Below are 115,343 nucleotides of genomic sequence, written 5' to 3' on the forward strand. Positions count from 1 at the left end.
GTCGCAGGTTCGAGTCCTGCTGCCGGAGCCAATTAAAAAGGGACCGAACGTAATGTTCGGTCCCTTTTGCTTTTGATCGTCAAAACACGGATGTTTACCCCATGAAAACCATCAAAATCGACCTTCGCGAAGTTGAACTCGCCACCCTTTCCGGGCCGACCCGCGGATGGTTGATTACGGGCGAAGGCGGGATCATTCATGGCTTGGTGCACCCGATTGACGGGGATCTGTTCACGATCTCGTCGACGACCGATGCCCGGATACAGGCGTTTGGCTGGTGCCCGATGTTCGACAGTCTGGCCCATGTCCAAGCCGACCTTGAAATCGCGCTTGCCATGAGCTCGCAGGATGAAGTTGAAGCCTGGCTTGAAGAGTCCGAGCGATTTGACGACGGGCATCATGGTCACGTGCATTAATCGTGACGCCAGACCTCCGCACTTCATGCCTCCCGTAGCCTGTTGCATCGCACTGCCATAAAAACTTCGTGTTTGCAGCGCTTTATTGATGCACAGCAAATCAATATAATTGGCATCGCTCTAAAATATCGCACTGCATCATGATGGTACGCTGAAAAAACAGCGCATGCATCACCATATAGGGCGAGTTGGCCGAAATCTGGCCGGCCCACACAGGACAAGGCGCAAACTGGCGATGAGTACAATCAACCTCGATCATCTGTTTAAACCGAAATCGGTCGCCGTGATTGGCGCTTCCAATCGGCCGCACTCCGTCGGCAGCGTGATTATGAAGAACCTGCTTGCCGGTGGATTTGACGGGCCGATCATGCCAGTTAACCCACGCAGTCAGTCAATCGGTGGCGTTCTGGCCTACCCCGACGTCAATAGCCTGCCCGTGGTGCCAGAGCTTGCCGTCATCTGTGTTCCGCCCAAAGGTGTCGTTCCGGTTATGGAGTGCCTGGCGGAAAAAGGCTGCCTTGCCGCGATTGTCCTGACCGCAGGCCTGAGTGCGGAACAATATGATGACAATCGCACGGTCAAACAGGCGATGCTTGATATTGCGGCCTCCAAGAAGATGCGTCTGCTTGGTCCGAATTGCCTTGGCCTGATGGTGCCGGGCATTGGCCTGAATGCCAGCTTCAGCCATCAAAGCATTGGCAATGGCAAGATTGCCTTTGTTTCGCAATCAGGCGCCCTGTGTACTGCCGTTCTCGACTGGGCTGCTGCACGCGGAATTGGGTTCTCCCACTTTATTTCGCTGGGTGAATGCGATGACGTCGATTTTGGTGACGTCATCGATTATCTGGGCTCGGATCCCGATACCCGCGCGATCATGCTTTATATTGAGTCCATTCACGAACGCCGAAGCTTTATCTCGGCCGCTCGTGCCGCATCGCGTAACAAACCGATCCTGTGCATCAAATCCGGTCGCTTTGCCGAGGGTGCAGCTGCGGCCGCATCTCACACCGGTGCGCTTGCCGGCGCCGATGACGTCTTTGACGCCGCCATCAAACGTGCCGGTGTTTTGCGCGTGTACACGGTAAGCGAAATGTTCTCGGCGGCTGAAACGCTGTCGCGCATGCGCCCGTTCCGTGGTGACAAGCTTGGCATCGTGACAAACGGTGGCGGGATCGGGGTGCTTGCGGTTGACGCCCTAATCGAAAGACATGGCCAGTTGGCCCACCTTGACGACGAAACCATTGCAGCCCTTGACGAAGTCCTGCCGCCGACCTGGTCGCACGCAAACCCGGTTGATATCATCGGCGATGCACCGGGTGAACGTTATGCCAAGACCATTGACGTTGTCCTGAAGGACAAAAATATCGACAGCTTGCTGGTGATGCATGCGCCGACGGCCATAACCGATCCGGTCGAAGTCGCACAGGGTGTGATCGACACCATCAAGAACAGCAAGAAAAACATCCTGACCAATTGGGTTGGCGAGGCCACCGTGGCCGAGGCGCGTAACATGTTCTATGCGGCTGGTATTCCGACCTATCGTACGCCGGAAAATGCTGTTGCAGCCTTCCAGCACATGGTCAATTTCCGCAAGCTGCAAGAACTCCTGATGGAAACACCGCCTTCGGTGCCGCACGACTACACACCGGATGTCGACAAAGCGCGCAGCATCATTCACGCCGCCATTCATGCCGGACGTCACATGCTGACCGAGCCGGAAGCGAAATCGGTTCTGGAATGCTTTGGCATCAATACCGTCAAAACTTATGCCGCCCTTAATGTTGACGATGCGGTTAGCAAGGCAGAAAAGATCGGTCGCCCGGTCGCACTCAAGATCCTGTCGGACGACATCAGCCACAAGTCCGATGTCGGCGGCGTGATCCTGAACCTTGAAAACGGTGAGGAAGTTCGTGCCGCAGCCGAAAAAATGCAGCGCGTTATTGGCAAGAAATTCCCCGAAGCCCGCCTGCGCGGTTTCACCGTTCAGGAAATGGTCAAACGTGACGGCGCGCGTGAATTGATTGTCGGCATGACCACCGACCCGATCTTTGGCCCCGTGATCCTGTTCGGGCATGGCGGTGTAGAAGTCGAAGTTGTCCGCGACCGCGCCATGGCCTTGCCGCCGCTGAACATGAAGCTTGCCCGTGAACTGGTTGAAGGCACACGCATTCATAAACTTCTGCAAGGTTACCGTGATGTCCCGGCGGTCAACCTCGAAGAACTTTACATGACCTTAGTGCGGCTTTCGCAGCTGGTTGTGCAGTTGGGCGAAGTTGTCGAACTTGATATGAACCCGCTTCTGGCCGACCGTGAAGGTGTGATTGCGCTCGATGCCCGTATCAAGGTAACGCCAAAGGTTGTAAGCGACGAACAGCGCCTGGCCATTCATCCCTACCCGCGCCATTTGAAAGTAAAGGTGGTGATGGATGACGGGACGACCTATTTGCTGCGTCCGATCAAGCCCGAAGATGAACCGGCCCACTACGAATTTATGTCGCGGCTAACCCCGGAAGATATTCACTTCCGGTTCTTCGGCTCGGTCCGTGAATTGCCGCATTCGGAAATGGCCCGTCAGACGCAGCTTGATTACGACCGCGATATGGCCTTCCTTGCCATCCTGCCAAACGGTGATCAGGAAGGCGAAATTCACGGTATCGTTCAGGTTGTGATTGATCCGAACAACGAGAAAGCCGAATACGCGATTATGGTGCGTTCCGATATCAAGGGGCGCGGTCTTGGCCGCATTCTGATGGAAAAGATGATCGAATTCTGCCGCCGCAAGGGCACAGAAACCTTCATCGGTCAGGTTCTGCCAAATAACCGTCGGATGTTGACCCTATGCGAAAGCCTTGGCTTCAGCCGCAAATTCATCCCGGATGAAGAGGTGTTTGAAGTCACCCTGCCCTTGCAGCGTGCCCCGGAATAAGCCGCATCACCATCACCAAAAACCAAAAGCCCGCTAAAACACCGGGCTTTTTCGTTTCATGCAGAAGCTTCAATAATTTCAGGCGGTTTCTGCGACAAGCTTGGCCTTGATATCGGCAACGGCCTTTTCCGGATCAATGCCCTTTTCTCGAAGCGAATCAATTGCTTCATTCTCAATCGTGCGCAGTTCCTTCAAGGTCGTCTGCACGTCTTCAAGCTGCTGTTCAAGCTCCTCGATCCGGCGACGTCCGACCAGCATCAGATGCGCAAGCTGTTCAGACCGACTGCGGTCTGCGTCATAGAGATCGATATACTCCTTGATATCCTCAAGCGAGAAACCAAGACGCTTGCCACGCAGCACCAGCATCAGCCGCGCCCGGTCACGGTAATTGTATACGCGCGTCGCACCTGCACGCTGTGGTGCAAGCAGGTTTTTGGTTTCGTAAAACCGGATCGCACGTGGCGTGATATCAAATTCTTCTGCCAGCTCGGTAATGCTATAAAGCTTATCGTTCATGTTTTTTCTTGTTTGTTGAATGCGGTGCTTCACCATCGCAACATTCCGACAGCCCAGTCAACTGATTTACGCATACGTAAGCCCATAACACCCGGTGCCGGGCGTTACGAAGACGTCCTGTCAATCATTGTAAACAGGCAAACCTCGAACGTAATCAAGATCGACGGGAACATAGTCCGGTCCCTCGAAGATCTCCCCATCTGTCAAGGCGCCAGGCCAGAATGCACGGTGAGACAACCATGTCCCGCCATCGGGCATCGGGATGCTCAGTGTGTCGCAATACCCTTCGCGATGTTGCGCGCGAAGATCAAAACGCCCGGACAGCCCATCTTCGAACAACGGGCCATTGGAAACGCGCGGATCACGCAAAACACCATCATAGGGATCAAACACCGCCGGATATGTCGGATGGTTGGCAAGATCGCCGTCAAACGAAACAGGCAATGGACCATCTGCCGACAGAGAAAGTTTGTCGGCCGGACCAAAGAATGTCTGATCCAGTGGCATCAGGTCTTCGGGGAGTTTTGTCGGATCGGCGTGTTCAATCGCATTGCGGGCATTGATCAGACCGCGCGTCGTACCCTTCTTGATGTATTTCTGGCGCAGGAAAAAGCTGTTGTGCAGGCAGGCGGAAATATAATCGGGCTGGGCCACTGATCCGCCCTTGCCCAGTTTGAAAACAGCACCGCCGTTATTCTCGTCCCCTTCTGGGCCCGGGCGGCTGTCAAACCAGCAGATATTGCCAAAATAATACCAAAACCCGCCACGTACACCGTCCTGCGAAAACAGCTTATGGCAATTATAAAACCGGTTGCGGCCGATCCACCAGCCAACAGCCGTTGCTTCGGGCTCTATCGGGTTGTCGCGGATATATCTGAACCGGTTGTCAAAGATCCTGACGTCGCGGTTAAAGCTGCCGACCGGTGCATCCAGATTATGTTGGGATACATCCATCCGAACGCCGTTATAACAATCACAGATATCGTTTCGGATGATTTCGACATCCCCGATAATATCATCAGATCCAAAGAACGCCCCGTTGAGGTAGCGATATTCGACCTCGATAACATTGCCATCTTCGTCCTTGCCGTCGTGAATTTCATCCCAGCGGATCTGACGCCAGATATCGGGGTTTTGGACCCAACGGCAACTCGTGATCAAGATGCCGCGGGTTTGTTCGCCGTTGGCATAAAAGGCATAGGTGCCTTCGGTGATATCAAGGTCGCTAAACGCCAGATGCTGACTGTTTTCGATATAAACAGCACTTGGCCAAGCCCGCTTGATGGTAAAAAGCTCAAGCCGGATATGGGCCACATCAATCAATTGGAAAACGGCATAACCGTCGCGTCCCGGATTACTTGCCGAAACGGAAGGATCAGGAAGCTTTGCCGCGTCGATTATCGCATCGGGTTCGCCGCGCACAATGATCGGTTGATCAGCCGTTCCACTGCGCGGGAAACGCAAAGGTTCATCGAAGCAATAATACCCCGCAATCATCCGGATCATTTGCCCGGGTCGGCTTTGCGCAATCGCCTGATCAAGGGTCAATGCCGGGCGGATTTTGGCATCAATCCAGTGTTCTTGCCCGTCACTCGATACGTAAACAACTTCCATAACCCGCCCTCCCTGTTTGGATTGCAAAACCATAACGTAAAACAACCACAGGCCAAGTCTGTTGTTTCAGGCGCGCTTTGGAGGCACCCGAATTCATACCCTCATACTTTTTGAAATGTCACCACTCGCCCGGCAAAACGCCAACGTGAGCTTTCCTCACATTCGGGTTTTGACCCCATTCCCTAGACCCTATCACCGCTTTCCATCGGCCATTTTGTATGGTGGCTGTCGATCACAAAGCGATGCTTGTGGGTTACAGGCGGGTGGAAGTGCCGATGCCGGTGCTTGTCTGTTTCGGCCGTATCTTCATGAACATGGACGTGATGCGGGTCACTATGGTCGTGCGGATGTTCGTGCCAGAACCCCGGATGACTGTGTTTGATTTCAAGTCTGTCTTCCTTCGGCCATAGCATGACAGCAACAAGCACAGAACCGATTGCCATGCCCCCGGATGCCAGAAAAGCCGCCGACAGATCCGCCAAACTTCCCAGCCAGCCAACGATGCCATACGCAAACAACCACCCGCCATGTGAAAGTGCGAAGTTGGCCGCAAAAAACGCAGAACGATCCCCGTCCCCGGCAGACCGCTGCACAAGCCGTCCACCGGGGGTCTGGGCAAATGTTGTACCTGCCCCGGCAATCAGCCACAGAATTGCAAACGCGAAGACCGACGCCAAATCTGAAATCATCAAGACACCGCCAAGCAACATCGCGACCGCGGCAGCGACAATACCTGCCAACATCAGATGGCGTTCACCGACGCGTTCGATCAGCCGCGGGATCAGGAATGCCGCACACATTGATCCGGCGCCGGCACAAGCCAGAAAACTTGTCGTTAGCAACTCTGTCCCGCCAAGAATGCCACGCGTCAGAACCACGGTATTGACGATGATCATTGCCCCAACCGATGAGACGGCAAAATAAACGGCCAGAAGCCCGCGCAAACGCGGCGTCTTGAGATAAGCCACAATGCCAAACACCGTATTGGCATAAATGCCGCCAGTCCGATCCGTTGGCGCGGCCTGCGGGATCTGTGCTGTCATGATCAGCAAAGCCGAGATTGCAAAGGTCAGACTATTGGCCAAAAACAGACTATCAAACGACCACACAACCAAAAGGGCCGCGGCCAAGGCCGGGCTGACCAGATTTTCAAGGTCATAGGCCAGCCGCGCGTAAGAAAGACCCTTGGTATATGCCTTTTCATCGGGAAGGATTTCCGGGATGATCGCCTGAAACACAGGGGTAAAGGCGGCCGAAGCCGCGTTTACGACAAACACCAGAACGAAAATCTGCCAGACCTGATCAACAAAGGGCAGACAAAGCACGATCCCCGCGCGCAACACATCCAATCCGACCAGCCACATCCGACGCGGCAACAGATGCGCCATGCCCCCTGCCACCGGCGCGATCACGAGATAGGCCACCATTTTCAAAACAAGAATGGAACCGAGCACCCGACCAGCATCATCACCGGCAAGGTCATAAGCCAACAACGATAGCGCCACTGTCGTCAGCCCAGTCCCGATCAGGGACGTAATCTGGGCGGAAAACAGATGGCGAAAGGCCGGTTTGGAAAACGGGGATAGGTTGGATGTCATCACCGCCCTTTCATGCTCGTCCGAGGCAAAGGACCCTCAGGATGCGGCCTCGGCCTGGTTCGCGCGTTCGCTGGCCATGCATTTCTTGTCTGGCAATTGAAGCACTTTTCCCGTGCGCAATTCAATAATCCGCGTTGCAAGTTTCCGTCTGAAATGCGGATCGTGTGACACCAGGATCATGGCTTGTGGCAGCCCCAGAAGGATTTCTTCAAGTCGGCGCAGGTTTTCTTCATCAAGTGCGTTTGTCGGCTCATCAAGCAGCAAAACATCGGGCTTCATGGCAAGAACAGCGGCCACCGAAACCAGCCGTTTTTCGCCGCCTGACAGCTCGTGCGTAATCCGTTCACGCAGGTGTTTGAGATGCAGTTGATCCAGGACCTCATCCACAATCGCAAGGGCTTCCTCGCGACTGGCCCCCAAGTTTAGCGGACCAAAGGCGATGTCCTCAATCACGGTCGGGCAAAACAGCTGGTCATCGGGGTCCTGCACGATAAACCCAACCCGGCAGCGCAAATCGTGAAATTCGGCATCGGTCACACGCGGGGTGCCAAAGGCACGAATTTCGCCCGCATGTGGCTTAATCAGGCCGACAAGAATACGCAAAAGCGTGCTTTTACCAGCCCCATTCGGCCCCGCAAGAAACAGACGTTCGCCCGGATCAAGCGTCAGACTGACACGATCGAGCACATTCTGCCCTGCCCGATAACCATAGGAAATATCATTCAATTCAATAAGCGACGACATACATGAGATCCATCAGGACAAGGGCAATAATCAGGGCAAGGAAGAAAACGGCAAATGCGCCGTCACGACGCTTGAATGCCAGATCATCTATCATCGGGAAATGACCACTAAATCCGCGGCATTTCATGGCTTCAAGCACACGTTCGGCCCGTTCAAGCGATCGCACCACCAACATGCCAAACAAATAGCCAAAAGACCGGTAGGTATGGGCATTGTTACGGGCCTTAAACCCGCGAAGTTTCATCGCCATGCGAAGACGATGATATTCGTCATGAAGCACCGAAATATAGCGCACCGTAAACATCATCAGATGCACCAGAACCGGCGGACATTTCAGACGATATAGCGTATGGCCAAGCGTCACCGGCGTCATACCCGAAAGCAGGCTTAGCATCATCAGGACAACCGCATTGGCCCGAATGCCGACAAGGATGGCATGCATCAGCCCTTCCTTGCTGGCCTCTGCCCCAAGGATCGAAAACATCGGTGTGCCAGGGGTCGTAAACGGCAACATTACCAGCATGACGATGATGAACCCGTCCATGGCAGCCATGCGTTTCAGGGTTACGCGCAGCGGCAAGTCCGTCAGGCTCATGGTAATGGCGGCAAATATCAGGGCACCGAGTGCAAATTCGATCTGATGCAGGGCCACCACGACAATTGCAAAAACACAGGCCGCGACCACCCTTACCCTTGGATCGAACGTTCCGACGAATGACGGTGAATGTCCGCCACGCGCCTGAACGCTCAGGGGTTGGTCATGTCCGAAAAGGTGGCTCATGCGTTGGGTGCTTTTGCTCTTAGCCGTCGCGCAGCGATGTAATAAATGATCCCGAAGGCACCGAATATATAGCCAATGCCGCCCAGAATCGATTGAAGATCATTCTTTTCCTTATAGGCCGTGAGCTCGCGCCTGAGCGGACGCAATTCGTCACGCACGATGGTCGCAATGATTTCTTCCTGCTCGCGGGTAATCGCAGGCCCAGCGTTTGATCCTACGCCTGATGCAACCGGTGTCTTTGACGATGCTGTTTGTACAGCCGCATCAACATCCGTCAGGTCCGCAATGGCAAAGGTTGCCTCGGCAACGTGCCCTGCCCCGAGATCGGCACGAAATCGCAGGTCAATCTTTTGGCTTGGCATGTAGACAAAGAAACCGTCACCGTCGGTGGTAACTTCATCAATCTTGTTGCCATCAAGATCAAAGATCTCAACAAGCGTGTTTTCGGCCATGACACCGTTGGAGAAACCGATTTCACCTTCGATGTTCGAACCGCTTGGAAACAGAGATGCGATAACCTTGTGCGCCTGTGCAGGTGCGGTGCCGAACACAAGCATGCCAAGCGCAAAGACCAGCATAAGTGACCTAGCCATTGGAAGCCTCGCCCGCCTGCTTTGCACGCAAGGTTGCTGTCGGCTGCATCTCAAAACCCGATGTCTGATCGGCGGATTGCAGCAAGGCCGGTTTGACCTTGGCGATCAGATACACCGATGCCGCTGAAACCAGTCCTTCGACCACCATGATCGGAATGTGGGCAAAGAAGACCAGCTTGGCCGCCGGAACAAATGCATCACCACTGAGTGCAAGCGAAATCGCGACAAACACCGTTGTCAGCGCGATGGAAAATGCACCGGCACATCCACCAAGCACAGCGGCCGTGACCGGATTGCTGCGCGACACCATTCCCCGGAACAAAAGGCCCGCCAGCACAGCCGGAAAGGCGATATTGACCGTATTGACGCCAAGAACCGTCAAACCGCCAAAGCCAAAGAAGACCGCCTGAAGCAGGAGACCGACAAAAAGCGCCGGAAACGCGGTCCAGCCAAGCACCAGCCCGGCAAGACCGCTCATGATCAGATGCACACTGGATGGTCCCACCGGCACATGAATAAGCGATGCAACAAAGAATGTTGCCGACAAAACCCCGGTAGCAGGAATTTTATCGATTGGCAGTTTCCGCAGTCCAAGGCCAAGCCCGGCAACTGCAAGAACACCCCCGCCAATCAAGACTTCCGGTGCCAGCGCACCATCAACAATATGCATCTGTTTTGTCCCTCGCCTATTTCACATCATAGGCGCGAACCCACAGGACTGCATCCTGTGAAAGTTCCTTGCCCTGAAATTCTTTATCAGGGCCGCTGCCAAGTGCTGCAAATCCCCAAAAACCTGCCTTGGGGACACCAAAAGTGAAATACCCGTTCTGATCGGAAATGGCCACAACCGCACCACCGGGCATTGGCGATGCCGTCGGCCCTTTGGGGGTGTTACTGGCCATATCGGGTTCTGCGGCCATGTATTCGATTTCGACTTCAACACCGGCTACCGGTTGGCCTTCGCTTAACACTCGGCCGGTAAAGGTCGAACCGGCAATGATGTTGGTTGGTCGATTAAGCGGCAGGATTTCGGTTTTAAGACCTTGCGGTTCCATCCAGTCGGTCGGAATTTCGTTGCGGTTCACGTAGGATTTCGTGATCTGCTGAATGAAGATATCTTCGCTTTCTTCGTAATAAGGTGCCGGCACCACCACCATGACGTAATCGCCGCTGCGGCGCAGAGTTAAAGTTGCGTCAAAGGCCGCTGCCGAGTTGGCAATTCCGGTGAAAGTAATCGGCGAAAGCGTTGATTTCAGATCAAGTTTCTCACCGCGATTAACCGCATAAAATTCAAGCGGCTCGGCCATATCCATGACATGACCGTTTTCAAACGGGTGCCAGAAAATCAGCTTTACCGGCTGATCCCCGGCCTTGGTCACGTTTACGTCCGGCGTATAGGCCAACTGAAAATGCGCATGCGCCGGCATGGTCGCCGACAGCACGCAGGCGCTTGCAATCGCAAGCCTGCCAAGGGTCTTCAACATATAATCGTCTCTTTCTCAAACGATGCACGCAGGCCAAAGGCCCAACGCACAGGGTCAGGACAAAGAACGATAGGATGGCTGGAAGCAAGATTGCGGATCTTCAAAAGACCGTTTGTACCCCTGCAACCTGACGCTCACCCCGGCGTCCAACAGTTTCATACCGAGCAATCAGCACCCGGCAGTCAAAGGCAGGTCTCCTGGCTCACGGTTTGAAAAGCAATGCGCCTTCCCGGTTTGCACCAGTGGCATATGCAATGCTCTGACCGCTTACAGTTGCGGGGGCAGCCGTGGCTTTGTCATGCATGACGCACCACGTTCCCTTTTAAGTTGGTCCAATCGGATCAACACCAAAGACAATGTCATAATCCACGCCGGACGGATTGCTGTCAACTCCTTCCCCCAAGGTCCGTGACAATCTTTTTGCGGATGGCTTGACGCGCCTTAAACCGGGCGCGAAGATCACGCGCAATTTTGCCGACGGGCCGCAAAAGCCTGCAATCAGATGGGTGGAAACATTATGAAACCTGAAACAGTTCTTGTTTTCTGGTTCAAGGAACTCGAAGAAAAACAGTGGTTTATCAAGGATGAAGCCCTCGATCGCCATATCGCGGAACGCTTTGCCGATTTTCATGCCGCCGCCACGGCCGGAGAGCTTTTTAACTGGCGCAAAACCGCCCATGGACGACTTGCAGAAATCATCGTTCTTGATCAGTTTTCACGCAATATGTACCGCGATCAGCCACAGTCCTTTGCATCAGATCCAATGGCATTGGTACTGGCGCAGGAGGCTGTTTCCTTGAGGGTGGATCGCAAACTGGTCACACCGCAGGAACAGGCATTCCTGTATATGCCGTATATGCACTCGGAATCCGAAATCATTCATGAAGTGGCGGTTGACCTGTTTTCACAGCCCGGCCTTGAACATAATTACGAGTTCGAGCTGAAACACAAAAAGATCATTGACCGGTTTGGCCGCTATCCACATCGCAATGAAATATTGGGCCGTCCATCGACGCCAGAGGAAGTGGCGTTTCTCAAAGAGCCCGGATCATCGTTCTGAGCATTAAAAAAGGGACGGTTTCCCGTCCCTTTTATTCGATCACACTTAGGCGCAGAACATCAGCCAACATCACGGTCGCGATTATCCCACCAGCCCTGAACAAGGCTTTCTGCCTCATCCATGTAATCCGCCTTGCCGGCAAGGAAGGCTGCCATGGCGGCACTGCCCTTGATCTTGGCTTCGGCGGGAATATCTTCCACCTCGCCACGCCAGACAGCCAGAAAGTGCTTTAGCGACACAGGGCTTTGGTCTTCGCCGTCTTTCTCTGTCTTCGACAGCAATGCCGGCCAGCGAACATCATTGAGCTCCCCATTATCAAGCATGCGCAGATCGACATGCTTGTAAGGTGTTCTTTCGGCTTCGCCACCACCGCCCTTGATCACACCGATGCGCGGAAGTTCCAAAAGCTTGCCGGTTTCTCGATGGACATCAAGAAACGCCGGATGAAACACACCAAGGAAGGCTGCACGCGCATGCAGCGGATTAAGCAAACGCAGTAACGTATTGACCGGACTGCGCAATCCAAGAAGCGGACGCAATCCAATCAGCTCCTGCAGTTTAGGATGCATGTGACGCAGCGGCAGATATGCAAAGCCCTTCGATGCGATATCAGAACGCGCTTCTTCTGCAGACATGGCAATCGGAAGCTTAAGCGCCTTGATGGCAACTTCTGTGCTGATCCCGTTGACCAGATGCGAGTTATAGCCATGCATCAGCACCGGAACATTATTCTGCGACAGCAAAAGCGCCGAAAGCACAAACCAGGGCAGACCGCGGGTCCGACCGGCCGCATAGGATGGCCAATCCAGCGCAGGGCGCATAAGCGCATCATCTTTGCTGTCTTCATCCGGTTCAAGACGCGCGGCCTTGCGAACAGCTTCGATCATGCCAGCCAGTTCTTCGGGCGTTTCAGCACGGTAGCGCAGCATCAAAAGGAATGCGCCAAGCTGGATCGGTTCGACCTCGTCGCGCAGAATCATCGAGAACGCATCAAATGCCTCCTCGCGGGTCAGACTGCGCGAACGGCCCGGCCCACGGAAAAACGTGCGCAGATAGCCAGAAAACGGATGCGCCTCTGGTAAGACATTCTCATCCTCGAGCTGTTCAAGATGCTCGTCGGTCATATGGTTTCACCGGAATAGTTGGTGTTACTGATCGTGAATACGCGTGAAGACCCACTCTGTCTCGGTCGAGAGGTCATCCTGATAGCGATAGCCATCAACATTAAACTTCTTGAGCTCTTGCGGGTCTTCGAGCCGATTGTCAATCATATAGCGTGCCATCATGCCACGCGCACGCTTGGCTGAGAAGCCGACAACCTTGGCCGTACCACCCTTCACTTCCTTGAACACAGGCGTAATTACCGGGCCATCAAGGATCTTGGTCTTGATTGATTTGAAATACTCGTTCGAGGCGAGATTGATCAGACTACGGTCCTTGTGACCTTTGGTAATCTCATTGATTTCTTTTGAAAGCTTATCGTCCCAGAATGCGTAAAGGTCCTTGCCCCGCGGGTTCGAAAGGCGCGTTCCCATTTCCAAACGATATGGCTGCATCAGATCACGCGGTTTCAGAAGGCCATAAAGGCCCGAAAGCATCCGAAAATGATCCTCTGCCCAGTCGATGTCTTCGGCCTTCATGGTATCGGCATCAAGGCCGACATAGGTATCACCGCGGAATGCAAAGATCGCCGGTTTGGCATTGGTGCGATCAAACGGACGCGAAAAATGCTGAAAACGCTGATAGTTCAGATCGGCAAGGTTTTCGCTGATGCCCATGAGCTTCATCAGATCGCTGCGGCTTTTTTTGCGCGCGACATCAACAAGTTGTTCGGTGTCGTCCAGAAACGCGGGTTGAGAAACAGACATTTCCGGGACGTCTGTTTCGAAATCCAGCTTCTTGGCCGGGGACACAACAGCAAGCATCAATCTGCCTCTTCTCTTTCATCTCGGTTCGATTTGTCGTAACAAGCCACAAGGCATGGGCAATGTCTAGGGTCCAACCCTATGTACAGGAGTATACGGCTGTACATGGATTTGGACCCTTAGCGTTATCCATAAACTTCTAATCTTGCAGAAAATCCGTCGGTTGCAAGTTTTGACGGATGAAAGGACCCATTATGAGTGAACAAGTTCGCGCGTCGCACATTCTTCTGATGTATGCCGGTTCGGCACGTTCGACCGCCACCCGCAGCAAAGACGAAGCCCTGACCGAAATCAACGCGCTGAAAGATCAGATCGCAAACGGTTCCGATTTCGCAGAACTGGCAAAAGCCAATTCCGATTGCCCGTCCGGCCAGCAGGGCGGCGACCTTGGCTTCTTTGGCCGTGGCATGATGGTTCCGGAATTCGATGCCGCTGCGTTCAGCATGGAAGTTGGTTCGACGTCTGACGTGGTTGAGACCGATTTCGGCTACCACCTGCTGCAGCGCACCGCATAAGCAATCGCTTCCGCGTGATGCAAAACGTAAAGGCTGGCATTTGGTTGCCAGCCTTTTTCTTTTTCAGGCGCGCCTGTCAAAAATCGACAATCGGGGCATCCAGTTCGTATTGCCCCTTGTGATCTTCGATCTCCAGCACCCAGACATCCGGATCATAGCCAATTTGTTTGCGCCAGTATTCATCGCAGGCAAACTCGGTTTCGCGGCCCCCATCCGGGCCACCGGCCACCAGCATCCAGCCCAGCTCCCCATCAAGTGTCGTCACCCGTGAATAGACAAAGAACCCTGCGGCAAACCGGTTGAGCTTCACAAGCACGGCGCCTGCATCTTCGTTGCCCTTGTGGGCCACCATCGCCGTAATCAGGTTCGACTGGCAAATCGCGATCTGCGCGCGCACCCACAACCCGGCTTTCAGACGCGGTTGCATCTATACCCCTTCCCGTGACGCGGTCACGTTTTCAGGCATTTGCAGGATCTGGTTCGGGTTTGGGCAGATACTTTCCCAGATATCCCATTCTGACGGCTTGGCGGCACCAAAGAAGTCCCCTTCCCGCCCCAGCATGTCAAAGATGATCTGAAAATGCAGATGCGGTATCCAGTCGCCATTAATCGGGAAATCGCCAAACCGACACAGAAGGTCACCCGCCGTGATTTCCTTACCCTTGTAAAGCCCGTCCAGGGATTCGCGGCTGAGATGACCATAGAGCGTATAGAACCGGATGCCTTCAGCCGGTTCATGCTGCAAGATAATGGTCGGGCCGTAATCCAGATGCAGGTTGTTGTCGGCAAAGCTGTGTACAACGCCGTTCAGCGGTGCAAAGACCGGCGTGTATGCCGGTGCGAACAGATCAATGCCAAGGTGCTGACTGCGGGCCTCGCCATCGTTTTTGAACTGTTCGGACTGATAACAGATGCGGTCTTCGCGATAACGTCCAATCCCGACCGGGGCATTGGCATTGGCCAGTTGCTGCCACATGATTTCGGTTTGGCGCGCCGGATCGCTCTCGCCACCAATCACCACATCGCCGTTTGAAGAAAAGTCGTAAACGATCTTTGCACATGTTTTGAGGTCGCATTCCATGACCGAGTGAAAAACATCGCGGTTCTCATCGATCCAGGCCCGCAGGCTTGCGGCTTCTGGCACCGGCTCCTCGCCGTTTGCAAAGCGGTCCTGATAGGATTGAAGACGTTGGGCTGCGGCAGTCGATCGCAAGGCGGTCACGGTGGTGGCTCCGAAACAGAAAAAGGCAGGGAACGATGCCCTGCCTTTAGCTACATTAATTTTTGCCTGATCGGCAAGCCCTGGCTTACCAGTTGGTCACTTCATATTCGCAGGACACATCATCATCATCGGTGTCGGTCAGTGCAACCGTCAGGCGGCGCATCTGCGGATTGAAGCGTTTGATGAAGTTCAACAGCAGCAGGGCTTCTTCGGAAAGCTCGCCCGCGTCTTCGTCGTCTTCATCAATTTCGCAAAGCTCGACCAGTTCCAGGAACAGAGCACCAAGGGCGCGTTTGACGTCTTCGCCACCTTTAAGGCCGCCTGTAAGCTCGCCAAGGGGTGAAAGATCGATTTCAAGTTTGCGCAGGTTTTTGCTCATCTGGTCGATGGCATCTTCATCAAGCACCATTTCGGCCGCGATCATGTGCGTGCCGACTTCGTTGATGTTCATGAAACCGATGAACTCGAACAGGTCGTCTTTGGTGCGACCGTCTTCCAGCAGCTTTTCGGTATGGGCTTCGAATTCTTCGAAGTCGATGTCGTCGCCAAGATCGTTTTCAAGATCGCTCATGTCGCTCTCCAATCAAAATTTGCGCTGCTGATACTCTGGATTGCGGGAAAACTCAACCCGGACTGGTGACATGACCATCTGCTATGCATCCATCACATTGCGTGGCAAACAATATTGCGAACGATAGCGCATTATCACTAGGATTAGAATAAATCTGATGGAACGGCTTTGAATGGAACCCGTTATGCCCACCTTCACGCTTCTTGATGTTGTCGCAATTTGTTGGGCGTTTGCCTGGTGGGTTGGTTACACGATTTTTGCCGATGCCAGTTCACGACGCCGGAATTCCATCTCCGCACATATGGCGCGCAATCGCCATCGCTGGATGGAACAGATGCTTAAACGCGATATCCGGATGGTCGATACATCAATCGCCAGCAACCTGATTACGGGCATCAGTTTCTTTTCCTCGACCACCATTCTGGTCCTGATCGGCCTGATGGCGCTCCTGGGTTATACCGACAAGGCGATTGAAACTGTTTCTGCCCTGCCCTTTGCCGCTGTCACCACGCCGGCTGTGTGGGAGTGCAAGGTGGTGTTGCTGATCGTGATCTTTATTTATGCCTTCTTCAAATTCACATGGGCGTTTCGGTTATCCAATTATTGCTCGATCCTGATCGGTGCCGCCCCGGAAGCCGACGCGCCAGATGCGGCCCGCGCGGCGGCACGGGCATCGCGCATGAGCATGATGTCGGCCCACAACTTCAACCGCGGAATTCGCGCCTATTTCTTTGCACTCTCGGCATTGGGCTGGTTCTATCATCCGCTTGCTTTCATCGTCTGTGCGACCTGGGTGACGCTGGTTCTCTATAATCGGGAATTCCGATCGCACGCACTCGATATCCTGAGCGGTCATCACTGATCGGCACAGCAACGAAAAAGGGCCGCATATGCGGCCCTTTCTTTTATTTATCAAAGTCCTGCCTTCAGGCCGCTTGTGCCTTGCGGCGGATCGCAAAGGTCGCAACGATCAGCAACACCAGACCAACCGGCAAGGCGGCACTGTAAAGCAGCGTCCCCCATCCGGACCCGGCATAGATCGTGCCTGCCGACAGCGATGCAATCGCAACGGTGCCAAATACGCAAAATTCGTTGATCGCCTGCACACGTGCCTGTTCGGACGGACGATAATTTTCGGTCAGGAACGTCGTCGCACCGACAAACATGAAGTTCCAGCCAACGCCGAGAAGTACCAACGACACCCAGAAATTGCCGATCAGGTCCTGTCCGGCAAGACCAACCGCAAGACAGGCAAAGTTCAGGATTGCACCGGCCTGAATAACCTTGAGCGCGCCAAATCGTTTGATCAGGTTGCCGGTAAAGAAGCCGGGCGCATACATGCCCACAACATGCCACTGAATGATAAAGGCGGCATCACCGAACGCGTAATCGCAATCAAGGATCGCAAGCGGTGTCGCCGTCATCACAAAACTCATCACCGCATAGCCAAGCGCACCTGCAATGATTGCAACGATGACGGCGGGTTGACCCATTACGGTTGATAACGGACGCGCCGGTTCAGGATGCTTGTGTCCGCGCATGTCGGGCAAACGCAGCTGACCAATGGCGATCACCAACAGGAACTGCAAGCCGATCAGGGCAACGAAGGTGCCAAGAAACGGGATCGTCTCGAACCAGTCCCGGGCAAAGCTTGCCAGGTTCGGCCCTATAAAGGCCGAGGCAAGCCCGCCCAGCATGGTGTAGGAAATCGCACGCGCACGAAATTCTACCGGTGCGGCTTCTGCGGCAGCAAAGCGGTATTGCATGGCGATGGCATTGCCGGCACCAATGCAGGCACATGCCACACAAAGCAGCCAGAAATTGGCGTAGTAAACAGCGCCCATACCCGACACTGCACCCATCATGGCAATGGTCGCCCCCATCCAGAACCCGAATTTTCGGCCCATCTTGGCCATGACAACCGCCGAGGGGGCCGTCATCGCCATCATGGCAATCATCATGAAGGCGACTGGCAGGGTTGAAAGGGATTTGTCACTGGCCAGCGAAAAGCCGATCACAGCGGCGACCGTGAAAATCAACGACATCGCGCTGGCAGACAACGCGACGCACAGACTCAAAATCATGATGTTCCGGCGAACTTCCGGGCTCGACATTCGGGGCTCCCTTCGATGGCGTTGGTGGCGCCATAATAGTGCTTTGAACAAAACCTGCCTTTGGCAAAGGCTTGCGTCTTGCTCTACAAGTTTGTCCTGTTATATTAAGTCTTCACCTTACGGGATAGTATCAATGCACGGCTTTGCCGACAAAAAGTTGAATACCGCCGAAAAAACTGCACGCCAGATTGGCGTTGCGGCGGTTCGTGCTGTCCCGAAAGTCGCTTTTTTCAAAGAGCGAACTTGACCTCATCCTGAAATTCCTTTTCTTGTGCATTTACCCCGCGTAAACATGCGGGTCCTATATGTGCATTCCTGAATTATGCCCGCAGATAAAGCAGAGTTGAGCCAACCATGATTGCCCTGACCCTTCCCGATGGTGCCGTGCGCGAATTTGACGGCCCGGTATCGGGTTTCGATGTCGCCAAAAGCATCAGTTCTTCGCTGGCAAAGAAGTCCTTTGCCATCATCGTCAACGGTGAAGTGCGCGACCTCGCGCGCGAGATTGACACTGACGCGACTATCGAAATCGTGACAAAGGGCCATGCGGAAGTTCTGCCGCTGATCCGTCACGATTGTGCGCATGTCATGGCCGAAGCCGTCCAGGAACTTTATCCCGATACGCAGGTCACGATTGGCCCGTCGATCGAGAACGGTTTCTATTACGATTTCGCCCGCGAAACGCCGTTTACGCCAGACGATCTGGTGAAGATCGAAAAGCAGATGCACAAGATCATCGAACGCAACGAACCGATCGTGCGTGAGGTCTGGGATCGTGACGAAGCAATCAAGTTCTTCCTTGATAAAGGTGAGAAATACAAAGCCGAGATCATCCGTGATCTTCCGGAAACCGAGACCATTACCTGCTATCGCCAGGGCGATTTCATCGACCTGTGCCGTGGCCCGCATGCACCGTCGACCGGCAAGATTGGCAAGGCCTTCAAGCTGATGAAGGTTGCCGGCGCCTATTGGCGTGGCAATTCGGATAACGAAATGCTGCAGCGTATCTATGGCACTTGCTGGGAAAGCAAGGAAGACCTGGATGCGTATCTGCACATGCTCGAAGAAGCCGAAAAGCGCGATCACCGTCGCCTTGGCCGTGAAATGGACCTGTTCCACATGCAGGAAGAGGCCCAGGGCTCTGTGTTCTGGCATGACAAGGGTCTGAAGCTTTATCGCAAGGTTGAAACCTATATCCGTGATCGCCTTGATGCGGCCGGGTATCAGGAAGTGCGTACGCCGCAGTTGGTTGATCGCGTGCTTTGGGAAAAATCCGGTCACTGGGAAAAGTTCCGCGAGAACATGTTCACCACGACCCCGGATGAAGACGATCCCGAGAAGGTTCTGGCGCTTAAGCCGATGAACTGTCCGTGTCACGTGCAGATCTTCCGCCTTGGCAGCAAGTCCTATCGTGACCTGCCACTGCGTATGGCGGAATTTGGCTGCTGTCACCGCAATGAGCCGTCTGGCGGTCTGCATGGCATCATGCGTGTCCGTCAGTTCATTCAGGATGACGCCCATATCTTCTGCACTGAAGACCAGATTGTCTCTGAAACCAAGATTTTCTGTGACCTTCTGAAATCGGTCTACAAGGATTTCGGCTTTACCGACATTCTTGTGAAATTCTCCGACCGTCCGGAAGTGCGTGCGGGTTCTGACGAGATTTGGGACAAGGCCGAAGCGGCGCTCCGCGAAGCGGCTGAAGAAGCGGGTCTGGCACTTGAAGTCAATCCGGGTGAAGGTGCTTTCTATGGGCCGAAGCTTGAGTTCGTGCTTCGTGATGCCATCGGTCGTGACTGGCAGTGCGGCACGCTTCAGGCTGACTTCGTTCTGCCGGAACGTCTTGATGCATCCTATATGGGTGAAGACGGTGAAAAACACCGCCCGGTCATGCTGCACCGTGCGATCCTTGGCTCGCTTGAACGCTTCATCGGTATTCTGATCGAAAACTATGCCGGTCGTTTGCCGCTGTGGCTGTCACCGGTTCATGCAGTTGTTTGCACCATTACCAATGATGCCGACGACTATGCCCATGAAGTCAAGGCAGCACTTGAAGCCAAGGGCCTGAATGTTGAGCTCGATACCCGTAACGAGAAAATCAACTACAAGGTCCGCGAACACAGCCATGCAAAGGTTCCTATGATCCTTGCGCTTGGCAAACGCGAAGCCGAAGAAAAAACTGCTTCGGTCCGTCGCATTGGGTTCAAGCACCAGAAGACGTTTGGCATTGATGAACTTGGTGATGCAATGGCGGCGGAAATCCGCGACCGCGTAATCGAAGCCGACTTCTGATCGACGTCAGAAACACAACCAATAAAGCCCGCAAGTCAGATACTTGCGGGCTTTTCTTTTGGCTCAACGTGATCCTATTCAGGCGGAAGTTTCGGTTTATCCGATGGTGGCAAAGCCGATCCGCCTGCCCCGGATAGATTGAGTTTTGGCAGCCCTGTGCCGGTGCTTGCCTGTTGCGCACGCGTTTGGGCATACGCCACGGACGGATGACGCGCATTGCCAAACACCTGCCCGATAAACCGCCAGATCTTTGGCACCAGCCAGATCAGAAGCAGAACAAACAGGGCAAACAGCACAAAGAAAACCACTGGATGGAAAGCGACTGTGTAAAGTGCGCCAAAGACAGCCACATCCTCGGCGACTGAGGCGATGCTGTTACTAAATGGTTCAGGTGATGTATTGATTGCCGCGCGGCTGCCGGCCTTTGTAAAGTGGCTCCCGGCCGCCACCGTCCCGCCAACCAGCAAGGCAATCGCAGTTTGAACGCCGTCGCCCATGCCGGTATCAAGGCCGCTCATGGCGCCGGCAGCAAGGAGTGCACCGGCAGGAATCCTGATGAAGGTATGAATGGCATCCCAAACGCTATCGACGATCGGTATCTTGTCGGCCACGAATTCGATCATATAAAGGAACATGGCGAGTGCCAGCACCCACCAGCTTCCCAGAACCTGAAGCTCCGGCGGCAAATCTAGCAGCCCGAAATTGTTCAGAAGACCAAGAATAACCATTGTGCCATAGAGGTTTACACCACTGGCCCAGGCCCCGCCCATTCCCAGCGCAAGAGTTTCAATTACCCCCACAGATTCCGCCCTTTCAAAGCCATAATTCTCACCAACAAGTGAACAGGAAAAACGTTCAGTTGTGATAAATCACACTTTCAGCGCGTCCCGACACACGTATTAATGCCAAACCAGATCACAGAAAGGTACGACGATGGACCGTAACGGTGAAACCCCAAAAATGATCAAGGCATGTGCTGTTATGATGATGCTTGCCACCCCGCTTCTGACAGGCAACGCTTTTGCAATGGGCAGTTCGGATAGCTGGAGCTCTGAGGGCACCGACCTTTCCGCTGTTACGGAGCTTGTTGATACCGGCATGTACGACATGGCGATCGACAAGATTGAAACCATGCTCGAAGAAGATCCGGAAAATGCCGATCTGTACAATTACCTTGCCTACAGCCAGCGCAAGATGGGTGACTTTGACAGTGCGGCGCAAAACTATGAACGCGCCCTGATGATTGACCCTGAACATGTCGGTGCTCTTGAGTATCAGGGCGAACTTTTCCTTCAGACAGGGAAACCTGAAATGGCTCAGGAAAATCTTGCGCGATTGGAACAGCTTTGTGGCATGGACTGCGAAGAGTACAAAACGCTGGCCAGCAGCATTACCAACTGATCTCTCCCGTTTGACCGCCAAGAGAACCTATTCTTTAGGATAGGTTCTTATTTTTGCGCGAACACGCCATATGTCTGTCAAAGTTGTACACGAAAAAACAGGAATAAAGATGACCGACGCGGCACTTAGCAAAAGTTATACTGTGGTTTGCCTGCGCAAGACCGGGAACCTGATGGAGCTCGAGCCGGTATCGGACTACAGCGCTGCCCTGAAGACTGCCAAGGATGCAATCAGCAGCAAAGGCAATTCTGAAGTACGGATCGTTGAAAACAAGTACGACCAAGATACCCGCAAGGAAAAGAAGCAGGTCATCAAGATTTTGACATCCGAGAACGCCGGCGGTGCAACGGGTGCGTCCGGCCGATCTTCTCAAAGCCGTGGCATGACGCGTGAAACCGCAAACAAGGCCACAAAAGGCATCATAAATATCGTCATCGCCGTAACCGTGCTGATCCTGCTTATCGGGATCATGGTTCCATTGGCCATGCGGTAATTATATCTGTCTGCGGTGCTACCCTTCCGAAGGCGATACCGCTTGCTTGCTATGTCCCTGATTTCCAAAGACAGCTGATCATCATCGTTGCGTTAGCAGGAGTTGTTTTTGCTGGCGATGAAAGATATAACTTTCTGTAATACAGCGATGATCAGGTGAAGCGTGAAAATCAGGTTTGCGACAACTAACACTCCCCTTCGACGCAACTGGGGAAGAATAACTGCCGCAGCTCTCCTGCCGCTCCTGACTGCTTGCAGCACTTCTGATTTTTCCGGTCTTTGGTTCGGTTCATCCACTGCCTCGCAAGAACTAAGTTCTCCATCGAACGAACAATTGCCTGCGGCGGAAAAAACAAGCTTCAACCGGGCCGCCTGTGGTTTGTTTTTCGGCCACACGGCTTCCTCCGGCACCGGAATGCCCAAGGATGGCTCCACCACATCCGAACCGATTTCACTTGATCGAAGCCCTGCGGATAACTTCCTTCAGGCGATTTCTTATGACATGGACGGCAACTATGAAAGTGCGCGCAAACTTTATGTTTGGCTGACCGCGACGCCGCCCGACGCCAAGATCGATCTCGATTGCGGCCAAGGTGTGCGGCTTTCAGGCAGCATCAACAGCCTAGCCCAACGACGCCTTGTCACGCTTGATGCATCATCCCCGGAATATGCACGATCCAAAGAAATAGATGCCGTTGTCGCATCCGCCACCGTTGCGCCAGGTCCAGAGTTACCCAATCCGCCGCAGGTCGAACGCGATCGCCGGTTTTATGAAACCGGTGGCGTGGTAGAGGCAGAACCCGAAGCCCCCACCAGTCCCGTCGTTCGGATGGAGATGGAAGTCAGTGAAAACACGGCGCGACTGACGCGTGTTGACCGGCAGACCGCAGCACCCAAAACGACGCCAGAAGCGACGCCTGTCCCCGCCCCTAAGAGAACCAATGGGCCGGTGACCGGTGGAACGGAAACAGCAGTTTCAAAACTTGCCCCGGTTGCAGCCCCTGCACCAGTGGCTACTCAGTCAGTGCAATCCGCGGCACCGGTTCGCGTTATTGCTGCGCCAACGATTGCCGGCGACGCAGCATCAACAGAACATAAGGGTGCAATGGTCACATCAAACGCGCGCCCGACTGAACAGGGCGAGCTTGATATTGTTGACTCAAAACCCGCGGCACCAATGATCGAACTTCCGATCACCTCGACAGAGCCGGTAGCAACACAAAACGCGATGGCGCCATCAACCGGAAACTCGGCACCAGCGGAAACTGCAACCAGCCAAACCACGCAAAGTGGTAGCCCCTACTACGCCGTTCAACTTGCAGCGTATCGTTCGCGCGGACGTGCGGAAGATGCATGGACGAAGTTCCAAAGCGCATCGCATGGTATGCTGGCTGCCGCAGACCATGAAGTCGTCAGCATCGCGATTGAAGGCAAAGGTCTGTTCTTCCGGCTGCTAACCGGAATGTATGCTTCCTCCGCTGATGCAACGCAGGCTTGCAACAGCTTGAAGTCTGCCGGGACGGATTGCCTGGTTCGACGCGTTAGTCCTTAAACCTCTGTCGGGCGGATGCCGCCATCTTCTTAGACCGCATCAATCCATCCGGGCGGGTTTTCCGACCGTGTCTTCGAACGAACCCCGGCATCTTTCCCAGAAAATATTCGATCTTGGCGTTGTGACGGTAATACCGCCAGCGCAGATGCTGGATAAATCGCCGCGTTCGTTTCGATCCCGCTGCCAGCAATGGAATACCAAGCGCAATAAACACCATGCCAAAAAATGGTGGCGGCAATGGCAGGAACAAAAGCCCAACCAGCAAACTGAACGCCCCCACCAGCATCAAAGCTGTCGATTTCAAATGCTTGAACCTGTGCAAAGCCATTCCATCATGCAGTTCCATGGACTTTGGGTGCGGATTATCCGCGTGATCGCGGGTGCCGCCAAAAGAATGTTCAAAGACATTTGATCAAGACGGGAATTGCTATTGTCCGCTTCTGGAGTACATTGCAGGCATGAACGCAAATTCTTCTTCGGGAAATTAAGACATGTTCTCCGTGCTGAAATCAGACAAACCCAAAATGCCAACCGCTGACACCGCGCTTCCGGGACGCGACGAAACATTGCCGGTTGCCGATGCCAATATCGTCACTGGCCATCCGATGAAGGGCCCCTTCCCGGATCATCTGGAAATTGCCGTCTTTGGCATGGGATGCTTCTGGGGGGCGGAACGCCTGTTCTGGAAAGCGGAAGGCGTTTACAGCACTGCTGTTGGCTACGCCGGTGGCTTCACCAAGAACCCGACCTATCGTGAAGTTTGCAGCGGTATGACAGGCCATGCCGAAGTGGTGTTGGTCGCCTTTGATCCTGCCGTAACGTCCTATTCAGCGCTTTTGAAGCTGTTTTGGGAAAACCACGACCCGACTCAGGGCATGCGTCAGGGCAATGACATCGGTACACAATATCGGTCCGTGATCTACACCTTTACGCCTGAACAACAGCAAGCTGCTGTTCAGTCACGTCAGGACTACAACGCTGCACTGAAAGAAGCAGGTCAAGCCGACGTGACAACCGAAGTCACCGAGGCACCGGAATTCTTTTATGCCGAGGACTTCCACCAGCAATACCTTCACAAGAATCCGGACGGGTATTGTGGCCTTGGCGGCACTGGTGTTTCCTGCCCGGGTATGTAAACAGCAATCCGACGTAACAAGATAGCTTTGGTCCTTGGAAGAACGCCGGTCTTTAGACCGGCTTTCCTCCATATTCGCGGCTCAGGTCGGCGCAGACACGGCGTATTTTAAGCCCCAATTGCTCGATATGGTCGTTTGGAATACGGGCCGCGGGGCCTGAAAGTGATAATGCAGCAATTGGCAAACCCGTTTCATCACGGACAACGCCCGCCACACAACGCAGACCAACCGCGTGCTCTTCATCATCAAGGGCATAGCCACGCTGACGGCAACGCTCCAGATCCTTTTCAAGAGCTTCCTGGGTTATCAGGGTTCGTTCGGTAATTTTGGGCAACCCGTGCTTTGCTACGACCGAATGCAGTTCTTCTTCCGGCAAAAAGGCAAGCAAGGCCTTGCCAACGCCCGAGCAATGCATCAACGCCCGGCGACCGGGTGTGACGAGTGCGCGCATCATTTTGCGGCATTCCACCTGCGACAGGAAAATGACCTCGCCACCATCTGCGACAGCAAGATTTACCGTTTCACCGCTGTCTTCCATGAGTGCGCGCATATAGGGCCGCGCGATCTGGCTGAGATTGCGATTTTTGGTAAATGAATTGCCGACGCTGAAAGCCTGCACCCCGACAAACCAGAGTGTGCGCTCCCCCTCGAACGACACATAGCGCTCGTGTTGCATAGTGGTCAGCAAACGGTGTGCTGTCGAGGGTGGTAATTTCACCTGATGTGAAATTTCGGTCAGGGTCATCCCGTCTTCGCTTTCGGCAAGCGCGTTGAGGATACTTAACGCCCGTACCAGTGACTGGACTTGCTGCATTCAGCGACTACTCCCTGTGCGCGGTCGATTTGACCGACCATCATTGTCGTGTTCTCTGAATGTTAGGAGATCATTGCGCTGCTTGCACGGACTTTTGGCGGACCCAGACGAAAGTGGTGTACCCGATGAGATAGACCGTGGCTGCCCCAAAGGCACACAGCGTGCCCAAGCCAAGCCCAAGAACAGGATAACCAAGGGTCACGGCAAGGATATAGACCCATAGCGCACCCATTCCCCTCGGAAAGTTTCGAATAACCGTATGCACCGGTTCTGCCCCATAGGTGAAATGAAGGATCAACATCATGGGATAGAGTGTTACGGGGAAACCTGACAATAACCCTGCCCAGCGCGGACCAATCCATGCCGCCATGCCGCTGATGACCAGAACGATGATTGCCGCCAGTGAAGCACGAAGCAAAACAACCCGCTTGGTCAGGCGAACCCGATTGAGAATACGGACATTCTCGATCTTGCGGAAAAGGATGAGTGCGACAACGATCGCAACCAGCAAAATCACCGCCGCCTGCGTCAAGCTCATCGGTGCGAGCTGAAACAGCCATGAGACAGACAGATAAGTGACAAACGCCCCGAGCGAGCTGATTAGAATCTGTGGAAAGACAGGCAGCCGGACGCATTGGCGCGACACAATGAAATAGGCATAGAGGAAGGTTAAGGTCGCAATCAGGCCGGGCAAAGCGTACACCGCGCTTTCACTTGCGAAGGCAACACCCTGCTCGATTGCGATGAAATACAAAAGGATGGCCGTTCCCAACGGGTAACCTGACAACACGCCGGCGACACGTGGCCCTGCCCGTTCAGCAAGCATCGAAAGCCCCAGCACCGTTCCGATTGACACGGCAATTTTGGCAAGGATCAGTTCCAACAGCTTTCATCCTTCAAGGCAGATACGATGACATTTTATCAATAAAGTGACAGAATCGTTATCTCTTTTCATGCCAAGGGGCAAGCGCAAACACCTGAGCACAAAACAAAAGAAGACGGGCACCAACATAAGGTGCCCGTCTTCTTTTAGCAGATCGATATCGCCGTTTGCCTAGACGTCGACGTTTAGGCGGCGGCATTTTCCGCTCTTGGTGTTTGCACGATAACCCCACGCCAGCCGAGCCCTTGATAGGTTTCGTACCCTGGCGTCAAGGCGTAGGCCACAAGGGATCCGTCTTCAAGCAGATAGGCCCCACGGGCAGGATCATCGACACGCAGATTAAATGTTTCGCTGAGCACGCCGCGGTCATCGGAAGCAGCAAGGACCCGATTTCTTGCGTCGATCAACATCACCCGGGTACGTTCACGTTCTTCCGCGTTGAAGTTCAGCGATTTGACGATCATCGGTGCCTGGCTTTCCCAGTCAAAGAAGACACCCAAAACACCGATCACATCACCATCAACAGAACCGCCCCTACGCACGGCGGTCGCATAAGTCGGGGTTGCGGCGTTGTTTAACAGTGAATTGGCTGCCACATCCGCGACGGCATAGTGTCCACCATCGCGACAGCGCAACGCTTCCTGAAACCAGCCCTGATCAGAAACATTTTGCCCCATCACGCGATAGGAGTCCGGGCGTCCGTTGGCAATAACGTTGCCGTTCCGATCAACTACCCAAAGATCGAGATACACAGTATAGGAATCGAGGATCACACCGAGCCGTTCCGATGCACGCAATGCAAACGCAGGGTCTTGCAGATTTTCGCAAACATCGACCACGGCTGCGTCGGTTGCCCACCAGCGCACATCGCACGATCGTTCGTACAGGTTGCGGTCCATCAATTCGACAGAATAACGGGCAAGGTCGGCAAAACGATCACCACGAACCGTCTGCGCTGTTTTCTCCAGATCGGAGGCAAGCGTCAGAAACATATCTTCAAGTTCTTCGGTAATCACGTTCACACGTTGCGAGATTTCCTTCACCTCGTTGGCAACAACGCCAAACCCCCGGCCCACTTCGCCCGCACGCGCAGCCTCGATCAACGCATTCAGTGCAAGGGTTCGTGTTGCCCGTGTAACGGCCTTGATTTCTGTAATTTTATCATTGGCTTGCCCGGAAATTGCTGTCGCAACCTGCAGAATTCTTTCTGGCATTTAAATAAAGCTCCCATATGCGCATCAGGTTTCCTCCTGGCTGCTGATCGCGTGCTTTTATTCGCCATCCATTCTGCTTGTCTTTGCAGCACTGATATCTAATAAGCCACTTATACCATTACGTAAATACAGGATTATACTCGTACCACACGGCTATCTCATTGGCGTATGCCATTTCCACCCAGAAGAGAGCCGTCATCTAAAATCAAAACCATTGATAGTTACATCCACTATTAGCGCAGTGTGACAAGGTACCGCACAAGCCGATGCATAATTTAGGCTGTAAATTCGAGGATCGAATCTGCAAGCAGCTTAATCCCTGTGACGAACAACAGGCTGTAGCAAACCCGGTAGAACAATTTAACGCTGACTTTGTCATGCGCCCACAAGCCAAGCCACGTCCCGAACAACGCGACCGGCACAAACAAAAGTGATGTTCCGAGGTTGGATGCATCGAATTGCCCAAGCAGCGCATACGGGATCAGTTTGACGTAATTGACGACAATGAAGAACATAACTGTCGTGCCAACAAAGATCGATTTGTCCATTCGCTGCGGCAGCAGATACACCGATACCGGTGGCCCGCCCGCGTGGGCGACGAAACTGGTGAAACCTGCCAGTGCGCCAAGAACCGTACCCTTACCAATCGTTGCCCTTCCCGGTGCACCGGTTTCCTTCCGGCCACGGAGCCAATGATCAAGGGTAAAGATGATCGCGATCATTGCGATGATCAATTTGACGGCTGCCTCGTTCAGGTAGCTGAAAGACAATGTCCCGACAAGAATGCCCAGCAATGCGGCCGGCACGAGGATTTTCATGTTCCGGCGATCCCAGCGGTTGCGATAGGCCCAGACATTTGCAAGGTCCATCAGGCACAGGATGGGAAGCATGATCGCCGCGGCGGCCTGTGGTGATACCGCCAACGCCATCAACGGCACAGCCACAACACCGAGCCCGCCGCCAAAGCCGCTTTTTGAAACACCGGCGATCAAGACGGCGGGAATGCCGACAACATAGAAAAACGGATCCGAGATAAATTCCATCGGAAGTCCTTGTTATTTGGGGAATTCTGGGATCGCGGGCAACGGATATGGACGGCGTGCGCCCCTATTCTTCAAGCAGACGAGGCATGAGCTCGACGAAGTTGCACGGCCGATGGCGGATATCAAGCTGATAGGTCAGAATTTCGTCCCAGGCATCTTTGCATGCTCCGGTCGATCCAGGTAACGCAAACATGTAGGTTCCCATACACACCCCCGCAGTCGCCCGTGATTGCACGGTGGATGTGCCAATTTTCTGATATGATATCCAACGGAACAGTTCGCCGAAGCCCGGTATTTCCTTTTCGTAGATTGCCCGGTGGGCTTCCACCGTCACGTCGCGCCCGGTAACGCCTGTGCCACCCGTGGTAATGATCACATCGACATCCGGGTTTGAGCACCATGCACCAAGCTGCTTGCGCAAGGCCAATTGATCGTCTTTCAGGATTTTGCGTTCATAAACGTGATGGCCCTTGGCGATGATGCGTTCACAAAGAACCTCGCCCGAGGTGTCGTTATGGAGATCGCGCGTATCGCTGACGGTCAATACGGCAATATTGATCGATACAAAGGGTTGGCTTTCGTCAATACCTGCCACGGTTATCTCCATGTGTCGTGAAATGCTGTGTCAACCTAATATGCCCAGACAGGCGTGCAAGCGTTTTCACGTGCAAGACACGGCTGCATCGCAACCCAGCGAATCACGATAGAACAAAAACCAGCCGCCATTTGATATTTTATTAGCCTCTGGGGCTATTTTTTAACGCCAACCTACAATATTTTTGAGCCTCACTGTTTCGAATTTTTATATTGTTAATACCGACAGTTATTTAAATAAGCTCACCTTATATATGACGAAAAACAAGCAAATTGGTATTACCATTTAAGGACATCTGCGTTACTTCACTTGCTGGTCCGCTTTTTTCCGCCTAGAAAAGCGGTAAAGGACTACCAATTTGGCGCCCTCAAAGGATGCGCCACGAGATCGAAACGTTCGGCAGGAAACAGAGGACTCATGATGAGCGACTTTCTTTGGCAACCGACGAAAGAACGCGTTGAAAATGCAAACGTCACCCGCTTTCGCGACTGGGTGAATGAAAAGCATGCGCTTAACCTTCAGAGTTTCACCGAACTCTATGACTGGTCAGTTGCCGAGATTGAACGTTTCTGGCCTGCTCTTATCGAATATGCCGATCTGAAAGCGGAAACATGGGGCGACCGCGTGCTGATCGACGGCAACAAAATGCCGGGCGCCCAGTTCTTCCCTGATGCGCGCCTGAACTTTGCCGAGAACCTTCTGGTCCGAGACGACGACACCGACGCCCTGATCTTCTGGGGTGAAGACAAGGTCAAAAGCCGCCTATCCTGGGCGGAACTTAATATTGCAGTATCGAAATTCTCGCAGGCCCTGCGCGCAGAGGGCGTTGGCAAGGGTGATCGCGTATGCGGCTATATGCCAAACATGTCTGAAACCGTGATTGCGATGCTGGCGACGGCAGCCATCGGGGCAACCTGGTCCTCCGCCTCCCCTGATTTCGGCGTTCAGGGTGTTGTAGACCGCTTTGGCCAGATCGAACCAACCGTGATGATCACCGTTGACGGTTATCACTATAATGGCAAACAACACGACATCCGCGAAAAGGTTCACGATGTTGTCGAGCGGATCGACAGCCTGAAAAAGGTCGTCATCGTGCCCTATGCCTTTGACGGCGCCAACACGACGGATATCCGCAACGCCGTCACCTATGACGACTTCATTGCCCCCTTCCGGACCGAAAAGATCGTCTTCGAACAGGTCGAATTCAATCATCCGCTTTATGTGATGTTTTCGTCCGGCACGACGGGCAAACCGAAATGCATTGTTCACGGCACGGGCGGAACGCTGCTGAAACAGGTTTCGGAACATATCCTGCATTGTGATGTCGCGCCCGGTGATCGCGTTTTCTATTTCACCACATGTGGCTGGATGATGTGGAACTGGTTGATGGCGGGTCTTGCGGCCGGCGCAACGCTTCTGCTTTATGATGGCTCGCCCTTCTATCCGAGCGGCAATATCCTGTTTGATTATGCCGATGCAGAAGGCATGACGCTGTTTGGCACATCTGCCAAATATATCGATGCGTTGGCCAAGGCCGAACTCAAACCGCGCGAAACACACGATCTGTCCACTGTTCGTGCAATGACATCAACCGGCTCGCCGCTTGCACCGGAAAGCTTCGATTACGTTTATCGCGACATCAAGGAAGACATCCATCTGGCGTCCATTTCAGGCGGCACAGATATCCTTGGCTGCTTTGTGCTGGCTTGCCCCGTCCTGCCAGTCAAACGTGGCGTCATCCAGACCCGTGCCCTTGGTCTTGCTGTCGACGTGTTTGACGACGATGGCAACTCCGTGCGGAACGAAAAAGGTGAACTGGTTTGCACCAAGCCATTCCCATCCATGCCGGTCGGCTTCTGGAACGATCCGGATGGTTCGCGGTATCACAGCGCCTATTTTGACCGGTTTGATAACATCTGGTGCCATGGTGACTATGTCGAGCTTGATGATGATGGCGGCATGGTCATTTATGGCCGCTCGGATGCGACCCTTAACCCCGGCGGCGTTCGTATCGGCACGGCAGAGATTTATCGCCAGGTAGAAAAACTACCTGAAATTCAGGAATCGATTGTGATAGGTCAGGACTGGGATAACGACGTTCGGGTGATCCTGTTTGTTGTGCTCCGCGACAATTACGAATTGGATACCGCCCTTATCGACAAGATCAAGAAGCAGATCCGCAACAACTGCACCCCACGCCACGTCCCCGCCAAGGTGCTTGCGGTTGCCGATATCCCGCGGACAAAATCGGGGAAAATTACCGAACTTGCAGTTCGTGATGTTGTCCATGGACGGCCGGTAAAAAATCAGGAAGCCTTGGCCAACCCGACGGCACTGGAACTGTTTTCCAACCTGTCGGAACTGAAAACCTGATCAAGACAAGCCCCACATCTCGAAGCGGGGCTTTTTCGTGCCGATCCGGTTTTGCAAGATGCTCGGCCGCGCTGCTTAACGAATGCCGCTCCCGATTCCGCACTGCAACCATGCGTATTTTTTAAACAGCGTGAACTGATGCACTTTTTTTGATCATGACTGATTGTTTGGTGAAAAAAAGTTCGTGCAATTCTCGGTCTTGCCGGTGATCAGAACTAAACTACTACTAGGTTATTGAATATATGAGACAAACAAAGTTTCGTATATTTTATGTGATCGTATCTCCGCGCGATATAACCGCAGAAAAAGCCTCAATTTTTAGCCAGCACCGTAGGTTCTAATGTTGCCAAAATTTTTTCACACTTGACACAAGGCGGCCTAAAATTTCTTAATTTGGCGGTCCGATGTTCTTCGGACGAATGGATATGCGGCTGTGCATATCCAGGGTGGCACAAAAGCTAAAAACAATGCTTTGCTAATAAGGGAGCTATCTTATGAAAATCCAGACGATCCTTGCCGCTGGCGCAATGACCGTTGCAGCCGTTGCCGCGCAGAACGCACAGGCAGGTGCCGTTCTTGACGGCATCAAGGCCAAAGGTTTCGTTCAGTGCGGCGTGAACACCGGTCTTCCGGGTTTCTCCGCTGCCAATGCCGAAGGTAAATGGGAAGGTATTGACGTTGACGTCTGCCGTGCAGCAGCTGCTGCAGTTTTTGGTGACGCAAACGCCGTTCAGTACACCCCGCTGACCGCAGCACAGCGCTTCACGGCTCTGCAGTCCGGTGAAATCGACATCCTGTCGCGTAACACCACTGCAACCACCACCCGTGATGCGAAACTGGGTCTGACCTTTGTCGGCATCAACTACTATGACGGTCAGGGCTTCCTGATCCCGAAAGCTCTCGGCGTTTCCAGCGCAACCGAGCTTGACGGTGCGACCGTCTGCGTTGAGCCGGGCACCACGACCGAGCTGAACCTCGCTGACTACTTCCGCGCCAAAGGCATGTCCTTCGAGCCGGTCGTTATCGAGAACATCAACGAAGCAACCGCAGCCTTCTTCTCTGGTCGTTGCGACGTTTACACCACCGATGCTTCTGGTCTTGCTTCCATCCGTACCCAGATGGCTGAAAATCCGGCTGACTATGTGATCCTGCCGGAAATCATCTCCAAAGAGCCGCTCGGCCCGGTTGTCGCCCAGGGCGACGAACAGTGGTCGGACGTTGTTCGCTGGGCTTTTGCTGCAATGGTTGAAGCAGAAGAGTATGGCGTCACCATGGAAAATGTTGACGACATGAAAGCAAACAGCACCAACCCGGGCATCCAGCGTCTTCTCGGCGTTTCGCCGGGCATGGGTGAAGCTCTTGGTCTTGACGAAGCATGGGCATACAACATCGTCAAGCAGGTCGGTAACTATGGCGAAAGCTATGAGAAAAACGTTACCGCCAAGCTCGGTCTTGAGCGTGGTCTGAACGCTCTGTGGACCGACGGTGGCCTGCAGTATGCATGGCCGGTTCGCTAATCGCTAGCAAACCGACTGCCTAAACCTACGAAGCTCCGCCCCACTGCCTGAACGCATGGGCGGAGCTTTTCGTTAGGTGCTTGCTGATTTTGGATACAATCTACACCTGAGGGTCATATGAGTAAGCCTCAAAATGCCCCGGGGGATGTTCGTTCCAAGGGCCTCGTTGATTATCTCAATGACGAAAACGTCCGTGCGGTGCTTTATCAAGTCGTCGCAATTGGACTGATCGTTCTTGCGGGCTGGTACCTGGTGTCCAACACCTTGTACAACCTTGAACAACAGAACATCTCAACCGGTTACGGGTTCCTTGATCTTGAAGCTTCCTTCGAGATCAGTGAAACCATGATCGACTACAGCGCCCAAAGCGACTATGCGACGGCGTTGATGGTCGGTCTTCTGAACACTGTGAAGGTGTCACTGCTTGGGATCATTTTGTGTACGATTATCGGGACAATCTTTGGCGTTGCGCGCCTGTCCTCGAACTGGATCGTTCGCAAACTTGCGACTGTATATGTTGAAACGTTCCGGAACATTCCGGTCCTGTTGCAACTGTTCTTCTGGTACGCACTTATTCCAAGCGCTTTCCCGCATCCACGCGACGCGCTTGAGCCTCTGCCCGGTGTTTTGCTGACGTCGCGCGGTATGTATTTGCCGGTGCCGGAACCTGATAACGCCTACACCCTTATGACCATTGCGGCCGTGATTGCCTGCGTTGTGATCTATTTCGTCAGGAAATGGGCCAAGAAACGCCAGGACGCCACAGGTCAGCCCTTCCCGATGCTTCTTGCCGGGATCGGTATTTTTGTCGGTCTCGTCCTTGCTGCCTATCTGGCAGGTGGCGCACCAACCGACATGAGCATGCCGGCCCTCAAAGGCTTTAACATTCAGGGTGGCTACAACATTTCGCCTGAATTCATGGCAGTTCTGATCGGTCTTACGGTTTACACCTCGACCTATGTTGCCGAGGTTGTTCGTTCCGGTATTCAGGCTGTTCCAAATGGCCAGTGGGAAGCTGCCGACAGTTTGGGCATTCGCCGTTCTATTGCGCTTCGCAAGGTGATCCTGCCGCAATCGATGCGTGTCGCGATCCCGCCACTGACCAACCAGTATCTTAACCTGACCAAGAACAGCTCTTTGGCTGTTGCCGTCGGTTATCCGGATCTGGTTTCTGTTTCCAACACGACCATGAACCAGACAGGTCAGGCGATCGAGGCCATCTCGATCTTCATGTCGATCTATCTTGGTTTGTCCTTGTTGACCTCGCTCTTTATGAACTGGTTCAACAAGAAAATGGCACTGGTGGAGAGGTAACATGTCAGAAAACGCAAAATTACCTCCTCTTCCGACCGGCACCTTTTCCGAGCGTGCCGTGGCATGGTCGAAAAAGAACCTGTTTGATGGATGGTTCAACACCCTCCTGACCCTTGGTTCGATCGCATTCCTCGTTTGGCTGATCCCGCCAATCGTCGAGTGGGCCATCATCAATGCGACGTTGGCGCCATCAATTGAGGCCTGCGCGGAAGCGACGGGTGCCTGCTGGGGGTTCGTTAATGCCAATTTACGACTGATCCTGTTTGGCACCTACCCGTTTGAAGAACAGTGGCGGCCGCTTCTTGCCATGATCTTTCTGATGGGAATCATTTGCGGCAGTCTGGGTGCGGTTAAGTATCCGAGCCTGCGCAAGGCAATCATTCCGATGTGGGTTATTGGTGTGCCGATTATTGCCATCCTCATGTGGGGTGGTGTGTTTGGCCTTACCTATGTCCAGAACAGCTATTGGGGTGGCTTGCCGCTGACCCTGATCCTGTCCTCGATCGGTGTGATCTTTGCCTTCCCGTTCGGGCTGCTGCTGGCACTTGGTCGTCAGTCGCACATGCCGGCCATCAAAACCGTTTCCGTGGTGTACATCGAAGTCATTCGTGGTGTGCCGCTGATTACGGTTCTGTTCATGGCATCGGTCATGTTCCCGCTGTTCCTGCCCGATGGGGTTACCATCGACAAGCTGCTGCGCGCGCAGATCGGTATTATCCTGTTTACCGCCGCCTACCTCGCCGAGGTATTCCGTGGTGGTCTGCAGGCCGTTCCGCGTGGTCAGTTTGAGGCTGGTGACAGTCTTGCGCTGTCTTATTGGCAGTCAATGCGTCTGATCATTTTGCCGCAGGCACTGCGTCTGGTGATCCCGCCGACCGTCAACAGCTTTATCTCCATGTTCAAGGACACCACACTGGTCGTGATTATCGGCCTGTTTGACTTCCTTGGCACGGTGAAGCTGGCACTGCGCAGTGACCCGGCCTGGACCAAATATTACGTCGAAGGTTATGCCTTCGCCGCGGCAATATTCTTCCTGATCTGTTTCTCGATGGCGAAATATTCCGCCTATCTTGAAAAAGAGCTTCGCAAAGGCGAACAAAGGTAAGGAGTGAGGAAAAAACAATGACTGTAGCAACTGAACCCACTACCGGCGCTGTGCCTCCTCCGTCCAAAGAGGATGTCATCACCGTCAACAAGATGAACAAATGGTATGGCAATTTCCATGTTCTTCAGGATATTGACCTGTCTGTTCGCAAAGGTGAGCGTATCGTTATCTGCGGCCCGTCCGGCTCAGGTAAATCGACGCTGATCCGCACCCTGAACCGCCTTGAAACCTATCAAAGCGGTGAAGTTTACGTCGATGGCATTTTGCTTGGCGACGATGTCAAAAACATCGAAGCCGTGCGCCGCGAAGTCTGCATGGTGTTCCAGCACTTCAACCTTTTCCCGCACATGACCGTGCTGGAAAACCTGACGCTGGCCCCGATCTGGGTTCGCAAGATGCCCAAGAAGCAAGCCAACGAACTGGCCATGCATTACCTTGAGCGTGTGCGAATTGCCGAGCAGGCCCACAAATTCCCGGGTCAGCTTTCCGGCGGTCAGCAGCAGCGTGTGGCGATTGCCCGTTCGCTCTGCATGCAGCCAAAAATCATGCTGTTTGATGAACCGACCTCGGCGCTTGATCCGGAGATGGTCAAGGAAGTTCTCGACGTGATGGTCGAACTCGCCAAGGAAGGTATGACCATGCTTTGCGTGACTCACGAGATGGGCTTCGCAAAAGAGGTCGCTGACCGTGTGATCTTTATGGATGCTGGCCAGATCGTCGAAATGGCCGGTCCGAAGGAGTTCTTTGATAACCCGAAAAGCGATCGTACAAAGCTGTTCCTCAGCCAGATCCTGTCGCATTAATCGGCTATCAAACACCCGATCTTTGCAAAACGGCCCCCATTTGCGGGGCCGTTTTCATTTTTGTAAAAATGATCCTTGCCCAGACCCGCGCAATTGCCGAAACTCGGCCCAACACGTTCATCATCCGGATTGCCAATGACCACGCCTGAAACCAGCTCCGCGACCCATCCGGCCTTTATCTCGGTTGAAAATCTCAGCAAACGGTTTGGCGACAAGCTTGCCCTAGATGATGTCAGCTTGCATCTTCCCAAGGGCGAAACCATGGCCATTATTGGTCCGTCTGCCGCAGGCAAAAGTGTTCTGATGAAATGTCTGGTTGGGATTTACGGGGCCGATGCTGGCAAGATCCTGTTGGATGGCGATGATGTCAGTCAAACCAATGCGCCGAAACGCGCCGCATGGGCGGAACGCATTGGCATGCTGTTTCAACAAAATGCCCTGTTTGACAGCCTGAAGGTTTGGGAGAACATCTGCTTTCGTCAGATTGAAACCGGTACTCTCAGCCGCAAGGAGGCCCGGGAACGTGCCCTTGATCTATTGGGCCTTGTCGGTCTGGCATCGGAAAGTGCGGATCTGACGCCAAGTGATCTGTCTGGCGGCATGCAAAAACGCGTTGGTGTCGCACGGGCGATTTCCACCGATCCGGCGATCCTGTTGCTGGACAATCCGACCGCCGGACTTGATCCGGTTCTGTCGAACCATATCGAACGCATGATTGGCAAGATTGCAGAACAACGCGGGACCACGGTGATATCGATCACCAACGACATGCATATTGCCCGCACCCGTTATCAGAACCTGATGATGATGCATGACGGTAAAGTCTATTGGGCGGGTAAAACCAAAGATATCGATGACGTACATAATGCGCACCTGACCCAGATGCTGAACGGATCCTCACAGGGTCCGATCACCATGCGAACCGGCAAACGAGAAGACCACGTCTATAGCTAACGGCGCAAACACCCTGCCCCGTGTCGGATCTAGTTGGCTGTATAGACCGAAACGTCGGCTTCGCGGATCACATCGGCCCAAACAGGCCCCGGATGACGATCAGTAAACAGAGCGTCGATTTCGGAAAGATGTCCCAGACGCACCATCGCACGACGACCGAACTTCGATGCATCTGTGCACAGGAATGTTTGGCGGGCGTTGGAAATAATCGCCCGCGCGACGCGCACTTCACGATAATCGAAATCCATCAGGCTGCCATCCTCATCGACGCCGGATATCCCGACAATCGCGTAATCAACCTTGAACTGGTTGATGAAATCAATGGTGGCCTCGCCGATGACACCGAAATCGCGCTGTCGCACAACGCCACCGGCAATAATCACTTCAAATCCCTGATTGGCAGCACAGATTTCTGCAACATGCAGGTTATTGGTAATGATCTTAAGACTTTTATGGCCCAGAAGCGCATGTGCGACTTCTTCGTTGGTTGTTCCGATATTGATAAACAGAGACGCGCCTTCGGGGATATGTTGCGCCACCAGCTTTGCGATCTCGCGCTTGCTGCCAAGGTTTAGAACCTGACGGTCGGTATAGGCGGTATTTTCGGTGGTCGAGACACTGGCAGCCCCGCCGTGATAGCGGGCAATCAGGCCTTCTTCGGCCATTTCATTGATGTCGCGTCGGATGGTTTGTGGCGTGACAGAAAAATGTTCGGCAAGGGTATCAATGGTCATAAAGCTGTTGGAGGCGACAAGCTCCAAAATCTCTCTACGACGCCGATCCAGTTTCCCCATGCCTCTCTCCTTCTGTTTTCAATTTTCATCTTTATTGGAAAATTTTCATTCCTGATCAAAATGCTTTCTCTTGAGCCATTTGGCAAGCCTTGTCCGTCGAAAGCAAATGCACGCAGAAAGCTGACGGCGAACTTCGATAAGCGCAGAAAACAAAAAAAGCCGGGTTTCATCCCCGGCTTTTTGCTTTTGACTTGGTGCCTATCACGCCTTTTTGCGTGCCACGATCCGTTCCCGTACAGCTGGTTCGGTGCCTGTCGCATCGACATCCCCCTCGCCGATCACAATCGCATCGCGCAGCAAGGCGGTTGCCTCTTCAAGCTGTGCCTCATCACGGGTGTGAGCCAGGCAAATTGGTGTTTCGGCCGAGACCGGCTGTCCAACCTTGATGAAATCGGTAAAGCCGACCGCAAAGTCGATCTTCTGATCCGCCCGCGTCCGTCCACCCTTTAGCGAAACCAGCGCAAGACCAACCTTTCTGGCGTCCATCGAAAGAACACGTCCGGTCTTGGCGGCTGTGACCGTATTTATCATCGGGGCGGCTTCAAGATACTTGTTGGTGTTTTCAACAAAGTCTGCCGGACCACCAAGACTTGATACCATCTTGCCAAAGGTCTCGGCTGCCTTGCCGCTCTCAAGCGCCTCTGTTGCCATACGCAGGCCATCGGAAACATCGGATGCCACACCACTAACGGTCAGCATCTCAGCCGCCAGCGCCATGGTGACATCATAGACACGTTGTTCCTGATGCTTGCCGGTCAGGAAGTCGATCGCTTCCTGCATTTCGAGTGCATTGCCAACTGTGTCACCCAGCACCTGTTCCATATCGGTCAGAAGTGCGACCGTGGGAACACCGTTGCGGGTGGCAACTTCGGTGATGCTTTCGGCCAGTTCACGGGCGCGCTCATACTCGTTCATAAAGGCGCCGGAGCCGAATTTCACATCCATGACTAGGCTATCAAGCCCGGCTGCCAGTTTCTTTGACAGGATGGACGCCGTGATCAACGGGATGCTCTCGACCGTCGCTGTCACGTCGCGAATGCCATAAAACCGTTTATCCGCCGGTGCCAGATCGGCTGTCTGCCCGATAATGGCGCAGCCGACTTCACGGGTTACCTTGGCGAATTCGTCAAGACTTGGTGTGGTGCGATAGCCCGGAATGGAATCAAACTTGTCCAGCGTCCCACCAGTATGACCAAGGCCACGGCCGGAAATCATTGGCACGAACGCCCCGCAGGCACCAACAATCGGGCCCAGCATCAGGCTGACCTTGTCACCAACACCACCGGTCGAATGCTTGTCCACCACCGGTCCATCAAGGCCAAGCGCCTTCCAGTCCAGAACCGTACCGCTATCGCGCATATTGCGCGTAAGCGCCGCGCGTTCATCCATGGTCATGCCATTAAAGAACACTGCCATAGCAAGGGCGGCAACCTGCCCTTCGCTGATGCTGTTATCGGTGATGCCCTTGACGAAAAAGGCAATCTCAGCGTCTGTCAGAACTTCGCCTTCGCGTTTACGGCGAATGATTTCTTGGGGCAGCATGTGCTGTCTCCTGCGCACGTGTCGTTAATTCAAATTAGCAGCCTTGAAGTCATGCGACTTCAGGAAGCGCTTGAAAAATATTGCAGCAATATCTTGATAAGATTGGCCGAGCCGGCTTTCGACATTTCCAATGTCTGCTCGTGGCTAAGCGGTGTCGCGCTCATGCCAGCGGCCAGATTGGTGATGTTTGAAACCGCGGCGACCTTGAATCCAAGACGGCGGGCCAGAATGTTTTCCGGGACGGTCGACATACCCACCGCGTCCGCGCCAAGAATCTTGAGCACTCGGATTTCCGCTGGCGTCTCAAAACTTGGTCCGGTGCACCAGCAATAGGTTCCCTCAAACAGTTTGATGCCCAGCTTGGCCGCCGCACCATGCAGGCCGGACCCGATTTCAGGATCATAAGGCACATCCATGCCGACAAAACGGTCGTTTCCGTGATAACCGATCAATGGATTGGGACCAAACAGGCTGATATGATCAGTAATCAGCATCAGACTGCCCGGTACGGCGTCAGGGATCAGTGAACCGGCAGCATTGGTCAAAAGCAGACGTTCTGCGCCAAGTTCGCTCATAATTTCAAGCGGCTCAGCCATCAGATCCGATCGGCCATGCTCGTAATAATGCGCCCGCCCCTGCATTACAGCGACCGACACACCGCCAATACGGCCAAGAACAAGTGTCCCGCCATGTCCGACCACGGTCGGGCGCGGGAACCCCGGCAATTCTTCGTAGGCAATGCTGATTGCATCACTTACGGCGTCAACCACACCGCCAAGTCCGCTGCCAAGAACCAATGCGACTTCCGCCTTGAAACCCGGCGCCTTGGCGGCAATGACGTCAAGCGCTGCTTTTACATTGCTCATTTGAGGTTCTCCGGCCCGAAGGAATGGGGAATAAGTTCTTCACGGCTGAGCGTCAGAAGCGTTTCACCGGCATCATTGATGATAAAGATGGTCGCATCCGGACCGGTAAATTCGCGGATCTTCTGGCGGCACCCACCACACGGGGTACAGGCGATATCGCCCAGCCCGACAACGACGATCTCGTCAAAACGGGTTTCCCCTGACAGTACCATTGCCGAAATCGCGCCGGCCTCGGCACAGACGCCTTCGGGATATGCTGCATTTTCAACATTGCAGCCTGAAATGACCTTACCCTCAGTCGTGCGCAACGCAGCACCGACAAAGAAGTTCGAATAAGGCGCATATGCCTTGTCACGAGCCGCAAGAGCCGCGTCAATCAGATCGCGCGGAGCCTGTTTATGAGCAACCATTTGTTTGATCCTGTTTTGATTACCTATCGCGCCTGACCAAAGCGCACATTTCTGGAAAAGTGGTTCGGGACTGCCTGTATCATAGGCCGAGACCCGAACCACGAAAAGCCTAGCGTTCCTTGACGTATGCCCGACCAAGTGCCTTTGGTGGAATAGCCCGGCCAATGAACCCGGCCAGAAGAATGACCGTCAGGATATAGGGCAATGCCTGCACCAATTGGACCGGAACTTCGCCGATACCGGGCAAAACGACGCCCTGCAAACGTGTGGCTGCCGCGTCAAGAAAGCCAAACAGCAGGCAAGCTGCCAATGCCGGGAACGGGCGCCACTTGCCAAACACCATGGCCGCCAGCGCGATATAGCCTTTGCCTGCGGTCATGTCCTGCAGGAAGGATGCGCCTTGTGCAGTCGAAAGATAGGCGCCTGACATGCCAACAAGCACACCACTGCAAATTACGGCGCGATAGCGCATCGCGACAACGCCAATGCCCGCCGTATCAACAGCGCCCGGGTTTTCACCAACCGCGCGCAGACGCAAGCCAAACCGGGTGCGATACATCACCCACCAGGCTGCCGGAACGGCAAGGAAGGCAACATAAACCAGAATATTATGACCGCTTAGCAGTTCCGAATAAATCAGGCCCAGAACCGGAACGTCCTGAACGGCGTCGGCACCCGGAAACGTGATCGGCTGGAAACGTGATCCTTTATCAAGCGCTGGCGTTTTGCCGCCCTGTGCGAAAAGTGCAATCCCGACAAGTGCGGTCAGACCCGACATCAGGATATTGATCGCCATGCCCGAAACCACTTGGTTGCCCTTGTGCGTGATGCAAGCAAAACCATGCAGCAGCGAAAGCGCAATCGTGGTTGCAATCGCGGCCAGTAGCCCGACCCACGGGCTTCCGACATAGAACGCAACCGCAGCAGCCGAAAATGCCCCGCCCAGCATCATGCCTTCAAGGGCAAGGTTAATCGTTCCGGACCGTTCGGAAAACATCCCGGCCAAGGCCGCAAGAATAAGCGGTGTCGAGGTCCGCAGCGTTGCGTCCAGCAACAGGATAATCAGCTGAAATGTATCCATTATGCGGCCTCCCCGGCATCCTGGCGCAGACGCCAGGCTGTATAGATCTTTGTCACGCGCGGACGGAACATGTGTTCCATCGCACCGGTAAACAGGATGACAAGCCCCTGAATAACCACGACCATGTCATTCGAGATGGTCGGAATTTCAAATGAAAGCTCCGCCCCGCCCTGATAGAGCATCCCGAATAGCAAAGCCGCAAGGAAGATGCCAAATGGATGGTTGCGCCCCATCAGCGCCACAGCAATGCCAACAAAGCCATACCCGGCGGTGAAATCAATCAGCAGGCGGTGCTGAACACCCATGACTTCGTTTAGCGCCACGAAGGATGACAGCGCACCTGAGATCATCATCGCGATAATGATAAAACGCCCGGGCTCAAGCCCGGCATAGGTTGCCGCCACAGCATTGGCACCAACTGTCCGGATGGCATAGCCCCAACGGGTATGCCAGATAAACAGCCAGACCATGACGCTGATGACGATCGCATAAACAAATGACAGGTTCAGTGGGCTTGACGCCATATCAATGCCAAGCGCGGCTGCAATGTCATGAATAAATGGCAATCGCAAATGTTCGGCGATCTGTTCGCTTTCGGGCGTCATCGAGCCTTCCGGACGAAGCACATTGACCAGCAGATACACCATCAGCGATGAGGCGATGAAGTTGAACATGATCGTCGTAATAACGACGTGCGATCCGCGACGCGCCTGCAAGTAGGCCGGGATATAAGCCCACGCCGCGCCAAAAATCATCGCCGCCAACATCGCCACAACCAGCATTATCGGGAATGGCAGGAAATCGAGATAAAGGGCGGCCAACGTCACACCGAGGCCACCGATATAGGCCTGCCCTTCGGCGCCGATGTTAAACAGCCCGCAATGGAACGCGACGGCAAACGCAAGGCCGGTAAAAATAAAGTTGGTGGTGTAATAAAGCGTATAACCCCACGCCTCTTCATAGCCAAACGCGCCATAAAGCAGGATTTCAACCACCTGAACCGGGTTTTCACCAATCGCCAAAACCACAAGCCCGGACACAACAAGGGCCAACAGCAGGTTCAGCAAAGGCAAGGCGCCAACATCAATCCAGCGCGGTAGTTCGACAGTCTTGCTCATGCCTGTCCCTCCGCTGCCTTGGCTTCATTTGGGTCAACGCCCGCCATCATCAAACCAAGCACGCGTTCGTTGGCCTCGGATGCCGCAACTTCACCAATGATGGCCCCATCGCACATCACCAGAATGCGGTCGGCAAGCGACATAATCTCGTCAAGCTCCACTGACACCAGAAGGACGGCTTTGCCAGCATCCCGCATGGCGACAATACGTTTGTGAATGAATTCAATGGCGCCGATATCGACACCACGGGTCGGCTGACCCACCAGAAGCAATTCCGGGTCACGCATGATTTCACGCGCCAGAACAAGCTTTTGCTGATTGCCGCCCGAGAAATTGGCAGCTTTCAAATCCGGATTGTCCGGACGAACGTCAAATTCCGACATCATATTGGCTGTTGCAGCTGAAATAGCATCCCAATCCAGAAGCCCGCCCTTTTGATAGGCAGGATCATCTTCATAGCCAAGAATAGCCGCCTCTTTGGCTGAAAAGGCCGTGACCATCGCCATGCGATGGCGATCCTCGGGCACATGCGCGACACCGCGACGACGGAGCTCTGCGGCATCAACACCTTTGCCCGCCGTTACATCCTGCCTGTTTAGCTCCACGGTCCCTTCGCTGGCAGATCTGATACCACCAAGCGCTTCAAGTAGCTCACTTTGTCCGTTACCAGATACCCCGGCAATGCCGACGATTTCGCCTGCGCGCACGGTGAAGGTCGCATTTTTGACCTTACGAACGCCCTGGGCATTATCAACACAAAGATTATCGACTTTAAGCACGGTCGCAGCCGGATTGGATTCACCTTTTTCAAGGCGTAGCAATACCTTACGGCCGACCATTAATTCCGACAGTTCTTCCGGGCTGGTTTCGGCTGTCTTGCGATGCGCCACCATTGCGCCCTGGCGCATGACGGATACGTTGTCCGTTGCGGCCATGATTTCGCGCAGTTTGTGGGTAATCAGAACAACCGTCTTGCCCTGTTCTTTCAGGGTATCAAGAATTCTGAAAAGGTGATCAGCTTCCTGCGGTGTCAAAACACCGGTCGGCTCATCCAGAATAAGAATTTCCGCCCCGCGATAGAGCGCCTTGAGAATTTCCACACGTTGCTGGAGCCCAACCGACAGATCACCCACGATGGCATCCGGATCGATGTTGAGCGAATATTCGCGTTCTAGACGTTTGAGTTCTTCGCGTGCCTTTTCAACACCATCGCGCAGAACAGCACCGCCTTCGACGCCAAGAATAACGTTTTCGAGCACCGAGAACGTCTCAACCAACATGAAATGCTGGTGAACCATCCCGATCCCGACCGCGATCGCGTCTTCTGATCCGTTGATTTCACAGAGCTTGCCATCGACGTGAATGGTTCCTGCATCGGCCTGATAAAAGCCATACAGAATACTCATCAGGGTCGATTTACCAGCCCCATTTTCGCCCACGATTCCGTGGATAGTTCCTTTGTCGACCTTAAGGTCGATTTCTTTATTGGCATGTACCGCACCGAACCGCTTGTCTATACCGCGCAGTTCAATAGCGGGTTGCACGGCACCGGTTTCCCCGGCGCCGTGCATTTGATGCATCGTATCCGACACGACAAATCCCCGATTTGCTTTGACGTCTGCCTTACATTGGGCAGGCGCTATCGCTCATGTAATCGTGTACTTCAAGGTTACCGGAAATGATTGCTTCCTTGGCCTCGGCAACGGCTGCTTTCATCTCGTCGGTGATCAGGCTTTCGTTGTTTTCATCAAGTGCCCAATCAACGCCACCTTCTGCAAGACCCAGAATGGTCAGGCCCGGCTCCCAGGTATCGTTGGCAGCTGCCTCGAAAGCTTCGTAAACAGCAACGTCAACGCGTTTCAGCATAGACGTCAGAACCGAACCCGGATGCAGGCCGTTCTGGTTGGAGTCCACACCAATGCCGAGTTTACCGGCATCTGCAGCAGCCTGAAGCACACCAACGCCAGTACCACCTGCAGCATGGTAAACAACATCAGCACCACGGTCGAACTGCGATTTTGCAAGTTCACCACCCTTTACCGGATCGTTCCAGGCAGCACCGGTAGTGCCGGTCATGTTCTGGAAGACTTCGGCATCGCCATTCGAATATTTTACGCCCTGTGCGTAACCGCAGGCGAATTTGCGGATCAGCGGAATGTCCATACCACCGACGAAACCGACCTTGCCGGTTTCAGATGCCATAGCCGCCAGAACACCGACAAGGAACGAACCTTCATGTTCCTTGAAAACCACCGACTGAACGTTCGGCAGGTCTACAACCATGTCAACAATGGTAAATTTGGTTTCAGGGAATTCTTTAGCGACTTTTTCAAGTGCAGAAGCCTGGGAAAAACCAATCGCAACAATCGGATTCATGCCGCGGCGCGCAAAGTTGCGCATTGCCTGCTCGCGCTGTGAATCGTTCTGGATTTCGAAGTCACGATACTCAGTACCGGTATCTTCCTTGTACTTCTCGGCACCCGTGTATGCCGCTTGGTTGAATGAGCGGTCAAAACGACCACCAAGATCGTAAACCACAGCCGGATTGATTTCTGCAGCCGAAGCAACGCCTGCATAGCAAGCAACAGCCGCGACCACCGAGGTCAGAAGCTTTTTCATTCCGATGCCCTTCTTTGTTTGAATTCTGATTATCTTTCCGCCAATGCCCATCTTGTTTGGCGGAACTCCCTCATCGAAAACACATGTCTCGCAACATAAGCAAAGCGGCGTTGGTCAAGGACCAATGCAGCGCGGTTTGGCATGCTGCGAATGCTCATGGTAACTACAAAATATAGTGCCCTGTAAATAGCTGAGCACGCAACACGTTGCACAGACCTGTCCACTTGGTCAGCACCAATGCACTACAACCGGAACTTCAAATCGCATATCTGCGGGGTTTCCCTTAGTTTCGGGCCGATCGGGCTCAAACCTGAACCAACCTTTTCTGCACGTTAATTTATCTTTGTCGATACGCTTAAATGGCACCAAATCGGCACCATTGAACCTCGAATGATTGAAATTGGTGCGTTTCCGATTCTTCCCGACACAAATGAACCGGCGCGGATTTACGACCACAACCGATGTGTAATTTTAACCACACCGTCAACAACCGGACATACCGTTCGCGAGAGTTTGGTGCTAGCATTCCGTGGGGCAAAGATTTTCCGACCCACCGATTTGCGTTTTCATACTTTCCCTCCCGATCGGGACAGGAAGAGTGGATTATTGTTGGAGAACAGGAATGAAAAGAACAATTGCAGGGCTGCTGTCGGCCTGCACCATGCTGAGCGTTGGTGCCGGAAGCGCGTTGGCCGATTATGATTTGCGTCTGATCCATACCAATGACGTTCATGACCGCGTTGAATCGGTCACAAAATACAATAATACCTGCAGTGCAGAGGACGATGCCGAAGGCAAATGCTTTGGCGGTTATGGCCGTCTTGCAACAGCCATTCGTGACGCCCGTGCCGAAGGCGGCAACGTTCTGGTTGTCGATGCAGGTGATCAGTTCCAGGGATCCCTTTACTATTCGACCTACAAGGGTTCGCTGACGGCTGAGCTGATGAACCTTGTTGATTATGATGCAATGGCGGTTGGCAACCATGAATTTGATGATGGCCCGGACGTCCTGGCAAGCTTCATCAAGAAAAGCCTTACCCCCATTTTGTCGGCCAACATCGAAGCCACCACGGATGGTCTGAACGAACTTATCAAACCTGAAACCATCATCACGGTTGGCGGTGAACGCATTGGTATCGTCGGGCTGACAACGCCGGAAACGGCCGACATTTCAAGTGCTGGTCCGAACGTCAAGTTCAACGACCTTGCGCAATCACTGCAAAGCTCAGTCGATCGCTTGACCGCCCAGGGTATCAACAAAATTGTCGCTCTCAGCCATTCGGGCTCATACGCCGATTTTGAGTATGTCAGCGATGTGACTGGTGTTGACGTGATTGTCGGCGGTCATGACCATCTTCTGTTTTCCAACAGTGATGACAAGGCATCCCATCCCTACCCGGTCGTCAAAAATGGTGCCGATGGCAAACCTGTTCTGATCGTCCAGGCATATGCCTACAGCCGTTACCTTGGCGACCTGAACGTCACATTTGATGATGCCGGTGTGGCAACCGCATGGTCGGGTGATCCGATTGCGCTTGATGCAAGCATTAAACCGGCCGAGGACGTTCTTGCCGTTATCGCAGAGGCCAGCGGTCAGGTTGATGCCGTTCGCACACTTGAAGTTGGCAGCTTCACGGCACCTGCAGATGGATCGCGCGAAATCTGCCGCAAGATGGAATGTTCCATGGGTTCGTTGGTTGCCGATGCCATGCTCTGGAAAGCTGGCGATGACTATCAGATCGCCATTCAGAACGGCGGCGGTGTGCGTGCAAGCATCGATGAAGGCACTGTTACCATGGGTGAAGTCCTGACGGTTCTTCCGTTCCAGAACGCCTTGGCAACCTTCAAGCTTTCCGGTGCGGATATCGTTGCGTCGCTTGAACATGGTGTATCGCTTGTCGAGGAAGGCAAAGGCCAGTTTCCGCAGGTTGCGGGCCTGAAATTTGACCTTGATCTTTCGCAACCTGCCGGATCGCGTGTTTCAAACGTCATGGTTGCCGAGGGCAATGGCTTCGTGCCGATCGAGGCCGGCAAAATGTATGGCGTTGTTTCCAACGACTTTATGCGCAATGGCGGTGATGGCTACGCCCTGTTCCGGGATAATGCCACCGATGTCTATGACTTCGGACCGAACCTTGAACAGGCTGTTGCCGACTATATTGGGCTTAACTCCCCAATGACCCCGACGACCAAGGGTCGCATCAACCTGAAATAAACAGGTTTTCTGCGTGATCAAGCGACCGAAAGGCAGTCCGTATCGGACTGCCTTTTTTGTTTTCCTTGCCTTCATGCGCGCTTGAGGCTTATCAACATCGCTTACAGCACATGACCGTCACCTGCGTGACGTCCCACGACAAAGAGCACCCGTTCTCTATGACGCCTAATGCCAACATTCTTTGCTTTGGTGCCGCCCATTTCGACCGCACCCTGCAATGTACCGAGACTTTTGTTCCCGCTGCCTCGAACCCGGTTCGGACATTGCATCGCAAACCTGGCGGTGTCAGCCGCAACATTGCGGTGCATCTTCGGCTTCTGGGCAATAATGTCGCGATGCTGGGCGCTGTCGGGGATGACGGTGATGGCGATCAGGTGATCGAGGCGCTGTCCGAACTTGGGATCGATACCCGCCATCTGATGAAGATCACTGGCATGGCAACGGCCGGTTACACGGCCCTTCTTGATGAAACCGGCGAACTTGCGCTCGGCATGATGAATGCCGAGGTCTATGACCTGCTGACCATTGATCGCCTTGAACCGCATCTGGCAAACCTTCTGGCACGGCCCTGGTGGTTGGTTGATGCGAACCTGCCAACCGAGAGCATCATGTGGCTTGCCGAAAACAAACAGACGACAAAATTGTGCGCAGCTACCGTTTCGCCCAGCAAGGCAGTACGGTTCAAGCCGGTACTTGATAAGCTGGACCTGCTGATTGCCAACCGTGCAGAAACACGCATCCTGACGGGTATCGAGATCAACGATCTTGCGCAGGCGAAAGTCGCGGTCGAGCTTTTGCGCGGCAAGGGTATCCCAGATGTCGTGATCACGCTTGGTGCCCAAGGGGTTGTCTCCTCGTCGGCATCGGGGACAGCGTTCTGGCATCCGTTGCCCACCAAGGTCAAAGACGTCAATGGTGCGGGTGATGCCTTCTATTCCGGTTTTCTGTCGGCTTACTCGAAACCGCATACAAGCTTTGACGATGCAATGGCATCGGGCCTCGCGATGGCCAGCCTAACGGCAGAAACCGAAGGCACCACTGTTTGGGATCTGACGCTGGACGCAGTCACGGAACGCGCAGCAAAGGCCGAAAGAAAAGTCCTTTGACCCAAAGGGGCCAAACCAAGATCCTGCTTGATGATTGCATGGATCATGCAACGCAGGTAGCTTGTCCTGAATTCAACTTCAAACCGGAGCCGATCCGATGCATCCATTTTTCATCTTTGTGAAATGTGAACTTGGCAAAGCCTATGACGTCGCAGCAGCGCTTGTTGAAGAAGTCGAAGGCGTTTCCGAAGTCTATTCCATCTCCGGCCCATTTGAATTGTTGGTCAAGGTATATATTGATGACGGACAGGATATTGGGCGCTATGTGAATGAATATATCCACAAGCTGCCTCATATCAAGGATACGCAGACCATCATTACCTTTAACGCCTTCACCTGAGGGCAAAACGGCCGACAAACAAGCTTGCAGAACCAAAAGCGGCGCCAGTCAGGCGCCGCTTTCTTTCTGTCGGATTCAGGCAACGCCACTTAGTTTCTGGCAACATCCCGGATCACATCAAGAATGATCTCGGTCCCCTTTTCGATCAGCACAACATCGTCGCCAACGATCTGACGCAGCGCACCGTCCGTGCGCGCAGGAAGTCTTGAAATCAGGTTATCGGGCAAATCGCGTTTGGCAATGCCGGGTGGCAACGTGCCGCCGCGCTCAAGCTTCATGGCAATACCGGGCGGCAAGCCTTTGTTGCCTTTTCCCTTGTTACCCTTGTCTTTTTTGTCGCTATCTTGGTCAGATTGCCCGGTCGCAATATCAAGTACATCGCGAATAATGCGCCGTTCTTCATCACTGAAAATACCACCACCTTGGGCAAGTTCGACGACGGTGTGATGATGTTCCTGATTAGCCGGATGTGACTGTACAGGTGCTGTCAGGGCAAGACTGGAACCGACAAGAACAAAACCGGTCGTAAATACTTTGACCCAGCTGGTTGTGAACGGCATGGCGACCTCTGTCATCGTGAAAAATATCCAAACTCATGTGGGGACTTTGCCCAAAATTGCGACAAGCCCAGTAAGGATAACGTTTCACCCGCTACCTTTATGCCATACAGCAGAGAATATTTTTCTGGATTGTTCGTAACGCAGAGCGCGGCAATACCAAATGACGCATTTGACCTTGTCATCAATACGCCTTGGGCTTTTCAATACGCGATGATGTTCGACCGAAAACACTGGTCGGTTTAACGCTACCATATTGTTTTCATAGACAGTTCATTATGTGATACAAATCACTCTATCATAACGAAAAGCGACGGCAACCAAGTTTCATTAGAACAACAGAATTAATTTCCAATATGGCATCCGGTAGATTTTCTGTTCATCTGGCCAAGACCAAACAAGACCTGAAAGCGGCGCAAGAACTTCGTTTTGAGGTCTTCTTTGGCGAGTTTCACGCCAAAGCCATGACCGAGCAACACTCGGCCGGCCTTGATAGCGATAAATTCGACGCGTTCTGCGAACACTTGCTGGTCGTGGATAATGAAAATGACAAGAAAGTCATCGCCACCACCAGATTGCTGCTTTCGCAACAAAAACCCGCAGATCTCTCATACATCGCGCAGGAAGAGTTCTCTATTCCCCTGCTTGGCGCTGTGAAAGACAACTGCATGGAAGTCGGCCGATCCTGTGTTCACAAGGACTATCGCGATGGCAAAGCCATTCAGCTTCTGTGGCGCGGTATCACCAAGCTGATTTTCAATCATGACATTCGCTATCTGTTCGGCTGCGCAAGCTTCCATGCGACCGATATCGACAAGATCGCCTACGAACTGTCATACCTGCATCACTACCGATTGGATGATGAACCGCATATTGCACGCGCACTCGATTATCAGTCGATGGAACGCATCGCAAAAGACGACATTGATCCGGACGAGGCCCTTGCGAAATTACCCCCCCTGATCAAAGCCTACTTGTCGCTGGGTGGCGTTGTTGGCGATGGCGTCGCACTTGATCCCGATTTCAAGACGCTTGATGTATTGATTACGGTCGATGTCGCCAAGGTCCCAGATCAATACTATAGATTCTATAAAAAGCAGGCTGATCGCCTTGATCTCACACCTCTAAACGCGTGAGTGCGATTACTGTTAAAAGAAACATCCGTGACGTCAAACAAGGGTTTTCAAGCGCTTTGGACCAGATGGCAACACCCCACATCACTGCACCGATCACACCAGCACAGCACGTGAAAGCAGGGCTAAAATTCACGACGCTGATGGTCTGGCTGTTTGCGATGCTGATCCCCTTCCTGATCCTTGAAGGTCTCAAGCTCCGGGCCAGTTCACATATTGTCCGCATCTGGCATCTTGGTGCCCGCAAGATCACCGGCATCAAGGTCGAAGTCACCGGATCGCCAAGCGAAACCCTTCCTTTGCTGCTGTTGGGGAACCATACGTCTTACCTCGACATTCCGGTGATCAATGCGCTGTTCACCGTAAATTTCATCGCCAAGTCCGAAGTTCGCGGCTGGCCCGGCATCGGGTTCCTTGCGCGCTGTTGCCAAACCATTTTTGTTGAGCGCCGGGCCATCAAGTCGCACGAACAGATCAAGATCCTGCGCGATAAGATCCTCCCCGACCGCAGGCTGGTTCTGTTTGCCGAAGGGACAAGTACGGATGGTACTGTCGTCCTGCCGTTCAAATCGTCGCTGATGGAATTTGTGTTTGACGAAAAGATCGCTGAAGTTTGCCACGTTCAGCCGATAACAGTTTTATGCCTGAAAGACAGCGCGAGTGGATCTTCGCCAGAACCGGAAACGGTTCTTTACCCCTGGTTTGACGACACCACCCTTGCCTTCCATTTCTGGCGCTTCATGGCAACGTCGGGCTGTACCGTCAAAGTCCATTTCAGTCCAAGCCGTCCGGTATCCGAATTTGATAACCGCAAGGAACTGACCCGATGGGCCCATGCGGGGGTTCAAAACGGCTATGACATCATCCTGAAAAAGGCTTGAGGCAAGCCTCAAGCCTTTCGCGCACGGGCGTGTGCCCAGTCTTCCTTCATCTGATACCACTTCTTTTCGCCAATCATCTTGCCGAGATACTGGTCAATGACCTTAAGCTTGAAGATGCTGGCAAGACCCGCCGCACGCGCAGGCCAGGTTTCAGGCAAGGCGCGCAATGTCAGGCTGATGCCAGCCGTGCTGTATTCGATGAAATGCCACCAGCGGCTGGGGATAAAGATGGTATCGCCCGGCTCCAGAATGCATTCATAGCCGTGAATATCTTTAAGCTTCGGATAGCGTTCCAGATCCGGATTCCGAAAATCAATATTGCACGAAACAGTCAGTGGATGCTGATACAGGTGCCGTCCATTTTCGCTTCCATACAGGATCACACGTTTGGTGCCGGTCATCTGCGTCAGGAAAACATGGCTGTGATCCAGATCGTAATGAATATCGACATAGGCGTCCTGGCCACCCACAAACAGGAATGGATGATTTTTCAGGAACGTGACGCCCAGGTCAGGATATGAAAAATCCTCGCGCAGTTGCGGCATATGCTTGAACACATTGAACAAAAACATGCGAAGCGGTGTCGGCCCGGCCTGAATAAGATCAAGATATTCGCCAAAGGGCATGCTTTGGGTTGAATCGAGATAGTCGTTGTCCGAGTTCGCAAATGCCTCGCTATAAAGCGGCACCTCGACATCGCCACAGCCCTGCTTCAGATAGTCATATGACCATTTTTCCAATGCAGGCCAGTTTGCGGCGAAACTGCGCATGATGACGGGACGTTTGGGCTTAAGATACTGGTCAATAAACTCTTCTCTGCTCAGATCATCTCGTCGATCAATACTCAGATAGCTTAACTGGCTCGTCATTCCGGCCCCGTCTGTTTTCTTGTTTTGCTGCACACCAGAACGCTCAAGCCTTTTTTCTGTTCCACCTTCGGCTTGGAGCTTTTCAGATAGATCATAGGAAACAGCCGAAATCAAGCTGGCTGCGCCGGTGGCGTTATGTACTAAACAGTTGTAATTTTTGATCTCTTGCGATGAGCCAACGTGATTTGGGAACCGATCTGGCCTCGCCAAGATCAATCGCGCCGGCCACGGCCCAAATGCGCAGGCCGGAAACGAAAAAAGCACCCTTTTGGGGTGCTTTAATCAATGGCGGGCAAGGAGGGATTCGAACCCTCGATAGGGCTTTTGACCCTATACTCCCTTAGCAGGGGAGCGCCTTCAGCCACTCGGCCACTTGCCCTTTATGTCCTTGGTGTTCCCTGCGGAACGACGCCTTTCTTAAACATCGCCATGGCGCATGTCAATGCCCGAAACCGGCGTTAAGGTCGTTTTCTTTTTAACAGTCCTGCCAAATAAAACCAGCAGCTTTTTGCCTGCATTGCTCACTGCATTTCCAGGTTGATTGGGAAAAGAGTCTTCAAACCATCACATGGCTGTCATCGGATAGAAAAAAACAGCTGTCATAACGGTGTGGTCGATTGGTTTTTCACCGTCTTTTGACGTAAATGCTAGTTGGAGAAAAATGCGTACGATCTATCAAAGCACGGATGATCTCGGTCATACCCTTCGCGCCCTCAAGATGACCAAGGAAGGTCATAACGACCCTGTTTACATGGGGCTGGTCATTCAGGACCGAGAAGTCCTGTTCCGCACCCGCGAAAACAGTTCACGCGATTTCGTTTTGCAGAAGATCAAGGAATTCGTCGCAGGCAACGCGACAAGTTTGGTATCCCAACCGGCCTGATGGCCGGTTTTTTTTATTGCCTTTACGCACGCACCTAGCTCGTTCTCGTCCATCCCGAACGGCTCGGGGTGCAAGCGATTTCAGTCGCGCCGGGGCGACGATCCCCGTTCGCCCTGCAACTTCACCGCCGGTCGTCTTGACCGGCGGTTTCTTTTGGTTTCAGACGTCTGCGGTCGCTTGCTTTGCGGCATATCCTCGCCACATCAAAATCAATGCAACACCCAAAACCGGCAACACACCAAAGTTGATCAGGCTCCAGCCGGCACCGGCGATCAATGCCCCGCTGGCAATTGTGGCGACTGTCGCCGTCCCACTGTTGCCAAGTTCCATCAGGCTTTGCGCATGCCCGCGTTCCGCCGCATCATGCCCCTCGCCCAACATCGTTGTTCCTGCCAACAGCATCATGTTCCAGCCAATCCCCAGAAGGAACGAACTAATCAGGAAAGCGGCAATCGAAATGCCCGAAACGGCAACGCCAACACTTATTACCAGTGCAAACGCCCCGAATGATGCGACCCGGCGTGGCCCAAACCGGTCGATCATTGGCCCGGCAACGAAGGCCGGCAAGAACATCCCGATCAAATGCCAGCGGATCACGTTGGCCGAAACATCCACATCAAAGCCACAATATTTCATCGCAAGCGGCGTCGCTGTCATGACCAGGACCATAATACCCTGCCCGGCGGCACTGATGGCGATTGCGCCGCGAATGACTGGGCGGCGCAACAGATCGGACATGACCGCCCGGCTCGACCCGGCACGTTGCGGAATGCCACCATCTGGCAACATGATCATCAAGGATGCACCCAAGGCCGCCAGACCTGCAAGTGCCAAATAGGCCCCGGCAAACGGAACCGGGAACATGCCTTGGCTGGCAACAGCAATCTCCGGGGCAATCAGCGCAGCAACAACACCCCCGCCCAGAACAAGGGCGGCAGCACGCCCCTTTTCGGATGGCGCGACAGTTTCCAGCGCAGCGTAACGATAATACATAGCCGACGCCTGATAGGTGCCAATCAGTGCGGCGGAAAGCGTGACCAGCCAGAACGATCCGATATAAATACCGTAAGCCACCATCAGGCCACCCAAAACTCCAAAGAGCGCCCCGACAAACAACCCAACGCGTCGTCCACGACGCTGCATCAACATGGCAATCGGATGAACAGATACGAGATTGCCCACCATAAGCATTCCAAGTGGCAAAGTTGCCATGTATGGCGCGGGGGCAAGCGACACACCGACAAGCGATGTCAAGGTAATGCCGATCAGTGAACAAGACCAATACAGCGCCTGCGCGAAGAAAAGCAGACGCAATGATCCATTGGTCAGCAACAACATGTTCCCAACTCCTGAAATTCAGACTGTGATGAAAGCCGTCAAACCGTCGCTAGTTTGCGGAGACTAATGATTTGCGGGCAAAGCGATCCGCATATTCCTGGGGACTGACAGAAAGATGTCGCTGAAACGCCCGGCGCAGCGTTTCCGGATGCCGGAAGCCGCACAATTCGGCAACCTGTCCAATCGCAAGGGCTTCGTCCTGCAACAGCGCACGGGCGGATTCTACCCGGACGCGCTCGACATAACGCGCCGGGCTCATCCCCAGATCACGCGCAAACACCCGTGAAAAAGTGCGCGGTGTCATCCCGGCACGTTCGGCCAGTGTTTCAAGCGATAGATCCTTGGCGATATTGCCGGGCAACCATTCAAGCAGATTTGCAAGCCGTGCTGTGGCGCCGGTTTCAGGGATCAGATAGGCACTGAACTGCGCCTGCCCGCCGGGCCGTTTGAGGAACATTACAAGCCTGCGTGCAACGGACAAGGCCAGGGCACGACCGAAATCCGCTTCGACGATTGCCAGCGCCAGATCAATCCCGGCGGTGACACCAGCTGATGTGAAAACATGTGGATCACCATCCAAGCCCGCGGGATCATAGCTGTGCAGCCGGTCCCCCATCATTTGGATTGCCGGGTAATCCCGTGCCATTTGTTCGCAACGCGACCAGTGGGTTGTGGCCATTTTGCCATCAAGCACCCCCGCCTCGGCCAGAATAAGTGCACCTGAACAAATCGAGCCTAGCCGCGGTACGATGCCTTCGGCCTTTCTGACCCAATCAAGGATTTGCGGTTCTTTGCATTCTGTCAGAACACCGACACCACCTGGCACCAGCAAGGTATCGACCGTTTCCAGATCAAGGTCGCGCCACGCCATATCGGCATATATTCGCACACCACAGGATGTCTGTACCGGCCCACTCGCCCCGGCCACAACGATCCCTTCGTATCCTTGTGGCCGTCCCAGCGCGGAAAGCTCGTCATTTGCCGAGCCAAACACCTGAAGCGGCCCGATGACATCAAGACTCATGACACCATCAAAGGCGTGGCAGGCGACTAATTTCGGGGTATGGGGCGAGTTGGACATCATCGTAGCTCCTTGTCAGAGATACATCATGCCCAATCCCGAATGTGGCAACAATGACAAACACCCCACGAATCTTGCCAACTGGCTTTCGTGGGGTGTTTTGGTCATTCAACGCCAAAAGGATGTCTTCGGCTCAGAACCCGCTTCGTTGCAACAATGCATAGAAATCGCGGATCGTGCCTTCCTTGGTCGTCATGTCCTTGATGTCATCGACCAATTTGTCGGTAAAGTTGGGCTGTTTCAGATACCCGACCACCCTTTTCCGGGCCATGGCAGCCGATTTGCCCTCAATCAGAACACCACTTGAACAGAACTGAACCAGCATATAGGCGCGTTTGCGCAAATGCAGGCTCGGATTATCAATGCGTTCAATCACCTTCTCGCGGACAAGATACTCTGCCAGCCCGTCATCAAGCTTGGCACCGATTTCCGCCTTCTGTTCGTCAGGAACGTTTGATGCCGCAAGCACGTCGTTCATATGTTTGACGGTCGCCATTTTGTCGCGTGGCTTGGCGTCCGGCTCACAGAACGCGCGCAAAGCACGCATATCACCAACAGCGTCGCGCATCATTTCGTAAAGTTCGTCGGCAAAGTCTTCGACGATCCCGCTATTGGCAACCGCAATAAGCCAGGTCAGCTTCCGGAAGTTGGGGATCAGGCGACTGTTGATTTCTGCGACACCTTCGATCAGGGCCCGTGGGCCACCAACATTGCGCAACCGAGCACCACGTTCAGCAATCGCGCTGACCATCGGCGTGCCATAAATCACGCCCTGCTCTGTGATCAGGCGTTCAAGGATACCGTCAAGCGGATCCGGATCGCTTTCGTGGCGTTGCAGGCTATTGGCACTGCGCAGTTCGCGAACGATGTAATCAAACATCGCTTCCTGACTGTTGGCCAAAAGGCCAGACCCAAACAGCGGGTTCAGAAGTTCCAGAATGTCATCGGCAGCACCGCGATTGCCCTTTGCCCGACCAAGTGCGAGGTCAATGTGCAGGGTCACCGCTTCGCCAAAGCTGCGCGAACCGCCAAGCAGTTCCTTGAGTGCGACGGGAGAACCGAGAATATCGGCAATCACGTCATCAATCATCTTGCGGGCGGCTTCGTCCTTTTCATCGCCCTTGACCTTAAGCGCGAGGTCAAGTTTGCCAACCCAGTTACGGGTCGAGGACAGCACGCGCGTCAACGCGACCATAGTCAGGAAGTCGGTATCTTCCGCAAGATTGAGGCGTCGTATTTCGTCACGCACTTCCGAGATGGTGGCGTCTTCGAATGCCGGTAGATCGACTTTTTCAACTTCTCGGGCGCGCGCAGAGAGCTGCTCAATCGCGCCATGAAGGTTGTTCATCGCCTCAATGTGATCGCCATCAGTCGCCTTGGCATGAAGCCCGGCAACCTTGTCAACCGCAGTCGGCATCAAGGTGTCATGGAACATCAACTTGCGAAGGTTCTGGTAATTGTACATTACCTCGCAAGGCGTCAGAATTTCCTGTTCGAAATATTTGCGCAGCAACCGGTTGATGGTCGCGCGGCTTTCTTTCTGCAAAAGGTCGTTATCCGTCTCGCACAACGGCGCTTCGTCGATGGAGGTTACCCGAACGTCATCGTCCTGGTCATCGCCCGCGCCTTGTTTTTCGAGAAGTACCTTTTCAATATGACGACCGTCGCCGCGTTCCCAGTTACGAATAACGCGCACGGCAGAGATCTTGGTTTTCACAAGCTTTTCAGCTTCTGTAACCGCCTCCTGTTCGACATCAAATGTCGAATGGATTATCCAGCGATCCCCACGCTGGACCATAACTTCAAATGTCGTATCCGACATGACGCGCTCTGGCTCCCTAACTTCCTGTTTGGGCGGCATAAGTCTGCCGTTCAACTAGTCAGGCGCGTGTCCCAATTTTTATATTTATTCTTACTTATACTGCTATTCGGGTTCCTAAAACAATAGTTCGATGCAGATGTTTTATATACTTTCGGGTATTTCTTTAGAATTTCCTGAATTCCCCTGCCCTTCGAGCTGGGAAATTCTGACAATCGAACTGCGTATTTGGCCGTGAACCGTCATTTTGCGACGAATCACGGTATACGCGCCGCAATTTCGGCCGTCAAATCGGCCAGCAGACTGCTCATGGCGATAACGGCGTTATCGAGTGTTTGATCGGCTGGTGTGCTGACCTTGTCATACTTGGCCGCTGTGACGATTTCCCCACTTTGGAAATGCACGAGCTTCCAGCGCGCTATCAGATTAACATTGCCATCGGCCTGCCGTTCAAAACGGTCAATATCAACAACCACCTGCCATTCCACCATATCCCGCGAGTTCCACGGAAAGACTTCCAGCCGTGCTGCAACCCCAGTCCTGTCGAGGTTATCCATAAGAACACGATTGATGTTCTCACCCAGCGGTTCGGCCCAGCGGTACCCGGAATTAACCTCCGGCCGATTGGCGGCACTGCGCGTGATGATCGTCGATCGGTCGAGATAGCTCGGAATTGTCACCGGCCCGACACCAATGACCGTCGTTTCACCGGGGGCTGGCGACACCGGCTGCACCATTGGTGACAGCAAATAATATTGGTCAGGAACCGATGGTGACGCGCAAGCGGCCAAAAGTGGTGCGACCAGCAGCACCCCCCATCTGGAGATCATTTTTCGGACTGTCTGTCGCATCATTTATTCTCCTCCGGGCCGCTCTTGCCAAGGATAAGGGCACTCGGGTTCTGTTCGAGGAAATCGGTCAGTTCACGCAGGGAACGTGCCGTTGCACCGAGTTCTTTCAGGGCTTGTTCAAGGTTGTAACGCACGGGTGACGTTGGCGCCGTAACATCGCGAACACCGCCAAGTGCCTCGCGTGCTGCATCCAGTGCGGTCTGGGTTGCGGGCAACACACTCGCATCCAGATTGGTGACAAGCGTATTTATGCCCGCCGCGGCCTGTTGCAGGCTGATCATCCCGTTATTCAATGCTGGCGACGTGACGATATTCTCCATGCCCTCCACGGTCCCAAGCAGGCGAATTCCGATTTCTTCAATCGGGAAGGTTTCGACCTTTTCAAGAAGACTGGTTAGCGAATTGGCAATTTCGTCCAGCTTTTGCGGCAATGTCGGAAGTTCCGGCAAATTGCCCTCTTGATTGCCAAGATAGCGCGCCGGGGAAACCGGATGCATAGACAGATCGACAAACAACTGACCTGTAATGAAACTTCCTGTCTTGAGGCGGGCACGCAGGCCATTATCAATCAGGGTTTCAATGGTTTCCTGCGGATCAACATCTCCCAGGCGCCCACCGACGATGCTTACCCGTTCGGGTTCAAGTGTGACTTCAACCGGCACACGGAAGGCGTGCTGTGTAACGACATATTCCAGGTCGACACTTTCGACTGTCCCGACACGGATACCGTTGAATTCCACAGGTGCACCGCGCGAAAGCCCGCGAACCGAAGAGTCGAAATAAAGCATGTAGCGCTGGCTGTATCCCTCGGCAAGCAGCTCGGCCTTCTCAAGGCTTTCATGCAGTCGGAATACCGTATCTGCGGTCGCCATTTCGTCGTTTTCATTTGCGGGCGGCGTATAAAAGTTGATTCCACCCGCCAAAACAGAGCGAACAGACTGCGCACGCACAGAAAAGCCTTCGGCATTCAGATCAAGGGCAATCCCGCTTGAATCCCAAAATCTGGTTTGGCGTTTAACAAGCGCATCGAAAGGTTTGCGGATAAATACGGGGATTGAAACACCATCCGCATTGGCATCCAGTTCGGTATCAAGCACCTCTCCGACCTCGATCCCGCGCAGCAGGACCGGTGTCCCCTCGCCCAGGGAACCAAGTTCTTCTGCGGTCAGGACAAAACGCGTGCCGTTTTCTTCATCAGGGATAAATTGCGGCTCTTCCTCACCAACAAATTCGCGTGCCTTTTCACCCGACTTGTCTGGTATCACTTCAATATAGGCCCCGGAAACAATGGTTTCCAAGCCGGTAATACCCCGCGCACTCACGCGTGGGCGCACAACCCAGAACCGCGTTTTATCTGTCAGATAATCGCTGAAATCCGCGTTCATTCGGATCGTCAGAACAACGTGTTCCATATCGTCGGCAAGATTAATGGCTGTCACCTGACCGACATCGACATCGCGATAACGCACGGCAGTCTTACCGGCAGACAGACCTTCGGCCGCTTCAAACGTAACGGTGATTTCGGGACCCTTTGAGACGATATCACGCCACAACAGCCAACCACCGACGATCAAGGCCACAAGCGGCACCAGCCAGATAATTGAAAAACGGCCCCAGCCTGTTCGGATGTCGGGCTTTTCCGGCTGTTGACCCGGTTCTGTACTTTTCGCGTCATTCATGACGGAATCCCCTGATTTTGAACGCGGTCATGATCTGTCTTCACTCTTGCCAATCTTGGTTTTTTGACCGTTTGCATACCGGCGCGATCCCAAATCAAACGCGGATCAAAGGCCATGGCCGACAGCATTGTCAAAATAACCACCCCACAAAATGCCACAGCCCCGAAACCGGGTTGAACTGTTGCGATATTTCCAAGTTTCACCAGTGCAGCAAGGATCGATACCATAAACACATCAACCATCGACCATCGCCCGATCAGCTCCGTAATACGATAAATCAATGTGCGCTCCTTGAGTGGACCAGACAACCCCAAGGCGGTTGCAATATAAACCCATCCCAACAGCAGGATTTTGATGATTGGCACCAGAATGCTTGCCGTAAAGACAACGATGGCAATTGGCCACTCCCCAGCCCGGACCAGCGCGCTGACGCCCGAGAGTATTGTGTCTGCCTCTGCCCGGCCAAGATACGTCACGGTCATGATCGGAAAGACATTTGCCGGCACATACAAAATGACAGCAGCCAGCAACAAGGCCCAAGAACGCGACAGGCTGCGTGGCTTTCGGTGATGCACCATCGCACCACAGCGCGGACAGCGCACATTTTCGCGCCCGCCGCCCAGAACAACCATGGAGCATGTGTGACAGGTCAGAAGTGTTCTGTCTTGCTGATCTGAACCTTGTTGGTTGTCGATATCTTCAGATGTCGGATAACACAGGTTTGCCGGTGCCAACCGCCGCCAAACGTAGCGTGGGTCAAGCGTGATATTCATCAGAAGAACCGTCGGGATCAGGCAGCAAATCGCAAAAAATGCAGGACCGGCAATGACATCAGCAAAATCCGTCAGCTTGGTCAAAGCCACCAGCAACCCTATCAGGAAGACATCGAGCATCGACCAGGGCCTGATGATCGCCAGAATGCGCCAGACCTGCTGCATGCCGGGCACTTGCCTGTTCAAGCTGATCGGCAGCAATACATAGATGTGCGCCGTAATCAGGACCAGCGGTGCCAGCACAGATGTGACGGCGACCATAATGGCCAAAAACGGAAACCCTTCGCGCCAGAACGTCAGCACACCACTGCTTAGCGTGTTGGTCTCAACCCGGCCTTCCATGGCAAAGGTCAAAACCGGGTAGCTGTTGGCAATCAAGAACAACAGAAAGGCCGTGACAGCCAGTGCCAACGGTTTGTCAAAGCGCACCTGTGCTGCGCGGTACAACGGCGATCCACATCGAACGCAATATGCGACACTGCCCGTCGGGATTTCTTCCTCGACATGGAGATAGTCGCAATTTTCACAGGCGATCAGTCGATGAGACATTGTTTTCCTGTTTTTACAATCCGTTATACGGACTGGTTCGCACATCAAAGTAAGCGACACTTTTGCATGCAAGTCAAATCGGGGCACTTGGCAGCGGTGAATGTCCTTGGCAAATAAGACAAAAAAATGTTCAGAGAGGCATGATTTTACTGCGGAATTTCCGGCAGATGACGGCGCGCCTCAGACAGGACGATGTCGTTGACCTGATCAAGAAGCCGACTGTTGATGGTTTTGTGATGCCAATATAAGGGACGATCAATTTCAAACGGACACGGCCGAACCAGCCTTCCGGTGCGAAGCCCCTCTTCCGCCTGATGCTGTTCAACGACGGCATAGGCCACGCCCTGTTCGGCAAGGGTCACGAAACCCTGTGAACTTGGAACTGTGTGTGCAGGGAATTCCCCGGGGGTAAGTCCAAAATACTGATGAAGGAACTGGTTTTGCAGTTCATCATGTTCGGAAAAATTCACCGCCGGACAAGCGCGCAAGGCATCCGCATTTACGCCATCCTTGAAATAGCGTTCCTGAAACTCTGGTGAAACCACCATAAAGTAACGCATGGAGCCCAGGGGCCGTACCCGACATCCCTGAATGGGTGTATCGCGCAAACTGACCGCACCCAGCACGTTTCCTTCCTGCAGGGAGTGATGATTAAGCGATTCATCATCGACGACCAAATGCACCAGAACCCCAAGTTTCTCAAACAGAAGCTTGGGCACATCGACAAACCAGGTCGCCAGACTGTCGGCATTAACCGCAAGCGTTACCTGACCAAATTCGCCTTCGGCGCGCACCTCTGGCAGTTCTGAACCCAGATCCTGTTCAAGCAGTCGCACACTTTGATAATGCGCAAGCAACCTTTGGCCTGCAACGGTTGGGACAATCGGCTTGGCGCGCACCAACACTGGCTGACCAAGTCGCTCCTCCATCAGCTTGATCCGCTGGGATATCGCAGACTGGGTCAGTCCCAGTGCCCGCGCCGCCTTCTCAAAGCTTCCGAAACGGATAACCTCCGCACAGGCCTCAACCAATTTGTAATCGAGCATGACCAACCATCAATTTTTCTAATCCATGTTTAGTATAATTCGATTTTCTTAATTCATAAAGGTGCTATCAACGGCGGGCCACAGTACGAGGAATGCCACGAATGCTTTTAACCTATGCCACCGGATTTGGTCTTGGCGGCGGGCTGATCATTGCGATTGGCGCGCAGAATGCCTTTGTTCTCGGTCAGGGATTGCGGCGCAATCATCCGCTGATGGTGGCCTTCGTCTGTGCCTTGTGTGATGCGGTTTTGATTGCGGCGGGCGTCGCAGGGCTTGGAACACTCATTGCAGCCTACCCCCTCCTCACAAAGGTTGCGGCCTGGGGTGGCGGCTTATTCCTGATCTGGTATGGATTTGGTGCTCTGCGACGGTTGTTTGAAACCGAAACATTGTCGGAAAAGGCGATTTCAAAAACCGGCTGGAAGGCGGTTCTTGGGACCACCCTCGCGGTCACGCTTTTGAACCCGCATGTCTATCTTGATACGGTTGTCATGCTGGGTGGTATTGGCGGGCAGTATCCGACGGACGAAAGACTTGGCTTTGCCTTGGGTGCCATGAGTGCCAGTTTTGTCTGGTTCTTTGCCATTGCACTGGGGGCTGCATGGCTTGCACCCTATGTCGCACGCCCAATCACCTGGAAGATCATTGATGGCGTAACCTGCGGCGTTATGTGGCTGGTGGCCTATAGCCTGCTGGCACCGGAAATACGGGCGCTCATCGGGAACTAGGACGCCAAGTCGAGTGCGCCCTACTCGTCCATCGCTTCCTTGAAATGGCGACGACAGACCGGGACATAACGATCATTCCCACCGATTTCAACCTGTGCACCTTCTCGGACAGGTTTGCCATCTTCATCAACCCGCAAAACCATGCCGGCTTTACGGCCGCAATGGCAGATGGTTTTAAGCTCATTAAGCTTGTCCGCCCACGCCAGCAGCCATTTGGAACCTTCAAAGAGCTGTCCCTGGAAATCAGTGCGGATGCCATAGCACAACACAGGGATGCCATGGATGTCGGCGATATCGGAAAGCTGCCAGACCTGGTCTTTAGACAGGAACTGTGCCTCGTCAATCAGGACACAATCGACTTTCCCCTTTTCAACCTGCTGAAGGATCAGGGCCGTCATATCGGTATTCGCATCAAACAGCAGTGCCGGTGCCTCAAGACCAATGCGCGACGCAATCTTGCCTTCGCCGAAACGGTTGTCAAACGCCACTGTCATCAGCAACGTTTCCATGCCGCGTTCACGGTAATTGAAACTCGCCTGAAGCAAGGTGGTCGATTTACCCGCATTCATGGACGAGTAATAGAAAAACAGATTGGCCATGCGTGTCCCCCGAAAGTCGTCACAGGGGAATAGCCCAACAATCACGAATGATCAATATGGCTGTCGCCTTGAACTTGCCCATTGCGCGAAATATCGATTTCACGCATTTCTCGCCGCATGTAATCCAGAAGCGACTGAACCTTTGCACTACGGGTCACACCGCCCGGATAAACGGCATAGATCTCAAGATCGGGCAGCTTGCAATCAGGCAAAACCCGGATTAAGTCGCCGTTATCAATTTCCTGCTGAACATCACATAGCGGAACAACTGCCAATCCATGACCGCCCCGCAGGAACTGCAATCTGGCGGTCGCGTTATCCACCCGAACACTGCCCGACACTCGGATATTTCGGGTACCGTCGGCACATTGAAGCGTCAGCGTTTCAGGAACACGGCTATACATCACCCATTCATGTTCGGACAAATCATCCGGACTTTCGGGTAATCCGAACTTGCTGACATAAGACTGGCTGGCGGCAATGATCCTGTGGGTCTGATAAAGTTTGAAATTCTTGAGTTCCGAATTTTTCAATGGCCCGGAACGCACGGCAATATCAATGCCGCGACCAATCAGATCGACTACTTCGTCGCTGAGATGCACATCAATCGAGACCCCCGGATATGTTTGCCTAAACCGGTCAAGGATCGGCACAATTCGAAGTGTGCCAAGATGAACCGAACAGGTCAGTGATATTTTGCCCACGGGATCGTCACGCAGTTCTTCGACGCGTTTTCTCGCAGCTTCGGCTTCGAGGGAAATGGTGCGGCAGCTGTCGTAATAGCGTGCACCCGCATCGGTCAGACTGAAACTGCGTGTGCTTCTGCGCAACAAAGGCACGCCGAGGCGGGTCTCAAGCTGGCGAATTTGATGGGAAATGGCAGCACGGCTGAGCCCCATTTTCCGCGCAGCCGCAGAAAACCCGCCTTCGTCAACAACGCGGGCAAAGATCATCATCGCCCGAACTTCATCAAGTGCCGACATTCTATATGCTCATTACATTTGACAATGTGTTCACTTCATCAATCTTTCGCAAATTCTGTCAGCCAGTTAGGATGAGTGCAAATGAATTCCACGCATGGAGGAACTGATGCGTATTTTGATGATTGTTACGTCACATGATCAGATGGGTGACACCGGACACAAGACCGGTATCTGGCTCGAAGAGTTTGCTGCCCCCTACTACCGCTTCGAGGATGCCGGGGCAGAAATTACGCTGGCATCCCCAAAAGGGGGCAAGCCACCCCTTGATCCCAACAGCCAAGTGCCCGACGCCCTGACCGATGCGACCGAGCGGTTTGAAAAGGACGAAGCGGCAAACGCGGTTTTCGCCAACACCGTCACCCTTGACGGTCTGAAAGCCGATGATTTTGACGCCCTGTTCTATCCGGGTGGGCATGGTCCGCTCTGGGATCTGGCAACTGATCAGAAATCCATTGCCCTGATCGAGGATTTCGTTGCCCAGAACAAACCGGTTGCTGCCGTCTGCCATGGCCCGGCCGCCCTCGTGAACGCCAAAACGCCAGATGGCAAACCGCTTGTTTCTGGAAAACGTGTTACCAGCTTCACCAATGATGAAGAAAAGGCCGTCGGTCTTGAAAACGTCGTGCCGCTGTCGATTGAAGACGAATTCAAGAAGTATGGCGCAACGTTCGAGCGTGGCGATAACTGGGCTTCCTATGCGGTTGTTGATGGCAAACTTGTCACCGGTCAGAACCCGGCATCAAGCGATGCAACGGCCGATGAAGTCATCAAACTTTTGTCTGCATAAAACCGCTTGACCTTCCATCTACTGGAATCTCCATACTGCGTTCATAGACACCGATCATATGGAGAAATCTGATGGTGAAACTGAAGGTCGAAAAAATGAGCTGCGGTCACTGCGCAAGTGCCGTGACCAAAGCAGCAACAAAGGTCAGCGGCGTTGAAGGTGCCGAGGTTGATCTGGCAAATGGCGAAGTCGCTGTTTCCGGAAACCCCGACGTCAATGCCCTGATCGCGGCGATCACCGATGCCGGCTATCCGGCATCCGAAGCCCGCTAGGATCAGACACCCGCGTTCGCGTCCCCCACCCGAACGTCAGAGCCGCCGGTATTAAAAATATACTGGCGGCTTTTCTTTACCCTGCCCGCTCGGTTGTGCAAACATCGCCACAAACTGAAAGCGGCACAAAATGACTTTTCATATCACAGCCCTGTGCGGAAGCCTTCGCCAAGCCTCGATCAACAAAACGCTCCTTCAAGCGGCACAAAAGGTTGCAAGCCCCCATGGTGCAACCATTCATCTGTTTGATGGCTTGGGCCACCTTCCGATCTTTAATCCGGACAATGAGGATACCGATGATCGCAATGTCGCGGCGTTTCGAGATGCACTTCGCCGCGCGGATGCAGTCCTGATCGCCAGTCCCGAATATGCCCATGGTGTCACCGGCGCGATCAAAAATGCCCTTGATTGGGTGGTAGCCAGTGGCGAATTCATGCAAAAACCAGTCGCCTGCCTGAATGCGTCCGGCCGCGCAACAATCGCACAAGCAGCATTGATTGAAACCATTCGCACCATGGATGCACACATCGTCACTGACGCGTGCATAACGATCCCGATGAACGGCAAGAACTTTGACGTTGATGATATCCTACGCGATCCATCAAGCCGGTCCTTACTTGAGACCGCGCTTCGACACTTAACGGCTGATATTCCACGCGAAATGCAAAACCAGGCCCATTAGTCATACAAAAAAAGCCGCCCAAACGGGCGGCTTTTTCTTTGGTCTGATGATTACAATCAGCCGAGGATTTTATCGCGCAGCAGCTTGTTGACCATGCCCGGGTTGGCCTTGCCACCCGTGGATTTCATGACCTGACCAACAAACCAGCCAAGCATCTTGTCCTTACCCGCGCGGATCTCTTCAACCTTGTCCGGGTTTGCGGCAATGACTTCGTCAATTGCCGTTTCAATCGCACCGGTATCGGTGATCTGCTTAAGACCTTTTTCCTCGACGATCTTTTCCGGATCGCCGCCGGTTTCGATCATGATTTCAAAGACATCCTTGGCGATACGGCCAGAAATGGTGTCGTCAGAGATCAGATCGATCAGCTTGCCAAGGTTTTCGGCCGTTACCGGGCTATCAGCAATCCCGACTTCTGCCTTGTTCAGCGCACCGAACAGGTTGGTGATCACCCAGTTCGCCGCCAGTTTGCCATCACGGCCCTTGGCAACGACTTCGTAGTAATCAGCCTTTTCCTTTTCGGCGACAAGAACACCGGCATCATATGCCGACAGACCGTTTTCACGCATGAAGCGGGCCTTCTTCTCGTCTGGCAGTTCGGGCAGTTCTTTTTCGATTTCCGAAATGAACGCATCATCGAAAACCAGCGGAAGCAGATCCGGGTCCGGGAAATAGCGATAATCATGTGCCATTTCCTTGGAACGCATCGAGCGGGTTTCACCCAGCCGCTGATCATAGAGACGGGTTTCCTGCTGGATTTCCCCGCCGCCTTCAATCACTTCGATCTGGCGTTTTGCTTCGATCTCGATCGCCTGCATCACGAAACGGATGGAGTTGACGTTCTTGATCTCGCAACGCGTGCCAAAACCTTCGCCCGGACGACGTACAGAAACGTTGGCATCACAACGCATGGAGCCTTCGTTCATGTTGCCATCACAGGTGCCAAGGTAACGCACAATCGCGCGCAGCTTGGTCAGATACGCACCGGCTTCTTCCGGTGAACGGATGTCTGGCATGGAAACGATTTCCATCAGCGCCACACCCGAACGGTTCAGGTCGATATGCGAATATTTCGGGTCCTGATCGTGCATCGATTTACCAGCATCCTGTTCAAGATGCAGGCGTTCAATGCCAACCGACTTGGTCGAACCATCAGGCATATCAAGAATGATCGTGCCTTCGCCGACAATCGGTTTGTCGAACTGCGAAATCTGGTAACCCTGCGGCAGATCGGCATAGAAATAGTTTTTGCGGGCAAAAACGCTTTCCTTGTTGATCTTGGCCTTAAGACCCAGACCAGTTTTAACCGCCTGACGCACGCATTCTGCGTTCACGACCGGAAGCATGCCCGGCATGGCCGCATCAACGAGGCTGACATTGCTGTTGGGCTCATTACCAAACTTGGTCGAAGCACCTGAAAACAGCTTGGACTTGGAAATGACCTGACAGTGGACTTCAAGACCAACGACGATTTCCCACGGGCCGGTAGAACCTTCAAGAATATAGCTCATGGATCAGCCCTCCTGCCCGGCAGGTTTTGCGGTAAAGTTGGCAGCACTTTCGAGCACGCCCCCAACACGCAGAACGGTTTCTTCATCAAACGGCTTGCCAATCAGTTGAAGACCCAGCGGCAATCCCTCGGCCGAAAGACCGGTCGGCACCGAAATGCCCGGAAGACCCGCAAGGCTTGCCGGAACGGTGAAGACGTCATTGAGATACATCTTGACCGGATCACCTTCGTTTTCACCAATGGCAAAGGCCGCAGACGGTGCGGTCGGGGTCAGGATCGCATCAACCTGACCAAACGCACCTTCGAAGTCCTGATAAATGCGACGACGGACTTTAAGCGCCTTGTTGTAATAGGCGTCATAATAACCAGCCGACAGCACATAGGTACCGATCATGATACGGCGCTGGACTTCCTTGCCGAAACCAGCTGCACGGGATTTCATGTACATGTCATCAAGGCTGTCGCCGTCATCCATGACACGCTGGCCGTAACGCAGGCCGTCATACCGTGCAAGGTTCGACGACGCCTCTGCCGGGGCGACGATGTAATAGGTGCCCAGCGCATATTTGGTGTGCGGCAGGGTCACATCGACAACTTCGGCACCGGCATCGCGCAGCATGGCAACGCCGTTATCCCAAAGCTTGCTGATTTCTTCGGGCATGCCATCGACACGATATTCCTTCGGAATACCGATCTTCATGCCACGGATGTCACCGGTAAGGGCCGCCTCGAAATCAGGCACAGCAATCGGTGCAGACGTGCTGTCCTTGGCGTCATGACCCGCCATCGCGCCCAGCATAATTGCCGCGTCGCGAACGGTTTTGGTCATCGGACCGGCCTGATCAAGCGAACTTGCGAAGGCAACAATGCCCCAGCGCGAGCAACGACCATAGGTCGGCTTCAGACCAACAATACCGCAATAGGATGCCGGTTGACGGATCGAGCCACCGGTATCGGTACCGGTCGCGGCCAGCGCCATGTTTGCAGCAACAGCAGCGGCAGAACCACCGGAAGATCCACCCGGAACCAGATCTTTTCCGGATTTGTCTTTCCACGGGTTTATCACGTTGCCGTAATAGGACGAGGTGTTCGATGACCCCATGGCGAACTCATCAAGGTTCGCCTTGCCCAGCATCACCGCACCATTGCCAAACAGGTTGCTGGTGACGGTGGATTCATATTCCGGTTTGAAACCTTCAAGGATGTGCGATGCCGCCGTGGTCTGAACACCTTCGGTGCAGAACAGGTCTTTGACCGCAATCGGCAGGCCTTCCATTTTGCCAGCGTCGCCCTTGGCGCGCTTGGCATCGGATGCCTTGGCCATTTCCATGGCCTTTTCCGGGGTTTCGGTGATGTACGCATTCAGATTGCGATGTGCGTCCATCGATTTCAGGTGTGCTTCGGTCAGTTCGACCGAGGTATAATCACCCTTTGCAAGCCCGTCGCGGGCTTCTGCAAGTGTCAGCTTTGTCAGATCAGTCATTATTCAACCACCTTGGGCACAACAAAACAGCCAGCATCGGTCATCGGTGCGTTTGACAGCACTTTTTGCTGGATATTGCCATCGGTGACTTCGTCCTTGCGCAGCGGCAGGGTCAGATCGGCAACAGATGTCAGCGGCTCGCAGCCTTCAACATCAACTTCTTGCAGTTCCTCGACAAAATCGAGGATACGGGTCAAATCTCCCGCCAGTTCGGAAAGGCCTTCTTCGGACACGTTGATACGCGAAAGATAGGCAATACGGCGAACTGTTTCCTTATCCAAAGACGACATGGATGAAAGTCTCTCTTAAGGAATGATAAAAAACCCGGCAGAGAGATATCTGCCAGAACGTGAATTACAGCGCGGAAACTAGCACCCCGCCGCCCCTGCCGCAAGGGTTCGAAGCAACGAAGAACGCCTGTTGTCGCGCTGTCTGACAGATAAAACTGTCACGCGCGAAAATATCACCTGTCCAGATCGGATCAGGCATACGAAAACAAACAGGCCGACAACAAGAATGTTGCCGGCCTGTTTCGTATTTATGTCCTGCTCCGTATCGCGGGACAGAATGCCTGATCGGCTTAGCCCGGGCTCATACCACGCAGACGTTCGGAACGACGACGTAGCAGTTCGACGGTCAGCAGCAGCAGGATCGAGACAGATACGAGGATCGTCGCGGCTGCCAGAATGGTCGGCGAAATCTGTTCGCGCAGGCCGGTATACATCTGCCATGGCAAGGTTTGCTGACGGGCAGACCCGACAAACAGCACCACAACCACTTCATCAAACGAGGTGATAAAGGCAAACAGGCCGCCCGAAATCACGCCCGGCAGGATTAGAGGCATCTGAACCTTGAAGAAGGTGGTGACCGGGTTTGCCCCCATGTTTGCCGCCGCACGGGTCAGTGACTTGTCAAAGCCAACCAACGTCGCGGTGACCGTGATGATGACAAACGGGATACCCAGAACAGCGTGCGCCAAAATCACCTTTACATAGCCGACGAATGCCTGGTTGAGCCCAAGATTAAGCTCAAGCCAGTTGCCCAGCGGTGCATAGAAGAAGAACATGCCAGTCGCCGAAATGATCAGCGGCACGATCATCGGTGAAATCAGCACCGCCATCATCGCCTGACGGCCAGGCACGTGCGACTGGCTAAGACCGATCGCGGCAAGGGTCCCAAGGGAAACGGAAATCAGCGTCGCAATTGGCGCGATGATCAAGGAGTTCTTGAGCGGCACCATCCATTCGTCGGTACCAAGGAAATCGCGATAATGCTTGAGGCTGTACCCCTCTGCCTTGAAGCTCAGCATTTCTGGCGTGAAGGTAAAGAAGTTCTCGGCATTGAAGCTGAGCCAGATTACCGGCAGAAGCGGTGCGATCAGGAAGAAAAACACAAACGCGCAGATAAACAGGAATGCGTTGTGCCAAAGAACCTGACCCGGCGTGTAATAGATCGGAACACCAGCCCGGTATCGACCACTTCCAACCCAGTTGGCAAACCAGCCCATCGAAATACCGACAAGGAAGCCACCAAACAGGCCGCCAAGCCCACCGAAAATCATGCCTACGCCGCCGAAAAGCACGCCGGTTGCCAGCGTTTTCTGTTTGCTTTTCACCTTGATGATTTTCGAGAACACAAAGGCCAGTGCCGCCCCGACCACAGCACCGATGACGAACCCGACCCACGGGCTGCCAAAGATGTTGCCGGTAATGAACCCGAACATCGCGCCTAACAAGGCCACCAGTGGCATCGTGAAGGTCATCAGTTCGGGCCGTCTTACGTACGAGATTACTTCATTCATGTTCTTAGCCCCCCAACTTCACGTTATCGATGCCCACAATCTTGTCGTAGCACCAGTAAAGGCCAAGAACGACGACGAGAAGGATGGACCCGAGTGCGGCCGCAAGGCCCCAGTTGAGCGAACTTGAAATGTGATAGGCAATTCGGTTGGAGATGAAGACACCATCCGTACCACCAACGATTTCCGGCGTGATGTAGTAACCGATCGCAAGAATGAACACGAGGATCGAACCAGCACCAATACCCGGAACCGATTGCGGGAAATAGACACGCCAGAAGGCCGTCCAGTTCGTCGCACCAAGTGACTTGGCCGCACGCTGATAGCTTGGCGGAATGGTTTTCATCACCGAATACAGAGGCAGGATCATGAATGGCAGCAGGATGTGGGTCATCGCAATGACCGTACCTGTTGCGTTGTTCATCAGAACAAGGCGATCCGCATCGTTAACGAACCCAAGCCAGACAAGGATTTCGTTGATCACCCCTTGCTGCTGTAACAAGACCTTCCAGGCCGAGGTTCGCACCAAAAGCGACGTCCAGAACGGCAAAAGAACCAAAATCATCAGGATACTTGCCGTACGCATTGGCAGATTGGCAAGCAACCATGCCACCGGATAGCCAAGAACAATGCAGCTTGCAGTAATGATCAACGCCATGATCAGTGTGCGCATGAACAGCGTCGTATAAATCTGCTGATTTTCCGGCTTCATCACGATCCCGTCGGGCGTCAGGGTCATATCGACGGAATTCAGGAAGTAGCCCGGGGTCATGCTTGGCGAATAGAGCTTGATAGTTGCCCAGATATCAGCCGAGCCCCAATCTTTGTCTTCTTCGGTGAAAGCTTCGCGGAAACCGAATTGCGGAAGCTGATCAATATTCGCAGCCGCCGCCTGCAACGCGCTTGCGCCCGCACCGTTATAGCTGTTGATCGCCGAAACCGTATCCGGATTGGTCAGGTCCATACCAAGGGCGCCATAAACGGACTCCCATGGATCTTCCTCGGCCACGGTGTCGCCATCACGGATCGCCGCCCAAAGGGCAAAGTCGGTATAGGCACGTGCGGTCCAGGGCAGCAGTTGAATGATTTCTTCTGACGGCACAAAGCCGACATCACCACTCATGTCTTCATCAGACATCAGCGCCATCAGTTCACGGCGGGTTTCAAGAAAATCTTCGCCGCCTGTGCCCGACATCATTTCGAACCAGAAAGAACCTTCTTCGAAGTTCGGATCGATGTCTTCAAGCGGATCCTGCCAAAGCTCACCGATGTCATCAAGTGACCGCCCCGTGGTCCGGAACAAGGATGACAATCCGGATTGCTCGTAATTCAGGCGAGAACCAAGACGGGTGTGCTGTTTGGCTTCTTCTGCCTTGAATAAATCAATGTAAAGATTGCGGTATACGTTTTCGTGCGGCGGTTCCCCGCTCGATCCATCCCACTGGGACAGCGCAATCACGGTTCCCGGGATCGTATTCGGCACAATGTCGTTTTCAACCGACCGGAAAAGCATCGAGAGAATTGGTACGATAAAAGTCACGACCACAAAGATCAAAAGTGGCGCAACCAGCATGAGCGCGCGCATCTTCTGGCGCATCAATGCCCTTCGTAGACTTTGTTTTAGTGGTCTGCCATCAGCAGCTAACACTACTTCTTGAGATGTATCACCCATTACGCCCCCGTAAGCCTGCCCCGGTGTTTTCGGTCTATTGTTTCGACCGGCAATTTATTGTTTAGCGAATTGGTCGGTAAAGGGGGCCGCGAACGGCCCCCTACCCTTAGCTCTTATTGAGCAAGCCAAGCCTGGAATTTGGCATCGATGTCGTCACGGTAGTCAGCCCAGAACTCGTAGTTATAGAGGAACGTGTTCTTGGCGTTTGCCGGATCGGTCGGCATGTGCGGAGCCATGTCGATACCGAGTTCGGCGTGCTTACCAACGAGCGGAGCCGAGGAGAAACGAGCCGGACCGTATGAGATGTAAGCAGCCTGATCAGCAAGACGCTGGGTGTCGGTTGCGAACTTCACGAAGTCCAGAACGCGGTTCAGACGCTCTTCCGGAAGACCGGACGGAATGATCCAGCCGTCAAGGTCAAAGACCTGCGCGTCCCAAAGCATGGCGATCGGCTGATCCTGCTCTTCGATTGCGGAGAACAGACGACCGTTGTAGGTCGAACCCATGAAGACTTCGCCGTCAGCCAGAAGCTGCGGGGTGTCTGCACCAGCACTCCACCAGATAACGCTGTCTTTGATGGTTGCCAGCTTATCAAGAGCGCGCTGCTGACCTTCCGGAGTTTCAAGAACGCTGTAAACTTCGTCCTTGGCAACACCGTCGCAGAGCAGAGCCCATTCCATGTTGTTGATCGGGCGTTTTTCAAGCGAACGCATGCCCGGATAGGTTTCGGTGTCGAACAGGGCACAGATATCTGTCGGTGCCGGAGTTCCAGCCGGAACCATGTCTTCGCGGTAACCAAATGTGGTCGAATAAACGATCTGCGGGATGAAGCAGTCACTTACGAGGAGATCACCGAAATCATCTTCTGCCGAGGTGCCATCCGGCGCTTCTGCAAGAACTTCGTTTGGGTCGATTTCCATTGCGAGGCCTTCATCGCAAAGGCGCATTGCATCAGCAGCAACCACGTCAACCAGATCCCAGGTCACGTTGTTGGCTTCGTTCATTGCACGCAGTTTTGCAACGGCTTCGTTCGAGCTTTCATCCCAGGTGATCGAAACACCCGGGTTCATTTCCATATAAGGCTCAGCATAAGCCTTGATCTGGCTGTTCTGATAGGCACCGCCCCAGCTGACCAGCGTCATGTCAGACGCCATGTGGTCGTCGGCATAGGCTGCGCCTGCCGCCACAACAAGCAAAGCTGTTGATGCTGTAAGGGTTTTAATAAGCTGCATTAATAGACTCCCTGATTGTTTCCCGGACTATTCGTTGAGGACCAGCACCCGGGCGTACCGGTCCTGTATCTGCCTGACTAAAAGTTACGACGCGTCAAGCGCGCGGCAATCTTCTGCAAGCCAGCCAATCTCGATTTCCTGACCCGGCTTCAGACGCACCTGATCCGGTGCGTTCCTCGTCTTGATGATAAACTCATCATTGCCGGCCACACGCAGGCGTGTACGGAAGATGTCACCCATATAGATGAATTCCAGAACCTCGGCCTTGAGCGTATGCGCATCTGCATGCAGGCGATCACGGTTATATTCAACACGTTCAGGACGGATCGAAACGCGGGTACGTTCACCCACCTGGCTGACATTGACCGGAACGGCGTCAATGATTTCGCCGCCATCAAGCTGGACAACACAGGTGTTGCCCTTGATTTCCTTGATGACGCCTTCGAGCGTGTTGTTTTCGCCAATGAACTGCGCGACAAAGCTGTTTTCGGGCTGTTCGTACAGTTTATCTGGCGGTGCAAGCTGCTGAATGCGGCCGTCGTCAAACACGGCGACGCGGTCGGACATGGTCAATGCCTCGGTCTGGTCGTGGGTGACGTAAACCGTGGTAATGCCAAGTTGATGGGCCAGATGAGTGATTTCAAACTGCATCTTTTCACGAAGCTGTTTATCAAGCGCACCGAGCGGCTCATCCATCAGAACCAGTTCAGGTTCGAACACAAGCGCACGGGCCAACGCGACACGCTGTTGCTGGCCGCCGGAAAGCTGTGCCGGACGACGGCCACCGAAGCTTCCCATTTCAACCATGTCGAGTGCGCGTTTGACCTTCTCTTCCTGTTCCGCTTTGCCCAATTTGCGGACCTCAAGCGGGAAAGCCAGATTTTCGGCAATGGTCATGTGCGGGAAGAGCGCGTAGTTCTGGAAGACCATGCCGATACCACGCTTGTGCGGCGGGATATCGTTGATCGAAACGCCACCAAGGCGGATATCGCCGTGGGTCGCGGTTTCGAAGCCGGCAAGCATCATAAGACAAGTCGTCTTGCCAGACCCTGACGGACCAAGCATCGTCAGGAACTCGCCTTTAGGCATTGTTAGGTTGAGATCTTTAACGACGAGTGTCTCGCCGTCATAACTTTTCTGTACACGTTCAAACTCAACGAACGCTTCATTTGATGCACCGTCGGCCAAACCCTATACCCCCTGATTTGTCATTGTTTGTTCAGCGTTTTCGCTTTTGGTGATTTTTGTATGCGGAAATCAACTGGAACCTGTCGAGCATGACGGTTCCCGAACCCCGTGGATAGAAGCATTGCGACACTCACGTGTAATAGGTGCGCTGCCTCTTTCTGTTTTTTCTCTCTCAAGATGATCTGCGCATTCGGTCTGCCTGTTTTGCCCTGCATATTTCGATTTCGATCAATTTCGGCAGTGCGATATTAAAACAAACCTGCTGAGGCACTTCAACCCCTCATCATTCAGAAAGATTTTTACGCTAGGAAGTCCGCCATTCTTGGCTGCATTTAGAATAAAATGCGCCCACACACTCAACTCGGCGTCGTTTCTTCCATAAATCGGAAAACGATACATTTGCTTTGCGCTGGCAATTTCGCAAAAAGACTCCTATAAGGTCGCCATGATTTGCAATGACACTCAGGAATTGCTGCGGTTCTTGCCACCGGCAGCACGTGTATTGGGCCTTGATTTGGGCACCAAGACAATTGGCGTAGCCCTATCAGATGTAGGGCTGCAGATTGCCTCACCGTATGAGCTGATTTCACGAAAGAAGTTCACACGCGATATTGCGCAGCTTTCGTCGATTATCGACAAACAGAATGTCGGCGGCATTATCATCGGCTTCCCGCGCGAACTTGATGGTTCGATCGGCAAGGCGTGCCATCGCGTCTATGCCTTTATCGACGAAATGGAAAAGTATATCGACCTGCCGGTTTTGATGTGGGACGAGCGCCTGTCAACAAACGCGGTCGAGCGTATTCTGATTGAAGAAGTCGATATGACCCGCAAACGCCGCGCTGAAGTCGTCGACAAGACAGCTGCTGCTTATATCTTGCAAGGCGCGCTGGACCATTTGAACCGCCACACCGATCCCGGCGAGAACGCCGAAGCAGACGATGACGATATCGAGGCTGAAGAAGACTGATAACCGTCAGCCCGCCATGACCAACAAGATCAAAGCTGCCTGTTCATTCAGGCAGCTTTTTATTTGGCTTTGATCACCATCAACACCCCGAAGAACCTTGAAGGCGGGATGATAAGCATACCGTCTTTTTCAACAGCCCCTATTGCGACAGCTGCATCGGTAATTTTCGCGATGTCATCGACAACTAATTCAAAGCCGGCAAATCCGTCTGTCGGGAATGCGGTGTCCTCTACCCCATAGCGTGAAATCAGTTCGTCGCCATGCAAGGCATCAACAATCGCGTCGACTCCAATTTCATCATAGAAGTCGCGCACCGCTTCGGCCGCCCAATGATCAACAAGAACCTTGCCAATCGCAACAGCGCCATTCTGATGGCTTTGATAGTCAGGGAAATAGAAATTCTGCACCGGGTGTCGATGTTGACACACAAATGTCACCGCATGCCGCAGCAGCGGGTGGTTGGCATAGGCCAACGAAAAGGCAACGCCGACCGTTTCACCATCAGGCGTTTTGGCATCGCGTTCAAAGTGAAATACCGGCGGCACCGCGGCACCGGCTGCGATAAATTTTTGTCTGTCCTGTTCGGCGTCGCGCGATTGCAGGGCCAGCATCGACATGCCTTCGCGATGACGCAGATAATCGCGATTGTAGATCGGAAACGAAAATGGCTGGGCAAGGTCGGTTTCGGCAATCTTGTCCGGATCAATAACGGCAAGAAGTTCGATATACATGCCGTCAAGCTGGATCAGGGCATTACCGGTACCAAAGGGATGAACTGCACGCGGGGTCACTGTGAATCCGAGCTGCGTATAGACAGCTATCGCGGCATCAAAATCATTCACACATATTACAATGTGATCAATCGCGCGTGACATGGCGTCCCTTTCCTTGAACATTCAGCGAGCTGGACGACTTTGCAGAACAAACAGTCTATCGACGCCAAAACCTGTTGGATGTGCTGACTATCACATCGGAAAACACCGGCAAAGAACAACTCGACACCAACTGAATTTTAGTCATCTATGCTAATTAGATATTGCGAGCGTATTTCACCCTTCTCAGATCGGTGATAACAGTATGGTGACGTTGAAAGTTCTTCTTCATTACGTGATGAAAGCCACCTGATGCTTGCCATTCTCTCAGCACTTCTGCCGACCTTTGCCCTGATCGTTGTCGGGTATGTGCTGCGCGAACGGCGTTTCCTACCCGACAGTTTTTGGCCGGGTGCAGAGAAACTGACTTATTTCATCACCTTCCCGGCCCTTCTTTTTTCCAACACCGCCAAAGCAGACCTTGGCAGCCTGCCGCTTCTGGGAATTGCGACGGCAATGCTGGGCACGATTGCTATCTGTACGGTTCTGATCCTTGTGGCGCGCCCCGTTTTGAAGGTTTCGGCACCAACATTTTCATCGCTGGTGCAAGGCGCCATTCGACCAAACACTTATATCGGGCTTGCCGTTGCGGCGGCCTTGCTTGGCACACACGGACTGACCGTCACTGCCCTTTGCGTCGCATTGGTCGTGCCGACAGTTAACGTGATATCTGTGTTGGCATGTGCCCATCTGGGTGAAAATGATCGAAAGCCCGGCGTTTTGTCATTGCTGCGCGATGTGGCAAAAAATCCGCTTTTGATGGCATGCGTGCTGGGCAGCCTGTTTAACGTTCTGGGGATTGGCTTGCCGCCGATCGTTGGCCCCTTCCTTGAGGTTCTTGGACGCGCGGCCCTGCCCATCGGGCTTCTTGCCGTTGGTGCCGGGCTTGATCTTTCGGCGGCACGGCGCGCAGGTTTCCCGGTCGGAGTTTCCAGTATTGGAAAACTGGTGTTGAGCCCTGCGATTGCCGCGGGTCTGTGTCTTATGCTGGGACTGCCCGATATCGAACTTGCTGCGGTCGTGCTTTATGCGGCACTGCCCTGCTCTGCCAGTGCGTATGTTCTTGCGCGTCTGATGGGGGGCGATGCCCAGATGATGGCCAGCATCATCACCGTCCATACCCTGCTTGCGATTATCACCATGCCGGTGATCGCCATTTTGACCCAGGCCGTCTGATCGCCGATCGTCTGGCCTTCGCCGTCCGAAACCTGACCGATCAGTCAGGAAATTTGATGCGATTGCATCGGTATTACCGGCAATATTTAACTTTTCGTGACAGGGGCAATTCGTTATGCTCCGCCCGAAATTTTTCAAAGATCATCCAAGGGAAATGTGCAACGCCATGAGCGTCATGGGACCAGCGGCGGATCATTATCCGCACCCACACCTCCTCGGGATCGAGGGTCTGACCCCCGGGGAAATCACCCTTATTCTGGATCGCGCCCAGCACTATGCGGAAAAAAACCGCTCCGCAGACAAGACCAGCAATATTCTGGCCGGCGCGACAGTTGTTAATCTGTTTTACGAAAACTCCACCCGGACGCTGACATCGTTTGAACTGGCTGCCAAACGTCTGGGGGCTGACGTTATCAACATGACGGTTGGCACCAGTTCGGTCAAAAAGGGCGAAACCCTGATTGATACGGCGATGACCCTTAATGCCATGAACCCGGATGCACTGGTTGTCCGCCATGGCGATAGTGGCGCGGTCAAGCTTCTGAGCGAAAAGGTCAATTGTGCGGTTTTGAATGCGGGCGACGGTCGCCACGAACATCCGACCCAGGCCCTTCTGGATGCGTTGACCATTCGCCGCCACAAGGGACGCCTGCATCGCCTGAATGTTGCGATCTGTGGCGATATCGCCCATTCGCGTGTTGCACGTTCCAATATCCTGCTTTTGAACACCATGGGATCGCGTGTGCGCCTTGTCGCCCCGCCAACCCTGATCCCGTCGAAGATCGACCGGATGGGTGTCGAAATTTTCCACAACATGGAAGAAGGCCTGAAAGACTGCGACATCGTCATGATGCTGCGTCTGCAGCTGGAACGCATGGAAGGCAGCTTCATCCCGTCTGTGCGCGAGTACTTCCATTTTCATGGCCTTGACCGTGCGAAGCTTGCCAACGCCAAACCAGATGCCCTGATCATGCATCCCGGCCCAATGAACCGCGGTGTCGAGATCGACAGTGAAGTCGCTGATGACGTTGAACGTTCCGTCATCCGCGAACAGGTCGAAATGGGCGTTGCCGTGCGCATGGCAGCGCTTGAATTGCTTGTGCAGAACCACAGAAAGATCGGAGGTCAGGCATGAGCCCCGCCATTCGCGCCAAAGGTGCCGGCAAAAAAGCCTTCATCAATGCCAGGCTGCTTGATCCCATTAAACAAACCGATGAAACCGGTGGCCTCCTGATTGAAGATGACACCATCGCCAAAAGTGGCCCGGACATCACCGAAGGCACCGTTCCCGATGGTTTTGAAATCATTGACCTTGGCGGTGCATGTCTGGCACCGGGTCTGGTTGATATGCGCGCCCAATTGCGCGAACCGGGATTTGAACATCAGGAAACCATCGAAACCGCCGGAAAGTCTGCCGCGATCGGTGGCGTCACCACCATTATTGCCCTGCCCAACACCGATCCGGTGATTGATGACGTGGCCGGTGTTGAATTCATTGCCCGGCGTGCCCGCAAGGTTGGCTTGGCCAAGGTATTTGTCTATGGCGCAGTCTCCAAGGGCATCGAGGGGCAGGAAATCACCGAGATGGGCCTGCTTCATCAGGCCGGTGCAGTTGCCTTCTGCGACGGGATCAAGACGATTGCCAGCGCGCGCCTGCTGCGCCAGGCCCTGTCCTATTCGACGTTCTTTGATGGCATGATCGTCCAGCACCCGGAAGAGCCCGAGCTTTCCAAGGGGGCCTCGATGAATAGCGGCGAACTGGCAACCCGCCTTGGCCTGTCGGGTGTTTCGCCACTGGCTGAAGTTATTCAGATCGAACGCGACTTGCGACTGGTTGAAATGACCGGCGGGCGGCTGCATTTCGCCCATATTTCGACCGGTGAATCGGTGGAAGTCATCCGCAAGGCAAAGAAACGTGGCCTTAAAGTCACCTGCGATACCGCACCGCCCTATTTCGCACTGAACGAGAACGCGGTCTCGGATTACCGTACGTTCGCCAAGTTGTCACCGCCGCTTCGCTCCGAGGATGACCGTCAGGCGATTGTTGCCGGCCTTGCCGATGGCACGATTGATGCCATTGCATCGGATCACAACCCGCAAGATGCCGATTCCAAACGCCTGCCCTTTGCGCAGGCGGCTGCCGGTGCCGTCGGGTTTGAAACGCTGCTTCCGATGTCGCTGGAGCTTTATCACAACGGGCATATGTCGCTGCTCGATGTGATTACCAAACTGACCCGCACCCCAGCCGAACTGGTGCGCATCAAAGGGGCTGGAACACTGGCAGAGGGAACCGCGGCCGATCTGGTGATCTTTGATCCGGATCGCCCGTGGAAAATTGATCCTTACCAGTTCCATTCGAAATCGAAAAATTCACCGTTTGACGGCCGTCTGACGCAGGGACGCGTTCTGCGCACCCTGATTGATGGCCGCGAAGTCTTCTCGGAAGGTGCCTGAAATGGAACTTGATGCCACCTATAAGGCAATGTTGATGTCGCTCCAGGTTGCGACGGTCTGTGGGTACCTATTGGGCTCTATCCCGTTTGGTCTGGTTCTGACCCGCATGGCGGGACTTGGCGACATCCGCCAGATTGGTTCGGGCAATATCGGCGCAACCAACGTTCTGCGTACAGGTCGCAAGGGATTGGCCTTCCTGACCCTGATCGGCGATGCAGGCAAAGGCGCCTTTGCCGCCCTGCTGTTCACCCACCTTTACGGTGCAGAGCAAGGCATCTTTGCCGGTGGTGCCGCTGTTATTGGCCACATGTTCCCGATTTGGCTGCGGTTCAAGGGCGGTAAAGGGGTTGCGACCACCCTCGGCACGCTTGCGGCTGTCAACTGGATCATGGGCCTTTGTGCGGCACTGACATGGTTGGTGATGGCGCTGATTTTCCGGATTTCTTCGCTTTCGGCACTCATCGCCATGATCGCGGCCCCGTTGGCGGCGTTCTTCATCGCCAACGATCCCGGTGCCGGGTGGCTTGGTGTATTTCTTGCCGTTATTGTCTGGCTTGCTCATCACGCCAATATCAAACGCCTGATCCGCGGCGAAGAGCCCAAGATCGGCCAGAAGAAAAAGCAGGCTGACGAAGAAACGCCTGCTTCATAGGCGCAAGTTGCCCCTTCGAATAGCTTGACGAAACAACGCCCGGATGACCACAATCCGGGCGTTATGCATTTACCAAACCAACAACCATCGCGATTATCGCAATCGGAACGTCTGGCACGCATGCGACTGGCGCGCAGCACCAATGTCGGACCGGTCACCTTTCGCAAATTGCTGGAACGGTTTGGTTCAGGCCGAAATGCCATTGATGCCCTGCCCGATGTCATTGCCCAAGCAAAGACCACGCGCAAGATCAAGATTGCCAACCGCGACGAGACGGTTACGGAAATTGAGGCCGCAAAGGCATCGCGCGCCCGACCGATCATTTTTGGCGACCCGGAATATCCACCACTTCTGGCGCGAATTGATGATGCGCCGCCCTATTTTTATGCCATCGGACGGATTGAGCTTCTTGGAAAATCTGCCATCGGGATCGTTGGTGCGCGCAATGCTTCGGCAACGGGATGCGGATTTGCCCGTAAAATCAGTCATCAGCTCGTAAACGCGGGCTATGTCGTTGTGTCAGGTATGGCACGCGGCATTGATGGCGCAGCCCATGCGGCGGCCTTGCAAAGCAACCATAATGCAGGCGGCGGTACGATTGCTGTTCTGGGTGGCGGTGTGGATGTCGTTTATCCCCGCGAACATCAGGACCTTTATTTGCAACTCTGCGAACAGGGTTGTGTGGTGTCAGAAATGCCGCCCGGCCTTCAACCACAGGCAAGGCACTTTCCCCGTCGCAACCGCATCATTTCCGGATTGTCATTGGGAACGGTTGTCATCGAGGCCGGTCGAAATTCCGGATCGCTTATCACCGCCCGCTTTGCCGCCGAACAAGGACGCGATGTGTTTGCCGTTCCGGGCTCCCCGACCGATCCGCGCGCAGCAGGTCCGAACAGTTTGATCCGTGATGGTGCAATCTTGTGCGACTCTGCCGACGTAATTCTGGATGCCCTTCGAACTGCCGAGCAAAACAGTCACTTGTTTGAACAAAATCACACCTTCAACACAGCTGCGCGCGACGCACGCCCTGACACCTCAGCCGAGGCATATCACGAGATAACGGCATCATTGGAACAAGATGCGATCATTCTCGGTGAAAAGAAAACCCCGCAATCAATTGAATTAGAAGAATTTTCTGACGAAACCGACGCCAACGAAGACTCCGTCAAAGAGATGGAAAAACTCTTTGATTTGCTATCTGCTAGCCCCCTTCTGATTGATGAGCTCATTCGTACGTCTGACTTGCCCGCCGAGCAGGTTTCGACAATTTTGATTGAGCTCGAACTTGCAGGAAGGGTTGAACGTCACCCCGGAAATAGGGTATCGCGTATCGCCAAATGAGAGTCGCGTCGGATATGGATGTGACAAATATTGTTGTGATTTGCCGCAATTTGCGCAATTTGATCTGAAAAACAGCGACACACTATAATATATGTGTGCAGACTTTCAGGTTACGGACCGCACAGCATAATGACCGCCCTCGGGCGCAAGAACCGGACACGAAAAACGTAATGAATCTTGTCATCGTCGAATCCCCGGCCAAAGCCAAGACGATCAATAAATATCTCGGCGACGATTATAAGGTACTGGCCTCGTTTGGTCATATCCGTGATCTGCCGTCCAAGGATGGTTCGGTCGATACCGACAATGATTTTGCAATGGTCTGGGAAACCGATGGCCGTTCCGAAAAGCAGATCAAGGAAATTGCTTCGGCGGCACGTGACTCTGACACCATCTATCTCGCGACTGACCCGGATCGCGAAGGTGAAGCCATTTCCTGGCATATTCTTGAAGTTCTCGAGCAGAAAAAGCTGCTCCGCGGTCGCGATGTCCATCGCGTCGTGTTTCACGAGATCACCAAGAAAGCTGTCACCGAAGCCATCGCCAATCCGCGCGAACTTAATCAGGAACTGGTGGATGCCTATCTGGCGCGTCGTGCGCTTGATTATCTGGTCGGCTTTAATCTGTCGCCGGTTCTGTGGCGCAAACTGCCTGGTTCGCGCTCGGCCGGACGTGTGCAATCGGTTGCGCTCCGCCTGATTTGCGAACGCGAGATCGAAATCGAAGCCTTCAAACCCGATGAATACTGGTCGCTTGAGGCTGGCTTTGCCGTTCCCGAGGGCAAGTTTTCCGCACGTCTGACCCATCTGAACGGCGAAAAGCTTGATAAGCTGGCACTTGGTAATGAAAGTGCCGCCAAGATCGCCAAGGAAAAGGTCGAAAGCCGCAGCTACACCGTTTCAAAGGTTGAGCGCAAAGACGTCAAACGTCGTCCGCAGCCGCCTTTCACCACATCGACCCTGCAGCAGGAAGCATCGCGTAAGCTTGGCTTTGGCGCGAAACGCACCATGCAGCTTGCCCAGCGCCTTTATGAAGGTGTCGATATCGGTGGCGAAACGGTTGGTCTGATCACCTATATGCGTACCGATGCCGTGGTGCTTTCACAGGAAGCACTCGCCGCCGCACGCCGCCTGATTGGCAAGGATTATGGCGATCAATATCTTCCGGCCAATGCGCGTAGCTTTGCCAACAAGGCCAAGAACGCACAGGAAGCCCACGAAGCTGTCCGCCCGACCGATCTGTTCCGTCGTCCCGAACAGGTTTCGCGTCACCTTGATAAAGACCAGTTGGCGCTTTACACCCTGATCTGGAAACGGACCGTCGCCTGTCAGATGGAAGATGCACGCTTTGATCAGGTCGCAGTTGATCTGTCATCGAATGACAATCACGTGGTTCTGCGTGCAAATGGTTCTGTTGTGAAGTTTGACGGCTTCCTGAAGCTTTATCAGGAAGGCAAGGATGACGAGGCTGAAGACGAAAATGATCGTCGCCTGCCGCCGCTAAAAGAAGGCCAGAAGCCTGACCTTGGCAAAGTCAGCATTGATCAGCACTTCACCCAGCCCCCACCCCGCTATACCGAGGCGAGCCTGGTCAAGAAGATGGAAGAACTCGGCATTGGCCGTCCGTCGACCTATGCATCGATCATTTCGGTTCTTCAGGACCGGAACTATGTGTTGCTGGAACGTCGCCGTTTCGTCGCACAGGACCGCGGCCGTCTGGTAACCGCTTTCCTGTCGAAATTCTTTGAACGCTATGTGCAGTACAACTTCACGGCCGATCTGGAAAACCAGCTTGATGAAGTTTCCATGGGCAAGCTGGAATGGAAAGACGTTCTCAAGGATTTCTGGAAGTCGTTCAAAGGCAATGTCGACGAGGCGAAGGAACTAAAGATCACGGACGTCCTTGATGCCCTTCAGGTAATGCTGGAAAACTACCTGTTCCCGCCGCGCGAAGACGGAACAGACCCGCATAAATGCCCGAAATGCACGGATGGAACGCTGAGCCTCAAGCTCGGCAAGTTTGGCGCCTTTCTTGGTTGTTCGAACTATCCGGAATGCAATTATACCCGACCGCTCGTTGCCAATGAAAACGGCTCCGAATCCGAACTTGATTCTGGCCCCAAAGTCCTTGGCATTGACAAGGAAACCGGCAAGGAAATCACCCTTCGCAAAGGCCCGTATGGCGTGTACGTCCAGCTTGGCGAGGAAGAGGAAGTCGAAGGTAAGAACGGCAAGCCGAAAAAGGTTAAACCGAAACGCACATCCCTGCCCAAGGGATTGGAGCCATCTGTCGTTGACCTGACCAAGGCCGAAGAACTTCTGACCCTGCCGCGTGTTGTTGGGATTTATCCCGACACTGGCGAGGAAATGAAGGCCAATATTGGCCGTTTTGGCCCATACGTCCAGGCAGGCAGTATTTTTGCCTCGCTCAAGGCCGACGATGATGTTTTGACGATCGGTGAAAACCGGGCGATCACCCTGATCGCGGATAAGCGTGAAAAGTCAGGCACAGAAATCGGCAAGCATCCCGATGATGGTGAACCGATCTTTGTCGCCGTTGGCCGCTGGGGACCGTTTGTTAAGCACAAGAAAACCATCGCCAATATCCGCGATGTAGAACGTGATGACATCACCCTTGAAATGGCCATCAAGGCCATCAAGGAAAAGGAAGCCAAGTCGGGCAAAACGACCAAGGCCGCGACCAAGAAAACGGCAACCAAAACCGCAACGGCGAAGAAAAAAGCCCCTGCGAAGAAGAAAACGGCTGCAAAGAAACCCGCAGCGAAGAAGACAACCACGAAAAAGGCGGCGGCGAATTAATCGCCGCCTTCCTTTTCTCTGGAATACCTATGAAAGGACGCCGCAACGTTGGCGAACGATACAGAAGACAAAAAACACTTCCCGACCAAGGAAGAGATTATCGAATTCATCGATATGAGCCCGACACCGGTTGGGAAGCGCGAAATTGCGCGCGCCTTCAACATTAAGGGCGCAGCCAAGATCGAACTCAAAAAGATCCTGAAAGACCTGAAGATTGGCGGCGATGTCGTCAAGGGCCGCCGGCGCTTTGACAAACCCGACCGCCTGCCCCCGGTTGAAGTTCTGGAAATCACCGGCGTTGATGACGACGGCGAAGTTCTGGCCAAACCGAATGTCTGGAAACACGAGTACGAACCGCCGCTGATTGTTGTGAAATCAATTCGTCGCGGCGGCCCAAGTGCGCCAGGCATTGGTGACAAAATTCTCGCCAAGCTGCGCTATACCGGCAAGCATACCTACGAAGCCAGCATCATGCGGGTCCTTGGCAGCGGGCCACAGCGCGTCTTGGGACTTTATCGCCCCAATGAACGCGAAGGCCGTGTTGTGCCCACAGATCGCAAGGATAGCGGCGAGATCGCGGTCCCGCTTGACGACCATCCTGATCTTGAAAGCGGCGCACTGGTTCTGACCGAAATTTTGCCGGGCAAACATTTTGGACTGCGTAAAGGCCGGATTACCGAGGTTCTTGGCAACATCAATGAACCCAAATCCATCAGCCTTGTATCGATCCATGCGCGCGGCATTCCGTTTGAATTCCCTCCGGAAGTCGAACTTCAGGCACGCGAGTCCAAGGCCACACCACTGGGTAAACGCACTGATCTGCGCGACATCCCGCTGGTCACCATTGATGGTGCCGATGCGCGTGACTTTGACGATGCCGTCTGGGCCGAAGCCGACCCCGATCCCGCCAATGAAGGCGGCTGGCACATCATGGTCGCGATCGCTGATGTGTCCTGGTATGTGCGTCCGGGCGATGCACTTGATCGCGAAGCGGTCAAACGTGGCAATAGCTGCTATTTCCCGGATCGTGTGGTGCCGATGTTGCCGTTTGAGCTTTCGAACGGCTGGTGTTCGCTTGTCCCGCATGAAGATCGCGGCTGCATGGCGGTTGAAATGTGGCTGGATAAACACGGCCACAAACTACGTCACAAGTTCTGCCGCGGGATGATGAAGTCCGCCGCCCGTCTGACCTATGATCAGGTTCAGCGCGCCATGGACGGCCAGCCAGACGACACCACCGGTCCGCTGGTTGATACCATCATCAAGCCGCTGTATGGCGCGTTCCATGCGTTTCTGGAAGCGCGCAAGAAACGTGGCGTACTCGAACTTGATGTGCCCGAACGCAAAATCGAGCTGAATGACAGCGGACAGATCGTTGCCATTGCGCCGCGTGCACGGTTTGACAGTCACAAGCTGATCGAAGAATTCATGATCGCAGCCAATGTCTGTGCTGCTGAGGAACTTGAACGTATCAAGCAGCCCTGCATGTATCGTATCCACGATGCACCGAGCGAGGAAAAGCTTGAAGCGCTGCACGAATTCCTTGAAGGCGCTGGCTATAAGCTGAACAAGGCATCGGTTCTGAAACCGCGCGATTTCAACCGCATTCTTGAACTCGCCAAGGACACGCCAGAGTCTGAGCTGATCAACACGGTCGTTCTGCGCAGCCAGTCACAGGCCATGTACAGCCCCGACAATATCGGACACTTCGGCCTTGCACTGAAACGGTATGCCCACTTTACCTCCCCGATCCGGCGCTATGCCGACCTTCTGGTCCATCGTGCATTGATCGCGGGCCTTAAACTTGGTGAAGGCGGTTTGACGCCCGAAGAAGGCGAACGGTTCGAACAGATTGGCGAGGAGATCTCGGGCACTGAACGACGCGCGGCTATGGCCGAACGCGATGCGGTTGACCGTTATGTCGCGGCCTATATGTCTGACAAGGTCGGGGCGGAGTTCCCCGGCAAGATTTCTGGCGTCACCCACTTTGGTCTGTTTGTTTCATTGAACGAAACAGGGGCAGACGGGTTGGTTCCGATATCCACCCTGCCCGATGACTATTACGTCCATGACGCTGCAAGCCACGCACTTGTCGGGCAAAATCGCGGCAAGAAGTTCCAGTTGGGTGATACGGTTGTCGTCAGGATTGCCGATGCCGATGCAGCCACCGGATCATTGGCATTGCGACTTGCCGAACACGCCGACATTACCGCCCGCGATCTGGTTGAACGGCCACGCGGACGTCGTGGTGCAGGCAAACGCCGTGGCAGCCCAGGCGACCGCAGCCATCGTCATGGCAGCAAGCCCGGTTTCCGGTCCGGCCCACGGGACGCAAATGGCCCGGCTGGATCATCTGCGACCAAGTCGAAGGGCAAGAAAGCAGCGGCAAAGAAAAAGACCACACCGAAAAAGCAGCGCAAGCTGGTGGCATCCAACCGGGCGGCGCGCAACGCCCCCAAACCGGGCCCGAAGTCGGATTAAGACCGAACTGCCAACACAAACAACCAAAGGCGGCCGATATGGCCGCCTTTTTGTTTTCGATACCAACGCTCCAATAAAAGCTCAGAGCATGGTTTCGATGAATTTCGACAGATGCTCAGCGGTTTGTTTGCCCTTGTTACTGATGATCGCAACGTTTTCAGGCAAACCTTCAAGATCGGGATGTGATGCATCGAAACTCGTCAACAGGCCGAGCTTTTTGTCTGACAGGGTCTTCATCGCAGCCAGGGCGCGGATCAGTTCGATCCCGCTAAGCCCATCAAGGACAGCCGCGGTAATGACGGCATCCGGGCGCGATTGAACCACCGTTTCGAACGCCTCGACGGCCGAACGGGCCGTGATGGTGCGAAAACCCTTTTCACGCAGTGCACGCTGCAAAAAATGCCCCTGCACAGCGGTCGCGGTGACAATAAGGACTTCCTTATCCTGCGCAACCGCAACTTCGGATGCATCATCCTGCTCATCGGCCTTGGCACTGCGGGTCGGCAGGGAACGCAGAATACGGGTTTCTTCTTCGGCCTGGGGATTGGTGCCACTTTCGATGATCTCGCGGATCCAGCTGGTGAAATCCACCAGCGATGCCGCTTCGAGATCATCGATTTGGGTCAATTCGGCAATATAATCTTCAAGTCGATGTGCAATCGCACCCACCAGCGGAAAGCCGAATGATCCGGCAAGTCCTTTGACGGTGTGCGCTTCGCGCCGCAGTTCGGCAATTCCCGGTCCGGCTTCGTCCATTCCGCCGGCGACACGATCAATCGTGGTTTCAATGCGATCAATGCGTTCGATCGTGTCCTCGATGAAGTCCTGTTTCAGACCGGCAATGACTGCGTCTGCACTTCCCACTGGGCACTCCCTTGGCAACTGTTCGATCAAGCAAATGTGACCATGCATACGCCCCTGAGGTGAATAGGCAGGGCCGATTTTACTTGCTTGCGCAACCGAACATCATGATGATGGCGTACAGTCTCAATGCCTGTTTTCGCCACACGGATCAAGAGGGCGCTGAGATATGACAGGAGTTAATTTTAAACATGAATGCCCCACACGATATTTCTCCCGACACAAATGCCACCACCAGCAACCAAAGCAGCGGTCGACTGATGACCGGATTGCGTCGCGGATTTCGCCGCAAATGCCCGAATTGTGGCCACGGTTTTGCTTTCGGCGGCTATCTGAAGCTTCGTTCCGAGTGTGATGTTTGCAATCACCCGATCGGGGAATATCGTTGTGATGATGCCCCGCCCTACTTCACGATCTTTCTGGTCGGACACATCGTGGTTCCGGGTGCGTTGGCTATGGAGCAGAATTTCAGCCCGTCCATGGCGTTGCAACTTTCGATCTGGCTTCCGGCCACCGTCGCATTATGCCTTGGCTTTCTGCCCTTTATCAAAGGGGCTGTTCTTGGCACTCAATGGGCCATGCGCATCAAAGGATAGTCGTTGGCAGAATGCCAATTTTTCCAGTAGAATGCGTAGGTTATCTCGCCTGAATTAACCGGATTGTTTAATTGGTCGCACTTCGCGTAGCACAGAATACATATGACAATCCCGACGCAGGAGCGCGACGTTTGCGGCGCATCTGTGTTGCCCTCGGGTTATGTGTATTGCAGGCTGCCTGCGCCACTTCAGACCGGATGGCAGTAACCTCGCCTGATGATCCACAAACGCGCGAACTGATTTCTCAAACAATCGAACTTGTCGCAACACGCTATATCGATCCGATCAGCCGTGAACAGATCCTGGTGAGCACCCTTGATGGACTCTCATCGATTGACGAAAACATTCGCGTCGACATCACCCCGACTGATCTGGTCTTGCAATATGACGACCGAACGGTCGGCAAGATTGCCCTTCCGGCTTCATCCGACGGCACGGCGGATCACGAAAATCTTCAGATCTGGTCCGAAATCACGCTAACCGGATTGGCAAGATACCGGGCACATTCGGCCAAACTGCGCAACACGGACACCAAAGACATCGAGTCTGCCCTGATCAGTGGCGCAATCCGCAATCTGGACCGTTACAGCCGCTATGAGGGTCCGGTACGTGCAGAAAATGCGCGCAACCGTCGTGACGGCTATATTGGCATCGGCGTTCGTGTCGTTGGCGGAAGTGGCTACCCTGTTGTCAAACTCGTTCATGCGGAAAGCCCGGCTGCGCGTGCCGGACTGCATCCCGGCGACCAGATCCTGACGGTTAATGGCGAGGACATGTATGGTAAAGCCAGTCGCTATGCTGCCGACCTGCTGCATGGCGAAGAAGGAACATCTGTCCTGCTTGAAGTGAATGCAGCCAAAAGCAACGCTATCACCCCGATGGAGATACTGCGTGAACGGGTGATTGACCGCACAGTATTCGATGATGTCCGTGACAATATCCTGATTGCGCGTGTCAGCAGCTTCAACTCAGCAACTGCGTCAACGCTTGCCGACAGCATCATGAAGGCGAAACTTTATGATGGTGGCCTTCACGGCGTTATTCTCGATCTTCGTGGAAACCGTGGCGGACTTCTGCAACAGGGCGTTGCGGTGGCTGACCTGTTTTTGGCCGATGGTCCGATCGGAAAGACATTTTCGCGTGTCACAGCTGCACGCCACATATTCAAGGCAGAAACCGGCGATTTGACCAATGGCGCGCCGCTGGTTGTCCTGATTGACGGACGCACAGCGTCGTCAGCGGAACTGGTTGCAGCAGCCCTTCAAGATCGCCATCGTGCTGTGCTGATCGGGTCCACAAGCTTTGGCAAGGGGTCCGTTCAGGCAATCAATGATCTGCCCAACCATGGGACATTGACCTTTACCTGGTCGCGCATGACAGCCCCTTCTGGATACACCTTTGACAGAATCGGTCTTTTCCCGGCCATCTGCACAAAATCAGGCACAGGCAGCACCGCTATTCACAAGGTGGCGAACGCCCTGTCACTGCGTGATGAGACCGCCTCGGTGATGATGAAATGGCGCAAGCTGGACTATCAGGACGAAAAGAGCAGACGGGAACTACGCAGCGTTTGTCCGGCCAACACAAATGGTGAAACATTTGATGTTGAAGTTGCACTTGAGCTGCTGAAAAATAACCGTGAATACAAGAATCTGGCCTATGTCGGACAAGAGGAAATCGCCGATACTTTTGCCAGCCAATAAAATTGCATTCTTTTTTCCAAAATGGCTTGACACTCTGCCGATAACCTTTATGTTCCGCCGCCTGAGATACACCTGAACACAGGATGCAGAGACATGGCGAAGCCCGCTTCGATCCTCGTAAAGTTGGTAAGCACCGCAGACACCGGTTACTTCTATGTTGTTAAGAAGAACCCGCGGAATACCACCGAGAAATTCCAGTTTCGCAAGTACGACCCGGTCGTGCGTAAGCACGTCGTGTTCAAAGAAGCGAAAATGAAGTAATCTGGTTCTTCGGAATTCGATTGCAAAGATTTAAAAAAGACGTGTCCTTCCGGACACGTCTTTTTTGTTTGTACTTGCCTGTTTCAGGTTAAATGCCACTGCCTGCCTGCGAGATCAGCCAAAGCGTCTGTATCCCGCCGCAGCAAGCAGCAACCAGCCCCCAATAAAGGCAAAACCGCCAATTGGGGCCACGGCACCAAACGCAGAAATACCGCCAAAGGCAATGGCGTATAAAGACCCGCAGAAGAAAACGATCCCGACAAGCATTGCATAGGCGGCAATGCGCAGGAACTTCTCATCGGGCACATGATGAACCAGGCCGGCAATTGCGGCGAGGGCAACAGCATGCACAAGCTGATAATGCGCGCCCTTCTCGACCAGGCCGCGTGCATAATCCATTTCGCTTCCAGCCATGCCATGGGCGGCAAACGCCCCCAACGCAACCGCCATCGCACCATTCAGTCCGGCCATAACCACAGAAATACGCATCAGAGGTTCCCTTAAAAAGAAGTGGTATTATTTCGAACAGATTAGACATCAACAAATCCGTCCGCCATGCGAAAACGCAAAAAAAAATGGCCGTACAACAAGTGTACGGCCAGTAACTCTCTTGGGGGAGATGTGCCGGAACATTTAAATGTCCGCCACACCAATACCTTTACCTGTCGAACATCCTCTTCTCTGTGACAGTCATCACATGAAGACAAAAAAAATCATACAAATGCGACCTAATGAATTGACTCACTTAGGAATTCTTCAAGTCGGCGTACATCCGGAACGAAAAGACCGGTCTCAACCTTTGTCACCAGTTGGCGACGGCCAAGCGTGCTCATGACCCGTGCAACCGTTTCTCGCGATGTGCTGACCCGCCCGGCGACCTCGGAATGAACCGGAACGGGTGACAAAAGTGCCGAACCGTTATCGTCACAAACATTGTTGGCACGGCGCAAAATTTCCGCCACGACGCGTTCGTTGGCGCCAAGTGTGCTGACATCAACAATTCTTCGGGTCGAGTTCCGAACAATTCTGGCCAACTCGCTGATAACGTTCCAGGCAACTGACGGGTGATTTTTGACGACCTTTTCAAAGTTGGCCGGGCTCAAAATACCGACACTGGTATCGTCAACCGCAATTACACAAGCCGAACGCGGCTGCCCATCAATGGCCGAAAGCTGACCAACACAGCCGCCTGCCCCGATTTCCTCAAGGGTGATTTCACGCCCCGAAAGCGAGTAATTAACGATCCGTACTCGTCCGGACAAAATCAGGTAAACGTCCGAACTATCTGATTCCGGTTCGATAATTTGCGTTCCGGCCGCAAACGTCTTTCGGTTGACGTGGCGTTCGACGTCTGCAATCGCGCTCTCATCGAGATCCGCGAAAATGCCGACCACTGATAATTTAACCATATCCCCCAAGCTTCTCACTACGGTGTTGTTAGTGTCCGGAGCACAGACCCCCTGCGTTCCCTCACATCTTTTACTGTCCCGGACCCAATCATAAGCAAACAACTTCAGACTGACAATCATTGCCAAACCAAAGTCGGACTCCCACATGTGATTGGACAAGATTATGCTGCATGTGCGAACATAATCGAGTTCTTTTTAATCAAGGCATATATTTGCATCGATCCCGCATCGCGAGGAGGCAGGCCATGAGTCCCGAATTGGAGATTTTCCGTCGCAGCCCGACAGGCAAACCCAAAAGTAAACATCCATTGGTGTTTGTACATGGCGCCTATACCGGGGCGTGGTGCTGGAACGAACATTTCCTGACCTGGTTTGCAGATCGCGGCTTTGAGACCGTGGCGTTTTCCTTGCGCGGCCATGGCGGAAGTGGCGGCCGCGAACTGCGCAGCCTCGCATCCATTGACGATTACGTCGAAGACCTTGAAGAGGTTGTCGAGACCCTTGGCAAGAAGCCCGTGCTGATCGGTCATTCGATGGGCGGCTATGTCATTCAGAAATATCTCGAACGCCACAGTGCCGAGGCCGCCATTCTGATGGCCTCAGTCCCGCCAGAAGGCCTGATTGCCAGCAATGCGATGATGGCAATGGCCCAGCCCGATCTGTTTTTCCATATGTTCTGGCTTCAGGCCATTGGCCCCCACACCCTGCTTCGTGAACGTCTGGGGCGCGCGATGCTGTCGCCTGATATCGCCGAAGATGAAGGCATGATCTATTTCGGTCGGCTCGAAACAGAAAGCCAGCGGGCGATTACGGACATGATGGGCGCCAACCCGATCTTCCTGACAAAGGATGAAGCGCCAGCCATGCTGGTTATGGGCGCACGCGACGATGAAATCATCCAGAGCGAGCTGATCCACCACACAGCCAAGCGCTACGGCGCGGACTATGCACTGATTGATGATATTCACCACGCGATGATGCTCGATAAAAACTGGGAAAAGGTCGCTGAAACCATACTGGAATGGTTGCAGGTCAAGCTCGTCAGCCAACAGCGCAGCAAAGGCAACAAGACAGCAGCCTAGGCAACCTACACTGGATTTTTACTGCACTTTTGCACCCGCATCTGCCACGATGCGGGTGTTTGCTTTTGAGCGCCCTGACAAACGAAATACCCCGCCAAACAAAATAAAAGGTCTGGAACATGCCCCTTAACGCTCCTGTATCTTTCGAAACAGTCAAACTTCGCCCACGGCTTCTGGCAGCCCTTATTGCCGCGGGTTTATACGTCTGCCTTGGTCAAAGTGCTATTGCCCAGCAAACAACAGACGCCGTCGCACCTGAGGCAAGCACGGCCGGTTCCTCGTCTCAAATGCGCAAGGCAGCCACTTCCAACAACTGGATGATCAGCGCTGCCAACCCGCTGGCAGTCGAGGCCGGTGCTAATATCTTGCGGTCTGGTGGCAACGCTATTGATGCGATGGTCACCATTCAAACCATGCTTGGCCTTGTTGAGCCACAATCATCCGGGCTTGGGGACGGCGCGTTTCTGGTTTACTTCGATGCAGCGACTGGAAAGCTGACCACGCTTGATGGCCGCGAAACCGCGCCGCTGAACGCAACGCCGACGCTATTCCAGGATGAAAACGGTGAACCGCTTAAGTTTTATGATGCGGTTGTTGGCGGCAGATCGGTGGGTACACCCGGCACCCCTGCCCTGATGGAGGCAGCGCACGAAAGGTGGGGGCAACTTCCTTGGAATAGCCTGCTTGATCCGGCAATTGATGTTGCCACAGCGGGCTTTGAAGTTTCTCCGCGTCTTGCTGCCTTGATCGCCGATGATCAGGAAAAACTTGCGCGCGATCCCGAAGCAAAGGGCTATTTCTTTGATAAAGATGGCGAGCCACTTGCGGCCGGTACGGTTCTTCACAATCCGAAATATGCCAAGACCCTGCAAGACCTCGCGGCCAACGGGACCGTGAATTTCTATCAGGGTCAGATCGCCCTGGACATTGTCGACAAGGTTAAGGGTGCCAGTTGGAACCCCGGCGTCCTGTCACTTGCCGATTTCGCCACGTATCACGTCAAGGAACGCCCGGCCGCCTGTATCGAGTATCGCGATCATGATGTGTGCGGCATGGGACCGCCTTCTTCGGGGGCGCTAACGGTCGGACAGATCCTTGGTCTGGTTGAACCCTATGACATCGCCGCGATGGGCCCCAGTTCTGCACAAAGCTGGCGTTTGATCGGTGATGCATCGCGTTTGGCATTTGCCGATCGCGGGCGCTACATGGCCGATATTGATTTTGTCCCGATGCCTTTGACCGGATTGCTTGATAAAACCTATCTGGCGGAACGATCCAAACTGCTTGATCGGGACACCGCGCTTGAAGCCGCCGAACCCGGCATGCCGAGCTTTAGCCACTCCATGAAATTGGCCGACGATGAAGCGATTGAACTGCCAAGCACCAGCCATTTCTCGATCGTCGATATCTACGGCAATGCGGTTTCGATGACGACCACGATTGAAAACGGCTTTGGTTCACGCCTGATGGTGAACGGCTTTATGCTCAATAACGAACTGACTGATTTCTCGTTCAAGACCCATTCCGATGGCGTCCCTATTGCCAACGCCTTGGCACCGGGCAAACGCCCGCGTTCATCCATGGCGCCCACCATCGTGATGAAAGACGACAAACCGGTAATTGTCACGGGTTCACCGGGTGGATCGCGCATCATTGGCTATGTCGCCCAATCGCTTATCGGGATGATTGATTGGAACATGTCGCCCAAGGACGCCATCGACATGCCCCATCTGGTCAACCGCTTCGGCACCTTTGACCTTGAAGCCGGAACCGAGGCCGAAAACTTGGCCCCGGCACTGGAAGGCATGGGCTTTGAGACCAGCATTCGCGATCTTAATTCCGGCATTCACGCCATTATGATCACCGAAAACGGCCTGATTGGTGGCGCTGATTCCCGCCGCGAAGGCATTGTGGTTGGTGAATAAAGACATCCTGCGAAAACAAAAGAACGGGCGGCCCAACACGGCGCTGCCCGTTTGCTTTTTGATGGATGCTATGAGTACCAGCTACGTAGCAGACATCCAATCGGCCAACAGCCGATAAAGGTCGCGATGGTCGGTCGCAATATGGTGCGCACCGGCATCAAGAAGGTAGTTGGCCGGCGTAATATCGACAAGACCGATGGTCGTCGCACCGGATGCCACACCTGCGCGCACGCCGTTCTGGCTGTCATCCACAACGATGCAATCCTTGATATCGACACCGATTTTCTGTGCGGCCAGCAAAAAGACATCCGGATGCGGTTTAGGGTTTTCGACATCATGTGCCGAACAAACCCTGCCTTCAAAGCGTTCCTTCAAGCCTACCTTGGCGAGCGATACGTCCATCTTGGCATGTGGACCGTTGCTGCCAATCGCAATGGGAATGTTGTTTTCTTCCAGCAGATCAAGCACCGGATCAAGATGTGCGAACGGCGTCAGATCGTTGCGAAAGGCCGTAAACGTGCGTTCGTAACATTCAGACAGCCAGTCTTCTGGCAGTGTGATGCCAAACATCTGTTCCATTTTTGGCGGCACCATCGCCAATGTGCCACCAATGAAAAGATCATGGGTCTTCGCCATATCCATGTCGCAGCCATAATCGCAAAGCTGCTCTGTCAACACGCGACACGCCAGTGTTTCGGTATCAACCAAAACACCATCACAATCAAAGATCACACCCCGAACAACAGGCCTTTTCATGGATTAATCCCTTATCAAGCAGCTAGTTCGGTCCAGCGCGCTTCGTCATAGGCGACTGTCCGGGTCGATCCGAAATCAACAACCGGGCGTTTGATCACGGTCGGATTGGCGGCAAGGACTGCGGCCGCAGCGGCACCGCCCTGCTCCAATTTTGCTTTGTCGTCGTCACTCAGGTTGCGATAACTCGGCCCGCGCTTGTTGATCAAAACCTTACCCCCGACTTCATCAAGCCAGCCTTCGATGGTCTTGGCGTCAATTCCGTCAGCGCGAAAATCATGGAGCTTGTTTTCAATGCCCTTTGAATCAAACCATTTCAGGGTTTTGCGGACAGTGTCGCAGTTCTTGATGCCGTAAATCGTAACCATATCAAATCCTGTACTTTAATATCTTCGGGATGCTGCCATGCATCGCGCAATCGGTTTTGACCCTAAATCACGGAACCTATATAAAGACCGCGCTTGGAATACAGCAACCCTCTTCACCCGACTTTGACAAAAACGGTAGGCAAATGACTGTTAATCGGCGTATTTCCGTCGCCCCGATGATGGATTGGACGGATCGGCATGATCGCTATTTTCTGCGGCAGATCAGTCGTCATACGTTGCTTTATACCGAAATGGTCACCACGGGTGCCATTCTTCACGGCGGGGTGGAACGTCATCTCCGCTATAACGACGCCGAACACCCGGTTGCGCTTCAACTTGGCGGCAGCGACCCGGACAATCTGGCGCGCGCCTGCGAAATCGCCAATGACTATGCCTACGATGAAATCAATCTGAATTGTGGTTGCCCATCAGATCGTGTGCAGAACGGCGCCTTTGGTGCCTGCCTGATGGCAACGCCGGATGTCGTTGCGAATTGCGTGAAATCGATGATTTCGGCCAGCGACGCCCCGGTCACAGTCAAAAACCGCATCGGCATTGACGATCAAGAAGACTACCCGTCGCTTAAGCGCTTTACCGAAACGGTTGCCGAGGCTGGCTGCAAGACTTTCATCGTTCATGCGCGCAAAGCATGGCTCAAAGGTCTTTCGCCCAAGGAAAACCGTGAAGTTCCGCCGTTAAAGTACGAGTTGGTCTATCAGCTTAAGCAGGAATTCCCGGAACTTGAAATCCTGATCAACGGTGGCATCAAGACGCTTGATGAAACCGACGCGCATCTGAAACATGTCGACGGTGTCATGATCGGGCGCGAAGCCTATCAGAACCCTTATGTTCTGGCAGATGTCGACCGGCGTTTTTATGGCGATGATGCCAAGCCCCTGAGCCGCCATCAGGTGGTTGAGGCCATGCTGCCCTATATCGAAGAACACCTGAAAGAAGAACACGGCACCATTGGCCATGTTACCCGCCATATGCTGGGCCTGTTCCAACAAATGCGCGGTGCGAAACAATGGCGCCGTTATCTGAGCGAAAACGCCCATCGCAAAGGAGCGGGTACTGAAGTCGTCCGCGAAGCCCTGGCCCTTGTCCCCGAACAGGATGACGAGGTCCTGTCTGCATGACGGCAAACGATGTCACCAAGCCGGCAGAAGGTGATGAACCAAGACCTGCCGGTGAAATAACCTGGCAGGATGGCAATGTGCCGTTCTCTCCGCATTTTGGTGATATCTATTTCAATCCCAAGGATGGGCTTGCTGAAACGCGCTATGTGTTTCTTGAGGGCAACAACCTTCCATCTGCCTGGCAGGACCGCGAAAGCTTTGCTATTGGCGAAACCGGCTTTGGCACTGGACTGAATTTTCTGGCCGCTTGGCAATGCTGGGATAGTGATCCCAAACGATCCAGACGCCTGCATTTCGTTTCCGTTGAAAAATACCCGCTGTCGCGCGATGACATGATCCGGGCGCACCAGCGCTGGCCGGAACTGTCGCAATATTCCAACCAGCTTGCCGAAATCTGGCCGCATGAAACCATGTTGCCCGGTGTACACCGTTTTTCCCTTGCCGATGCCGATGTCAGCCTGACGCTTCTGATCGGCGATGCGATTGAATGCTGGTCTGGCTATGACGGGAATATTGATTGCTGGTTTCTTGATGGCTTTGCGCCCGCGCGCAATCCCGATATGTGGCATCCGGACCTGTTTGCTGCCCTTGCCAGCGCGTCCAACCCGCGTGGTGCGAGCCTTGCGACTTTTACTGCCGCACGCATTGCCCGCGACGGTCTGGAAAGTGCCGGATTTGAAATCAGCAAGCGCAAAGGGTTTGGCTACAAGCGCGACATGATCACGGCAACGCTTTCGGCACCGGTTGGTGACAGCGACGATGCGCCAGACCTTTTCGAAATCGCCGATGATCCTTGGTTTAACCTGCCCCGCCCCAAGAAAACCAAATCTGTCGCCGTTATCGGTGGGGGGCTTGCCGGTGCGGCCTGCGCGAATGCCTTAAACGCACGTGGCGTTGCCGTGACCCTTTTTGAAAAGGCAGATCAACTGGCCAATGCCGCATCGGGCAATCCGATTGGCATGTTGGAGCCCTATCTGACCGTTGATGATGCCATCATGGGCCGGTTTTATGAGGCTGGTTATCGTTTCAGCCATCGCAAGATCAAAAAACTTTCCAATCAGGGGTTGGTCGAGGCCGATTTCTGCGGTGTGATTGATCTTGCCACCAGTGCACGCAAACGTGAAAGGCTTGATGGCCTGATCGCGCGCCTTGGCGACAAACCCGACCTTGTCGAGGCGCTTGACGGTGATCAGGCCTCAGAACGATTTGGCCTGCCCTTGCCCTATGGCGGTGTTTTTTATCCATCCGCCGGCTGGGTTAATCCGCCGTCGGTGGTACGGGCTTTTTCTGATGGTATAGATATTCGGCTTTCAACAACCATCACGGCCATTAGCGATGCTGAACAAGGCAAAGTCCTGACCGATGAAAACGGGGCTTCCTATGGGCCGTTTGATGCCGTTATCATCGCTGGCGCGCTTGAAACGCAAATGCTCAATCAGACAAGCTGGCTTAGAGATCACCTGAACCCTGTTCGTGGTCAGATCAGCTTTTTGCCAGAAGAAATCTTGGCAAACCTTGGCGATGGGTCTGCCATTAAGTGCGTTCTGAGCCACAAGGGCTACATCACACCAGCGCGCGATGGCCTGCATGTATTTGGGGCCACTTTTGGACGTGACGATGCGCAGACGGACCTACGCGAAGATGACCACGCATTTAACATAAACCAGCTTGGAAAAGTCCTGCCCGATGTTGCGGAAAAGCTCTCGCCTGACATGCTTCAAGGCCGGGCATCCTTGCGCACGACAACCGCGGATCACCTGCCCCTGATCGGTCCTGCGCCGGATTTTGACGCCTATCTTGCGTCATATGGCGACATCGACAAGGGCAAAAAAGGCGCGCGATATATCGATGCGCCCTACCACAAAGACGTGTATATCTGTACCGGTTTCGGGGCCCGCGGACTGATCGGCGCCCCGCTTGCCGCCGAGATTCTTGCCAGTGAGATTTGCGATATGCCCCTGCCTCTGGAAAAAGTGCTGATGCATGCCATTCATCCGGCGCGTTTCATCATTCGCGGCCTCAAGCGTCGGCAACTCACCGCATGAACACGCCAAACGCCACACCATCATCGAAACCATCACCAGCCACCGACCCGGACCGGATGAAAACGGCGGCAACGCTGGCGTTGTTCTTTTCCGGACTGTTTCTGATTCAGGGTGTTTTTCTGCCTTATTGGCCGGTCTGGCTAAAATCCCAGGGATTATCGGCAGCCGAAATCGGGATCTTGTTATCACTGCCGAACTGGGTGCGTGTCTTTGCCGATCCGTTGATTGCCCAACGCGCTGATCGCACCGGCAATCGCAAGACCCCGATGATGTGGCTTGCCGGGATCTATGTTTTATCCATTCTGGCCTTCCCCATCTCGAGCGATTTCTGGTGGCTTGCCGCCCTTTCCGTCGTGATCGGCTTTACCTTCTCGCCGCTGCTGCCGCTTGGCACGACCATTACGGTGCATGAATGTAAGGCGCGTGAACTTGATTATGGTCGGGTGCGGCTGTGGGGATCGCTTGCCTTCATTCTGGCATCCTATGGGGCGGGCTGGGTTCTGGATGGAACATCGACGGAATGGATCGTCTGGATGCTGTTCGTTGCGGGGATCGTGAATTTTGCGATTACCACCCGCATGCCTGACCCGCAGACAGATCGTCCGCTCAGATCCGGTTCTTCGCTGATGTATCTGCTGCGCAAACCGGTTTTCCTGATTTATCTTGCCTGCATCGGATTTGCCCAGGGTGCTCATGGCACCTATTACGCCTTTGCCTCTGTCCATTGGGAATCAGCCGGTTACTCGCATGAAATGATTGGCGTTTTCTGGTCAATTGGTGTGATTGCCGAGATCGTTCTGTTTGCTGTCGCCGGGCGGTTTGTCCGTGGTCGCCATCCCGGTATCTTGTTTGCGATTGGTGCGGGATCAGGAATTTTACGCTGGATTGTACTGGGCACAACCGACAATCTATGGTTGATTATCTTGGTTCAACCCCTTCATGCTATGACATTCGGGATCACGCATTTGGCCGCTGTCAGTTTTATCGCCCGCGCCATACCCCAACAACTTGCCACCTCGGCACAAAGCCTGATGGCAACACTGTCCATGGGCGTTTTCCTTGGTAGCAGCATCTGGATTTCCGGCCCGCTGTATGAACAGTTCGGATCGCAGGTCTATTACCTGATGGCGGTATTTTCGGCGATTTCGATGGGATTTGCGATTGTGCTGACACGAGCCTGGCGCGGAGAGGATCAGACTTTTTGCAACTGATTAAACTTACCGGCACCGATAGAAACACAATAATTTTGAACTCAAAGGGGCCTTTGATATGACCTCGATGCCGTTCTCTTTAAGAATGCGCCGCTTGAAACTTGGTTTGAAAACACTGATTGGCGCCGAGCCTGCTGGCTATTTCATTCCTTATCGCTATGCCAGCGAGACGGCAAAGGCTGTCGGGCGCCCGACCTACCCGGCAATCGAAACCATGATGGACACAGCCGCCCCCACAATGAAGGCCTGGCTGACCAAGGCCGCCAGTTATCAGGAGGCGTTTGCCAGCTTCGGCAATGCCACCCCACCGGATCCCCGCTGGCAACAAAGCTGGTTTCCGCGCCTTGATGGCATGATGGCCTATGTCTTTACCCGTGAATTTCGCCCGGACCGGATCATTGAAATCGGGTCGGGTCATTCGACGCGGTTTTATTACCGGGCGATCAAGGACGGCGAACTCGATACGGCATTTCATGCGATTGATCCGGCACCACGCGCCGATATCGCGAAGCTTCCGATCACCGTCGAACGCACCATCGTGCAAAAAGCCGATCCATCGGTCTTCAAAACCCTGACCGGTGCGGATTTCCTGTCGATCGACTCAAGCCACATCCTGATGCCCGGTACCGATGTTGATCTGCTGTTTTCGTCGGTCATTCCGACCCTGCCAAGTGGGGCGATCATTCATATCCATGACATCACCCTGCCCGATGACTATCCGGAAATCTGGCAATGGCGCGGATATAACGAACAACAAGGCGTTGCCGCCCTTCTGGCTGGCGGCGGGTTTGAAATCATGTGGTCAAGCGCATATGCAACGACCCGCATGCGCGATGAGGTCGACCAATCCATAGCCAACGGCATACACCTTCCCGAAGGCGCGCATGAAACAAGTCTGTGGCTGCGCAAGCGCTAGGAAATAGACACCCAAAAACAAAGGGCAGCCCAATGAGGCTGCCCTTTTTTCGTTTGGTGCGATGATGGATCAGTTCTTGTAAGGATCCGCCGCATCCCGCAGGCCATCGCCCAGGAAGTTAAAGGCAAGCACCACGACGACAACCGGGACAACCGGCAACATCAGCCAGGGATAGACCGCGACCGCATTGATGTTTTGCGCTTCATTGAGCAACACGCCCCAACTGGTCACCGGCGCGCGCAGGCCAAGCCCAAGGAAGCTCAGCGCGGTTTCACCAAGGATCATGTTGGGGATCGATAGCGTCACCGATGCAATCAGGTGGCTGGCAAAGTTCGGCAGCAAGTGACGTGCAATGATCCGTTTGGGCTTCGCCCCCATCAGGCGTGCTGCCAGTGCATAGTCCTCTTCACGAAGCGCCAGCAGTTTCGATCGAACCGCGCGTGCAAGCCCCGTCCAGTCAATCAGGCCAAGAATGACCGTTATCCCGAAATAAATTAAGATCGGGCTCCAGGTCACGGGCAATGCGGCTGAAAGCGCCATCCAAAGCGGAATTTCCGGCAAGGAACGGATGACTTCAATCGCACGCTGGGCTGTTGAATCCACCCAGCCACCGTAATAACCGGCCGCCCCGCCGATCAGGATACCAAGAAGGAAACTGACGGAAATACCCACCAGACCAATGGTCAGCGAAACCCGCGCACCATAGATCATGCGAGACAACATGTCCCGACCAAGCCTGTCGGTGCCGAACATGAACAGCGTACCGTCTTCTGACGGGCAGACGAAATGGAAGTCCATATCGATCATGCCCCAGAATTCATACTCATCCCCCGAACAGAAAAAGCGCAATGGCTCTATCCGGTCCGGATTGACCGTGTAAGTCGGTTTGAGTGTTTCCATATTGACGGAGAAATCGGTGCCATAGGTAAAAGGCCCGACAAATTCGCCGTCATGGAACAGATGAACACCCTGTGGCGGATGATGGATATATTCCGAATTGCGGGTTTCCTGCGCATAGGGTGCAATGAATTCGACGATAAAGACCGACGCGTACATGATCGCCAGAACAATCAGTGAAAAATACGCCAGCCGGTGACGTTTCAACCGCCACCACATCAATTGCCATTGCGAGGCAAGGAAATACTTTTCCTGCTCTGGCGTCAGTTCCTCGCGATCCCAGGGATCAAACGGCGCTGAATCAACAAAATGTTCGTTGCGCTTTTCGGTTTCCTTGCTCAATTGCCGACCCCTCCCTGCAAACGAATGCGCGGGTCAAGCCAGGCAAGCAGAACATCGGAAACAAACATGCCCACAACCGTCAAAAGGGCCAAGAACATCAGGAAGGAACCAGCCAGATACATGTCCTGACTTTGCAGTGCCGTAAGCAACATCGGTCCCGTGGTGGGTAGTGACATCACCACCGACACCAGAACCGACCCCGACACCACCTGCGGCAGGATGTTACCAATGTCTGCGATGAACGGGTTAAGTGCCATGCGCAGCGGATACTTAAACAATACCTTGGTCGGTGACAGGCCCTTCGCGTGGGCTGTAACCACATATTGCTTGCCCAGTTCATCAAGCAGGTTGGCGCGAAGACGGCGGATCATGGCGGCTGTCCCTGACGTCCCGATCACCACGACCGGTGCCCAAAGATGTTCAACAACCGACATCATCTTGGCGAAGGACCAGCCTTGGTTGATGTATTCCGGGTCCATCAGACCACCGATCGATGTTCCGAAAACGACGTTTGCGTAATAAAGCAGGATCAGAGCAAACAGGAAGTTCGGCATGGCAAGTCCAAGGAAGCCAAGCAAAGTGAAACCATAGTCGCCCCAGCTATATTGACGGGTTGCCGAATAGATTCCGATGGGGAAGCTGACGATGTAGATGAAGATCACCGTGCTGAAATTCAGCACCAGCGACAGCCAAAGCCGATCACCGACCACATCACTCACAGGCAGGTTATATTCAAATGAAAAGCCGAGATCGCCTTGCAAAAGCCCCCAGGCCCATTCGGCGTATTGAATATAGATCGGCTGATCCAGGCCGTATTGCCGTTTGAGAAACTCGATCTTTGCCGGATCAACTGCCTCGCCCTGGGCTTGAAGCTCGTTGAGATACGTGGTCAGAAAGTCGCCGGGCGGCAGCTGAATGATGACAAACACCAGCACGCTGATCATAAACAGCGTGGGTATCATCACGAAAAGCCGTCTTGCCAGATAAGTCAGCATCGGCGCTGTTGCTCCCCCGAGGTTGTTTTACGCCATTCCCTCAACGGCGCGAAACAACACGTTTTTAGTTAAAAAGATTACCGATCCCACCAGAAGGTATCAGGCCGATAAATCCCAAAGAACGCACCCGGCTCCCAGCTATGGATGCCTTTTTCGGGCACATTGCGCATGTCCTTGTCGATAACGACCGGTTGCGGCACGTTGCCGATCAGACCGATTGAGAACATGTTTTCCGAATTGATATCGAGAATGGCCTGCCATGCTTGTTTCTGGCCGGCCTCATTGCTGGTTTGCCACTTGCGATACTGTTCCATCAGTTCCTTGGCGGCTGGCATATCAGGTGCTTCGCCCGCCTCGCCGTCCGTTTGATAATATTGCCCCCATTTCGGCCATTGCAGGCTGTCTTGCAGAACAGGAACGAATTCATCAGGGGCAGTGTTGGGCGTCGCCAAGCCGTTATCAATACCGTTGAAAATCGACATGATCGTCTCGCCGGTATAGGCACGGTTACGCATCACTTCGCGCTGCAGGCCCTTGACGAACAGCTTGATGCCAACCTGACGCCAACTGTCGCCAACCAGTTCAAGCATGTCGTCATGTTCAGGGTTTTCCCCGGACGTCTCGACAATGATTTCCATCGGGCGTCCATCCGGCAAAAGACGGATACCTTCGCCATTGCGTTCATCCAACCCCATTTTATCAAGCAATTGGTTTGCGGCCTTGACGTCGAAATCGGTATAACTTTCGCGATATTCCGGTTTGAATAACGGGCTTTTTGGCAAGACGGTATTGTTGGTCGGTTGCGCCAAACCAAAGAACATGACCCGGTTAATTTCGGTGCGGTTGATCGCCAAGGACAGTGCACGACGGAAACGGACGTCACGCAGAACTTCGCGCCAGACCGGATCGCTGCAGGTCAGGTTGGGATACAATGCGGCATAAGCCCCTGCCCCGACATCCCAAAGACGCACATCATAATTCTGATTGGCTTCGGATTGCTTCAGGAACGTGTAGTCCTTAAGCGACAGAATCCTGCTTTGCAGATCGACCTCGCCCGCGCCGACTTTGGCCGGGACCAGCTTTGCGTTCGAGATATTGAAGATCATCCGGTCGATGTAAGGAAGCTGGTTACCTTCCGGATCGACGCGGTGATAATACGGGTTGCGCACAAAGACAAAGCGATCAGACGGCTCCTCTGTCGTGATCAGCCATGGCTCCAGCGACGGGCGATGAATGTTGGAAAGCTTGTAGGGACGATCAATGTCCGTATGCAACACAGCCCAGCTACGCAGACCGCGTTCTTCAACCATCGCCTGAAGCTCGTCCGCATCGCGATAATTCTCATGGAACTGTTTCAGGTAGTGCGCCGGGCGATAAATAAACGGCGGGCGGGTTGCAGCCAGTTCCGTCAGGAAAAACGGGTTTGGCTGTGACCAGCTGTAGCGAACTGTATATTCGTCTAGGATTTCAAAGGTTGCCGGTTCATTCCCGACAAACAGGAAACGCGGCGGCCCGACCGGAAAAAGTTCATCATTATTGACGATATCTTCCCAGTAATAGCGGAAATCCTCGGCCGTGAACGGCTCGCCATCCGACCATTTGTGACCTTTGCGGATATGCAACGTGAAGACATTGCCTTCTTCGTTCACATCAAGCGCTTCAAGGATATCTGGACGCAGGTTCAGGTCCTGATCATAGCCAATCAAGCGGGCATAGCCGTAGACAACCGCCATACGGATATCTTTGGACCGCCCCATGATGGTGACAAATTCCCCACCATACTTGCCGATTTCCTTACCCTCACCCGCAAAGTCAATCACATGCGGATGTTCTGGCAGGCGGTCGTTCATTGCCGGCAAAGACCCGCTTGCAACCGCATCCTTGAAATAAGGGACTTCTGCGTGCGCCGGTGCGACCAAGACACTTGCCGCCAGAAAACCTGTCGTCATCACAAGGCCGGAGAAGGCACGATGAATTTTAGACATCGACGGGTTTAAAACACTGATCATATGGCGATCTCCGTAAAATCGGCACGTTCGGCACGAACAAAGTGATCTTCTGCGACCTGCATCATCTTGGGCTCGCTGGTCTGGTTGATCGTGAACGGGGCTGGCCACCGGGATGGATCAGATGCTTTGCCATCCATTATCTTGTCGAAATCAAGCAGATGATCCAGATCGGCAAACGGCACGGCATGCAGCAAAGCCTGCGTGTAGGGATGCATCGGGTTCTTGAACAGCACTTCACGTGGTGCGGACTCAACAATCCGCCCGGCACACATCACGGCAATCCTGTCTGCAACGTAGTCCACGACCGCAAGATTGTGTGATATAAACAGATAGGTCAAATTAAGATCACGCTGCAAATCTTTTAAAAGATTAAGTATTTGCGCCTGAACCGATACATCAAGTGCCGATGTCGGCTCATCGAAAATCAACAAATCCGGCTTCAGGCTAAGCGCACGTGCAATCCCGATGCGCTGGCGCTGCCCGCCGGAAAAACTATGCGGATACCGGTTGAGAAAACGCGGATCAAGACCAACCAGGTCCATCAGTTCGAGCACCATTTTCTGTCGATAGTTACTATCCCCGACACCGTGAATAAGCATGGGCTCGGTGATGATATCCTGAACCGTCATCCGCGGATTAAGCGATCCGAACGGGTCCTGAAAAACAAATTGTATCCGCTTTCGGTACGGATTGAGCTGATCTTCATCAAGCCCGGTCAATTCAGTCATCTGCCCGCTTTCACCACGGAACAGAATGGAACCTTCATCCGGGCTCATCGCGCGCATGATCAGCTTGGAAAGCGTCGTTTTACCGCAACCACTTTCGCCCACCAGACCAACGCATTCGCCACGATTAACCGTCAGTGAGACGTCGGAAACTGCGGGTATAAGGCGCTCTTCGGATTTGATCCAGTTACCCTTGCGCGTGGTAAAGCTTTTGCTGAGATGGCGAACTGCCAGAACCGGTTCGCTTGCCATGGTCGGGTGCAGGGCCAAAGTTGCCGGAACATCGGATGTATTTTGTTGTGCGTTGCCATCACCTGCGCTGGCAAGAAGACTACCGGTTTTCGGCTTGATCTCGCGCAGCGGACGCAATCTTTCGTCCGGTCCCATATCAAAGTGCGGAACCGCCGCCAGCAATGATCGTGTATAGGTATGGCCGGGATTGATGAACACATCGTCGGTCTTGCCAGCCTCGACCACCCGCCCGTCATAGATCACCACCATCCGGTCTGCCATGTTGGCAACCACACCAAGATCATGGGTGATCAACAGAACCGACATCTGCAATTCTGCCTGCACTTCCTTGATCAGACGCAGAATTTGCGCCTGAATGGTTACATCAAGGGCGGTTGTAGGTTCATCCGCAATCAGCAAGGCCGGACGACAAACCAGTGCCATCGCAATCATCGCGCGCTGGCGCAGGCCACCGGAAAGTTCGAATGGATAAGTTTTCAGTGAACGCTTGGGCTGCGGAAAGCCGACCAGTGTCAGCATTTCAACGGCAAGCTCACGCGCCTCGGCCGATCCGACCTTGCGATGAAGCTTCACCGCCTCGCATATCTGATCGCCGATTGTGTGGAGCGGCGATAGGGAACTCATCGGTTCCTGAAAAATCATCGAAATCCGGCCACCGCGAATGGCGCGCATGTCAGAGCCCGACCGATCCAGCATGGCGATATCCACCCGGGTTCCGGGCTTTTTCGGATCGGCAAAGATGATAGATCCTTTGGTGACCTGGGCCACCTTTGGCAACAGGCCCATGATCGCCTGCGAAATGGTGCTTTTGCCCGATCCGGACTCACCAACCAGTGCCACGGTTTCTTGCGCACCGATGCGAAAGCTTACATTCTCGACAGCCTTGACACGCATGTGCGGCAGTACGAATTCAACTTTCAGATCCTTGATGCGCAGAATATCGGTCATTCTAGTTGATACCACCGTGTTTGCGTTCGGATGCAGCGGCCTTAACCAGTGTTTCGGCCTCATCCATGCGCATCAAGTTTGTTCTTGTGACGTCATCGACAAGCAGCTGGTTATCTTTCGCCCAATCACGAGAAATTTCAAGGAGATCGTCAAAACCGTCCAGTGTTGATTCTGCGACAATTTTCGCATCTCCTGCCTGCAGGGTCAGCTCGAACCATCCCTTGTTGCCATCGCGCTTGGTACTAAAGTAACGCAAGCGGAACTTTGAAAGTTCCGGCCAAGCAAAAGCCGTTCCACCGCGCAGGCTTGAAAGCCGGATGCCGTATTCCGATACATAGATCTTTGACTGGAAGCGGATAACCGTGCGGGCAAAATAGAAAACGAACAGCAAAGCAAGCCCGGCCGACGTCCATTGAATGATTGCGAGCATCTCGGGAATCAGCGCGATAACCCCGCAAATCAGCAGCCCGACAATTGATTTCGCCAAATCCGGCGCCATCAATTTGGATGGATAGCCCATCGTCTGGACTTCACTATCACCAACACCTGCTGGCTTTACCGGGTCCACGGTGCTTGGCACGGTGCTTGGCACACTGGGGGCGTTGGGGGCCTGTGCCGGTTCAGGTTCCGCGTGTTGTTTTGGCCTTATTGCCATGGAAATACTCCAGGTATTCTCAACCAGCGCAAAGCTGAATGGTCCATAGAAAACAGATTATCAAGGAACTTCGTGGTGGCCTCGTCATGGACAAGGTGATGGGTCAGAATTCCCGTCGGTTCATCCGCGTCGACCTGCCCTGTTCGCCGCGCTGACAGATGTTCAATCATTGCGCCAAGTGCAGCGTTTTCGCCAACAAAGCCGCGCGTTCCACGCCAATCAATGACATCAACATGCGTGTTAACCTGCATGATGCCTTTGTACGGCTCTGCCGCCTTGCGGGCATTGAATGTGCTGATCCCGCAAAAGCCAAGGGAATGCAACGCCGCTACGACATCTTCGGCCACCCGGTTCCATGGTGGCACCAGGACCGGCAAGAAACGATTGCCAAAACGCGATTGCAGAACCGAAAACCCGTGGCGAAGATCGGCAACGACGTCGCCAATATCGCGTACGTCATCGAGTTCCTGTTTCTTGCGTCCCTCTGGCATATGGTTCTGATGTGACCAGCCATGCTGCAAAACACGGGTATCAAGGGTCTCGACAAGACGTTCGACAAGGTCGTCCTGCAAAGCCGCCGGAATAACCGCAAGGGCGAGTGGTACTTTATAGTCCTGTTCAAATCGCAGAAGCGTCTCAAGCGCCGGGGTCACAGAAACAGCATCGTCGTCACGCCACCACGCGGTGGCAATCCGGTCTTCCGACTGCCACAGATCAAGCTCTGCGCGTAATTGGTCCCAGCTGCTCATGCCTGCCCTTTGATCTTTTCTGCGATGATTGACGCAGCTCTTTTTGCGCCATCCAGCGCGATTTTAATCCCGCTTGGCTGTCTGGCGTTATCTATTTGTTTTGCTAATGATTGCGCAGACAGGCCATCAAGATCAAGCAGGGAAATAACCCCTTCATTGGCAAGGACTTCCGCACGTTCGGTTTGCTCGCTTTCGCCGCCTTCTGCAAACGGCACCATGACCGCTGGCGTTCGCGTCGCCAACACATCCATCAGCGTGTTGTATCCGGCCTGTGAAACGGAAACGGCGGCACCCGCCATCCTTTCACGGAAATCGGGCAAGAACCGATGAAGAACAACACCGTCGGGCAACTGGTCGCGCAAAAGGTCGAACTGATCCGAGGGAAAATGCGGCCCAGCGACAATATCCCAAATAGCGTCATTATACTTTTGCGAATGCGCGCGGGCAGAAATTGCAAGCCTGATCAGCGCTGCCCCTACGGCACCACCACCGGCAGAAACAAGAACACCGCTGCGATCTGCCTCAACACCATCTGAAACATCATTGGCAACCTTTGGTGCGACATATCCCGTGTAGGCGATCAGGTCCGATATATCGTCGGCAAAATCAAAGCTGCGATCAAAACCAAACAGTTGCGGATCACCATGCACCAGAACCGCATCAAGATACTTGCGCGCGATGTCACGCATCCATCGCGTTTTGCCGATGTCTTTTTTACGCACTAAAAGGTCTCTGACAGAACAAATGATCGGAATGCCTGCCTCAATCGCCGCATCAAATAGCGGGATCAATTCGAACCGAAAGGCGCGGCGCCCGAACGGGAACATTTCGACCAAAAGAAGCTTCGGCGCGGTTTTCTTAAACGCGGCAAGAAGCTGCCTTTTACGTTCTTCCTGCCAGTCGTCCCCCAAGGCGTTCCCTTCCGGATCGACAAGCCCTGAGAAACCAGTATCGGATGTCTTGCAGGGCGAAAGCTGAACAACTTCACTGGCGGCGAAATCAAGGCTGTCATCGGGCACACCGCCGCTTACGACCGTGACGCCAAGCCCTTCATTGCGAAGCGCCTGATTGATCAACGCCATGCGGCGCACGTGACCAATGCCAAGTAAGTGCTGCACATAGACCATGACATCACTCATCACGCGCTCTCCTGCGCAGGGGCAAGTGGTACATTGAGTGCGTCAACAGAGAACCCGGCCTCATCAGAATACTGAAACACCTGCAAACAGTGCCAATCGAGTTTGTCTGGAATTTTACCCATCATGTCCCATCCACGTGCCGCAGCATAGACAGCACGTATCACGCCCTTGTGGGTGACCGCACCAAATTCTGTAAGATCGCAATCCTTTAGGAATGCCTCAAACCGCCCCAGCACATCACGCGGGCTTTCACCTTCGTCGGGACGAAAATCCAAACCGCGGTCTTCATTGGCGCGAAGGTCTTCCCCCATCCTTGCGCGAAGGTCAGAAAGTCTCTCGCCCTCCCAGGTACCCCAGTCCATCTCGATGAACGCGGGCTCGGTGGCAACGGTTCTGATCCCAAGCGCATCTGCAGTTTCACGCGTTCGGGATAACGGCGAAGAAAACCACGGCACATCGGTCCACATGGCGGGCAAACGGTGCTGACGATACCAATCAGCTGTATCGGGCCTGATTGAGATATCTGTCCGTCCCTGAATGCGCTTTTCGGTATTCCAGGCCGTGACACCGTGGCGAAGCAATGCAAAGCGAATCTGTTTCATGCTGGGCTCTGCCCGTTTTGTGACGACAGGTGACCCGGGATGACTTTCTTGAATGTGGTGGATAGAAGATCGGCTGCGGCTTCAAGCGTGTGATGCTGCGCTGCTTTCGATGCGCCAGCGGCACCTATATCGCGCAGTACGGCAACATCCGCCCCAAGGCATTCCGCCAAACGGTCTGAAAAAGCCGCGACATCACCAACAGGCACAAGCCACCCTGTTACACCGGATGAAACAATACCCGACACACCGCCAGTATCCCCTGCGAGAACCGGAAGCCCCGCAGACTGCGCCTCAAGCAACGCCATTCCGAAGGCTTCATTGATCGCGGGCCATACGAACAAATCTGACTGCGCGAGAATATCTTTGGTTTGTTCCGGTGTTTTCAGGCCCACCAGTGAAACCTTGCCTTCACCAAGTCCGTTTTCTTCAAAAAGGTCTTCGACCTGTTGACGCGCGGGGCCATCACCAATCACTGTCAGGTGCCAGTTATCAACGCCATTGCGCCTGAGGCGACCCAGTGCGTCTGCCAAAAGCGCATAGGATTTCAGTTTATCACCATCGCGCATCATTGCGGTTGTCACCAACCGCACACGTTGCGGATTGATTGCTACCCGCTGCCCAACATGCCATGACGCGACACGCGTAAAGGGCGGCAGGAAATGCAGACGATCCGGTTGGCAGACCTGAGCCAGACATTCCATATCAACGCGATTGAGCGAGAAAACGGCATCCGCCTGCCTTAGTGCTGTTTCGACTGCCAGATGGCTTTGTCCCCATGGCCCGTTTGCACGCTTTGGGGCAAAGGATGCTTCGGCCACCACATAAGGGATACCCAACGCATCGGCGACAATCGGCCCGATCCAGTCCGGTGCCTTGTAATAAAGATGATAGGTAAACCAGATATCCGGTTTGGGACGGAACCCTGATTGGTATTGCCGCAGTAAACGGGCTGCAAGTTTGGTTCCCAGTTCGGCAAGCCGTGCCTGCTTAAGGACATTGCCATCAGCAACGCGACTGCGAAGGCGGGCAGCAATATCGACCTTCATACCTGCTGACTGAAGGGCCTCACACAGCATGCGGGCAATCAGGCGGTCACCCGACGGCACCGGATGGTCAATCGGCTTTAACGGGGCGTAAAAGGCAACCTGCAAGTGCGTGCCTCCTACTCTGCGGCGGGTTGTTCGGCGGGGGTTTCTGCCTGTTCGTCGGACTGGAAGTTAACACCGAAACGTTCCGCCAGATCCTTCATGCCGCGATAGAATGAGAAATCCCGACGTACAATTTCATTGCCCTTGCGCCCCATGGTTTCGCGAAGGCGAGGATCAGTGATCAAGGCTTTCAGCGCGACCGCAAGTGCATCCGGATCACGTTCGGGCACAAGTTTGCCATTTACGCCGTCTTCAATCAGTTCAGGAATGGCCGAAATTGCAGTCGAAACCGCAGCAAGTCCGCAAAGTTGTGCTTCCATCAGAACGTTTGGCAGCCCGTCGCGATCACCATCCTTCTCAATCCGGCTGGCCAGTACGAACAAATCAGAAGACTGACATGCCGCAATCACTTCCTTCTGATCACGCGCCCCTTGCCAGTCACAGCGGTCCGCAATGCCGAGCTCTGTCGCAAGTTTTTTATATTTTTCGCCGTTACCACCGCCAATATGAATAAACCGCCAATGAAGGTTGGCTGGCAGTTTGGCCAAGGCGCGCAGAAGGTCGTCATATCCCTTTTTGCCCACCAGCCGCCCGACCGACAGGATCCTTACCGGGTTATCGGCATCTGTCCCATCGCGCAGAGGTCTTGCTGGAAGGTCCTCGGGGAAACGCGAAAAATCCAGTCCGTGATAAAGCAGATTAACTTTATCCGGATCCTCGGCAAGGGTGCGCAGGTAATCGACATTGGCGCTTGTACAAGTCACCAGCCAATCCATATCGCGCAGCTTTTCGCGCATGTCCCAGTCCTGACTGGTATAGATATCCTTGGCATGGGCCGAACAGGACCACGGCAAACCGCGCATAATCGCGCAATAGCGCGCGACCGATGCCGGTGTATGCAGGAAATGGGCATAGATGCGGGTCACATCATCGGGCAGCTCGGCGGCCATCACCATGGCCTGGGCAAATCGGCGTGCGCGATTGGCGGTACGGTCCCGGCGGTAATCCTGCCACCAGATATTCACGGCACGACGATATCCGGGCATCTTGCGCGCCTTAAGCCAGCCACGCAAAACCCGCATCGGTTCCTGATAGACATATTCCGGTAGATAATCGACCGCACCTGTAATGCGATCATTGATCGGATGGCGTTTTTTGTCGGTTGGATGACGCAGCGACACAATCCGATAGGGAATGCCTGCCTGCTGAATACCCAGAATTTCCTGGGCGATAAAGGTCTCCGACAATCGCGGATAACCCTTCACCACGATTGCCAGATTGTCGCGTGCCATCAAATCTATTCCCGATGATTATTCTGCGGCCATTTGTGGCGGAAGCCAGCGATCAACCAATTCGCCAACGCGATCCAGTCCGCCCATAAGGTTCGGAACAGTCACATGTGACGGTTTTGGCTGATGTATCAGACCACGCAGTGCGTCGGCCATTTCGCGCGGATCGCGACCACCATCTTCGGTCAGCATTCTGACCAGACCAAGCTTTTCTGCCGCCGCAGCGCGAACATACTGTTCAAGACGCGGAACAGTACGCGGTACGATAACGGCCGGTTTGTCAAAGGACAGGATCTCGCAGAAGGTGTTGTAGCCGCCCATGCCGATCACGCCGGCCGATTTGTGCATCAACACTTCGACATTGGCATCAAAGGTAATGACCGACAGTTTGTCGATCTTTTCCGCACGCTTCATGAATTCGTTTTGCTGTGTCGGCCCCATAAAGGGTCCGAGAACAACCAGCGACGGCACCGGAATGTCCGGGTCGGTTTCATAGGCGCTGAGTACC

108 protein-coding genes, 1 tRNA gene and 1 riboswitch (1 of these 110 running past the window's edge) are annotated in these 115,343 nt (G+C 53.9%); of the genes, 43 read left to right on the top strand and 66 right to left on the bottom strand.

Annotated elements, in window-relative coordinates; translation table 11 throughout:
* Nucleotides 1-101: 101 nt before the first annotated feature.
* Nucleotides 102-416 carry a hypothetical protein gene (locus TH2_RS12015; protein WP_008890705.1) on the top strand — a complete coding sequence of 105 codons (315 nt, stop codon included), beginning with the start codon at nt 102-104 and terminating at the stop codon, nt 414-416.
* 235 nt (nt 417-651) lie between these two features.
* Nucleotides 652-3,342 carry a bifunctional acetate--CoA ligase family protein/GNAT family N-acetyltransferase gene (locus TH2_RS12020; protein ID WP_008890706.1) on the top strand — a complete coding sequence of 897 codons (2,691 nt, stop codon included), beginning with the start codon at nt 652-654 and terminating at the stop codon, nt 3,340-3,342.
* Nucleotides 3,343-3,420: 78 nt separating this feature from the next.
* On the opposite strand, the gene TH2_RS12025 is transcribed toward TH2_RS12020, so the two are convergent.
* The 8 genes from TH2_RS12025 to TH2_RS12060 form a co-directional block, all read right to left on the bottom strand.
* A complete protein-coding gene (locus TH2_RS12025) occupies nt 3,421-3,858 on the bottom strand; it encodes a MerR family transcriptional regulator (protein ID WP_008890707.1) in 438 nt (145 codons plus the stop codon).
* 120 nt (nt 3,859-3,978) lie between these two features.
* Nucleotides 3,979-5,472: a right-handed parallel beta-helix repeat-containing protein gene (locus TH2_RS12030; protein ID WP_008890708.1), complete on the bottom strand. Its 1,494-nt coding sequence runs from the start codon at nt 5,470-5,472 to the stop codon at nt 3,979-3,981.
* Nucleotides 5,473-5,654: 182 nt separating this feature from the next.
* Nucleotides 5,655-7,070 carry an MFS transporter gene (locus TH2_RS12035; protein ID WP_008890709.1) on the bottom strand — a complete coding sequence of 472 codons (1,416 nt, stop codon included), beginning with the start codon at nt 7,068-7,070 and terminating at the stop codon, nt 5,655-5,657.
* A 36-nt stretch (nt 7,071-7,106) separates the two neighbouring features.
* The gene (locus TH2_RS12040; protein WP_008890710.1) at nt 7,107-7,814 is read right to left on the bottom strand and encodes an energy-coupling factor ABC transporter ATP-binding protein; all 708 of its coding nucleotides are present in this window, start codon (nt 7,812-7,814) and stop codon (nt 7,107-7,109) included.
* Nucleotides 7,798-8,595: a cobalt ECF transporter T component CbiQ gene (gene cbiQ, locus TH2_RS12045; protein ID WP_040823734.1), complete on the bottom strand. Its 798-nt coding sequence runs from the start codon at nt 8,593-8,595 to the stop codon at nt 7,798-7,800. Before cbiQ ends, TH2_RS12040 begins: the two co-directional genes overlap by 17 nt.
* Nucleotides 8,592-9,188 carry a hypothetical protein gene (locus TH2_RS12050; RefSeq protein WP_040823736.1) on the bottom strand — a complete coding sequence of 199 codons (597 nt, stop codon included), beginning with the start codon at nt 9,186-9,188 and terminating at the stop codon, nt 8,592-8,594. The genes cbiQ and TH2_RS12050 overlap by 4 nt, the downstream gene beginning before the upstream one ends.
* Nucleotides 9,181-9,858, bottom strand: a complete 678-nt coding sequence (gene cbiM / locus TH2_RS12055; RefSeq protein WP_008890713.1) for a cobalt transporter CbiM — start codon at nt 9,856-9,858, stop codon at nt 9,181-9,183. The genes TH2_RS12050 and cbiM overlap by 8 nt, the downstream gene beginning before the upstream one ends.
* 16 nt (nt 9,859-9,874) lie before the next feature.
* Nucleotides 9,875-10,672 carry a DUF4198 domain-containing protein gene (locus tag TH2_RS12060; protein WP_008890714.1) on the bottom strand — a complete coding sequence of 266 codons (798 nt, stop codon included), beginning with the start codon at nt 10,670-10,672 and terminating at the stop codon, nt 9,875-9,877.
* A 170-nt stretch (nt 10,673-10,842) separates the two neighbouring features.
* Nucleotides 10,843-11,039: riboswitch (cobalamin riboswitch) on the bottom strand.
* A 150-nt stretch (nt 11,040-11,189) separates the two neighbouring features.
* On the opposite strand from TH2_RS12060, the gene TH2_RS12065 reads away from it, so the two are divergent.
* Nucleotides 11,190-11,732 carry a DUF924 family protein gene (locus TH2_RS12065; RefSeq protein WP_040823806.1) on the top strand — a complete coding sequence of 181 codons (543 nt, stop codon included), beginning with the start codon at nt 11,190-11,192 and terminating at the stop codon, nt 11,730-11,732.
* Nucleotides 11,733-11,791: 59 nt separating this feature from the next.
* On the opposite strand, the gene TH2_RS12070 is transcribed toward TH2_RS12065, so the two are convergent.
* The gene (locus TH2_RS12070; RefSeq protein WP_008890716.1) at nt 11,792-12,856 is read right to left on the bottom strand and encodes a glycosyl transferase family protein; all 1,065 of its coding nucleotides are present in this window, start codon (nt 12,854-12,856) and stop codon (nt 11,792-11,794) included.
* A gap of 24 nt (nt 12,857-12,880) precedes the next feature.
* Nucleotides 12,881-13,657: a peroxide stress protein YaaA gene (yaaA, locus tag TH2_RS12075; RefSeq protein ID WP_008890717.1), complete on the bottom strand. Its 777-nt coding sequence runs from the start codon at nt 13,655-13,657 to the stop codon at nt 12,881-12,883.
* 194 nt (nt 13,658-13,851) lie between these two features.
* Here yaaA and TH2_RS12080 point away from each other — a divergent pair, with 194 nt between their 5' ends.
* On the top strand, nt 13,852-14,172 hold the full coding sequence (locus TH2_RS12080; RefSeq protein WP_008890718.1) for a peptidylprolyl isomerase: 321 nt from the start codon (nt 13,852-13,854) through the stop codon (nt 14,170-14,172).
* Between the two features lie 76 nt (nt 14,173-14,248).
* Here the strand turns inward: TH2_RS12080 and TH2_RS12085 are convergent, their stop codons facing one another.
* The 3 genes from TH2_RS12085 to TH2_RS12095 all read right to left on the bottom strand — a co-directional run bounded on the left by TH2_RS12085 (nt 14,249) and on the right by TH2_RS12095 (nt 15,965).
* Nucleotides 14,249-14,599 carry a DUF1491 family protein gene (locus tag TH2_RS12085; protein ID WP_008890719.1) on the bottom strand — a complete coding sequence of 117 codons (351 nt, stop codon included), beginning with the start codon at nt 14,597-14,599 and terminating at the stop codon, nt 14,249-14,251.
* Entirely contained in the window at nt 14,600-15,394 is a 795-nt protein-coding gene (locus tag TH2_RS12090; RefSeq protein ID WP_008890720.1) for a peptidoglycan DD-metalloendopeptidase family protein, read from the bottom strand.
* Nucleotides 15,395-15,479: 85 nt separating this feature from the next.
* Complete coding sequence (locus TH2_RS12095; RefSeq protein WP_008890721.1) at nt 15,480-15,965, bottom strand: hypothetical protein; 486 nt, start codon at nt 15,963-15,965, stop codon at nt 15,480-15,482.
* Between the two features lie 172 nt (nt 15,966-16,137).
* Between TH2_RS12095 and TH2_RS12100 the strand changes: the two genes are divergently transcribed.
* Nucleotides 16,138-16,827, top strand: a complete 690-nt coding sequence (locus tag TH2_RS12100; RefSeq protein ID WP_008890722.1) for a DUF599 domain-containing protein — start codon at nt 16,138-16,140, stop codon at nt 16,825-16,827.
* Between the two features lie 64 nt (nt 16,828-16,891).
* Here the strand turns inward: TH2_RS12100 and TH2_RS12105 are convergent, their stop codons facing one another.
* Nucleotides 16,892-18,079: an MFS transporter gene (locus TH2_RS12105; protein ID WP_008890723.1), complete on the bottom strand. Its 1,188-nt coding sequence runs from the start codon at nt 18,077-18,079 to the stop codon at nt 16,892-16,894.
* A gap of 354 nt (nt 18,080-18,433) precedes the next feature.
* Here TH2_RS12105 and thrS point away from each other — a divergent pair, with 354 nt between their 5' ends.
* Nucleotides 18,434-20,371 carry a threonine--tRNA ligase gene (gene thrS, locus TH2_RS12110; protein ID WP_008890724.1) on the top strand — a complete coding sequence of 646 codons (1,938 nt, stop codon included), beginning with the start codon at nt 18,434-18,436 and terminating at the stop codon, nt 20,369-20,371.
* 74 nt (nt 20,372-20,445) lie between these two features.
* Here the strand turns inward: thrS and TH2_RS12115 are convergent, their stop codons facing one another.
* On the bottom strand, nt 20,446-21,171 hold the full coding sequence (locus TH2_RS12115) for a DUF4126 domain-containing protein (RefSeq protein ID WP_008890725.1): 726 nt from the start codon (nt 21,169-21,171) through the stop codon (nt 20,446-20,448).
* Between the two features lie 133 nt (nt 21,172-21,304).
* Between TH2_RS12115 and TH2_RS12120 the strand changes: the two genes are divergently transcribed.
* Nucleotides 21,305-21,772 carry a tetratricopeptide repeat protein gene (locus TH2_RS12120; RefSeq protein ID WP_008890726.1) on the top strand — a complete coding sequence of 156 codons (468 nt, stop codon included), beginning with the start codon at nt 21,305-21,307 and terminating at the stop codon, nt 21,770-21,772.
* 70 nt (nt 21,773-21,842) lie between these two features.
* Nucleotides 21,843-22,265 carry a hypothetical protein gene (locus TH2_RS12125; RefSeq protein ID WP_157194084.1) on the top strand — a complete coding sequence of 141 codons (423 nt, stop codon included), beginning with the start codon at nt 21,843-21,845 and terminating at the stop codon, nt 22,263-22,265.
* Between the two features lie 92 nt (nt 22,266-22,357).
* Here the strand turns inward: TH2_RS12125 and TH2_RS12130 are convergent, their stop codons facing one another.
* Nucleotides 22,358-22,687 (bottom strand): hypothetical protein, encoded by a 330-nt coding sequence (locus TH2_RS12130; protein WP_157194086.1) that lies wholly within the window; start codon nt 22,685-22,687, stop codon nt 22,358-22,360.
* On the opposite strand from TH2_RS12130, the gene TH2_RS12135 reads away from it, so the two are divergent.
* Nucleotides 22,680-23,816 (top strand): SPOR domain-containing protein, encoded by a 1,137-nt coding sequence (locus TH2_RS12135; protein WP_040823740.1) that lies wholly within the window; start codon nt 22,680-22,682, stop codon nt 23,814-23,816. The genes TH2_RS12130 and TH2_RS12135 overlap by 8 nt on opposite strands.
* Here the strand turns inward: TH2_RS12135 and TH2_RS21965 are convergent.
* The gene (locus TH2_RS21965; protein WP_081579310.1) at nt 23,806-24,162 is read right to left on the bottom strand and encodes a PGPGW domain-containing protein; all 357 of its coding nucleotides are present in this window, start codon (nt 24,160-24,162) and stop codon (nt 23,806-23,808) included. The genes TH2_RS12135 and TH2_RS21965 overlap by 11 nt on opposite strands.
* 145 nt (nt 24,163-24,307) lie before the next feature.
* Between TH2_RS21965 and msrA the strand changes: the two genes are divergently transcribed.
* Nucleotides 24,308-24,952 (top strand): peptide-methionine (S)-S-oxide reductase MsrA, encoded by a 645-nt coding sequence (msrA, locus tag TH2_RS12145; RefSeq protein WP_008890730.1) that lies wholly within the window; start codon nt 24,308-24,310, stop codon nt 24,950-24,952.
* A gap of 52 nt (nt 24,953-25,004) precedes the next feature.
* Here msrA and TH2_RS12150 read toward each other — a convergent pair whose 3' ends face one another.
* From TH2_RS12150 to moaB, 5 genes are all read right to left on the bottom strand, one after another.
* Nucleotides 25,005-25,766 carry an IclR family transcriptional regulator gene (locus tag TH2_RS12150; protein ID WP_008890731.1) on the bottom strand — a complete coding sequence of 254 codons (762 nt, stop codon included), beginning with the start codon at nt 25,764-25,766 and terminating at the stop codon, nt 25,005-25,007.
* A gap of 70 nt (nt 25,767-25,836) precedes the next feature.
* Nucleotides 25,837-26,649 carry a hypothetical protein gene (locus tag TH2_RS12155; RefSeq protein ID WP_008890732.1) on the bottom strand — a complete coding sequence of 271 codons (813 nt, stop codon included), beginning with the start codon at nt 26,647-26,649 and terminating at the stop codon, nt 25,837-25,839.
* Between the two features lie 185 nt (nt 26,650-26,834).
* Nucleotides 26,835-27,863: a methyl-accepting chemotaxis protein gene (locus TH2_RS21885; protein WP_008890733.1), complete on the bottom strand. Its 1,029-nt coding sequence runs from the start codon at nt 27,861-27,863 to the stop codon at nt 26,835-26,837.
* Between the two features lie 275 nt (nt 27,864-28,138).
* Entirely contained in the window at nt 28,139-28,906 is a 768-nt protein-coding gene (locus TH2_RS12165; protein ID WP_008890734.1) for a sulfite exporter TauE/SafE family protein, read from the bottom strand.
* A 64-nt stretch (nt 28,907-28,970) separates the two neighbouring features.
* Entirely contained in the window at nt 28,971-29,501 is a 531-nt protein-coding gene (moaB, locus tag TH2_RS12170; RefSeq protein ID WP_040823811.1) for a molybdenum cofactor biosynthesis protein B, read from the bottom strand.
* Between the two features lie 420 nt (nt 29,502-29,921).
* On the opposite strand from moaB, the gene TH2_RS12175 reads away from it, so the two are divergent.
* The 6 genes from TH2_RS12175 to TH2_RS12200 all read left to right on the top strand — a co-directional run bounded on the left by TH2_RS12175 (nt 29,922) and on the right by TH2_RS12200 (nt 37,567).
* Nucleotides 29,922-31,874, top strand: a complete 1,953-nt coding sequence (locus TH2_RS12175; RefSeq protein ID WP_040823814.1) for an acetoacetate--CoA ligase — start codon at nt 29,922-29,924, stop codon at nt 31,872-31,874.
* 494 nt (nt 31,875-32,368) lie between these two features.
* Entirely contained in the window at nt 32,369-33,391 is a 1,023-nt protein-coding gene (locus tag TH2_RS12180; RefSeq protein WP_008890737.1) for an amino acid ABC transporter substrate-binding protein, read from the top strand.
* A gap of 117 nt (nt 33,392-33,508) precedes the next feature.
* The gene (locus TH2_RS12185; protein WP_008890738.1) at nt 33,509-34,705 is read left to right on the top strand and encodes an amino acid ABC transporter permease; all 1,197 of its coding nucleotides are present in this window, start codon (nt 33,509-33,511) and stop codon (nt 34,703-34,705) included.
* Nucleotide 34,706: 1 nt separating this feature from the next.
* Entirely contained in the window at nt 34,707-35,810 is a 1,104-nt protein-coding gene (locus tag TH2_RS12190) for an amino acid ABC transporter permease (RefSeq protein ID WP_008890739.1), read from the top strand.
* Nucleotides 35,811-35,827: 17 nt separating this feature from the next.
* A complete protein-coding gene (locus TH2_RS12195) occupies nt 35,828-36,613 on the top strand; it encodes an amino acid ABC transporter ATP-binding protein (RefSeq protein ID WP_040823744.1) in 786 nt (261 codons plus the stop codon).
* A 135-nt stretch (nt 36,614-36,748) separates the two neighbouring features.
* Nucleotides 36,749-37,567, top strand: coding sequence for an ABC transporter ATP-binding protein (locus TH2_RS12200; protein ID WP_008890741.1), 819 nt, complete (start codon nt 36,749-36,751; stop codon nt 37,565-37,567).
* Between the two features lie 29 nt (nt 37,568-37,596).
* Here the strand turns inward: TH2_RS12200 and TH2_RS12205 are convergent, their stop codons facing one another.
* The 8 genes from TH2_RS12205 to TH2_RS12240 form a co-directional block, all read right to left on the bottom strand.
* Nucleotides 37,597-38,361, bottom strand: coding sequence for a DeoR/GlpR family DNA-binding transcription regulator (locus TH2_RS12205; protein WP_008890742.1), 765 nt, complete (start codon nt 38,359-38,361; stop codon nt 37,597-37,599).
* 201 nt (nt 38,362-38,562) lie between these two features.
* Nucleotides 38,563-39,903, bottom strand: coding sequence for a thymidine phosphorylase (gene deoA / locus TH2_RS12210; RefSeq protein WP_008890743.1), 1,341 nt, complete (start codon nt 39,901-39,903; stop codon nt 38,563-38,565).
* A 59-nt stretch (nt 39,904-39,962) separates the two neighbouring features.
* A complete protein-coding gene (locus TH2_RS12215) occupies nt 39,963-40,769 on the bottom strand; it encodes a purine-nucleoside phosphorylase (RefSeq protein WP_008890744.1) in 807 nt (268 codons plus the stop codon).
* Nucleotides 40,766-41,179 carry a cytidine deaminase gene (locus TH2_RS12220; protein WP_008890745.1) on the bottom strand — a complete coding sequence of 138 codons (414 nt, stop codon included), beginning with the start codon at nt 41,177-41,179 and terminating at the stop codon, nt 40,766-40,768. Before TH2_RS12220 ends, TH2_RS12215 begins: the two co-directional genes overlap by 4 nt.
* 109 nt (nt 41,180-41,288) lie before the next feature.
* Nucleotides 41,289-42,260 (bottom strand): ABC transporter permease, encoded by a 972-nt coding sequence (locus tag TH2_RS12225; protein ID WP_008890746.1) that lies wholly within the window; start codon nt 42,258-42,260, stop codon nt 41,289-41,291.
* A complete protein-coding gene (locus tag TH2_RS12230; protein ID WP_008890747.1) occupies nt 42,260-43,378 on the bottom strand; it encodes an ABC transporter permease in 1,119 nt (372 codons plus the stop codon). The genes TH2_RS12225 and TH2_RS12230 overlap by 1 nt, the downstream gene beginning before the upstream one ends.
* Nucleotides 43,375-44,958, bottom strand: coding sequence for an ABC transporter ATP-binding protein (locus TH2_RS12235; protein WP_008890748.1), 1,584 nt, complete (start codon nt 44,956-44,958; stop codon nt 43,375-43,377). The genes TH2_RS12230 and TH2_RS12235 overlap by 4 nt, the downstream gene beginning before the upstream one ends.
* 43 nt (nt 44,959-45,001) lie before the next feature.
* Nucleotides 45,002-45,997, bottom strand: a complete 996-nt coding sequence (locus TH2_RS12240; protein ID WP_008890749.1) for a BMP family lipoprotein — start codon at nt 45,995-45,997, stop codon at nt 45,002-45,004.
* 622 nt (nt 45,998-46,619) lie between these two features.
* Here TH2_RS12240 and TH2_RS12245 point away from each other — a divergent pair.
* From TH2_RS12245 to TH2_RS12255, 3 genes are all read left to right on the top strand, one after another.
* Nucleotides 46,620-48,212, top strand: coding sequence for a bifunctional metallophosphatase/5'-nucleotidase (locus TH2_RS12245; protein WP_008890750.1), 1,593 nt, complete (start codon nt 46,620-46,622; stop codon nt 48,210-48,212).
* A 158-nt stretch (nt 48,213-48,370) separates the two neighbouring features.
* Complete coding sequence (locus TH2_RS12250) at nt 48,371-49,318, top strand: carbohydrate kinase family protein (RefSeq protein WP_008890751.1); 948 nt, start codon at nt 48,371-48,373, stop codon at nt 49,316-49,318.
* Nucleotides 49,319-49,415: 97 nt separating this feature from the next.
* Nucleotides 49,416-49,658: an Lrp/AsnC ligand binding domain-containing protein gene (locus tag TH2_RS12255; RefSeq protein WP_008890752.1), complete on the top strand. Its 243-nt coding sequence runs from the start codon at nt 49,416-49,418 to the stop codon at nt 49,656-49,658.
* Nucleotides 49,659-49,747: 89 nt separating this feature from the next.
* Here the strand turns inward: TH2_RS12255 and TH2_RS20575 are convergent, their stop codons facing one another.
* Complete coding sequence (locus tag TH2_RS20575; RefSeq protein WP_193386506.1) at nt 49,748-50,233, bottom strand: hypothetical protein; 486 nt, start codon at nt 50,231-50,233, stop codon at nt 49,748-49,750.
* Between the two features lie 338 nt (nt 50,234-50,571).
* Between TH2_RS20575 and TH2_RS12265 the strand changes: the two genes are divergently transcribed.
* Nucleotides 50,572-51,351 (top strand): GNAT family N-acetyltransferase, encoded by a 780-nt coding sequence (locus TH2_RS12265; RefSeq protein WP_008890754.1) that lies wholly within the window; start codon nt 50,572-50,574, stop codon nt 51,349-51,351.
* Nucleotides 51,352-51,416: 65 nt separating this feature from the next.
* A complete protein-coding gene (locus tag TH2_RS12270; RefSeq protein WP_040823747.1) occupies nt 51,417-52,229 on the top strand; it encodes a lysophospholipid acyltransferase family protein in 813 nt (270 codons plus the stop codon).
* Between the two features lie 8 nt (nt 52,230-52,237).
* Here TH2_RS12270 and TH2_RS12275 read toward each other — a convergent pair whose 3' ends face one another.
* Together TH2_RS12275 and TH2_RS12280 are read right to left on the bottom strand one after the other, a co-directional pair.
* A complete protein-coding gene (locus TH2_RS12275; protein ID WP_040823827.1) occupies nt 52,238-53,098 on the bottom strand; it encodes a cupin-like domain-containing protein in 861 nt (286 codons plus the stop codon).
* Nucleotides 53,099-53,384: 286 nt separating this feature from the next.
* A tRNA-Ser gene (locus TH2_RS12280) sits at nt 53,385-53,477 on the bottom strand.
* 282 nt (nt 53,478-53,759) lie between these two features.
* Here TH2_RS12280 and TH2_RS12285 point away from each other — a divergent pair.
* Entirely contained in the window at nt 53,760-53,981 is a 222-nt protein-coding gene (locus TH2_RS12285; RefSeq protein WP_008890757.1) for a hypothetical protein, read from the top strand.
* 159 nt (nt 53,982-54,140) lie between these two features.
* Here TH2_RS12285 and TH2_RS12290 read toward each other — a convergent pair whose 3' ends face one another.
* From TH2_RS12290 to TH2_RS12320, 7 genes are all read right to left on the bottom strand, one after another.
* The gene (locus TH2_RS12290) at nt 54,141-55,319 is read right to left on the bottom strand and encodes an MFS transporter (RefSeq protein WP_008890758.1); all 1,179 of its coding nucleotides are present in this window, start codon (nt 55,317-55,319) and stop codon (nt 54,141-54,143) included.
* 49 nt (nt 55,320-55,368) lie between these two features.
* A complete protein-coding gene (locus TH2_RS12295) occupies nt 55,369-56,403 on the bottom strand; it encodes a GlxA family transcriptional regulator (protein WP_202949019.1) in 1,035 nt (344 codons plus the stop codon).
* A 130-nt stretch (nt 56,404-56,533) separates the two neighbouring features.
* Nucleotides 56,534-58,222, bottom strand: a complete 1,689-nt coding sequence (locus TH2_RS12300; RefSeq protein ID WP_008890760.1) for a hypothetical protein — start codon at nt 58,220-58,222, stop codon at nt 56,534-56,536.
* Between the two features lie 254 nt (nt 58,223-58,476).
* Complete coding sequence (locus TH2_RS20580) at nt 58,477-59,073, bottom strand: PqiC family protein (RefSeq protein ID WP_081579311.1); 597 nt, start codon at nt 59,071-59,073, stop codon at nt 58,477-58,479.
* Nucleotides 59,070-60,749, bottom strand: coding sequence for a PqiB family protein (locus tag TH2_RS12310; protein ID WP_008890762.1), 1,680 nt, complete (start codon nt 60,747-60,749; stop codon nt 59,070-59,072). Before TH2_RS12310 ends, TH2_RS20580 begins: the two co-directional genes overlap by 4 nt.
* Nucleotides 60,746-62,071, bottom strand: a complete 1,326-nt coding sequence (locus tag TH2_RS12315) for a paraquat-inducible protein A (protein ID WP_008890763.1) — start codon at nt 62,069-62,071, stop codon at nt 60,746-60,748. The genes TH2_RS12310 and TH2_RS12315 overlap by 4 nt, the downstream gene beginning before the upstream one ends.
* Nucleotides 62,072-62,217: 146 nt before the next feature.
* Nucleotides 62,218-63,117 (bottom strand): LysR family transcriptional regulator ArgP, encoded by a 900-nt coding sequence (locus TH2_RS12320; protein WP_008890764.1) that lies wholly within the window; start codon nt 63,115-63,117, stop codon nt 62,218-62,220.
* Nucleotides 63,118-63,218: 101 nt separating this feature from the next.
* On the opposite strand from TH2_RS12320, the gene TH2_RS12325 reads away from it, so the two are divergent.
* Nucleotides 63,219-63,845 carry a LysE/ArgO family amino acid transporter gene (locus TH2_RS12325; RefSeq protein WP_008890765.1) on the top strand — a complete coding sequence of 209 codons (627 nt, stop codon included), beginning with the start codon at nt 63,219-63,221 and terminating at the stop codon, nt 63,843-63,845.
* Nucleotides 63,846-63,865: 20 nt separating this feature from the next.
* Here the strand turns inward: TH2_RS12325 and TH2_RS12330 are convergent, their stop codons facing one another.
* Nucleotides 63,866-64,444: a thymidine kinase gene (locus TH2_RS12330; protein ID WP_008890766.1), complete on the bottom strand. Its 579-nt coding sequence runs from the start codon at nt 64,442-64,444 to the stop codon at nt 63,866-63,868.
* 41 nt (nt 64,445-64,485) lie between these two features.
* The gene (locus TH2_RS12335; RefSeq protein ID WP_008890767.1) at nt 64,486-65,427 is read right to left on the bottom strand and encodes a LysR family transcriptional regulator; all 942 of its coding nucleotides are present in this window, start codon (nt 65,425-65,427) and stop codon (nt 64,486-64,488) included.
* A 106-nt stretch (nt 65,428-65,533) separates the two neighbouring features.
* Between TH2_RS12335 and TH2_RS12340 the strand changes: the two genes are divergently transcribed.
* From TH2_RS12340 to TH2_RS12350, 3 genes are all read left to right on the top strand, one after another.
* Nucleotides 65,534-66,214 (top strand): type 1 glutamine amidotransferase domain-containing protein, encoded by a 681-nt coding sequence (locus TH2_RS12340; RefSeq protein ID WP_008890768.1) that lies wholly within the window; start codon nt 65,534-65,536, stop codon nt 66,212-66,214.
* A 71-nt stretch (nt 66,215-66,285) separates the two neighbouring features.
* Nucleotides 66,286-66,486, top strand: coding sequence for a heavy-metal-associated domain-containing protein (locus TH2_RS12345; RefSeq protein WP_008890769.1), 201 nt, complete (start codon nt 66,286-66,288; stop codon nt 66,484-66,486).
* Between the two features lie 130 nt (nt 66,487-66,616).
* Nucleotides 66,617-67,168, top strand: a complete 552-nt coding sequence (locus TH2_RS12350) for an NADPH-dependent FMN reductase (RefSeq protein WP_008890770.1) — start codon at nt 66,617-66,619, stop codon at nt 67,166-67,168.
* 56 nt (nt 67,169-67,224) lie between these two features.
* On the opposite strand, the gene gatB is transcribed toward TH2_RS12350, so the two are convergent.
* From gatB to TH2_RS12385, 7 genes are all read right to left on the bottom strand, one after another.
* Nucleotides 67,225-68,679: an Asp-tRNA(Asn)/Glu-tRNA(Gln) amidotransferase subunit GatB gene (gene gatB, locus TH2_RS12355; RefSeq protein WP_008890771.1), complete on the bottom strand. Its 1,455-nt coding sequence runs from the start codon at nt 68,677-68,679 to the stop codon at nt 67,225-67,227.
* A gap of 3 nt (nt 68,680-68,682) precedes the next feature.
* A complete protein-coding gene (gatA, locus tag TH2_RS12360; protein ID WP_008890772.1) occupies nt 68,683-70,161 on the bottom strand; it encodes an Asp-tRNA(Asn)/Glu-tRNA(Gln) amidotransferase subunit GatA in 1,479 nt (492 codons plus the stop codon).
* Nucleotides 70,161-70,451, bottom strand: coding sequence for an Asp-tRNA(Asn)/Glu-tRNA(Gln) amidotransferase subunit GatC (gene gatC, locus TH2_RS12365; RefSeq protein ID WP_008890773.1), 291 nt, complete (start codon nt 70,449-70,451; stop codon nt 70,161-70,163). Before gatC ends, gatA begins: the two co-directional genes overlap by 1 nt.
* Nucleotides 70,452-70,741: 290 nt before the next feature.
* Nucleotides 70,742-71,962 carry an ABC transporter permease gene (locus TH2_RS12370; RefSeq protein WP_040823753.1) on the bottom strand — a complete coding sequence of 407 codons (1,221 nt, stop codon included), beginning with the start codon at nt 71,960-71,962 and terminating at the stop codon, nt 70,742-70,744.
* 4 nt (nt 71,963-71,966) lie between these two features.
* Nucleotides 71,967-73,556: an ABC transporter permease gene (locus TH2_RS12375; RefSeq protein ID WP_008890775.1), complete on the bottom strand. Its 1,590-nt coding sequence runs from the start codon at nt 73,554-73,556 to the stop codon at nt 71,967-71,969.
* 188 nt (nt 73,557-73,744) lie between these two features.
* Nucleotides 73,745-74,863 (bottom strand): extracellular solute-binding protein, encoded by a 1,119-nt coding sequence (locus TH2_RS12380; protein WP_008890776.1) that lies wholly within the window; start codon nt 74,861-74,863, stop codon nt 73,745-73,747.
* A gap of 84 nt (nt 74,864-74,947) precedes the next feature.
* Nucleotides 74,948-76,051 carry an ABC transporter ATP-binding protein gene (locus tag TH2_RS12385; protein WP_008890777.1) on the bottom strand — a complete coding sequence of 368 codons (1,104 nt, stop codon included), beginning with the start codon at nt 76,049-76,051 and terminating at the stop codon, nt 74,948-74,950.
* Between the two features lie 445 nt (nt 76,052-76,496).
* Between TH2_RS12385 and ruvX the strand changes: the two genes are divergently transcribed.
* Nucleotides 76,497-77,021, top strand: a complete 525-nt coding sequence (gene ruvX, locus TH2_RS12395; RefSeq protein ID WP_008890778.1) for a Holliday junction resolvase RuvX — start codon at nt 76,497-76,499, stop codon at nt 77,019-77,021.
* Nucleotides 77,022-77,080: 59 nt separating this feature from the next.
* Here ruvX and TH2_RS12400 read toward each other — a convergent pair whose 3' ends face one another.
* Complete coding sequence (locus TH2_RS12400; RefSeq protein WP_008890779.1) at nt 77,081-77,896, bottom strand: VOC family protein; 816 nt, start codon at nt 77,894-77,896, stop codon at nt 77,081-77,083.
* Nucleotides 77,897-78,145: 249 nt separating this feature from the next.
* Between TH2_RS12400 and TH2_RS12405 the strand changes: the two genes are divergently transcribed.
* The 7 genes from TH2_RS12405 to rnr all read left to right on the top strand — a co-directional run bounded on the left by TH2_RS12405 (nt 78,146) and on the right by rnr (nt 88,816).
* Nucleotides 78,146-79,069, top strand: a complete 924-nt coding sequence (locus TH2_RS12405) for an AEC family transporter (protein ID WP_008890780.1) — start codon at nt 78,146-78,148, stop codon at nt 79,067-79,069.
* Between the two features lie 175 nt (nt 79,070-79,244).
* Nucleotides 79,245-80,204 carry an aspartate carbamoyltransferase catalytic subunit gene (locus TH2_RS12410; protein ID WP_086013196.1) on the top strand — a complete coding sequence of 320 codons (960 nt, stop codon included), beginning with the start codon at nt 79,245-79,247 and terminating at the stop codon, nt 80,202-80,204.
* Nucleotides 80,201-81,523: a dihydroorotase gene (locus TH2_RS12415; RefSeq protein WP_008890782.1), complete on the top strand. Its 1,323-nt coding sequence runs from the start codon at nt 80,201-80,203 to the stop codon at nt 81,521-81,523. Before TH2_RS12410 ends, TH2_RS12415 begins: the two co-directional genes overlap by 4 nt.
* 1 nt (nt 81,524) lies before the next feature.
* Entirely contained in the window at nt 81,525-82,175 is a 651-nt protein-coding gene (gene plsY, locus TH2_RS12420) for a glycerol-3-phosphate 1-O-acyltransferase PlsY (RefSeq protein WP_008890783.1), read from the top strand.
* A 63-nt stretch (nt 82,176-82,238) separates the two neighbouring features.
* Nucleotides 82,239-83,516 carry a DNA-processing protein DprA gene (dprA, locus tag TH2_RS12425; protein WP_338010106.1) on the top strand — a complete coding sequence of 426 codons (1,278 nt, stop codon included), beginning with the start codon at nt 82,239-82,241 and terminating at the stop codon, nt 83,514-83,516.
* 170 nt (nt 83,517-83,686) lie between these two features.
* Entirely contained in the window at nt 83,687-86,335 is a 2,649-nt protein-coding gene (gene topA / locus TH2_RS12430) for a type I DNA topoisomerase (protein ID WP_008890785.1), read from the top strand.
* Between the two features lie 48 nt (nt 86,336-86,383).
* Nucleotides 86,384-88,816, top strand: a complete 2,433-nt coding sequence (rnr, locus tag TH2_RS12435; protein ID WP_008890786.1) for a ribonuclease R — start codon at nt 86,384-86,386, stop codon at nt 88,814-88,816.
* An 81-nt stretch (nt 88,817-88,897) separates the two neighbouring features.
* Here the strand turns inward: rnr and TH2_RS12440 are convergent, their stop codons facing one another.
* A complete protein-coding gene (locus TH2_RS12440) occupies nt 88,898-89,680 on the bottom strand; it encodes an Hpt domain-containing protein (RefSeq protein WP_008890787.1) in 783 nt (260 codons plus the stop codon).
* Between the two features lie 188 nt (nt 89,681-89,868).
* On the opposite strand from TH2_RS12440, the gene TH2_RS12445 reads away from it, so the two are divergent.
* The 3 genes from TH2_RS12445 (at nt 89,869) to rpmG (ending at nt 92,237) form a co-directional block, all read left to right on the top strand.
* Nucleotides 89,869-90,273 (top strand): DUF983 domain-containing protein, encoded by a 405-nt coding sequence (locus tag TH2_RS12445; protein ID WP_008890788.1) that lies wholly within the window; start codon nt 89,869-89,871, stop codon nt 90,271-90,273.
* A 197-nt stretch (nt 90,274-90,470) separates the two neighbouring features.
* Nucleotides 90,471-91,976, top strand: coding sequence for a S41 family peptidase (locus TH2_RS12450; protein ID WP_008890789.1), 1,506 nt, complete (start codon nt 90,471-90,473; stop codon nt 91,974-91,976).
* Between the two features lie 93 nt (nt 91,977-92,069).
* Nucleotides 92,070-92,237 carry a 50S ribosomal protein L33 gene (gene rpmG, locus TH2_RS12455; protein ID WP_008890790.1) on the top strand — a complete coding sequence of 56 codons (168 nt, stop codon included), beginning with the start codon at nt 92,070-92,072 and terminating at the stop codon, nt 92,235-92,237.
* 114 nt (nt 92,238-92,351) lie between these two features.
* Here the strand turns inward: rpmG and TH2_RS12460 are convergent, their stop codons facing one another.
* Together TH2_RS12460 and TH2_RS12465 are read right to left on the bottom strand one after the other, a co-directional pair.
* Nucleotides 92,352-92,726, bottom strand: a complete 375-nt coding sequence (locus TH2_RS12460) for a DUF423 domain-containing protein (RefSeq protein ID WP_008890791.1) — start codon at nt 92,724-92,726, stop codon at nt 92,352-92,354.
* 239 nt (nt 92,727-92,965) lie between these two features.
* Nucleotides 92,966-93,646: a Crp/Fnr family transcriptional regulator gene (locus TH2_RS12465; RefSeq protein WP_008890792.1), complete on the bottom strand. Its 681-nt coding sequence runs from the start codon at nt 93,644-93,646 to the stop codon at nt 92,966-92,968.
* Between the two features lie 245 nt (nt 93,647-93,891).
* Between TH2_RS12465 and TH2_RS12470 the strand changes: the two genes are divergently transcribed.
* Together TH2_RS12470 and ggt are read left to right on the top strand one after the other, a co-directional pair.
* Nucleotides 93,892-94,728, top strand: a complete 837-nt coding sequence (locus TH2_RS12470; RefSeq protein ID WP_008890793.1) for an alpha/beta hydrolase — start codon at nt 93,892-93,894, stop codon at nt 94,726-94,728.
* A gap of 119 nt (nt 94,729-94,847) precedes the next feature.
* A complete protein-coding gene (gene ggt / locus TH2_RS12475; protein WP_051007634.1) occupies nt 94,848-96,653 on the top strand; it encodes a gamma-glutamyltransferase in 1,806 nt (601 codons plus the stop codon).
* A gap of 81 nt (nt 96,654-96,734) precedes the next feature.
* Here the strand turns inward: ggt and TH2_RS12480 are convergent, their stop codons facing one another.
* Together TH2_RS12480 and TH2_RS12485 are read right to left on the bottom strand one after the other, a co-directional pair.
* Nucleotides 96,735-97,409: an HAD family hydrolase gene (locus tag TH2_RS12480; RefSeq protein WP_008890795.1), complete on the bottom strand. Its 675-nt coding sequence runs from the start codon at nt 97,407-97,409 to the stop codon at nt 96,735-96,737.
* Between the two features lie 14 nt (nt 97,410-97,423).
* Nucleotides 97,424-97,774 carry an ArsC/Spx/MgsR family protein gene (locus TH2_RS12485; protein ID WP_008890796.1) on the bottom strand — a complete coding sequence of 117 codons (351 nt, stop codon included), beginning with the start codon at nt 97,772-97,774 and terminating at the stop codon, nt 97,424-97,426.
* A gap of 143 nt (nt 97,775-97,917) precedes the next feature.
* On the opposite strand from TH2_RS12485, the gene dusA reads away from it, so the two are divergent.
* From dusA to TH2_RS12505, 4 genes are read left to right on the top strand one after another with little or no spacing between them, the layout of a single operon-like run.
* Nucleotides 97,918-98,913 (top strand): tRNA dihydrouridine(20/20a) synthase DusA, encoded by a 996-nt coding sequence (gene dusA / locus TH2_RS12490; RefSeq protein WP_008890797.1) that lies wholly within the window; start codon nt 97,918-97,920, stop codon nt 98,911-98,913.
* The gene (gene mnmC, locus TH2_RS12495) at nt 98,910-100,958 is read left to right on the top strand and encodes a bifunctional tRNA (5-methylaminomethyl-2-thiouridine)(34)-methyltransferase MnmC2/FAD-dependent 5-carboxymethylaminomethyl-2-thiouridine(34) oxidoreductase MnmC1 (RefSeq protein WP_008890798.1); all 2,049 of its coding nucleotides are present in this window, start codon (nt 98,910-98,912) and stop codon (nt 100,956-100,958) included. The genes dusA and mnmC overlap by 4 nt, the downstream gene beginning before the upstream one ends.
* Entirely contained in the window at nt 100,955-102,169 is a 1,215-nt protein-coding gene (locus TH2_RS12500; protein WP_008890799.1) for a 3-phenylpropionate MFS transporter, read from the top strand. Before mnmC ends, TH2_RS12500 begins: the two co-directional genes overlap by 4 nt.
* A gap of 58 nt (nt 102,170-102,227) precedes the next feature.
* Nucleotides 102,228-103,085, top strand: coding sequence for a class I SAM-dependent methyltransferase (locus TH2_RS12505; protein WP_008890800.1), 858 nt, complete (start codon nt 102,228-102,230; stop codon nt 103,083-103,085).
* Nucleotides 103,086-103,154: 69 nt separating this feature from the next.
* On the opposite strand, the gene TH2_RS12510 is transcribed toward TH2_RS12505, so the two are convergent.
* From TH2_RS12510 to TH2_RS12560, 11 genes are all read right to left on the bottom strand, one after another.
* Nucleotides 103,155-104,324, bottom strand: coding sequence for an ABC transporter permease (locus TH2_RS12510; protein WP_008890801.1), 1,170 nt, complete (start codon nt 104,322-104,324; stop codon nt 103,155-103,157).
* Entirely contained in the window at nt 104,321-105,319 is a 999-nt protein-coding gene (locus TH2_RS12515) for an ABC transporter permease (protein ID WP_008890802.1), read from the bottom strand. Before TH2_RS12515 ends, TH2_RS12510 begins: the two co-directional genes overlap by 4 nt.
* A 77-nt stretch (nt 105,320-105,396) precedes the next feature.
* Nucleotides 105,397-107,328: an ABC transporter substrate-binding protein gene (locus tag TH2_RS12520; RefSeq protein WP_008890803.1), complete on the bottom strand. Its 1,932-nt coding sequence runs from the start codon at nt 107,326-107,328 to the stop codon at nt 105,397-105,399.
* Nucleotides 107,325-109,253: an ABC transporter ATP-binding protein gene (locus TH2_RS12525; protein ID WP_008890804.1), complete on the bottom strand. Its 1,929-nt coding sequence runs from the start codon at nt 109,251-109,253 to the stop codon at nt 107,325-107,327. Before TH2_RS12525 ends, TH2_RS12520 begins: the two co-directional genes overlap by 4 nt.
* Nucleotide 109,254: 1 nt before the next feature.
* Entirely contained in the window at nt 109,255-109,908 is a 654-nt protein-coding gene (locus tag TH2_RS12530) for a hypothetical protein (protein WP_008890805.1), read from the bottom strand.
* Nucleotides 109,899-110,657, bottom strand: coding sequence for a polysaccharide deacetylase family protein (locus TH2_RS12535; protein WP_008890806.1), 759 nt, complete (start codon nt 110,655-110,657; stop codon nt 109,899-109,901). The genes TH2_RS12530 and TH2_RS12535 overlap by 10 nt, the downstream gene beginning before the upstream one ends.
* Nucleotides 110,654-111,796: a glycosyltransferase family protein gene (locus TH2_RS12540; RefSeq protein ID WP_008890807.1), complete on the bottom strand. Its 1,143-nt coding sequence runs from the start codon at nt 111,794-111,796 to the stop codon at nt 110,654-110,656. The genes TH2_RS12535 and TH2_RS12540 overlap by 4 nt, the downstream gene beginning before the upstream one ends.
* Complete coding sequence (locus TH2_RS12545) at nt 111,796-112,398, bottom strand: histidine phosphatase family protein (RefSeq protein WP_008890808.1); 603 nt, start codon at nt 112,396-112,398, stop codon at nt 111,796-111,798. The genes TH2_RS12540 and TH2_RS12545 overlap by 1 nt, the downstream gene beginning before the upstream one ends.
* The gene (locus TH2_RS12550) at nt 112,395-113,549 is read right to left on the bottom strand and encodes a glycosyltransferase family 4 protein (RefSeq protein WP_008890809.1); all 1,155 of its coding nucleotides are present in this window, start codon (nt 113,547-113,549) and stop codon (nt 112,395-112,397) included. Before TH2_RS12550 ends, TH2_RS12545 begins: the two co-directional genes overlap by 4 nt.
* An 11-nt stretch (nt 113,550-113,560) precedes the next feature.
* On the bottom strand, nt 113,561-114,838 hold the full coding sequence (locus tag TH2_RS12555; RefSeq protein ID WP_008890810.1) for a glycosyltransferase family 4 protein: 1,278 nt from the start codon (nt 114,836-114,838) through the stop codon (nt 113,561-113,563).
* Nucleotides 114,839-114,856: 18 nt separating this feature from the next.
* Nucleotides 114,857-115,343 carry the end of a glycosyltransferase family protein gene (locus TH2_RS12560; RefSeq protein ID WP_008890811.1) on the bottom strand. Its footprint extends 716 nt past the window's final position, so the window shows 487 of its 1,203 coding nt (coding positions 717-1,203); its start codon lies off the right edge, out of view; it ends in the stop codon at nt 114,857-114,859.

It is taken from the genome of Thalassospira profundimaris WP0211, from assembly GCF_000300275.1.
Classification (GTDB): Bacteria; Pseudomonadota; Alphaproteobacteria; order Rhodospirillales; family Thalassospiraceae; genus Thalassospira; species Thalassospira profundimaris.

Coding starts and splice junctions, on each gene's coding strand:
- TH2_RS12245 (WP_008890750.1), top strand. CDS start 46,620: ATGAAAAGAACAATTGCAGGGCTGCTGTCGGCCTGCACCATGCTGAGC.
- ggt (WP_051007634.1), top strand. CDS start 94,848: ATGCCCCTTAACGCTCCTGTATCTTTCGAAACAGTCAAACTTCGCCCA.
- TH2_RS12015 (WP_008890705.1), top strand. CDS start 102: ATGAAAACCATCAAAATCGACCTTCGCGAAGTTGAACTCGCCACCCTT.
- TH2_RS12520 (WP_008890803.1), bottom strand. CDS start 107,328: ATGATCAGTGTTTTAAACCCGTCGATGTCTAAAATTCATCGTGCCTTC.
- TH2_RS12275 (WP_040823827.1), bottom strand. CDS start 53,098: ATGACGAGCCAGTTAAGCTATCTGAGTATTGATCGACGAGATGATCTG.
- TH2_RS12320 (WP_008890764.1), bottom strand. CDS start 63,117: ATGCTCGATTACAAATTGGTTGAGGCCTGTGCGGAGGTTATCCGTTTC.
- TH2_RS12445 (WP_008890788.1), top strand. CDS start 89,869: ATGAATGCCCCACACGATATTTCTCCCGACACAAATGCCACCACCAGC.
- TH2_RS12240 (WP_008890749.1), bottom strand. CDS start 45,997: ATGAAAAAGCTTCTGACCTCGGTGGTCGCGGCTGTTGCTTGCTATGCA.
- TH2_RS12540 (WP_008890807.1), bottom strand. CDS start 111,796: ATGAGTGATGTCATGGTCTATGTGCAGCACTTACTTGGCATTGGTCAC.
- TH2_RS12050 (WP_040823736.1), bottom strand. CDS start 9,188: ATGGCTAGGTCACTTATGCTGGTCTTTGCGCTTGGCATGCTTGTGTTC.
- plsY (WP_008890783.1), top strand. CDS start 81,525: ATGGAACTTGATGCCACCTATAAGGCAATGTTGATGTCGCTCCAGGTT.
- TH2_RS12220 (WP_008890745.1), bottom strand. CDS start 41,179: ATGGTTGCTCATAAACAGGCTCCGCGCGATCTGATTGACGCGGCTCTT.
- dusA (WP_008890797.1), top strand. CDS start 97,918: ATGACTGTTAATCGGCGTATTTCCGTCGCCCCGATGATGGATTGGACG.
- TH2_RS12270 (WP_040823747.1), top strand. CDS start 51,417: ATGGCAACACCCCACATCACTGCACCGATCACACCAGCACAGCACGTG.
- TH2_RS12080 (WP_008890718.1), top strand. CDS start 13,852: ATGAGTGAACAAGTTCGCGCGTCGCACATTCTTCTGATGTATGCCGGT.
- TH2_RS12480 (WP_008890795.1), bottom strand. CDS start 97,409: ATGAAAAGGCCTGTTGTTCGGGGTGTGATCTTTGATTGTGATGGTGTT.
- TH2_RS12125 (WP_157194084.1), top strand. CDS start 21,843: ATGTCTGTCAAAGTTGTACACGAAAAAACAGGAATAAAGATGACCGAC.
- TH2_RS12335 (WP_008890767.1), bottom strand. CDS start 65,427: ATGTCGGCACTTGATGAAGTTCGGGCGATGATGATCTTTGCCCGCGTT.
- TH2_RS12225 (WP_008890746.1), bottom strand. CDS start 42,260: ATGGATACATTTCAGCTGATTATCCTGTTGCTGGACGCAACGCTGCGG.
- TH2_RS12465 (WP_008890792.1), bottom strand. CDS start 93,646: ATGGTTAAATTATCAGTGGTCGGCATTTTCGCGGATCTCGATGAGAGC.
- TH2_RS12525 (WP_008890804.1), bottom strand. CDS start 109,253: ATGACCGATATTCTGCGCATCAAGGATCTGAAAGTTGAATTCGTACTG.
- gatB (WP_008890771.1), bottom strand. CDS start 68,679: ATGAGCTATATTCTTGAAGGTTCTACCGGCCCGTGGGAAATCGTCGTT.
- cbiM (WP_008890713.1), bottom strand. CDS start 9,858: ATGCATATTGTTGATGGTGCGCTGGCACCGGAAGTCTTGATTGGCGGG.
- topA (WP_008890785.1), top strand. CDS start 83,687: ATGAATCTTGTCATCGTCGAATCCCCGGCCAAAGCCAAGACGATCAAT.
- TH2_RS12470 (WP_008890793.1), top strand. CDS start 93,892: ATGAGTCCCGAATTGGAGATTTTCCGTCGCAGCCCGACAGGCAAACCC.
- TH2_RS12175 (WP_040823814.1), top strand. CDS start 29,922: ATGAGCGACTTTCTTTGGCAACCGACGAAAGAACGCGTTGAAAATGCA.
- TH2_RS12400 (WP_008890779.1), bottom strand. CDS start 77,896: ATGTCACGCGCGATTGATCACATTGTAATATGTGTGAATGATTTTGAT.
- mnmC (WP_008890798.1), top strand. CDS start 98,910: ATGACGGCAAACGATGTCACCAAGCCGGCAGAAGGTGATGAACCAAGA.
- TH2_RS12135 (WP_040823740.1), top strand. CDS start 22,680: ATGCCCAAGGATGGCTCCACCACATCCGAACCGATTTCACTTGATCGA.
- TH2_RS12410 (WP_086013196.1), top strand. CDS start 79,245: ATGGGACCAGCGGCGGATCATTATCCGCACCCACACCTCCTCGGGATC.
- msrA (WP_008890730.1), top strand. CDS start 24,308: ATGTTCTCCGTGCTGAAATCAGACAAACCCAAAATGCCAACCGCTGAC.
- TH2_RS12085 (WP_008890719.1), bottom strand. CDS start 14,599: ATGCAACCGCGTCTGAAAGCCGGGTTGTGGGTGCGCGCGCAGATCGCG.
- TH2_RS12315 (WP_008890763.1), bottom strand. CDS start 62,071: ATGTCTCATCGACTGATCGCCTGTGAAAATTGCGACTATCTCCATGTC.
- TH2_RS12330 (WP_008890766.1), bottom strand. CDS start 64,444: ATGGCCAATCTGTTTTTCTATTACTCGTCCATGAATGCGGGTAAATCG.
- TH2_RS12450 (WP_008890789.1), top strand. CDS start 90,471: ATGGCAGTAACCTCGCCTGATGATCCACAAACGCGCGAACTGATTTCT.
- TH2_RS12370 (WP_040823753.1), bottom strand. CDS start 71,962: ATGAATGAAGTAATCTCGTACGTAAGACGGCCCGAACTGATGACCTTC.
- TH2_RS12020 (WP_008890706.1), top strand. CDS start 652: ATGAGTACAATCAACCTCGATCATCTGTTTAAACCGAAATCGGTCGCC.
- TH2_RS12150 (WP_008890731.1), bottom strand. CDS start 25,766: ATGCAGCAAGTCCAGTCACTGGTACGGGCGTTAAGTATCCTCAACGCG.
- TH2_RS12295 (WP_202949019.1), bottom strand. CDS start 56,403: ATGATGTCCAACTCGCCCCATACCCCGAAATTAGTCGCCTGCCACGCC.
- cbiQ (WP_040823734.1), bottom strand. CDS start 8,595: ATGAGCCACCTTTTCGGACATGACCAACCCCTGAGCGTTCAGGCGCGT.
- TH2_RS12530 (WP_008890805.1), bottom strand. CDS start 109,908: ATGGCAATAAGGCCAAAACAACACGCGGAACCTGAACCGGCACAGGCC.
- TH2_RS12285 (WP_008890757.1), top strand. CDS start 53,760: ATGCGTACGATCTATCAAAGCACGGATGATCTCGGTCATACCCTTCGC.
- TH2_RS12350 (WP_008890770.1), top strand. CDS start 66,617: ATGACTTTTCATATCACAGCCCTGTGCGGAAGCCTTCGCCAAGCCTCG.
- TH2_RS12380 (WP_008890776.1), bottom strand. CDS start 74,863: ATGCAGCTTATTAAAACCCTTACAGCATCAACAGCTTTGCTTGTTGTG.
- TH2_RS12405 (WP_008890780.1), top strand. CDS start 78,146: ATGCTTGCCATTCTCTCAGCACTTCTGCCGACCTTTGCCCTGATCGTT.
- TH2_RS20580 (WP_081579311.1), bottom strand. CDS start 59,073: ATGATGCGACAGACAGTCCGAAAAATGATCTCCAGATGGGGGGTGCTG.
- TH2_RS12505 (WP_008890800.1), top strand. CDS start 102,228: ATGACCTCGATGCCGTTCTCTTTAAGAATGCGCCGCTTGAAACTTGGT.
- TH2_RS21965 (WP_081579310.1), bottom strand. CDS start 24,162: ATGGAACTGCATGATGGAATGGCTTTGCACAGGTTCAAGCATTTGAAA.
- gatA (WP_008890772.1), bottom strand. CDS start 70,161: ATGACTGATCTGACAAAGCTGACACTTGCAGAAGCCCGCGACGGGCTT.
- TH2_RS12025 (WP_008890707.1), bottom strand. CDS start 3,858: ATGAACGATAAGCTTTATAGCATTACCGAGCTGGCAGAAGAATTTGAT.
- TH2_RS12195 (WP_040823744.1), top strand. CDS start 35,828: ATGACTGTAGCAACTGAACCCACTACCGGCGCTGTGCCTCCTCCGTCC.
- TH2_RS12030 (WP_008890708.1), bottom strand. CDS start 5,472: ATGGAAGTTGTTTACGTATCGAGTGACGGGCAAGAACACTGGATTGAT.
- TH2_RS12340 (WP_008890768.1), top strand. CDS start 65,534: ATGCGTATTTTGATGATTGTTACGTCACATGATCAGATGGGTGACACC.
- TH2_RS12200 (WP_008890741.1), top strand. CDS start 36,749: ATGACCACGCCTGAAACCAGCTCCGCGACCCATCCGGCCTTTATCTCG.
- TH2_RS12300 (WP_008890760.1), bottom strand. CDS start 58,222: ATGTCGGATACGACATTTGAAGTTATGGTCCAGCGTGGGGATCGCTGG.
- TH2_RS12545 (WP_008890808.1), bottom strand. CDS start 112,398: ATGAAACAGATTCGCTTTGCATTGCTTCGCCACGGTGTCACGGCCTGG.
- TH2_RS12060 (WP_008890714.1), bottom strand. CDS start 10,672: ATGTTGAAGACCCTTGGCAGGCTTGCGATTGCAAGCGCCTGCGTGCTG.
- TH2_RS21885 (WP_008890733.1), bottom strand. CDS start 27,863: ATGCCAGAAAGAATTCTGCAGGTTGCGACAGCAATTTCCGGGCAAGCC.
- TH2_RS12190 (WP_008890739.1), top strand. CDS start 34,707: ATGTCAGAAAACGCAAAATTACCTCCTCTTCCGACCGGCACCTTTTCC.
- TH2_RS12100 (WP_008890722.1), top strand. CDS start 16,138: ATGGAACCCGTTATGCCCACCTTCACGCTTCTTGATGTTGTCGCAATT.
- dprA (WP_338010106.1), top strand. CDS start 82,239: ATGCATTTACCAAACCAACAACCATCGCGATTATCGCAATCGGAACGT.
- TH2_RS12535 (WP_008890806.1), bottom strand. CDS start 110,657: ATGAGCAGCTGGGACCAATTACGCGCAGAGCTTGATCTGTGGCAGTCG.
- TH2_RS12500 (WP_008890799.1), top strand. CDS start 100,955: ATGAACACGCCAAACGCCACACCATCATCGAAACCATCACCAGCCACC.
- TH2_RS12105 (WP_008890723.1), bottom strand. CDS start 18,079: ATGTCGAGCCCGGAAGTTCGCCGGAACATCATGATTTTGAGTCTGTGC.
- gatC (WP_008890773.1), bottom strand. CDS start 70,451: ATGTCGTCTTTGGATAAGGAAACAGTTCGCCGTATTGCCTATCTTTCG.
- TH2_RS12265 (WP_008890754.1), top strand. CDS start 50,572: ATGGCATCCGGTAGATTTTCTGTTCATCTGGCCAAGACCAAACAAGAC.
- TH2_RS12035 (WP_008890709.1), bottom strand. CDS start 7,070: ATGACATCCAACCTATCCCCGTTTTCCAAACCGGCCTTTCGCCATCTG.
- TH2_RS12180 (WP_008890737.1), top strand. CDS start 32,369: ATGAAAATCCAGACGATCCTTGCCGCTGGCGCAATGACCGTTGCAGCC.
- TH2_RS20575 (WP_193386506.1), bottom strand. CDS start 50,233: ATGACAGAGGTCGCCATGCCGTTCACAACCAGCTGGGTCAAAGTATTT.
- TH2_RS12215 (WP_008890744.1), bottom strand. CDS start 40,769: ATGAGCAATGTAAAAGCAGCGCTTGACGTCATTGCCGCCAAGGCGCCG.
- deoA (WP_008890743.1), bottom strand. CDS start 39,903: ATGCTGCCCCAAGAAATCATTCGCCGTAAACGCGAAGGCGAAGTTCTG.
- TH2_RS12345 (WP_008890769.1), top strand. CDS start 66,286: ATGGTGAAACTGAAGGTCGAAAAAATGAGCTGCGGTCACTGCGCAAGT.
- ruvX (WP_008890778.1), top strand. CDS start 76,497: ATGATTTGCAATGACACTCAGGAATTGCTGCGGTTCTTGCCACCGGCA.
- TH2_RS12375 (WP_008890775.1), bottom strand. CDS start 73,556: ATGCGCCAGAAGATGCGCGCGCTCATGCTGGTTGCGCCACTTTTGATC.
- TH2_RS12250 (WP_008890751.1), top strand. CDS start 48,371: ATGACGCCTAATGCCAACATTCTTTGCTTTGGTGCCGCCCATTTCGAC.
- TH2_RS12165 (WP_008890734.1), bottom strand. CDS start 28,906: ATGGAATTTATCTCGGATCCGTTTTTCTATGTTGTCGGCATTCCCGCC.
- TH2_RS12040 (WP_008890710.1), bottom strand. CDS start 7,814: ATGTCGTCGCTTATTGAATTGAATGATATTTCCTATGGTTATCGGGCA.
- TH2_RS12555 (WP_008890810.1), bottom strand. CDS start 114,838: ATGGCACGCGACAATCTGGCAATCGTGGTGAAGGGTTATCCGCGATTG.
- TH2_RS12415 (WP_008890782.1), top strand. CDS start 80,201: ATGAGCCCCGCCATTCGCGCCAAAGGTGCCGGCAAAAAAGCCTTCATC.
- TH2_RS12185 (WP_008890738.1), top strand. CDS start 33,509: ATGAGTAAGCCTCAAAATGCCCCGGGGGATGTTCGTTCCAAGGGCCTC.
- TH2_RS12070 (WP_008890716.1), bottom strand. CDS start 12,856: ATGACCGACGAGCATCTTGAACAGCTCGAGGATGAGAATGTCTTACCA.
- TH2_RS12235 (WP_008890748.1), bottom strand. CDS start 44,958: ATGCATCAAATGCACGGCGCCGGGGAAACCGGTGCCGTGCAACCCGCT.
- TH2_RS12515 (WP_008890802.1), bottom strand. CDS start 105,319: ATGCTGACTTATCTGGCAAGACGGCTTTTCGTGATGATACCCACGCTG.
- TH2_RS12255 (WP_008890752.1), top strand. CDS start 49,416: ATGCATCCATTTTTCATCTTTGTGAAATGTGAACTTGGCAAAGCCTAT.
- TH2_RS12230 (WP_008890747.1), bottom strand. CDS start 43,378: ATGAGCAAGACTGTCGAACTACCGCGCTGGATTGATGTTGGCGCCTTG.
- TH2_RS12095 (WP_008890721.1), bottom strand. CDS start 15,965: ATGAGCGATCTTGAAAACGATCTTGGCGACGACATCGACTTCGAAGAA.
- TH2_RS12485 (WP_008890796.1), bottom strand. CDS start 97,774: ATGGTTACGATTTACGGCATCAAGAACTGCGACACTGTCCGCAAAACC.
- TH2_RS12290 (WP_008890758.1), bottom strand. CDS start 55,319: ATGTTGTTGCTGACCAATGGATCATTGCGTCTGCTTTTCTTCGCGCAG.
- TH2_RS12460 (WP_008890791.1), bottom strand. CDS start 92,726: ATGCGTATTTCTGTGGTTATGGCCGGACTGAATGGTGCGATGGCGGTT.
- thrS (WP_008890724.1), top strand. CDS start 18,434: ATGATTGCCCTGACCCTTCCCGATGGTGCCGTGCGCGAATTTGACGGC.
- TH2_RS12325 (WP_008890765.1), top strand. CDS start 63,219: ATGCTTTTAACCTATGCCACCGGATTTGGTCTTGGCGGCGGGCTGATC.
- TH2_RS12310 (WP_008890762.1), bottom strand. CDS start 60,749: ATGAATGACGCGAAAAGTACAGAACCGGGTCAACAGCCGGAAAAGCCC.
- TH2_RS12205 (WP_008890742.1), bottom strand. CDS start 38,361: ATGGGGAAACTGGATCGGCGTCGTAGAGAGATTTTGGAGCTTGTCGCC.
- TH2_RS12120 (WP_008890726.1), top strand. CDS start 21,305: ATGGACCGTAACGGTGAAACCCCAAAAATGATCAAGGCATGTGCTGTT.
- TH2_RS12065 (WP_040823806.1), top strand. CDS start 11,190: ATGAAACCTGAAACAGTTCTTGTTTTCTGGTTCAAGGAACTCGAAGAA.
- rpmG (WP_008890790.1), top strand. CDS start 92,070: ATGGCGAAGCCCGCTTCGATCCTCGTAAAGTTGGTAAGCACCGCAGAC.
- yaaA (WP_008890717.1), bottom strand. CDS start 13,657: ATGCTTGCTGTTGTGTCCCCGGCCAAGAAGCTGGATTTCGAAACAGAC.